Source organism: Ralstonia edaphi, assembly GCF_958350185.1.
Classification (GTDB): domain Bacteria; phylum Pseudomonadota; class Gammaproteobacteria; order Burkholderiales; family Burkholderiaceae; genus Ralstonia; species Ralstonia edaphi.
Map to the genome: position 1 here is coordinate 400,589 of NZ_CATWHI010000002.1, position 113,078 is coordinate 513,666.

The following is a 113,078-nucleotide window of genomic DNA, read 5'->3' on the forward strand; positions in this document are numbered from 1 at the left end:
AAGCCCCTCGCCAAGAACCCGCTCAAGGACCATCGCGTGCGCGAGGCCATCGCGCTGGCCATCAACCGCGATGCCATTGTCAGCCGCGTGCTGGAGGGCCAGGGCGTCGTGGCATCGAGCATCGTGTCGCCGCAGATCTTCGGGCATCCGGGCGGCAAGCCGATCGCATATGACCCGGCGCGCGCCAAGAAACTGCTTGCCGAGGCCGGTTACCCGGACGGTTTCGGGCTCACGCTGCACGCCACCAACAACCGGTATCTGAACGATGCACAGGTCGCGCAGACCACCGCCCAGCTGCTCACGCGTATCGGCATCCAGACGAAGGTGGAAACGTTGCCGGTGGCAGCGTATTTCTCGCGCGCACGTCAGGGCGAGTTCTCGTTCATGATGCTCGGCTGGGGCTCGGTGGCGGCGGATGTGGCGCTGCGCAGCATCCTGGGCACGCCCAACGCGCAAACCGGCTACGGCTCGTGGAACTGGGGCCGCTACAGCAATCCGGAGCTGGACAAACTGGTACAGACGTCGCTCTCGACGGTGTCGAGCGAACAGGCTCACGAGCAGGCCGCCAAGACCGCGGCGCGCTTTGCGCAGACCGACTACGCGATCATCCCGTCGCATCACCAGCTCGCCACGTGGGCCATGCGCAAGGGCATTCGCTACGAGGCCCGGACCGACGAATGGTCGCTTGCCTGGTTGTTCACCAAGCAATGATGATCGCTTGGTAACGAACACCGTGCCGTAACGCGCTGTTACAGCAAATTCGCCCGATGTGCCGCATTGGGGTAACTAGCAGGAACTTTCGTCCTGAGCTTTCCTCTATCATGGCGATTTCCACGCCGACACCCTGTAACACTCGTGATGTTGCGACCCAAACTACTCTGTCTCGGCGTCGTCGCTTTGCTGGCCGCCTGCTCCAACTTGCAGACTGAACCGACCGATGCGTCGGCCCAGGCCACCAACGCCACGCCAAGCACCCCAGCCGTACAAGCCAAGCCGGCCATCCAGCCGGCCCCGACCACGCCGCCCATCGTCTTCGGCTCGACCGACAACAGCGGCACCACCACGGTCAACCTGCCGTCCAAGGACAAGATGAGCCTGTCCGAGTACCGCGCACAAACCCGTGACCGCCTGATTCAATCGGAAGGTGCCCGCCCCGACGTGGCGGACTGCGCTGCGCATGCGAGCTGGATCATTCCGCGCTCGACCAATTTCGATCAGTTCCGCCTGCCAACCGGTGCGCTTTCCAACGACCAGGCCAAGGTCGAGCCATGGGACTCGCGCTTCTCGTCCAGCAAGCAAGGTGCGATCAAGGTGTCGAGCGTGATCACCTTCAATGCCGCCGTGCACAAGCGCGGCACGGGCAATGACCAGTGGGAACCCGTGCGCGTGCGCTGCGGGTATGACGAAGGGATGATGCTGGCGTATGAGCTGCTCGACGCCAACGGTCAGCCATTCGCCGCGCCGGCCGCGCCCTCCTCTTCGACAGCGCGCACGCACTGCCGCCGCGGCCATCGCTGCACGACCAGTGCAGCAGCACATGGCAAGACCACCGCCACGGGCAAGGCCTCGACAAAAGCGACGGCCAAGTCGGCCAAGGGCAGCGGCGCCGCCAAGACCAAGTCGACCACGGCAAGCAAATCCACCGCCAAGTCGACGGCAAAGAAGACGACGAAGAAGTCGTCCTCCAACTAAGCGCAACGCGCCGCCACCCGAGGCGGCGCGGCGTTTATCTTCAGCCGAGATACTCCAGGATCGCCTGCAGCATGGCCGCGCCCAATGCGGCGCTGCGGGCGCCGTCCCAACCCACGCGTGCGTCGGGCAGGTCGGCGTTGTCCTTGAACGGCATTTCCAGCGTCAACGACAGGCAGCCATACGTGTGGCCGATGTACTTGGAGGCGAGCTTGAGCGCGTCTTCGTTGTACTTGCTGGCCTCGTAGCCGTATCGCGTCTGGAAATCCGGTGAAGCACGGAGGAACGCCGCGACAAAGCGGTCCTGATCCGCACGCTGCGCGTCGGTAAAGCCTGGCAGCATTTCACTACCGGCCACGAATACATAAGGCAGCGCCTCGTCGCCGTGGATGTCGAAGAACAGATCGACGCCGGTTTGCTCGATGGCCTGGCGCACCGCCAGCACTTCGGGGCTGCGCTGCGCGTCGGGTTCCATCCACTCGCGGTTCAGGTTTGCGCCCGCGGCATTGGTGCGCAGGTTCCCCAGCGACGAGCCGTCCGGATTCATGTTCGGCACGATATGGAAGACGGCGCGCTCGGCAAGCACACGGCCGACGGGATCGCCGCTCCAGACGCCTTGGCGCGTCAGACGCGCGAGCAGGCCCTCGACGAACCACTCGGCCATCGTCTCGCCCGGATGCTGGCGCGCGATGATCCACACGTTTTTCTTGCCGGGGCCGGGTTCGCCGACGGTAATGCTCGTCATGTCGCGGCCCTGCACCGTTTGCCCCAAGCGCTGCGTACGCACGCCGGGTTTCGTTTGCGCAGCGGCCACGAGCGAAAGGTGGCGCTCGTCCGAATACGGCTCGAAATAGGCAAACCAGATGCTGTCGTGCTCGGGCGTCACCTCGATCGTCAACGTCTTGCCGTCGTAGCGGGTCGGGACACGGAACCAATGCTCGCGGTCGTACGAGGCGACGGCGCGGTAGTCCTTCCAGCCGGAGGCATAGGTGCATTCGCCGGCGTTTTCCAGTGCGAGCTTGCAGGCCTGGCCCCGCACACCTTGCAGGCGGAAGTGGAACCACTGCATGAAATCAGCGTGCGAATCGCGGCGAATGCGCAGGCGGATGGCATCGGCGCGGGCAACATCGACGATTTCGATGGCGCCGCTGTCGAATGCGCTGGAAATGTGCGGTTGATTGGCAGTCATGTCGGATCCTGTCATCAGGTGAGCTTGCGGCGGAAGACCCAGCGCTCGTCGTCGGAATCGGCAGCGGCAAAGGCATAGCCGTCGACATCGAACGCCTTGAGCTTGCGCGGATCGGTGATGCGATGCTCGATCGCGTAGCGCGCCATCAGACCACGCGCACGCTTCGCGTAGAACGAGATGATCTTGTACTGGCCGTTCTTCCAGTCTTCAAACACCGGCGTGACGATGCGCGCCTTGAGCACCTTGGGCCGCACCACCTTGAAATACTCTTCCGACGCGAGATTGACCAGCACGGGATCGTCGTCCTGCTTGAAGAGCTTATTCAGCGCCAGCGTCACCTCGTCGCCCCAGAAGGCGTACAGGTCTTTGCCGCGCGGATTGGCAAGGCGCGTGCCCATTTCCAGCCGATACGGCTGCATCCGGTCGAGCGGGCGCAGCAGGCCGTACAGCCCCGACAGAATCCGCAGATGCTTCTGCGCGAACTGCAGATCGTCCACCGCCAGCGAATTGGCGTCGAGCCCGCCGTAGACGTCGCCGTCGAAGGCCAGCGCGGCTTGCTTGCTGTTCTCGGCGGTGAATTCGGGCGACCAATCGGCGTAGCGCGTGGCATTGAGCGCCGCCAGCGGGTCGGAAATGTGCATGAGCGTGCCGATCTGGGCCGGCGACAGCTTGCGAAGCACTTCGATGAGTTCTGCGGAGCACGCGATGAAATCGGGCAGCGTGTGGGTCTTGGTGCGCGGCGGCGTGTCGTAGTCGAGCGACTTGGCCGGCGAGAGGACGATGATCATGTCAGAATCGCGGTTCACAAGTCTGGAATTGTATCGAATGGCAGACGCTGCCGCCCTCGCCCACTCCACCCAGGCTCCGGCCCCGCGCGTGGTGCTGGACTCCAACATCTGGGTCGACATCCTGATCTTCGACGATGCGGTTGCGCGCCCCATCCGCGCTGCGCTGGAAGCCGGCCGGCTGGACGCCATCATCAGCCCCGCCTGTCGCGAAGAGCTGCGCCGCGTGCTCGACTATCCCCAATTCGCCCGCTACGCCGTTGACGCGCAAGCTGCGCTGGCGTGGGTCGATCGCGTGACCCGGTCCGTCGCCGATCCTGATGATGCTGCCCGCGTGCAAGGCGAAGCGTTCGTCCCGCGCTGCAAGGATCGCGACGACCAGAAATTTCTCGCGCTCGCCGATGCCGCCAACGTTGCCTATCTCGTTTCCAAGGACCGCGCCGTGCTCAAGCTCAAGCGCCGCATGGCGAAGTATTGCGACGTGGCGGTGCTGCCGCCCAAGCAGTTCGTCGCGCTGGTCCAGTTGGAAAACACGCCACTTGCTGCCATCCCGAATCAAGCCTGAAGCCGTCTTCTCATGACCACTGTTGAATCGCTCGCACCGATCGCCCCGCCGCCGTCGCGGCTGCCGAATGTCGGCACCACCATCTTCACCGTGATGTCGGCGCTGGCCGTGGAAAAGCAGGCCGTCAACCTGGGCCAGGGCTTTCCGGATTTCGATTGCGATCCGCGCATCGTCGAAGCCGTGTCCGAGGCCATGCGCGCCGGCCTGAACCAATACCCGCCGATGACGGGCGTGCCCGCCCTGCGCCAGGCCATCGCAGCGAAGATCGCCAATCTGTACTGCCACGCTTACGATGCCGACCGCGAGATCACCATCACCGCCGGCGCCACGCAGGCGCTGCTGACGACCGTGCTGTGCTGCGTGCATCCGGGCGATGAAGTCATCGTCTTCGAGCCGACGTACGACAGCTACATTCCGTCGATTGAACTGGCGGGCGGCAAGGTCGTGCCAATCACGCTGAACGCGCCGGACTTCCGCATCCCGTTCGACACGCTGGCGGCGGCCATCACACCGCGCACGCGCCTGATCATGCTCAACACGCCGCACAACCCGACCGGCACGGTCTGGCATGCGGACGACATGTGCAAGCTCGCCGAGATCCTGGCGCCGACCAACGTGCTGCTGCTCTCCGATGAGGTCTACGAGCACATGGTGTACGACGGCGTACCGCACGCGTCGGTCGCGCGCATTCCCGAGCTGGCACGGCGTGCCTTCGTGGTGTCGAGCTTCGGCAAGACGTATCACGTGACGGGCTGGAAGGTCGGCTACGTGGCCGCCCCCGCCGCGCTGATGGCGGAATTCCGCAAGGTGCACCAGTTCAACGTGTTCACCGTCAACACGCCAATGCAGCACGGCCTGGCGAAGTACATGGCGGATTCGCGTCCGTACTTGCAGTTGCCGGCGTTCTACCAGCACAAGCGCGATCTGTTCCGCGCGGGGCTGGAGAAAACGCGCTTCAAGCTGCTGCCCTGCCAGGGTACGTACTTCCAGTGCGTGGATTACAGCGCCATCTCCGACCTGCCCGAAGCCGAGTTCGCCAAGTGGCTGACGAGCGAGATTGGCGTGGCGGCGATCCCCGTATCGGCGTTCTATTCGCAGCCGCACGAATCTGGCGTGGTGCGCTTTTGCTTCGCCAAGAAAGACGAAACGCTCCAGGTTGCCCTGGAGCGCTTGTCGAAGGTGTAAGACCGTAAAGCTGAGGCCGATCAGCGCTTGCTGGCGTAGTGCGCCAGCATCTGCTCCAGATTGGCCTTGCTGTCTGCCCGAACCTTCTGCACGTTCGGGTTCTCGGCCATCTTGGCCAGGTAAGGCTTGACGCCCTCCACCTGCGCCAGCAGATCTTCACCGTAGATGATCTTGGTGGCCTGGCTGACCAGCGGGAAGTGCACGATGGCCGCGCAGTCCGCAATGGTGAACGTGTCGCCCGCGACGTAAGGCGAGAACTTGAACAGCTTGGCCGCCGCCGGGATGTTCTTCTGCAGCTGCTCGCGCGTCTTCGCTTTCAGGTTGTCGCTGATCTTGCCGCCGAAGAACGCCTCGGGAAACAGCTGGCGCGCCACCAGTTCCAGATGCAGCTCCAGGAAGGTCACCACCTCCCGCACCTTGGCCGCCCGGAACGGATCGGCCGGAATCAGCGGATGTTCCGGATACCGCGCTTCCAGATAGTCGACAATGACCTGCGATTCGCACATCCCACCGTCCTCGCCCACCAGATACGGCACCTTGTGCAGCGGCGAGATTTCGCCGTCGGTCTGGTCCGGCCAGCGCAGTGATTCTTCAAAAGGGATGCCCTTTTCCAGCAGGGCGAGCTTGACCTTGTTGTAGTAGTTGCTCGCAGAAAAGCCGTAAAGCGTCAGCATGAACCCGTCTCCTTGGTAATTTGGCCGCCCGTTATGGTCGGTGCGGATGCCAGAAATCGCACGCTCGTGCTATTTTAGCCAGACTTCTTTCGATCGCAGCGGATTTCATATGCAGACTATCGGGATTGTGGGCACGGGCGCCATGGGGCGCGGCATTGCGCAGATCGCGGCCCAGGCAGGTTTGCGCGTCAAACTGTTCGACGCCAACCCGCAAGCCGTGGAAGCGGCGCGCACTGCACTGGCCGATACGCTCGCCAAGTTGGCCGCCAAGGGCAAGATGACGGCGGAGGAAGCCGACGCCACCGTCGCGCGGCTCGTCCCTGCAGGCGCGCTCACCGATCTGGCGGACTGCGATCTCGTGGTCGAGGCCATCGTCGAGAAGCTCGACGTCAAGCGCGACCTCTTCCGCCAGCTCGAAGACATTGTCCGCGCGGATGCGATCCTGGCGTCGAATACCTCATCGCTATCGATCACCGCGATTGCCGCCACATGCAAGCACCCGGAACGCGTTGCTGGCTTTCACTTCTTCAACCCGGTGCCGCTGATGAAGGTGGTCGAAGTCATCGACGGCCTGCGCAGCGCGCCCGCCACCGGCGACGCCCTGGCTGCACTGGCCAAGCGCATGGGGCACACCGCCGTGCGCTGCATCGACATGCCGGGCTTCATCGTCAACCACGCCGGTCGCGGCATGAACACCGAAGGGCTGCGCGTGGCGCAGGAAAGTGTGGCGGCCTATGCGGACATCGACGCCATCATGCGCGAGCAGGCCGGTTTCCGCATGGGGCCGTTCGAGTTGATGGACCTCACGGGGCTGGACGTTTCGCACCCGGTGATGGAATCGGTCTACCGTCAGTTTTATGACGAGCCGCGCTATCGTCCGTCGCAGATCACGGCGGTGCGCTTTGCCGGCGGCATTCTGGGTCGCAAGACGGGCGAAGGTTTCTACCGCTATCCGGAGGGACAGAAGCAGGTGCCGGCTGAAGCGCCCGCCCCGTCTGCGTGCCCGTCTTCGGTGTGGATCAGCCGCGCACATGACGCCGGCCACGCCGCAGCGCAGCGCCTGTTGCTCGATCTGGGCATCACGCCCGAAGGCGGTTCCAAACCGTCCGCCGATGCATTGATCATCGTCACGCCGCGCGGGCTGGACGCGACAGCCTGCGTGGCCGCCGAGGGACTCGACGCACGCCGCACCGTCGCGCTCGACACGCTCTATCCGTTTGCCGCCACCAAGCGCCGCACGCTGATGACCACGCCCGCCACCGACACGGCCTACCGCGATGCCGCCCACGGCTTGCTGGCCTGCGACGGCGTGCCCGTCACGGTGATCCGCGATTCGGGTGGCTTTGTGGCGCAGCGCATCGTCGCGTGCATCGTCAACATCGCGTGCGACATCGCCCAGCAGCGCATTGCCACGCCTACCGACATCGACCTCGCTGTCACGCTGGGGCTCGGTTATCCCAAAGGGCCGCTGGCACTCGGCGATACGCTCGGCACGCACGCCATCCTTGAAGTCCTGCAGAACCTCTACGTGCTCTACGGCGATCCGCGTTATCGCCCGAGCCCGTGGCTGCTGCGCCGTGCCCGTCTCGGCATGTCGCTGCTCACGCCCGATGCCTGATGCCTGATACGCCTGACGCCTGATTGCCGCTTACCCTGACGAGGCCGCCATGACCGCGCAATTGCTCTCCAAACGCATCGGCTCGACGCTGGTGCTGACGCTGTCCAACCCTGACGCGCGCAACGCGCTGGACCCGGTGATGTACACCGCGTCGATGGAAGCGCTGGACCGCGCCGCCAACGACAACGAGATCCGCGCCATCATCTTCACGGGCGACGGCAATGCCTTCTGTGCGGGCGGCAATCTGAACCGCCTGCTGGAAAACCGAAGCAAGCCGAGGAGCGTGCAGGAAGACGGCATCGACGCGCTGAACCACTGGATCGAGACGATCCGCACGTTTCCCAAACCCGTGATTGCGGCGGTGGAAGGCCCAGCGGCCGGCGCAGGTTTCTCGCTGGTGCTGGCGTGCGACTTTGCGATTGCCGCGTCGGACGCGAAGTTCGTGATGGCGTATGTGAACGTCGCGCTCACCCCGGACGGCGGCGGCTCGTGGCACATCGCGCGCTTCCTGCCGCGCCCGCTGGCGAGCGAAATCATCATGCTCGGCAAGCCTGTCAGCGCGGAGCGGCTCGCGCACTTCGGCCTCATCAATGAGGTGGTCAAACCCGGCGAGGCGCTGGACCAGGCGCTGGCACTGGCGGAAAAACTCGCTGCGCAATCGCCGCACGCGGTGGGCCGCATCAAGGGCCTGATCGCGCACGCCGAAGACGCCTCACTGCACGATCACCTCAAGGCCGAGCAGCACAGCTTTGTCGAAGCGCTGCATCACGCCGATGGCAACGAAGGCATCTCCGCCTTCCTGCAAAAGCGCAAACCCCAATACCGCTAATTTCCGGCTCGCATGGTTCCCTTCCCGACACCCAACCGCCGACGCGTCTACCTGATGCGTCATGGCGCGGTGACGTACTTCGACGAAACCGGCCGGCCCGTTCCGTCGCCCGAAGCCGTGCCGCTCAACGAACTCGGCCGCAGCCAGACCACCGCCGCCGGCAAGGTCTTCGCGGCCGAGAACATCATCTTCGACCGCGTCATCGTCAGCGGCCTGCCGCGCACCGTAGAAACCGCGCAGCGCGTGCTGGCCGAGATGCCGGCGATGCAGGAACGCGGCATCGCGCTTGAGCACTGGCCCGAGCTGCAGGAAATCCGCGGCGGCAAGCTGGCGGAAATTCCCGAGCACGAACTCGCGCAAGCCTTCATCGGCGCGTTTGAAGGCACGGTGTCCGAAGACCGGCGCTTCCTCAACGGAGAAAGCATCGGCGAATTTCTTGACCGCGTGATTCCGGCCATCGCCCGGCTGCGCGCGCAAACGGACTGGGACACCGTGCTGCTCGTGCTGCATGGCGGCACCAACCGCGCGATCCTCTCGCATGCCATCACCGGCGGCGAGCGCGTGTTCTTCGGCAGCCTCGCGCAGACCGCCGGCTGCATCAACGTGCTCGATGTTGGCGAGGCCCCGACCGACTGGGTGCTGCGCATGAGCAATTTTTCGGCGCCCTCGCCCGCGCATGTCGGCTCGCGCCTGACGACGATGGAAGTACTGCTGCAGCAGTACCTTCGCCATCGTCAACCGACCTGAACTTTCCTCGATACACAACAAGATTCGGAGACACACCCATGGCACAAACGGACCAGCAGGATTTCTCGGCCTTTGAGGGCACGCGCCCGGTAGCAGATCAGCAGAAGTTCGACATCGGCGCGCTGGAAGCGTGGATGCGCGAGCAGGTTGAAGGCTTTGCCGGCCCGCTCACGGTTGAACAGTTCAAGGGCGGCCAGTCGAACCCGACGTTCAAGCTGATCACGCCGTCGCGCACGTACGTGATGCGCGCCAAGCCCGGGCCGAAGGCGAAGCTGCTGCCGTCCGCGCACGCGATCGAACGCGAATATCGCGTGATGGATGCTCTCGCCAAGACCGACGTGCCCGTCGCGAAGATGTATGCGCTGTGCGAAGACGAAGCCGTGATCGGCCGCGCCTTCTACATCATGGAGTTCGTGCAGGGCCGCGTGCTGTGGGATCAAGCCCTGCCCGGCATGGCGCCCGCCGAGCGCACCGCAATCTATGACGAGATGAACCGCGTCATCTCTGCGTTGCACACGGTGGACTACGCCGCCATCGGCCTGACCGATTACGGCAAACCCGGCAACTATTTCGCGCGTCAGATCGAGCGCTGGAGCAAGCAGTACAAGCTGTCGGAAACCGAGTCGATTCCGGCCATGGACAACCTGATCGAATGGCTGCCCAAGCACGTGCCGCAGGAAGCCGAGGAAATCACCAGCATCGTTCACGGCGACTACCGGCTCGACAACCTGATCTTCCACCCGACCGAACCGCGCGTGCTCGCCATCCTGGATTGGGAGCTGTCGACGCTCGGCCACCCGCTTGCCGATTTCAGCTACCACTGCATGAGCTGGCACATTGAGCCGGGCCAGTTCCGCGGCGTCGCCGGCCTGGACTTCGCCGCGTTGGGCATCCCAACAGAAGCCGAGTACATCCGCCAATACGAAGAACGCACCGGCCGCCGCATCACGGGCGACTGGAACTTCTACCTCGCCTACAACATGTTCCGCATTGCCGGCATCCTGCAGGGGATCATGAAGCGCGTGGTGGATGGCACGGCGTCGTCGGCGCAGGCGATGGAAGCGGGCAAGCGCGCCCGCCCGATGGCCGAACTGGGCTGGAAGTACGCGCAGCAGGCCGGCGCATGATGTTGCGCCTCACTCCGTAGCCGGCTTCTCATACTCGCGCGCCGCTTCCAGCGGACCGGACAGCGGCGCCTCCAGCTCCAGCACCACCCCGCCCGGCAACTGCACGAAGATCTGTGCGGCAGGCCGCGCGGGGTGTTTTCTGACCTGGTGCGGCACGCCGCTCTGACGCACGGCGGCCAGCACATCGGCGGCATCCTTCCCGGTGCGGAACGCGATATGCGAAAACACCAACTCCGGCGTATCACCTTCCTGCGTCACGAGATGGACCAGCGCATCGTCGTTCTGGTACAGCCATGTGCCGGGAAACGGAAACACCGGGCGCGGCCCCGGTTTCCAGCCCAGCACATCAGCGAAGAATTTCAGGATGGGTGCCTCTCCTGCCACGTGAAAGTTCACGTGGTCGAAGGTCCAATCGCTGTCAGTCGTCATAGCAAACCGCCTCCTTCAATGTCGATGATGGCGCCGGTCATGAAGCCGTTTGTCATGGCCAGCAGATAGCCTTGCGCGAGGTCTTCCGGCGTGCCGACACGGCCGACCGGCAAGCCACTGCCGATGCGCGCGCATGGCCTGCCGATCGGCCGGCGCGCCCCACACTTCCGTATCCACCACGCCGGGGCTGATCACGTTGACGCGGCGCGGTGCGAGTTCCTTCGCCAGGTTCTTGGCGGCGGCTTCCACTGCAGCATTGATCGAGCCACGCAGCAGCCCGGTTGCCGTCGCCTTGCGCGAGAGCAGGCCCGAGGTGAGCGTAATCGATGCGCGTTCTGTCAGATACGGCAACGCAGCTTGCACCGCCATCAGTGCCGCAAACAACTTGGTGCCGAAGGCCTGCTCAAGATCGGCACGCTGCAACGAAGCAAACGGCGGCGGGCTCGTGCGCGAGCCGATGGTGATGACAAGGTGATCGATCTTGCCGCTGGGCGACAACTCGGCTGCCTGCGCCAACGCGCTGCCCAGCGACGCCGTATCGTTCGCGTCGACGGCAATGCCGTGCGTGCCGTCCGTCGCTTTGGCCGAGCGCCCCAGCACCGTCACGCGCGCGCCCTCGGCTGCCGCCGCGCGTGCCACCGCCTGGCCAATACCGGCCGTACCGCCCAACACCACCACGGACTGGTCCTGCAAGGTCTTCGAAGTCATGCCAATGCTCCTTTGAGAAGAAAAAGAAAAAACCGTCAATCGACTGGGGCCATTCTTTCATCAAACAAAAGCAAGATAATCTGGCTATGCTTTGATGATTCTCCAAATCTGCTTTGACAATGATCGCCCTCGACGACCTCCGCCTGCTGGTGCGCATTGCCGACGCCGGCAACCTTTCCGCCGCCGCGCGTCAGCTCGGCTGGCTGCCCGCCACCGCCAGCGCCGCACTCAAGCGCGTGGAAACCGAACTCGGCGCCCGCCTGTTCGAGCGCACCACGCGCAGCATGCGTCCGACCGAAGCCGGCCAGCGTTATCTGGGGTATGCAAGACAGGCGCTGGAAGCGCTGGACGAAGGCGCCGAAAGCCTGGGGCAGGATCGCACCGAGCTGTCCGGCCCCATCCGCATTGCGGCCACATCCGACCTGGGGCGGCACATCCTGCGCCCGTGGCTCGATGCCTTCTGCGACGAGCATCCCGGCGTGCGGATCACGCTGGTGCTCGGCGACCGGCTGGCCGACCTGATGCGAGAAGACCTCGACTTCGCGCTGCGCTATGGGCATCTGCAGGATTCGGCGCTGGTGCGGCGGCCGCTTGCGTCGCATCCGCGTGTGATCGTGGGCGCGCCGTCGTATTTCAAGCAGCACGGCCGGCCTGCCCACCCGAGCGACCTCGCCGACCACCGCTGCCTCATCCTCCTGCGCAACGGCGAGCCCGTCACCCGCTGGCAACTCACGCACGCCAGCGGCCCCGCCCCGATCGACGTGCGCGGCGATTTCCAATGCGACGACGGCGCCGTGGTGCGCGACTGGGCGATCGCCGGCCGCGGCCTGGCCTTCAAGTCGTGGCTGGATGTCGCGCAAGACGTCAGCGCGGGCCGGCTGGAGGTGGCCTTGCCGGCATGGAGCCATGCCCCCACGCCGCTACAGCTCGTGGCCCTGGCGCGCCGCCATCGGCCCGCGCGGCTGACGGCATGTGCAGACTTCCTCGCCGCCCGCTTTGCGGAGTTCAGCGCGCGTTACCCGTTCCCGGCTGCAAAGACGGCAAAGGCGGCAACGGCATCGCCCAAACCCGCCAAAGCCAAGTCGGCCGTCACCGCGAATACGTAGACGTTCTTATTGGTTGTTGCGGCGGCGGACCACCCACCAGGCCACGATGCACGTAAACGCCGCCACCAGCCCCACCATCAGCCAGAAGCCGTGATGGTTGTCGGCCAGCGGCACGCCACCCACATTCATGCCGAAAAGCCCTGCGACGATGTTGATCGGCAGGGCCAGCACGGTCACCAGCGTCAGCGTGAACAGCGTCCTGTTGTTCTGCTCGTCCAGGCGCGCAATCACCTCTTCCTGCAGCAGCTTGATGCGCTCGATCAATCCGCTCATGTCGCGCAAGACGACGGAGAACTCCTCGGTCGATTCGCGTAATTGCTGCACATCTTCCGGATGCAGCCACGCCGGCGGCCGGGCCAGCAGGCGAAAGACCGAACCGGGCTCCGGTGCCAGCATGCGCTGCAGACGCACCAGCACGCGACGGGTGCCCGCAAGCTCCTGCCGCCCGGAGGTGATCTTTGACGCAAGGAAACGGTCTTCGATGCGGTCGATGTCGATGCCGGTGGTGCGGACGATCTGCGTCATCAGGTCGGCCTGATCGCACATCAAATGCCCCAGCAGGTCCGCTGGCGAGCGAAACGTCTCGCCGCTGCGCACGCACTCGCGCAAGCGGTCGACCGAATGCAATGGCTTGCGGCGCAACGTCACCAGCAGGCGCCGGTGTGCGTATACCCACTGCGTCGCCACCTGCGTGGGCGTGCGCTCGAAATCGAAGATCACATCATTGAAGACAGCGACGAGCGCACCGTCCTGCTGCTCGATGCGCGTGGAGTGCGCCTCCTCGCCCAGCAACTCGAGAAACGATTCGGGCAGATCAAGATGGCCCTGCAGCCACCGCATGCAGCCCGCGCGCGACAGGTTGAAATGCAGCCAGATGAACGCGTCGTCGGCATCCTCGTTCTCTGCACGCTGGAGCGCATCCGCAATCTCGGACGAATCCAGCGCCACGCCGGGCTTGCCCGGTTCGAAGCGAAAGCCGCAGATGAAACCGGTGTTGTCAGATTGGAAACTGATCGCGGACGCAGTCGCAGTCATACATCGGAAGAAGAGACGGTTTACCGGGAGCGCAGGCGCTGGACAGTGGCACACCGAATGCCATCAATCTGTCATAAACCGGCGTGGTTACGCCATTTGCGCCGCGCAGCCCCGATGATTGCGTCCGCCCTAGCGTTCGTCAACGCCCGTCTGCGAATGACGCCACGGCGTCGTCCAGGGCCACCTCCGCCATCGCGGCGAATACGTGATCGCGCAGCCAGCGGCTGGCCGCATCCTGGTCGCTGTTGGTGTGCCAGTACAGATACAGCTCCAGCGGCTGCACGTTGAACGGCAGCGGCAGCATCACGTTGCCATACGGCTCGTTGGCGATGCGCGCATAGCGGATCGGCAACGTGGCGAGCAGATCCGTGCAGCTCACCACGCGGCAGGCGGCCGGGTAATGCTGGCAACGCAGCCGCACGCGCCGCTCGTGCCCCAGGCGGCGCAACTCCACGTCTTCCAGCCCGGCGCCACGGCGCCGCGACGACACATGCACGTGCTCGCACGCGAGGTAGCGCTCCAGCGTCAGCGGTTCGTTGGCGATGGGGTGGCCGGGGCGCGCCAGCACCACCATCGGGTCGGTCAATAGCGGCGCATGGCGGATGGCCGGAGATGCCGGCACCAGGATGTCCGCCGCCGCGTCGATGGTGCCGGCCAGCAGTTCGGTTTCGAGCTGGCGGCGGTCTCCGCGCACGGTGGTCACGTCGATGCGCGGCGCCTCCTTGGCGATGGCGGCCATGAGCGGCGGCAGCAACGTCGCTTCCAGCGCATCGCGCATCGACAGCGTGAAGCGGCGCTCACTCGTGGCGGGGTCGAAGCGCGTGCCCTCACGCAGGGTGCGCTCAAAGCCCTGCAGCGCTGTGCGGACTTCGGCGATCAGCGTGCGCGCCAGCGGCGTCGGCACCATGCCCTGCCCGCGCCGTTCGAACAGCGGGTCGTCAAACAACTCGCGCAGCCGCCCCAGGGCGTGGCTCACCGCCGGCTGCGTCAGGTTGAGCGTGCGGGCGGCCGCCGTAATCCCGCCTTCCGTATAGATGGCGTCGAAAACGACAAACAGGTTCAAATCGACGCGCGATATATGCATGACATTGATGGACCGCAATCTACGAAATTCATTTCTCTTATTGTAGGCGAAGGCTTATTCTGCGGACACCACTTGTGAGTTGCGCCGCGCGCCATGACCACAACCCCTCATCTCGCCGTACCGACGGGCTTTGAACTGCTGAACAAGCCGAGCCCCTTCCTGACGATGCTGGGGCCGGTGTATGCCAAGGGGATGGGCGCGTCGATGGTGATGGGTTTCCACGTACAGCATCACCACCTGAATCGGCGCGGCATCCTGCATGGCGGCGTGGTGGCATCGCTGGCCGATGCGGCGCTCGGTTACTGCCTGGCCGAACCCGGCGAAGGCACCGGCGGCGCGCTGGCCATGTCGACCGCCAGCCTGACGGTGGATTTCATCGCCTCTGCCGGAGAAGGCGACTGGATCGAGATCACCCCGGAGGGATTGCGCACGGGCAGCAAGCTGGCCTTTGCGCAGGCCCTCTTCCATCGCGGCGACCGGTTGATTGCGCGCGCGAGTGCCGTATTTGCCGTGCTCGGCGGACGTGTTTGACGCATGGCCGAGCCCGTCTGTCTGAACTGAGTTGATGGTTGCCCGTTCGAGGCGCTTGTTCGATGTACTGAGGAGACACCATGAATTTCGATTACACGCCCAAGGTCAAGGAAATGCAGGCACGCCTGCTTGAATTCTTTGACCAGCACATCTACCCGAACGAGCACCGCTTCCACGAAGAAGTCGAAGCCAACCGCCGTGCCGGCAACGCGTGGATTCCCACCAAGGTCATCGAAGAGCTGAAGCCGCTGGCGCGCAAGGCCGGGCTGTGGAACCTGTTCCTGCCGCGTTCGCCGCGCGCGCCCGAAGGGCTGTCGAACCTCGAATACGCACCGCTGTGCGAAATCATGGGCCGCGTGCCCTGGGCGCCGGAAGTGTTCAACTGCTCCGCGCCCGACACCGGCAACATGGAAACGCTGGAGCGCTACGCGTCCGAAGAACTGAAAGACCGCTGGCTGGAGCCGCTGCTGCGCGGCGAGATCCGCTCCGCCTTCCTGATGACCGAGCCGGCCGTGGCCTCGTCGGACGCCACCAACATCGAATGCCGCATCGAGCGCCAAGGCGACGAGTACGTCATCAACGGCCGCAAGTGGTGGTCGTCGGGCGCCGGCGACCCGCGTTGCGCCGTCTACATCGTCATGGGCAAGACCAACCCCGATGCCGGCCGCCACGAGCAGCAATCGATGATCGTGGTGCCGGCCAACGCGCCGGGCATCACCGTCATGCGCCCGCTGAGCGTGTTCGGTTACGACGATGCGCCGCACGGCCACATGGAAGTCGATCTCAAAGACGTGCGCGTGCCGGTGGGCAACATCCTGCTGGGTGAAGGCCGCGGTTTCGAGATCGCGCAGGGCCGCCTCGGCCCGGGCCGCATCCACCACTGCATGCGCAGCATCGGCGTGGCCGAGCGTGCGCTGGAGCTGATGTGCAAGCGCTTGAGTTCGCGCATCGCGTTCGGCAAGGCCATCGCGCAGCACAGCGTCTGGCACGAGCGCATTGCCGAAGCCCGCTGCATGATCGAACAGGCCCGCCTGCTGACGCTCAAGGCCGCGTACATGATGGACACCGTCGGCAACAAGGTCGCCAAGGCCGAGATCGCGATGATCAAGGTTGTGGCCCCGAACATCGCCTGCCAGATCGTCGACTGGGCGATCCAGGCACACGGCGGCGGCGGCGTGTCGGGCGACTTCCCGCTGGCGTCGGCTTACGCGCACCAACGCACGCTGCGCCTGGCCGACGGCCCGGACGAAGTGCATCGCGCGGCCATCGCCAAACTGGAACTGGCCAAGCATCTGCACCTGAAGGATGTTGTCGACATGCCGGTCACCCGCGGCTCCTGATCTGCGGCGCGGCCGTACCGTTCACTCCTTAACCCCGCCTTGAGCGGGGATTTTTTTGCCTCTGCCCGGCGTCTGCGCGTTTTTCGGTTCTGTGCTGGAATGGAACACTTTGCAGGCTGCTGGTGGCCTGCACTTCTCTTCCCGGCCAGAAGCCAAGGAGCCACTCGATGATCGACGTCTATAGCTGGGCCACGCCCAACGGCCACAAAGTGCACATCATGCTGGAGGAATGCGGGCTGCCTTACCGCGTTCACGGCATCAACATCGGCGCCGGCGACCAGTTCAAACCCGACTTCCTCAAGATCAGCCCCAACAACAAGATCCCGGCGATCGTCGATCAGGATGGCCCGGACGGCAAACCGATCTCGCTGTTCGAATCGGGCGCGATCCTGCTGTACCTCGCGGGCAAGACGGGCAAGTTCCTGCCCGACGATGTGCGGGGCAAATACGAAGTGCTGCAGTGGCTGATGTTCCAGATGGGCGGCGTCGGCCCGATGCTCGGCCAGGCACACCACTTCCGCATCTACGCGCCCGAGAAGATCGAGTACGCGGTCAATCGGTATACGAACGAAGCCAAGCGGCTGTATGGCGTGATCGACAAGCGCTTGTCGGAATCCAAATACTTGGGCGGGCCGGAGTATTCCATCGCCGATATTGCGACGTGGCCGTGGCTGCGGAGCTGGAAGAACCAGGGGATCGAGCTGTCGGATTACCCGAAGCTGCAGCGGTGGTTTGAGGCCATTGAAGAACGCCCGGCCGTGCAGCGCGCGGTGAAGGTGCTGGCCCAGGAACGGCCTGCGGTGCAGGACGACAAGGCGAAGGAGATTTTGTTTGGGGCTACGCAGTATCAGCGGCGTTGATTCGGCGTTTTCCTTTGCTGGAGGGGCTGCCTTGTTTGGCGGCCTTTTTTGTTTTTGTGGTCGGGTTGGGGGTGGGCTTTTGTTTTGTCCTCTGCGAGGCCGGCTCTTGTGGTGCATCTCTATTTCTCCCCCTGCCGGGGGCGACTCACTTTCTTTGTCTTGCCAAAGAAAGTAAGCAAAGAAAGGCGCGCCCGAGATGGCGAAAGACTCCTTGAATTTCTGTAACCGGGCGGGGAAGGAGGCAAACTCGCTTCGCTCAAACAGGCCTCCTTCCTTTATCCGCCCGCTTACAGAAATTCAAGGCGCCATCTAGGGCAGGAACGTCAACGGCCAAACCGACGGTGTGCTGGCCTGGGTGGCACTGTTTTACTGCTGGTGTTGCTCGCTTTGCTTCGCGTTGTGTTGGTGGCTCCTGCTGCACGGGTGATCGATGGTTTGGCCTTTCCCTGCCCTATGCGGCGCCTTGAATTTCTGTTGCAAGGAGGAAAAAGAGGGGAGGCCTGTCTGAGCGCAGCGAGTTTGCCTCCCCTCCCTCCTTGCGACATAAATTCAAGGAGTCTTTCGCCGCATCGGGCGCGCCTTTCTTTGCTTACTTTCTTTGGCAAGACAAAGAAAGTGAGTCGCCCCCGGCAGGGGGTGAAATAGAGATGCACCACAAGAGCCCGCCCCCGCAGGAGAACAACCGCAATAACCAAACCAAAATACCCTAGCCCCCCACCAACATCCCCTGCCTCTCAATAAACCGAATCACCTCATCCAACCCACCCTGCGCCCGCAGATTGCACATCACGAACGGCCGATCGCCGCGCATCTTGCGCGTGTCGCTCTCCATCACCTCCAGCGACGCCCCGACATACGGCGCCAGGTCCGTCTTGTTGATGATGAGCAGGTCCGACTTGGTGATGCCCGGGCCGCCCTTGCGCGGGATTTTCTCGCCGCCCGCCACGTCGATCACATAGATGGTCAAGTCCGACAGCTCGGGGCTGAACGTCGCCGCGAGGTTGTCCCCGCCCGACTCAATGAAGACGACGTCCGCATCCGGAAACTTGGAAAGCATGCGATCCACCGCTTCGAGGTTGATCGACGCATCTTCACGGATGGCCGTGTGCGGGCAGCCGCCGGTCTCGACGCCCATGATGCGTTCAGCGGGCAGCGCGCCGGAGATGGTCAGCAGGCGCTGATCTTCCTTCGTATAGATGTCGTTGGTGATCGCCACGAGGTCGTAGCGCTCGCGCATGGCCTTGCAGAGCATTTCGAGCAGCGTGGTCTTGCCGGAGCCCACCGGGCCGCCCACGCCAACGCGCAGGGCAGGAAGTTTCTTGGTTCGCATGTTGATCAGGTTCAGGATCGAAAGAGTCGTGAGTATTGCGTTTCATGCCGGGCAGACAACACGCCCAGCCCGGGCGAAAACGTAGACAGTTCAGGCGGATGACAAGCCGCACGCCTCGTAGCCTCTTCCACCGCACGCCCCACCGCTGCGTGCAGGCCAAAGAGAATCCGTTGCCCTGCAGCCTGCCCGAGCGGCACGGCCTTCACTGCCGCCGCCATCTGGTTTTCCACCCAGGCAAAGCAGTACGCCGTCACGCCGTCGCGCGGGTCAACATTCAGTGCGGCAGCGGCGGCGGCAAAGGCGGTCGGAAACGTCACTGAAGCGCGCGCGGCCAATGCGCTGCGCAGTGCGTCATCGCCCCATTCCATCTGCTGGATGAGTCGACTGAGCGACCAGCCCATCTGCGACGTTTCGAGCCGCAGCTCGCGTGTCTCGCGGGTGGCAAGGAACCAGGCATCGCGCTCGGCCACGGCATCGAAGCGGTCGGCCTGCCAGTCGGCAAACTGCAGCAGCCACAACGGCGCCTCGCAGGCGGCCAGCACGTCGAGCCCCTCGGCAATCCACGCCGCAGCCGACGCTTCATCGGTCACGTGCCGCACGTCCACCGCCGCCTCCAGGCCCTGCGAATAGCTGAAAGCGCCCACCGGCAGCGCCGGGGACGCGAGATGCAGCAAGGCGGTGAGCTGCGCCGCGTTAGTCATGGTGATGATGGTGATGGCCGCAGCCGGGGCCATGCACATGGCCGTGGCCGTGGTCGTGATCATGACCGTGCGCGTGACCATGCTCGTGGCCGTGGTCATGCGCGTGACTGTGGCCATGATCGCGCCCGTGATGCTCGTGGTACAGCGCCTGCGCGGCCGCGTAGTCCTCCTCGAACGTCGCATCGTGGCCGTGACGATGGCCGCCGCCATAGGCGCCCGCCTCGGGCTCGAACGGCGCTTCCACATGCGCGACGGTCACGCCGAGGCGGACCAGCATGTCTTCAAGCACGGGATCGGCCTCGAGCTGCAGCGCATCGGCGCTGACCTGCACGGGCGTGTGGCGATTGCCGAGGTGGTAGGCAGCGCGCATCAGTGCGAGACGGTTGTCGCTGCTCACGCGCAGGACCTGTTCCGGGGCGGCCTGCACTTCCACCAGCGTGCCGTCTTCAGCGACCAGCACATCGCCGCCGCGCATGACGGTGCCGCGCGGCAGCACGACGGCCACTTCACGGCCATCGTCGAGGGTGGCGCGCAGGCGGCTGCGGCTGCGCTCCAGGAATGGCAGCACCAGCTTGGGCGCGCGCTTGACCAGCACGGAGGCCAGGCCATGTGGCGCGGAGAGGTGTTTGTTGATGGAAAGCATTTTTACGACCTGATTCGTCATCCAACTATGAAGCTCGAAGTTCTGAACTCCACGCGCTGAGTTCTGAACTCCAAGCATCGAGTTCTGAACTGCAAGCACCGGGTTCGGAACCCCGAGCATGGAGTTCTGAACCCCAAATGTCCGGTTCGGAACCTCAAACGTTGAGTTCGGAACCTCAAACGTTGAGTTCGGAACCTCAAGCGTCGAGTTCTGAACTCCAAGCGTTGAGTTCAGAGACCCCACGCGTCGGGTTCGGAACTTCAAGCGTTGAGTTCAGAGACCCCACGCGTCGGGTTCGGAACTTCACGTGTCGAGTTCTGATCTCCAAACGCTGAGTTCTGATCTTCAAGCGTGGAGTTTTGATCTCGGTGCGGCAGCGCATCCCTTGTTTCACCCCCTGCCGGGGGCGACTCACTTTCTTTGTCTTGCCAAAGAAAGTAAGCAAAGAAAGGCGCGCCCGAGATGGCGAACCATCCCTTGAATTTTCGTAACCGGGCGGAGACGGGAAAAACTCGCTTCGCTCAGACAGTTTCCCGTCTTGTTTCCGCCCGCTTACGAAAATTCAAGGCGCCATCTAGGGCAGGGGTAAAGCACACAATCTTCTGCCCGTGCACTACTCCGTCGTGTACGTTCAGAACCGTCGCACGCGCTGGCTCTTGCACTCGCACTCGCACTCGCACTCGCACTCGCACTCGCACTCGCACTCGCACTCGCACTCGCACTCGCACTCGCACTCGCACTCGCACTCATCGAGTCCCGGCGCTCACCCCAGTTCCCCGCCGGTGTGGCCGTTGACGTTCCTGCCCTAGATGGCGCCTTGAATTTCTGTAAGCGGGCGGATAAAGGAAGGAGGCCTGTCTGAGCGCAGCGAGTTTGCCTCCTTCCCCGCCCGGTTACAGAAATTCAAGGAAGGGGTCGCCATCTCGGGCGCGCCTTTCTTTTGCCTACTTTTCTTTGGCAAGACAAAGAAAAGTAGGTCGTGCCCGGCAGGGTACGAAACAGGGATGAACCACAAAAGCCCATCCCAAGCCGAAACCTAAAACAGGAAATACCTCTGCGCCATCGGCAACACCTCCGCCGGCTCACAAGTCAACACCGTCCCATCCGCCACCACCTGATACGTCTCCGGATCAACAGAAATATCCGGCCGCCAGTCGTTATGAATCATGTCCGCCTTGCTCACAGTGCGCGTACCCTTGACCACCGCCGTGGTCTTGGCCAACCCATACTGCTCCGCCACGCCGGCAGCAGCAGCGGACTGCGACAGGAACGTCAATGAAGTGCGCCCCAGCGCCCCACCCGCCGACCCAAACATTGGCCGATAGTGCACCGGTTGCGGCGTCGGGATCGACGCATTCGCATCGCCCATCGCCGCAGAGGCGATCATCCCGCCCTTCAGGATCAGGCTCGGTTTCACGCCAAAGAACGCCGGCTTCCACAGCACGAGGTCTGCCCATTTGCCGGCTTCAACCGAACCGACTTCATGTGCGATGCCGTGCGTGAGCGCGGGGTTGATCGTGTACTTCGCCACATAGCGCTTCACGCGGAAGTTGTCATGCCCGCCGCGCGCATCGTTCGGGTCGCCGGCCAGCTTGCCGCGCTGCACCTTCATCTTGTGTGCGGTCTGCCACGTACGCAACACGACTTCGCCGACGCGGCCCATGGCTTGCGAATCGCTGGAGATCATCGAGAACGCGCCCAGGTCATGCAGGATGTCTTCAGCGGCAATCGTCTCGCGGCGGATGCGGCTTTCGGCAAAAGCGATGTCTTCGGCGATGGACGCATCGAGGTGATGGCACACCATCAGCATGTCGAGGTGCTCGTCCAGCGTGTTGACGGTGAAGGGCCGCGTCGGGTTGGTCGACGACGGCAGCACGTTCGATTCACCGCACACGCGGATGATGTCGGGCGCGTGCCCACCGCCCGCGCCTTCGGTGTGATACGTGTGGATCGTGCGGCCCTTGAATGCGGCGACCGTGGCTTCGACAAAGCCCGATTCGTTCAACGTATCGGTGTGGATGGCGACCTGCGTGTCGGTGTCGTCGGCCACGCCAAGGCAGCAATCAATGGCGGCGGGTGTGGAGCCCCAGTCTTCGTGCAGCTTCAGGCCGATGGCGCCCGCGTCGATCTGCTCGCGCAGCGCGCCCGGCAGGCTGCCGTTGCCCTTGCCCAGGAAGCCGATGTTCATCGGATACGCATCAGCGGCCTGCAGCATGCGCTGCATGTACCACGGTCCCGGCGTGCAAGTGGTGGCGTAGGTGCCGGTGGCGGGGCCGGTGCCGCCGCCGATCATCGTCGTCACGCCGCTGTTCAGCGCTTCGTCGATCTGCTGCGGGCAGATGAAGTGGATGTGCGAGTCGACGCCGCCGGCTGTGACGATCATGCCCTCGCCCGCGATGATCTCCGTGCCGGGGCCGATGACGATCGTCACGCCGGGCTGGATGTCCGGATTGCCCGCCTTGCCGATCGCCGAGATGCGGCCGTGCTTCAGGCCAATGTCAGCCTTGACGATGCCCCAGTGGTCGATGATCAGCGCGTTGGTGATGACCGTGTCGGCACAATCTTTCGACTCGCGCTGGCTCTGGCCCATGCCGTCGCGGATGACCTTGCCGCCGCCGAATTTCACTTCCTCGCCGTAGAGGGTGAAGTCGCGTTCGACTTCGACGATGAGGTCGGTGTCAGCCAGACGGACGCGGTCGCCCGTGGTGGGGCCGAACATTTCCGCATACGCGCGGCGATTGATCTTCAATGTCATGTCCGTGTCTCGCTCAAAGCTTGCCCATCACGCGGCCGGCAAAGCCGTAGACCACGCGGTCACCGGCCAGCGCCACGAGTTCGACCGTGCGCTCCTGCCCCGGCTCGAAGCGCACGGCGGTGCCGGCGGCGATGTTCAGCCGATAGCCGCGCGCGGCTTCGCGGTCAAAGCGCAGCGCGTCATTCACTTCATAGAAGTGGTAGTGCGAGCCGATCTGCACGGGGCGATCACCGGTGTTGGCCACCGTGACCGTCAACGTGGCACGGCCTGCGTTGAGTTCGAGATCGCCGTCTTGCGGCAGGAGTTCTCCGGGGATCATGTCGCGCCCCGTCAGACAGCCGCCGCCAGCAGGCCGGCACCGTACAGCGCCACGCCCACACCCGACAGACGCGCCAGCCATGCCACACGCGGCTTCAGCGCAAAGCCCGCGCCGATGCCGGCGGTGTGCAGCAGCGCCGTCGCCACGGCAAAGCCGCCGACGAAATACGGGAACATGGCCTGCGCCCCTGCGGGGAATTCCGTGCCGTGCGCATAGCCGTGGAACAGCGCGAACGCGCCGCACAGCAGTGCACCGCCCCACGTCGGCAATTGCGCGCGTGCGGCAATCAGCAGGCCGAATACCAGCAGCGATGCGGCAATCATCGGCTCGGCCATCGGCACCGCCACACCGCCTGCGCCGAGCAGCGCGCCCAGGATCATCAACGCGACAAAGGCGACGGGCGCCCACAGCGCATCGCGCACCGAGCGCGAGGCCAGTGCACTCCACACGCCCACGGCCACCATCGCCAGCAGGTGGTCTGCGCCCGTGAGCGGATGCAGGAACCCGGCGAGCAGGCTGCCCTCGGCGGTGTGGTCCGGGTGCCCAGGGTGGGCAAACGCGATGGAGGCGCCGAACGTAAGCGCAATGGCCGCTGCGGGCCGGACGAAGCGAGACAGGGTAGGCGTCATGGCAGGACTCGTAGTGGTGAGTGGCGTGCGGACTTCAAACTTGAAAATTCAAAATTCAAACGATCGGGTGGTGGACGGTGACAAGCTTGGTGCCGTCCGGAAACGTGGCTTCGACCTGGATGTCGGGAATCATCTCGGCCACGCCGTCCATCACGTCATTGCGGGTGAGAAGCGTGGTGCCGTAGTGCATCAGGTCGGCCACCGTCTTGCCGTCGCGTGCGCCTTCCATGATGGCGGCGCTGATGAAGGCGACGGCTTCCGGGTAGTTGAGCTTGAGGCCGCGGCCCTTGCGGCGCTCGGCCAGCAAGGCGGCGGTGAAGATCAGCAGCTTGTCTTTTTCGCGCGGGGTCAGTTCCACGAGGGGCTCTCTTCGGTGAGGGTCAATTCAGTTGAGTTCAGATCGGGCGATGCGAGGTCAGGTCGCCATCATGTGGCCGTCATGTCGCAGTCATGTAGACCAGAGGCGCAGCGGACGGCCTACCACGCCATGCATCGGTTCGCGCAGCGCCAGCCACGTCTGTGACAGCAACGCGCGCACATCTTCGGGCCGGCGTGCGAGCACGCGCAGCAACAAAACGTTTGGCAGGCCGGGCGCATCTTGCGTGAGGCACGTGACGCCCGCGCGCAGGTCGTCGTTGTACGGCAGGCGCTCGGCCATCGATTCGGCAAGGGCTTCGGTGGCGCCCTCGCCCACGGCCCACAGCGTGCCGACGACATGGAAGCCGGCCATGCCCGTCGTCGCATTCAGCACGGGCGATTGCGCGTCGAACGCGGCAGACTCGATCCACAGCGGCTGACCGTTGCAACGCAAGGCGGTGCGCATGGCGATGCGGCCTTCGGCCCAGGATTCGCCGGCGGCGTGGCGGCCGAGCATGGTGGTGTCCCAGCCGATGGCGGTAGCGCCGGGCGCCAGGTCCAGCGTCAGGTCGATGATCGGGCACGCCTGGTTGAAAACGATGTTCTCTTGCGGCAGCCAGTCGAGCCGCGCCCCCGCCTCCGCCCGGATGGCAACGCGCTGCGTGGCCGTGCGGCCGAGCGACTTGTACCACTTGGTGGCGCCGGGCGTGGTCAGCACAGCATGCGCGTCGGCACCGACTTCGATGTCGATATCGAGCACATCGCCGCCGGCAATGCCTGCGGGTGGATGCAGCATGACGGCATGGCAGACGCCCTCGCCTTCCGGATACAGCGCCTTCTGCACCCGCAGCGGCCCCTGATGCCGGCACGTGGCCAGCACAGTGCGCTCACCGCGCCGTGCAAACGCCAGGTGCAGCGAGGCCTCCCAGGATGCAAATGCGGTGGCCTGCGGCGGAACAGGAAAGTCGGGATGGCGCATCGGTCATGCAAACGGGAGGGTTGCCCCATGAAACGCGGCTGCGCGCTTCATGCCGGGCCCCGCCCTAAGCAAACGGAAAGGTTTTCCATCATAGCCAGATGCCGCCCATTTGGCACCCGACTTTTTCACACGACTCCTGTGCGTCAAACCGCCACCAGATCGCGCACGCCATCGGCCTCCATGTTCGCGCCGTCGCCCTGGGCGATGACCTCGCCGCGGCTCATGACGACGTAGCGGTCGGCAATGCTGCGGGCAAAGTCGTAGTACTGCTCGACCAGCAGCACCGACATGCCGAACTCATCGACAAGGCGCCGCAGCGTGCGGCCGATCTCCTGGATGATCGACGGCTGGATGCCTTCGGTCGGCTCGTCCAGGATCAGCAGGCGCGGCTCGCTCATCAGCGCGCGGCCGATGGCAAGTTGCTGCTGCTGGCCGCCGGACAGATCGCCGCCGCGACGGCCCCTCATCTCCTTGAGCACCGGAAACAGCTCGTAGATGGAATCGGGCACCTTGGAAGGCGCGCGCTTGGCGGCCGCACCAATCAGCAGGTTCTCTTCCACCGTCAGCCGCGGAAAGATCTCGCGCCCCTGCGGCACATAAGCGAGGCCCTGCGAGACACGCTCGTATGCAGGCAGCTTCTGGATGGTGCGCCCCTCCCAATCGATCGCGCCGCTGGCGGTGGGCACCACGCCCATCAGGCATTTGAGCAGCGTCGTCTTGCCAACGCCGTTACGGCCAAGCAGCGTGGTCAGCTTGCCCGTCGGGACGTCAAAGCTGACGTTGCGCAGGATGTGGCTGCCGCCGTAGAACTGGTTCAGTTGTTGGACCTGCAACATCGCGTTCTTTCCTTTTGCCTCGAGAAGGCTCTGAAAAACGTAGCGAGCGGTCCGATGTTGGCCCGAGAAGCGCAGCCGTACACGGGTACGGCGAGCATCACAGGGGCAAGATCGGGACGCGCAGTAGTTTTGCGGAGCCTTCTAACGCCCCAGATAGGATTCGATCACTCGCTCATCACGCTTGACGGCGTCGAGGGTGCCTTCGGCCAGGACGCTGCCTTCGGCCAGCACGGTCACGCGCCCTTCCGCCCCTGCCAGCGCGGCGACAAATTCCATGTCGTGCTCGACGACCATGATCGAGCACGTGCCGCGCAGGCCGTTGAGCAACGTTGCGAGCTGCATCGTCTCTTCATCCGTCATGCCGGCAACAGGCTCATCCAGCAGCAGCAGCTGCGGCTGCTGCATCAGCAGCATGCCGATCTCCAGCCGCTGCTTCTGCCCGTGCGAGAGCAGTCCGGCGGGCCGATAGGCCTCCGCTTCCAGGTGGATGCGGCCGAGCGTTTCTTCGATGCGCCGCCGGCCGTCGTTCAGCAGCCGCGCGCGCAGCGAGACCCACCAGCGCTTGTCGGCCTTCATCGCCAGTTCCAGGTTTTCCCACACGGTGTGCTGCTCGAACACGGTCGGCTTCTGGAACTTGCGGCCGATGCCGATCTGCGCGATGCGCGGTTCGGTCAGGCGCAGCAGGTCAATGGTCTGACCGAGGAAGACACGGCCGGTCACATCAGCATTGCGCGGCCCCGTCTTGCCGGTAATCACGTCCATCATCGTGGTCTTGCCCGCGCCGTTGGGGCCGATGATGCAGCGCAGCTCGCCGTGGTCGATCGACAGCGTGAGCGCGTTCAGCGCACGAAAGCCGCCGAAGCGCACGGTCACGTCTTCGAGATACAGGATGGCGCCATGCGAGACGTCGATGGTGTCCGGCTCGACCAGGTGGCCCATGCCGGTGGCGGTGCCCGTCTCTGCGCGGTCGGGAAGTTCGGTGAACGTGCTCATGCGTGGTCTCCGGTGACGGTCGCAGTTTCATGCGCCTTGGCTTGCGCAGGCGCGCGCTTTTTCATGCGCAGCTTGCCCAGCAGCCCCAGCACGCCGTTCGGCAGATACAGCGTGACCAGCACGAAGATCGCGCCGAGCACGAACAGCCAGTACTCCGGCACCCATGCGGTGAGCAACGTCTTGGCGCCGTTGACGAGGAACGCGCCGATGATCGGGCCGATCAACGTGCCGCGCCCGCCCACGGCGACCCACACGGCCATCTCGATGGAGTTGCCCGGCGACATCTCGCCCGGGTTGATGATGCCGACCTGCGGCACGTAGAGCGCGCCCGCGATGCCGCACAGCACGGCCGAAAACGTCCACACGAACAGCTTGTAGCCGAGCGGGTTGTAGCCGGAGAACATCACGCGCGCTTCGGCATCGCGAATGGCGGTGACCACGCGGCCGAACTTGGACGTGACGATGGCGCGGCAGGCGATGAACGCCAGCACGAGCGCCACGAACGTCGCTACAAACAGCACGGTGCGCGTCGCCAGCGCCGAGATCGGGAAGCCCAGGATGCGTTTGAAATCCGTAAAGCCGTTGTTGCCGCCAAAGCCCGTCTCGTTACGGAAGAACAGCAGCATGGCCGCATACGTCATCGCCTGCGTGATGATCGACAGGTAGACGCCTTTGACGCGCGAGCGGAAGGCAAAGAAACCGAACAGCCACGCCAGCACGCCAGGCACCAGAATCACCAGCAGCATGGCCCAGGCGAAATGCTCGGTGCCGTGCCAGAACCACGGCAGCTCCTTCCAGTCGAGGAAGACCATGAAGTCCGGCAGATCGCTCTTGTACACGCCTTCGCGGCCGATGGAGCGCATCAGGTACATGCCCATGCCATAGCCGCCGAGCGCGAAGAACAGCCCGTGCCCGAGGCTCAGGATGCCGCAATAGCCCCACACCAGATCGAGCGCCAGCGCCGCGAGCGCGTAGCACATGATCTTGCCGATGAGCGTGAGCGCATACGCCGACAGATGCAGCGGGCTGCCCTCCGGCACGAGCAGCGCGCACACCGGCGCGCCAATGCACACGATGAGCGACACGAGCACCAGCGCAGACCACCCGCGCCGTGACAGCAGCGGCATGCGCGCCGGAATATCGAGAGAGAACTTGGTCGTCGTCATATCAGGCCTCGGCGCTGCGGCCCTTGAGGGCGAACAGGCCCTGCGGACGCTTCTGGATGAACAGCACGATCAGCACCAGCACGATGATCTTTGCCAGCACCGCGCCGTAGAACGGCTCGATGAATTTGTTGATAAGGCCCAGCCCGAACGCACCGATGATCGTGCCGGCCAGCTGCCCCACCCCGCCCAGCACCACGGCCATGAACGAATCGATGATGTAGCTCTGGCCGAGGTCCGGCCCGACGTTGCCGATCTGCGAGAGTGCGCAGCCGCCCAGGCCGGCAATACCGGCGCCGAATGCAAACGCGTAGCTGTCGACCTTCCACGTGCGCACGCCGACGCAGGCCGCCATCGTGCGGTTCTGCGTGGTGGCCCGCACGAACAGGCCCAGGCGTGTGCGGTTGAGCACCGCCCACGCAATCGCCACCACAGCCAGCGCAAACAGCAGGATGACGAGCCGGTTGTAAGGCAGTACGAGGCCCGGATACAGCGCAATGCCGCCGCTCATCCAGCTCGGGTTCGCCACCTCCACGTTCTGCGCACCAAAGATCGAGCGCACGGCCTGCATCAGCAGCAGGCTGATCCCGAACGTGGCGAGCAGCGTTTCGAGCGGACGGCCATACAGGTGACGCAGCACCAGCCGCTCCAGCGCAAAGCCGACGACGGCCGCCGCCAGGAACGCAGCAGGCAGCGCCGCGGGCAGATACCAGTCGAACGCGTTCGGAAAGTAGTTGCGGAAAATCGTCTGCACCACGTAGGTGGCGTACGCACCGATCATCAGGAATTCACCGTGCGCCATGTTGATGACGCCGATGAGCCCGTAGGTGATGGCCAGCCCAAGCGCCGCCAGCAGCAGCACCGAACCGAGGCTCAGCCCGGCAAACAGGTTGCCCACCAGCTCGGCCTTGCGTTGCTGCGCGGCGAGGCCGTCGAGCGCCTGTTGGGCCGCGGCGCGCAGTTCATCGTCGGCGCCGCTGTCCTTGGCAAGCAACGGGGCGATGCGCTGGCGCGTCTGCGGGTTGGTGTCGCCCGCAAGCAGCTTCAGCGCTTCGAGCTTCTCGGCATGCGTGCCGTCATCGAGCGCCAGATTGGCCCACAGCAGGTGCAGCTTGCTGCGCAGCTCCGGATCGGTCTCATGCTTGCGTGCGGCGTCGACAATGGGGCGCGACGCCGTCTCGGGATGCGCAAGCAGCGTATCGACGGCCTGTGCGCGCACGGCACGATCGGGCGATTGCAGCACGAAGCCGCTCGCCGCGCTGTCCACTTGCGCACGCAGAGCATTGTTCAGTGTGAGGGATTGCAGATCGTCGGCCTTGACGGTGACGGGTTGGCCAGTGATCGCGTCCAGATACTTCTCGCCGTCCTGACGCACCATGCCGGCGGCGGGCGCGAAGAACAGCGCGTCATTCTGCAAGGCTTGCAGGATCGGCCCGGCTTGTTCGGCGGGCGCAGCGGTCAGCGCGTTGAGCGCCTTGACCTTGGCATCGAAGTCGTCTTCGGCCAGCGGCTTGAGATCGGCCTGGGTCAGGGGTTGTCCGGCAGCCCACGCAGAACCTTGGGGCGTCGCAGCCAGACAGAAAGCGCACAGCAGTGCAGCAAGGGAATGAAACAACCAGCGGGACAAGCGCATCATGGCAATCCGATGCGTGGCGGCCGGTGTTGGGCCGTCCGCCACGTCGTGCAGCGTCGTTCAAAGGACCGGCCGCGCTGCATGCGCCGCCGGTCCGCCTGATTACTTCACTTCGTCAGGCTTGCCCTCGTTGCCCGGGATGTACGGGCTCCACGGCTTGGCGCGGATCACCGTCGGCGTCTTCCACACGACGTTGAACTGGCCGTCGCCGCGCACCTCGCCAATCATCACGGGCTTGCTCAGGTGATGGTTGTTGTTCATCACCAGCGTGAAGCCCGACGGTGCCTTGAACTGCTGGCCGTACATCGCCTTGCGGACCTTGTCCACGTCGGTGGAGCCGGCCTTCTCGACGGCCTGCTTCCACATCATGATGCCGACGTAGGTGGCTTCCATCGGGTCGTTGGTGACGCGCTTGTCGCCGCCGGGCAGGTTGTTGGCCTTGACCCATGCAGCCCACTTCTTCTTGAAGTCGTCGTTGACCGGGTTCTTGACCGACATGAAGTAGTTCCATGCCGCCAGGTGGCCCACCAGCGGCTTGGTGTCGATACCGCGCAGTTCTTCTTCACCCACCGAGAAGGCCACCACCGGCACGTCCTTGGCCTTCAGGCCGGCGTTGCCGAGTTCCTTGTAGAACGGCACGTTGGAGTCGCCGTTGATGGTCGACACCACGGCGGTCTTGCCGCCCTGCGAGAACTTCTTGATGTTGGCAACGATGGTCTGATAGTCGGAGTGGCCGAACGGGGTGTAGACCTCTTCGATGTCGCTGTCCTTCACGCCCTTGCTGTGCAGGAAGGCGCGCAGGATCTTGTTGGTCGTGCGCGGATAGACGTAATCGGTACCGAGCAGGAAGAAGCGCTTGGCACCGCCGCCTTCCTTGCTCATCAGGTATTCCACGGCCGGAATGGCCTGCTGGTTGGGCGCCGCGCCGGTGTAGAAGACGTTCTTCGACATCTCTTCGCCTTCGTACTGCACCGGGTAGAACAGCAGGCCGTTCAGCTCTTCATAGACCGGCAGCACCGACTTGCGCGACACCGACGTCCAGCAGCCGAACGTCACAGCCACCTTGTCCTGCGTCAGCAGCCCGCGCGCCTTCTCGGCAAACAGCGGCCAGTTCGATGCCGGATCCACCACCACCGGCTCCAGCTTGCGGCCCAGCACGCCACCACTCTTGTTGATCTCGTCGATCGTCATCAGCGCAACGTCTTTCAGCGACGTCTCGGAGATGGCCATCGTGCCCGACAGCGAATGCAGGACGCCGACCTTGATCGGTTCTTTTGCCTGAGCAAACGCGAGGCTCGACACGGACAACAGCGTTGCGGCGGCGACGGCAGACAGCTTCAACAGCTCACGACGTTTCATTGCGGCTCCTTGGGTTTATTGGTGGCGAGAACGACTCCCCGGGGCCCAAAAGTGCAACTACCGTGCCATCGCATTTGGCTCATTCGAAGGGAAATTCGCGCCAAAACGGTGCCAAAACGGCGCCAAGTCAGCGCATTTGCTCATCGGAATGCGCCTGCTTGGGGCGCAAGAAGACAAGCACAAAACAAGCGGAGCGCAAGGGCAAACCGATGCAAAAAGAAAGGCCGGCATTGCGCCGGCCTCGGAGCCTTGCGAAGAACGGGACTCAGGAATAGCGGCGCGAAATCGATTCGGCCACGCACACGGGGCGCTCCTGCCCCTCTCGCTCGATGGTCACGGCCCAGGTCATCTGTGCGCCGGTCAATGCGGGTGCGTTGGGCAGCGGCGGCAGCGCTTCCATTTCGACCAGCTTCACGCGCGCGCGCACGCGGCTGCCGACCGGCACCGGCGCCGTAAAGCGAACCTTGTTCAGGCCGTAGTTCACGCCCATCTTCACGTCGGACATCTCGATCGCATTGGCCATCAGCATCGGCAGCAGCGACAGCGTCAGAAAACCGTGCGCCACGGGTGCGCCAAACGGCGACTCACGCTTGGCGCGCTCCACATCCACGTGAATCCACTGGTGATCGCCCGTGGCCTCGGCAAAGAGGTTCACCTGCTGCTGCGTGATCTCGGTCCAGTCACTCACGGCAACTTCCTGACCGATCAAACCTTTCAGCTCGTCGAGCGATTCGATGATGCGCATCTGGGTTGTCTCCTTGTTGTGATGCGATGAGGTGTCATCAAGCCTTCGGGCGTCGGCCAAACAAGCCCATGCCCGTGACCGTGCAGACGAGTTCGCCGCGCTGGTTGCGCGCTTCCCAGCGGTTGACCGCCACACCGCGGTCCGGCTTCGACTGCGAGGGACGCACCTCCATGCACGTGCTCGACACCGACAGCGTGTCGCCCGGATACACCGGCTTCATCCAGCGGATTTCATCCACGCCCGGTGAACCCATGCTGGCTGCCTTGCCCAGGAAGCCGGTCACCATCAGCCGCATCATGATCGAACAGGTCATCCAGCCGCTCGAAATAATGCCGCCGTAGATGCTGTGCTTGGCGGCCTCTGCATCGATGTGGAACGGCTGCGGATCGTACTGCCGCGCGAAGCTCAGGATCTCTTCTTCGGTGACGGTGTAGGTACCCATCTGCAGCGTGCGGCCGACCTCGAAATCGTCGAAGTAGAACTCGTACGATCGTGTCGCTGCTGCGTTTTCGTTTTCCGCCATGTCGTCTCCTCCAAATGACAACGCCCCGCACGAATGCGGGGCGTTCAGGTTTGCCGTTACGCCGCCTGCTGGAAGCCGGGCAGCGATGCGAAGCGTGCCAGGTGATGATCCACGTCACCCAGCGTCGTGTTGATCATCGTCAGCCGCTTGAACATGTGTGCGGCTGGCAGTTCGTTCGTCACGCCCATGCCGCCGTGCAACTGCACCGCTTCCTGGCCAACATCACGCGCAGCCTGGCCGACACGTGCCTTGGCCGCCGACACATAGCGGCGGCGCGCCTCGACATCGCCATCTTCAAAGTGCGCAGCCGCCAGATACGTGATCGAACGCGCCTGCTCGCCATGGATAAACATGTCGACCATGCGGTGTTGCAGCGCCTGGAAGCGCGCGATGGGCACGCCAAATTGCTGGCGGGTCTTGGTGTACTCCAGCGTTGCGGCGTTCAGCGCATCGATCAGACCGATCGCTTCAGCGCACAACAGCACGCAGCCAAGATCGGCGACGGCGTCGATGGTCTCCCACGCTTCGCCGGCCTTGCCCAGCACCGTTGCCGAGGCGTTGTCGAAGCGGATGTCCGCAGCGTGCAGGTTGTCGATCGTGCGGTAGTCCTTGACCGTCACGCCAGCGGCATCGCGATCAACCACGAAGAGCGACAGGCCCGATGTATCGCGCGCTTCGCCGCCCGTGCGCGCCGAGACGATCAGCTTGTCCGCCTGCGCGCCATGCACCACCACCGCCTTCTCGCCGGTGAGCGTCCAACCGGCGCCCTGCTGCGTAGCGCGCGTGGTGACGTTGAACAGCTCGTAACGCGATTGGCGCTCGCCGAATGCAATGGCCAGCTTCACGGCGCCGCCAGCGACTTCTTCCAGCAGCGCTTCCTGACCGCCCGCAAGCTTCAGGGCCTGGGCGCCCAGCACGGTGGCCTGATACGGCTCCACCACCAGGCCGCGGCCCAGTTCCTGCATCACCACCAGCAGGTCCATCGCGCGGCCATCAAAACCGCCTTGTGCTTCAGGCACCGGCAGCGCGGTCAGGCCCAGTTCGGCCAGTGCATCCCAATGACCCTGCGACACACCTTCCGGCGAATACACGACCTTGTTGCGCGCCTCAAAGCTGTAGTCCTTCTCGATGAAGCGGCGCACCGCATCGGCCAGTTGCTTCTGTTCGTCGGTGAACGAGAAATCCATGTTTGTCTCCGCTATGTGTTCTGTCGCCGTTCTGCTCAGACGCCAAGGATCATCTGCGAGATGATGTTGCGCTGGATTTCGTTCGACCCGCCGTAGATCGAGGTCTTGCGATAGTTGAAGTAGTACGGCGCAAGCGGCGCGGCATCGTTGTCGCCCGTCGCGGCCTGCGAGGTCTCGCCTTCAAGGTAGCTCGGGTCGAACGGCTGGGCGTATGGCCCTACGGCCTCGACCATCAGCTCGGTCAGCATCTGCTGGATCTGCGTGCCCTTGATCTTGAGCAGCGACGCCTCGGGCCCCGGGCCCTTTCCTGCGTTCTCGCTCGACACCACGCGCAGCACCGTCATCTCCAGCGCCAGCAGTTCGATCTCCAGCGACGCCACCTTGGCACCGAATACCGGGTCCTGCAGCAGCGGCTTGCCGTTCTTCTGGTGTTGCTTGGCAACGCGCTTGAGGAACGCCAGTTCGCGCTTGGAATTGCCCACACGTGCAATGCCGGTGCGCTCGTGGCCGAGCAGGTATTTGGCGTACGTCCACCCGCGGTTCTCATCCCCGATCAGGTTCTGGACGGGCACCTTGACGTTGTCGAAGAAGACCTCGTTCACCTCGTGCTCTTCGTCCAGCATGATGATCGGGCGCACGGTAATGCCCGGCGTCTTCATGTCGATCAGCAGGAACGAGATGCCTTCTTGCTTCTTCGCATCGGGGTCGGTGCGGACGAGGCAGAAGATCATGTCGGCGTGTTGGCCGAGCGTCGTCCACGTCTTCTGGCCGTTGACGATGTAGTGATCGCCTTCGCGCACGGCGCGTGTCTTCACGGAGGCCAGATCGGACCCGGAACCCGGCTCCGAATAGCCCTGGCACCACCAGTCGGTGCAATCAACGATGCGCGGCAGGAAGTAGCGCTTCTGCGCTTCATTGCCGTACTTCATGATCACGGGCGCGACCATGCTGACGCCGAACGGCAGCACGCCAGGCGCGCCGACCTGCGCGCACTCTTCGTCCCAGATGTGTTTTTGGATGGGCGACCAGCCGGTGCCGCCCCACTCGACCGGCCAGTGCGGTACCGACCAGCCCTTCGCTGCGAGCGCCTTGTGCCAGCGGACGAAATCGTCGCGGCTCAGGCGGCGGTGGTTCAACACCTTGTCCTGGATGTCCTTGGGCAGATTGGCTTCCAGCCAGCCGCGGACTTCCTGGCGGAACGCGTCGTCGGCCGCCGAGTAATTCAGATCCATGCCTGTCTCCTGTGGTTGGCTCCCCACCGTGGCAAATCGGCGGAGAACGTTCTGTCGGACCGGCGCGGACCTGAATCGGGGCGGCTAGTGCACGGGCTGCTTGAGCGCGTCGGGCACCAGCAGCGGCATCACGTCGATGCCTTCCTCGGCCAGTTCCTGCGCTTCCTCCCGAGATGTCGTCCCGCGAATGCCCCGCTCCGGCGCCTCGTTGTAGTGCATGCGGCGCGCCTCTTCTGCAAACCGCTCACCGACGTCCTCGGTATTGGCAAGGACATGGCGGACGGCTTTCAGGTAAAGCTGTTGCAGGGTTGCGGGCGCACTGCCCTCGCCTTCGGCCGCCTTGCCGGCGCCGCTCTTGTGGGCGGTCTCCGTACGAGACGACGACAGATTCAGGCGCGGCGCACTCGGCAAGCGCTCAACCTCGTTGTGACCGCAAACTGGGCACGTCAATAGCCCGCGCTCTTGCTGCGATTGCAGATCGGCATCGGAGCCGAACCAGCCTTCGAAGCGATGGTCATTGGCACAGCGGAGGTCCAGCACTTTCATGATCGGTCCAGCGCATGGGGACGAGTGTATCCCCGATTCGAAAATTTGTGAACGGTCGTGCTAATTTTTTTGCACGATCGTTCGCTATGGTAGCGACAATAAGAAACCAGAGTAATCCAGCGATGATTACAAGCGGCTCATGCGCCACCTGGCGTCCACACGCCGGACAGAATCTTCTCGAGCCAGAACGTGCCGATGATGGTCTTCACGTCTGAAATTTTGCCATCGCGCACCCAATCGATGAGCTGGCCAGCCGACGTGACAAAAGTCTCGAGAAATTCGCCTTCATCGAGCATCGCCTCGCCTTGCTTCAAATCCCGGGCAAGATAAATGTCGATGAATTCGGTGGAATACGAAATGACCGGGTGGATGCGTGTGAGGTAGTCCCAGCGCTCGGCCGTGTAGCCAGTTTCCTCGCGCAATTCGCGCTTGCCGCATGCCAGGGCGCCTTCCTCCGGGTCAAGCTTGCCGGCTGGGAATTCAATCATCACTTGCCCGACTGGGTATCGGAACTGGCGCTCCATGAGCACCGTGCCGTCGTCGAACAGGGGAATCATCATCACCGCGCCGGGGTGAACGAGGTATTCGCGGCTGGCGTTGCGGCCGTCCGGCAGACGGACGATATCTTGCTTGAGCGTGAGAAACTTGCCTTGATGCATCAACGCAGATGCCACCTGCGTCTCGCGCAGACCGGCATCCGGGTCCTGGGCCGTATCAGGGGTAGCGTTCGATGGAGTGTGATCGGACATGGCGCTCTCTCATGCCGAGACAGCGGGAACCTGCCCGGCGGGATTTAACGGGAATCGCGAGGATGGCGAACCAGGTATTGCCACGTAAAGCCCGGAAACGCGAACACCAGCATCAGGCAAGCGGTGATCGCGTAAAACTGCCAGCCTTGCGGGAAGGCATTGCCCTGGCTTGATTCGATACCGAAGCCGACCACGCCCACCACAACATACATGGCAATCAGCTCGGTGCCGCGCAGCCAGAACGGCTTGCGCGGCCAGCGTACCGGCACCAGTGCCAACACGCGTTGATTGACGAACGGCAGGTTGGCACAGATCAGTGCCAACACGATGACAAACAGGCCGCCCGTCGACGTGCTCATGACGCTCGCCGTGTTACGAAGCCAGCGTCAGGCGGATCGCCTGATAGCACACGGCCATCAGCCCGGCCGGGAAGATACCGAGCAACAACACCAGCAAGCCATTGATCGACAGCAGCGAGCGCAGGCCGAAGGTGGCTTCCACAGGGCCTTCGTCAGCCGGCACGTCGAAGTACATGACCTTGATGACACGCAGGTAGTAGAACGCGCCCACGAGCGAGAACAGCACCGCCACAACGGCCAGCCACGACATGCCCGCATCGACCACTGCGCCCAGGACCGACAGCTTGGCGTAGAAGCCGACCGTCGGCGGCAGGCCCGCCAGCGACATCATGATGAACAGCATCAGCAGCGCAAACCACGGGCTCTTTTTCGACAAGCCTTTCAGGTCGGCAATGTCCTCTGCCTCGTAGCCCTTACGCGACAGCAGCAGGATGATGCCGAACGCGCCCAGTGCGGTCAGCACGTAGGTAATGGCATAGAACATCGACGCGCTGTAGGCCTGGGCCGTCAAATCCGGCTTGCCAGAGCTGACGCCCGATACCAGACCCAGCAGCAGGAAGCCCATGTGGGAGACCGTCGAATAGCCCAGCAGTCGCTTGAAGTTAGTCTGCACAACGCCCGTGATATTGCCGATGGCCAGCGACACGACGGCCAGCACGATCAACATGTTCTGCCAGTCGAACGCCAGCGGCAGCAGGCCCTCCACCAAGATACGCAGCGTCATCGCGAATGCAGCCACCTTCGGTGCGCCGGCAATCAACAGTGTCACCGCCGTGGGCGAGCCTTGGTACACGTCGGGGACCCACATGTGGAACGGTGCCACACCGAGCTTGAAGCCCAGCCCGGCGACGATGAACACCACGCCGAACACGAGGATCGTCTTGTTGATCTCACCGTTCTTGATGGCGTCAAACACCTTGCCCAGTTCCAGCGAGCCGGTCGCGCCGTACAGCATCGACATGCCGTACAGCAGCAGGCCCGATGCCAGTGCGCCGAGGATGAAGTACTTCATGGCCGATTCGGACGACACGTTCGAACGGCGACGCAGCGCTACCAGCGTGTACGACGCCAGCGACAGCAGTTCCAGGCCCAGATAGAGCACGAGGAAGTTGTTGCCGGTGATCATCACCACCTGACCGCCCAGTGTAAACAGGGCGAACATGTAGAACTCACCCGCATACATGTCGCGGTCGGCGAGATAGCGGCGCGTGTACACCAGCGTGGCAAACAGCGTCAGCGCACAGAACGACGCCAGCACGTTGGCCATCGGATCGATCACGGCCATGTTGCCGAAGACGTAGTGCGTCTCACCGTTCGCGGCGTTCAACGCGAACCACACCGCCAGCACCAGCGTAATCACCAACGAAACCGGATACGCCACGCTGCTTCGTTTCTGGCCACGTGCCAAGTCAATCCAGTTGACGGCACCAATGCCCAGCGCGAGAAAAACGATTGGGGCAAAAGCCGCAATAGAGGAGGACGATTGCATAGTTTCTTCTCGCTGCTTACAGCTTCGACTGAGCCACGTGGGTCAGCAGATTGACCACGGACGCATGCATGACATCGGTGAACGGTTTCGGATACAGGCCCATGTACAGGGTGGCGATCGCGAGCACGCCCAGCATGAAGAACTCACGGCAATTCAGGTCCTTCAACTCAGCCACGTGCTTGTGGGTCACATCACCGAAGATCACGCGCTTGACCATCCACAGCGAATACGCTGCGCCAAAGATCAGCGCCGTGGCAGCAAGCAGACCGATCCAGAAGTTGAACTTGACGGAGCCGAGGATCACCATGAACTCTCCGACGAAACCCGAGGTTGCCGGGAGGCCGCAGTTTGCCATCGCAAAGAAGACCGACAGCGCCGCGAACTTCGGCATCGTGTTCACCACACCGCCGTAATCGGCGATCTGACGCGAGTGCACGCGGTCATACAACACGCCAATGCACAGGAACATTGCGCCCGAGATGAAGCCGTGCGAGATCATCTGGACGATAGCGCCCTCCACACCGATCTCGTTGAAGATGAAGAAGCCCAGCGTGACGAAGCCCATGTGCGCGATCGACGAATACGCCACCAGCTTCTTCATGTCGGCCTGCACGAGCGCCACCAGACCGATGTAGATCACGGCAACCAGCGAGATCGCGATGATGAATGCGGACAGGCTGTGGCTGGCATCCGGCGCGATCGGCAGCGAGAACCGCAGGAAACCGTAGGCACCCAGCTTCAGCATGATGGCAGCCAGCACCACCGAACCACCGGTCGGCGCTTCCACGTGAGCATCCGGCAGCCAGGTGTGCACCGGCCACATCGGCACCTTCACGGCAAAGGCCATGAAGAACGCCAGGAAGATCAGGATCTGCTCGTTCATCGACAGCTTGACCTGATGCCACTGCAGGATTTCAAACGTGCCGCTGTGGAAGTACAGGTACAGCAGCGCAACCAGCGTCAGCAAAGAGCCCAGCAGCGTGTAGAGGAAGAACTTGAATGCTGCGTAGACGCGGTTCGGGCCGCCCCACACGCCGATGATGATGTACATCGGGATCAGCGTGGCTTCGAAGAACACGTAGAACAGCAGACCGTCGAGCGACGCAAACACGCCGATCATCAGACCCGAGAGAATCAGGAACGCAGCCATGTACTGCGCCACGCGCTCGGTAATCACTTCCCAGGCGGCGATGACGACGATGACAGTGATGAACGCGGTCAGCACCACGAACCACATCGAGATGCCGTCGACACCCAAGTAGTAGCTGATGTGGAAGCGCTCGATCCACGACGACTTCTCGACGAACTGCATGGCAGCCGTCGTCTTGTCGAAACGCGTGATCAGCGGCAACGTCATCACAAAGCTGATCAGCGAGCCGATCAGCGACATCCAGCGGACATAACCGGGATTGCGGTCTGAGCCCGAGGCCAGCACCAGCACGCCGAAGAAGATCGGCAGCCAGATCGCAAAAGACAGAACCATTTTTGTAATCCCTTATTTGCCTGCCAGGAACACGAAATACGTCAGCAACCCAACCGTGCCGATGATCATCGCGAACGCATAGTCATAGATGAAGCCGGACTGGAGCAGGCGCACGACCGTCGCGAACCAGCCCACCAGACGCGCGCTGCCGTTCACGACAACACCGTCGATCACACCTTGATCGCCGCCCTTCCACAGGCCGCGGCCGAACTTGACCGCACCGTTGGCAAAGACGATCTCGTTGATCTTGTCCATGTAGTACTTGTTGTCCAGCAGCTTGTAGACGCCGGAGAAGCGCTTGGCGATCGCCGCCGGAATATCCGGACGCTTCAAGTAGAAGAACCACGACAGCACGACACCCGACACCAACAGAATGAACGGTGCCGACGTGAAGCCGTGCAGAGCCATCGCCACCCAGCCGTGGAAGTCTTCGGCCAGCACCTTCATGGCTTCATGGTTTTCGCTGTTGAAGATGACTTCCGAGAACACCACACCGTGCTTAAAGAACTCGCCGAACAGCATCGGCTGGATCGCCATTGCACCGATGATGACCGACGGGATCGCCAACAGCACCAGCGGCACCGTCACCACCCACGGCGACTCGTGCGGTTTTTGACCGGGCGCGAGACCATGGTGATGGTCGTGATCACCCTCTTCCTCTTCATGATGGTCGTGGGCCTTGCCGAAACGCTCTTCGCCATGGAACACCAGGAAGTACATGCGGAACGAGTAGAACGCGGTCACGAACACGCCCGCCAGCACGGCCCAGTAAGCGAAGCCCGCGCCCGGCAGGTGCGATTCACGCACCGCTTCGATGATCGAGTCCTTGGAATAGAAGCCCGAGAAGAACGGCGTGCCAATCAGCGCCAAGGAACCCACCAGCGACGTCAGCCACGTGATTGGCATGTACTTGCGAAGGCCGCCCATATTGCGCATGTCCTGATCGTGGTGCATGCCGATGATGACCGAGCCGGCACCCAGGAACAGCAGTGCCTTAAAGAAGGCGTGTGTCATCAGGTGGAACACGGCCACTTGGTAGGCCGATGCGCCCAGCGCGACGGTCATATAGCCCAGCTGAGACAGCGTGGAGTACGCCACCACACGCTTGATGTCGGTCTGGATGATGCCCAGGAAGCCCATGAACAGCGCGGTGATGGCGCCGATGATCAGCACGAACGACAGCGCGGTGTCCGACAGCTCGAATAGCGGCGACATGCGTGCGACCATGAAGATACCGGCCGTCACCATTGTGGCCGCGTGAATCAGTGCGGAAATCGGGGTCGGGCCTTCCATCGAATCCGGCAGCCACACGTGCAGCGGGAATTGCGCGGATTTACCCATTGCGCCGATGAACAGGCAGATGCAGGCCACCGTCAGCATGTGCCAGTCCGTGCCCGGAAAGCCGATCGTGGCCAGGTTGTCGCGGGCGGCGAACACGTCGGCGTAGCTCAGGCTACCGCTGTACGCCAGCAGCAGGCCGATACCGAGCACGAACCCAAAGTCGCCCACGCGGTTGACCAGGAACGCCTTCATGTTGGCGTAGATGGCCGTCGGACGCTTGAACCAGAAGCCGATCAGCAGGTACGACACCAGACCCACCGCTTCCCAGCCGAAGAACAGCTGCAGGAAGTTGTTGCTCATCACGAGCATCAACATCGAGAACGTGAACAGCGAGATGTACGCGAAGAAACGGTTGTAACCGTCGTCTTCCGCCATGTAGCCGATGGTGTAGATGTGCACCATCAGCGAGACAAAGGTCACCACGCACATCATCATCGCCGTGAGCGAATCGATGAGGAAGCCGACTTCCATCTTCAGCGAGCCGACCGTCATCCACTCATAGACGGTGCCGTTGTAGCCGGCACCATTGATGACGTCGGACAACGTCAGCGCCGACAGGATGAAGGCGATCGCAACACCGAGGATGGTGACGCTGTGGGATGCCGTGCGGCCGATCTTCTCGCCAAAGAACTTGGTGCCGAACAGCCCGGCGATCGCTGCGCCGGCCAGCGGCGCGAGCGGAATCGCCAGCAGCAGGTTGGGATTGAGCGTGGTAGCCATGGAACGCTTCTTATAGGTGGATGCGGAGGTCAGCCCTTGAGGCTGTCCAGATCGTCGACGTTGATGGTGTCCAGATTACGGAACAGCACCACCAGGATGGCGAGACCAATCGCGGATTCCGCCGCGGCCACCGTCAGGATGAAAAACACGAACACCTGTCCCGCCAGATCGCCCAAGTAGTGGGAGAACGCGACGAAGTTCAGGTTGACCGCCAGCAGCATCAGCTCGATGGCCATCAGTAGCACGATGACGTTCTTGCGGTTCAGGAAGATGCCGACGATGCTGATGGCAAACAGCACCGCGCCGAGCACGAGGTAATGGGCAAGGGATAGCGAAGACATATGGGTTCTCCCGGGGCTCAGCTCTTGGATTCAGCCGAAGCTGCGCCAGCCGACTTTTCCGCCGGCATCGAGACCAGACGCACGCGGTCCTTGCGCTTCACGCGGATTTGATCGGACACGTTCTGTGCCTTGGTGTCCTTGCGACGGCGAGCGGTCAGGGCCACGGCGGCGACAATCGCCAGCAGCAGCACCGCGCCGGCCACTTCAAAGGCATAGATGTAATCGGTGTAGATGAGCTTCCCGAGCGCTTGCGTGTTCGGGCCGGTAAAGCCCTTCGGCAGCTCCTGCACGGGCTGCACGCGGCCCATGAAGGTCTTGGTCAAGACGACCGCCATTTCCAGGATGATGACCACGCCGACGAAGGCTGCCATCGGCACATAGGTCCAGAAATCGCGTCGCAGGTGTTCGATGTCGATATCGATCATCATCACCACGAACAGGAACAGCACCATCACTGCCCCAACGTAGACCAGCACCAGCGTGATGGCGAGGAACTCCGCCTTGAGCAGCATCCAGATCGCCGCCGCGGTGAAGAACGAGAGCACGAGGAACAGCGCCGCGTGCACCGGGTTCTTCGCGGTGATGACCTTCAGCGCTGCGAGCACCAGCACGAGCGCGAAACAGTAGAAGATGATCGTCGTGATTTCCATGATCCTGGCACGGGCCGTTTTGCGGCACGCGCTTGTCCGAAGCCGCGATGGCCTGACGCCACCGCAACTGGTTGGCTCTCGAAGAGCCGTTGTCCAACCGGGATGTCAACTGCAACGCCCGCCAACTCCAACTGCACGGCGGACGTCTTGAATCAGCGGTACTTTGCGTCGGCCGCCTTGTTGGCCGCAATTTCCGGCTCGAAGCGATCACCCACGGCCAGCAGCATGTCTTTGGTGAAATACAGGTCGCCGCGCTTTTCACCGTGGTATTCCAGGATGTGCGTTTCGACGATGGCGTCCACCGGGCAAGCCTCTTCACAGAAGCCGCAGAAAATGCACTTGGTCAGGTCGATGTCATAGCGCGTGGTGCGGCGGGTGCCGTCGTCGCGCTGATCCGACTCGATCGTAATGGCCAGGGCCGGGCACACGGCTTCGCACAGTTTGCAAGCGATGCAGCGTTCTTCGCCGTTCGGATAGCGACGCAGTGCATGCAGACCGCGGAAACGCGGCGACAGCGGCGTCTTCTCTTCCGGAAAGAGAACAGTGATCTTGCGCGCAAACAGGTAGCGCCCAGTCAGCGCCAGGCCCTTGAAGAGTTCCTTCAGGAGCAGGCTGTTAAAGAATTCCTTGATGGCAAGCAACATGGTGCCTTCCTATTGTCCCGTTACTTCCAGATGTTCCACGGCGACACCAACCAGATGGCGACGACGACAAGCCAGCCCACAGTGAGCGGAATGAAGATCTTCCAGCCCAGACGCATGATCTGGTCATAGCGATAACGCGGGAACGATGCGCGCAGCCAGATAAAGACCGACAGCAGCAGGAAAACCTTGATCAGCAGCCAGAAGAAGCCCGGAATCCAGTTCAGCACCGGTGCGTCGATCGGCGAAGCCCAGCCGCCCAGGAACAGCGTTGCGGTCAGCGCCGAGATCACAATCATATTGATGTACTCGGCCAGGAAGAACAGCGCGAACGCCATGCCCGAGTACTCGATCATGTGGCCGGCCACGATTTCGGATTCACCTTCCACCACGTCAAACGGATGGCGGTTCGTTTCAGCCACGCCCGAGATGAAGTAGACGCCGAACATCGGCAGCAGCGGCAGCCAGTTCCACGAGAGAATGTTGATGCCGTGACCCGCAAAGAAACCGCGGTTCTGCGAGTTGACGATGTCCGACAGGTTCAGGCTGCCCGTCACCATCAGCACCGTCACAAGCGCGAAGCCCATCGCGATTTCGTACGAAATCATCTGTGCCGAGGCACGCATCGCACCGAGGAACGCGTACTTCGAGTTCGAAGCCCAGCCCGCCAGAATCACGCCGTACACGCCGACAGAGCTGATCGCCATGACATACAGCAGGCCGGCGTTGATGTTCGACACCATCGCCTCGGCCTGGAACGGAATCACCGCCCAGATCGCCACGGCGGGCATGAGCACCATCAGCGGCGCGATGATGTACATGCCACGGCTGACCGCGCTCGGCACCATGACTTCCTTGAGCAGCAGCTTGAGCACGTCGGCAATCGGCTGCAGCAGACCCATCGGGCCCACGCGATTCGGGCCCAGACGCACGTGCATCCAGCCGATGAGCTTGCGCTCCCACAGGATCAGGTAAGCCACACACAGCAGCAGCGGCAGAATGATGCAGACCGCACGGACCAGCGTCCAGATCAGCGGCCACCACCCACCGAAGGTGGCAGTACCGAAAGAAGTAATCGACTCGATCATGTTGACCCTTACACCGTAGCCGCCAGCGCGGACGATTCAACCTTCTCAACGCTTACCGCACCGAACATGGCACCCAGCTGCGCCGACGCCTCGGTCGCGGCGGGCACACGGATCACGCCGGAAGCCAGCGACTTGTCCAGCACAGCCGGCAGCACCACACTGGTCTGCCCTTGCGTCACGCGCACGGCATCACCATTGACCAAGCCCAACTGTGCATAGAGATCTGCCGGCACGCCAGCGCGCACTGCGGCGCGTGCTGCAGCCGTCAGTTGCAGGGAGCCCGCACGACGCACGATCGGGTCGGCGTGGTAGATCGGCACATCGGCCAGACGTTCGATGCCTGCCGCAGCGGCAGCAGGCGCGGCGGTCTGTGCGGTCGTCGCGTTCGACAAACGCTCGCTGACCGGCTTGGCCAGCACTTCGTCGCGCACGACTTCTGAGCTGTCGTATTCAAAGCCCGAGACGTTCAGCAGGTTGCCCAGCACGCGCAGAACCTTCCAGGCGGGACGCGAATCGCCCAGGCCGCGCACAACGCCGTTGAAGCTTTGTGGCAGGCCTTCGCAGTTGATGAACGTGCCCGAGGTTTCCGTGAACGGAGCCGTCGGCAGCAGCACATCTGCGTACTCGAGTGCAGCGCGGGAAGCAAACGGAGCGAGCACGATCACGGTGTCAGCCTGGTCCAGTGCGGCACGTGCCTGCACGGGGTTCGCAGTATCGAATTCCGGCTCAGCGCCCAGCAGCACGTAAGCGCGACGCGGTTGCGCCAGCATGGCGGCGGCGTCCAGACCATTGCCTTGCGGCAACGCACCGGCAATGTAGCCGCCCACGGTGTTGGCCGCTTCCGTCAGGAAACCCAGCGTCGCGCCGGTCTGCTGCGCCACCCACTGGGCCAGCGCATGCAGTTGCGAGAACTGCGGATGCGCCACAGCAGCGTTACCGAGGAACACAGCCTTACGCTCTCCCGACGCAAGGCTCGCAGCGATGCGCTTGGCAACGTCACCGGCTTCGATGCTATCGGTGCCACCTGGGCGGGCAACGTTGTTGGCAGCCGCCACCGCCACGGCAACTTGCGACAGCAGCGACAGCCATTGCGACGGCGCGCCCAGCAACTGCGTAGCAGGCATCAGCAAATCTTCGCCACCTGCGCCAATCACGCTCAGTTGCGCACCCTTCTTGCCTGCCTGACGCAGACGCGCGGCCAGCAGCGGGTGATCCTTGCGCAGGAAAGAGCCTACGATCAGCGTACGCTGCAGCAGCGACACGTCGGCGATCGGCATGCCGAGCCACGGAGCGCCCGTCGGCTTGACCGAGAAATCGGACTGACGCAGACGGAAATCGACGTTGTTGCTGCCAATGCCGCGCACCAGCTTTTGCAACAGGAAGAGTTCTTCCAGCGTGCTGTGCGGGCTTGCCAGTGCACCGATCTGCTCGGCACCGTGATCACGCTTGATCTCATTGAGGCCGTTGGCCACGTATTCCAGCGCGGTGGTCCAGTCGACCGCCTTCCACTGACCGCCTTGCTTGAGCATCGGCTGGGTCAGGCGGTCGTCGCTGTTCACGCCTTCATAGGCGAAACGGTCCTTATCGGACAGCCAGCATTCGTTGATGGCTTCGTTGTCCAGCGGCAGAACGCGCATCACGCGCTGATTCTTCGTCTGGACGATCACGTTGGCGCCCAGGCCGTCGTGCGGCGACACCGACTTGCGGCGTGCCAGTTCCCACGTACGGGCCGAATAGCGGAACGGCTTGCTGGTCAGCGCGCCAACGGGGCACAGATCGATCATGTTGCCCGACAACTCGGAGTCAACAGTCTGACCGACGAACGTCGTGATTTCGGAATGCTCGCCCCGGTTGAGCATGCCCAGCTCCATCACGCCGGCAATTTCCTGACCGAAGCGAACGCAACGCGTGCAGTGAATGCAGCGCGTCATCTCTTCCATGGAGATCAGCGGGCCCACATTCTTGTGGAACACCACACGCTTTTCTTCCTGGTAGCGCGATTCAGACTTGCCGTAGCCCACGGCCAAGTCCTGCAGCTGGCACTCGCCGCCCTGATCACAGATCGGGCAATCCAGCGGGTGGTTGATCAGCAGAAACTCCATCACGGACTTCTGCGCCTTCACCGCCTTCTCGGAATTCGTGAAGACCTTCATGCCCGCGGTGACGGGCGTGGCGCAGGCCGGCAGCGCCTTGGGCGCCTTCTCGACCTCGACCAGGCACATCCGGCAGTTGGCCGCGACAGACAGTTTGCGGTGATAGCAGAAGTGAGGAATGTAGGTGCCCGTCTGGCGAGCCGCCTCCATCACCAGGCTGCCTTCAGCAACCTCGACCTTCTTGCCATCGATTTCGATTTCAACCATGTTCTGCCACGCTTAAATGTAGGTGGGCACCATGCACTGCTTGTGTTCGACGTGATACGCGAACTCGTCCCAGTAGTGCTTGAGCATGCCGCGGACCGGCATCGCGGCGGCATCGCCGAGCGCGCAAATGGTCCGGCCCATGATGTTTTCAGCCACGTTGTTCAGCAGGTCCAGATCTTCCTGGCGGCCCTTGCCGTGCTCGATGCGATCGACGACGCGGTACAGCCAGCCGGTGCCCTCACGGCACGGCGTGCACTGGCCGCACGACTCTTCGTAATAGAAATACGACAGACGCAGCAGCGACTTCACCATGCAGCGCGTTTCGTCCATCACGATGACGGCGCCCGAGCCGAGCATCGAACCCGCCTTGGCGATCGAGTCGTAGTCCATGTCGGAGGCCATCATCAGATCAGCCGGCACCACCGGCGCCGACGATCCACCCGGGATCACAGCCTTGAGCTTCTTGCCACCGCGCATGCCGCCGGCGAGCTCCAGCAGCTTGGAGAACGGCGTACCGAGCGGAATCTCGTAGTTGCCCGGACGCTCCACGTCGCCGGACACAGAGAAGATCTTCGAGCCGCCGTTGTTCGGCTTGCCCATCTTCAAGTAGTTATCCGGACCGATGGCCAGCAGGAACGGCACCGCGGCAAAGGTTTCGGTGTTATTGATGGTGGTCGGCTTGCCGTACAGGCCAAAGCTCGCCGGGAACGGCGGCTTGAAACGCGGCTGGCCCTTCTTGCCTTCCAGCGACTCGAGCAGTGCGGTTTCTTCACCGCAGATGTACGCGCCATAGCCATGGTGCGCATGCAGCTGAAAGTTGAAGCCGGAGCCCAGGATGTTGTCACCGAGGAAGCCCGCAGCGCGCGCCTCTTCCAGTGCCTGTTCGAAGATCTTGTATTCGTTCCAGATCTCGCCGTGGATGTAGTTGTACCCCACGGTGATGCCCATCGCGTAGCCGCCGATGGCCATACCTTCGATCAGCGCGTGCGGGTTGTAACGGATGATGTCGCGATCCTTGAACGTGCCCGGCTCGCCTTCATCCGTGTTGCAGACCAGGTATTTCTGGCCCGGGAACTGGCGCGGCATGAAGCTCCACTTCAGGCCGGTGGGGAAGCCTGCACCGCCACGGCCGCGGAGGCCCGAGGCTTTCACGTCGGCAATGACTTGCTCGGGGGTGATCTTCTCGGTAAGGATGCGCTTGAGCTGTTGATAGCCGCCACGCTTGACGTAATCTTCGAGGTGCCAGTTGTCGCCGTTCAGACCGGCGAGAATCAACGGCTGGATATGTCGATCGTGCAGGGAGGTCATTTACTTGCCTGCTCCGGTGGTCGGCGCCTTCGACTGGAGGTCGGCGATCAGCGCGTCGAGCTTCTCGTTGCTCATGAAGCTGCACATGTGGGTGTTGTTGACGATCATGACCGGTGCATCACCGCACGCGCCCATGCACTCGCCTTCCTTCAGCGTGAAGTTGCCGTCGGCCGTGGTCTCGTTGAAACCGATGCCCAGCTTCTTCTTCAGGTAGTCGGCAGCACGTTCGCCGCCGGACAGCGCGCACGGCAAGTTCGTGCACACCGACAGCTTGAATCGGCCGACCGGCTTGGTGTCGTACATGTTGTAGAACGTCGCCACTTCCTCGACCCACACCGGCGGCATTTCGAGGTACTCGGCCACGAACTGCATGACTTCGGGCGAGACCCAGCCTTTCTCGCTCTGCGCGACCGCCAGCGCCGCCATCACGGCGGACTGCTTCTGGTCGGCGGGATATTTCGCGACCGCGCGGTCGATTTCCTTGAGAGCTTCTGCTGATAGCATGTTCGTTGCGATTGGTGCGGGACGCGGGGCGTATTACCTGACTGCTTACCCCGGCGTGCGTCCTCGTTTCACAGCCGCGCTTGCCTGCGCGTCAAACCGTTGTTTCCTGCGGGTTCAGCGATCGATCTCGCCAAACACGATGTCTTGCGTACCGATGATCGTCACCGCATCGGCAATCATGTGACCCTTCGCCATTTCGTCGAGCGCGGCCAGATGAACGAAGCCCGGAGCGCGGATCTTCAGACGGTACGGCTTGTTGGCGCCGTCGGAGATGGCATAGATGCCGAATTCGCCCTTCGGGTGCTCAACGGCGGCATACGCCTCGCCTTCTGGCACATGCATACCTTCGGTGAAGAGCTTGAAGTGGTGAATCAGCTCTTCCATGTTGGTCTTCATGTCCACGCGCGACGGCGGCGCCACCTTGTGGTTATCGGTGATCACCGGGCCTGGATTTTTGCGCAGCCATTCGATGCACTGACGAATGATGCGATTGCTCTGGCGCATTTCTTCCACGCGCACCAGATAACGGTCGTAGCAATCGCCGTTCACGCCAACCGGGATGTCGAAATCGATGCGGTCGTACACTTCGTAGGGCTGCTTCTTGCGCACATCCCATTCGATGCCCGAACCGCGCAGCATCGCGCCGGAGAAGCCCTTGTTCAGTGCGCGCTCCGGGCTCACCACGCCGATGCCAACCAGGCGCTGCTTCCAAATCCGGTTGTCCGTCAGCAGCGTTTCGTATTCGTCAACGTACGTCGGGAAGCGGTTGGTGAAGTCTTCGATGAAGTCCAGCAGCGAACCCGAACGCGCTTCATTCAGCGCAGCCAGTGCCTTCTCGTTGCGCACCTTGGATGCCTTGTATTGCGGCATCGTGTCGGGCAGGTCGCGATACACGCCGCCCGGACGGTAGTAGGCTGCGTGCATGCGCGCACCCGACACCGCCTCGTACATATCGAACAGATCTTCGCGCTCACGGAAGGCGTACAGGAACACCGCCATGGCACCCACGTCCAACGCGTGCGAACCGATCCACATCAGGTGGTTCATGATCCGCGTGATCTCGTCGAACATGACGCGGATGTACTGAGCACGCAGCGGCACCTCGAGACCCAGCAGCCGCTCGATTGCCATCACGTAGGCGTGCTCGTTGACCATCATCGACACGTAGTCGAGACGGTCCATGTACGGCACGCTTTGAATCCAGGTCTTCTGTTCGGCGAGCTTTTCCGTCGCGCGATGCAGCAGACCGATGTGCGGGTCGGCACGTTGAATGACTTCGCCGTCCAGCTCCAGCACAAGGCGCAGCACGCCGTGTGCGGCCGGGTGTTGCGGACCGAAGTTCAGGGTGTAGTTCTTGATATCTGCCATGATCGGGCGCCCTTCAGTGCTTCAGACCACCGTATTGATCCTCGCGGATCACACGCGGCGTAATCTCGCGCGGCTCGATGGTTACCGGCTGGTAGACCACGCGGCGCTGCACCGGGTCATAGCGCATTTCAACGTAACCCGACACGGGGAAGTCCTTGCGGAACGGATGGCCAATGAAGCCGTAGTCGGTCAGGATGCGGCGCAGATCCGGATGGCCTTCGAAAACGAGTCCGTACAAGTCGAAGGCTTCCCGCTCGTACCAATCGGCGGAATTCCAGATCGTGGTCACTGACGACACCACGGGCAGGTCGTCGTCCGGCGCGAACACGCGCACGCGAACGCGCCAGTTGTGCGTGATCGAGAGCAGATGCGACACAGCGGCAAAACGCGGGCCGTTCCAGGCGCCGTCGCCGTAGTCGGCATAATCGACGCCACACAGGTCGATCAGTTGCTCGAATTTGAGCGAGGCATCGTCGCGCAGCGTGTGCATGACGTCGTAGTAATCGGCAGCCTTCACTACGAGAGTGAGTTCACCGATCGACTCGGTCAGCCTTTGAACGCGATTACCCAGCGCTTTTTCCAGCGCGGCCTTCAAGGTAGCAAGCTTGTCGGTCATGTCAGGCCTTGCGCGCGATGGTGTTGGTGCGACGGATCTTGGCCTGCAACTGGATGATGCCGTAGATCAGCGCTTCCGCCGTCGGCGGGCAGCCCGGGACGTACACGTCGACCGGCACGATGCGATCACAGCCGCGAACGACAGAATACGAGTAGTGGTAGTAGCCGCCGCCGTTCGCGCACGAACCCATCGAGATGACCCAGCGAGGCTCGGCCATCTGGTCGTACACCTTACGCAGCGCCGGCGCCATCTTGTTGCACAGCGTGCCGGCCACGATCATCACGTCGGACTGACGCGGCGACGGACGGAACACCACGCCGAAACGGTCCAGGTCGTAACGGGATGCGCCTGCGTGCATCATTTCCACCGCGCAGCACGCCAGGCCGAACGTCATCGGCCACAGGGACCCAGTACGGGTCCAGTTGATCAGCTTGTCAGCGGTTGTCGTGACAAAGCCTTCGTTGAGTACGCCTTCGATCGCCATTTCACATCACTCCCAATCGAGCGCGCCTTTTTTCCAGATGTAGACGAAGCCCACGAGAAACTCGAGAAGAAACACGCCCATCGCGAAGAACCCCGGCCAGCCGATCTCGCGCAGCGCCACGCCCCAAGGGAAAAGGAACGCGGTCTCCAGATCGAACAGGATGAACAGGATGGCGATGAGGTAATAGCGCACGTCGAACTTCATGCGCGCGTCTTCGAATGCTTCGAAGCCGCACTCGTACGGCGAGAGCTTGTCAGGATCGGGATTGTTCGGACCGAGGACTCGGCCGATGGTCATCAGAGCAAGGCCAAGGCCCACGCCGACAACGATGAACAACAGTACGGGGAAATAGGCTTCGAGGTTCAAGGGACGCCCGCCTTTTTGAATGGTTGCAACAGCACTGCCCGCAGGCGGCGCCTTGTCGCCCCATCGAAGGCGCCGGGTCCGCAGCCTTACGACGCCTCGACAGCGCGTCGTCTTGCGGAGGGGCCTGCGCGGAACATCCCGTTGAACAGACCCCGAGTTTGATTGGTGCCGACGGCGAGACTCGAACTCGCACAGCTTTCGCCACTACCCCCTCAAGATAGCGTGTCTACCAATTTCACCACGTCGGCTGGGGGAAGAAACTCTATCAGGAAGCCGGTTGAGACTTAACGCCCTTGCCGTTTCCCGTATTGTTCCAAGCCTTGCATTCTACCGCAAAGCAACGCTTTTGTTCAATGCACAAACAAAAATCTTATGTATCGCGACACGCCGGAAAACCTCAACGGCGCGCCGCCATCGTTACATCAAATTACTTCGGAACAGCGGGCGCGGAAGCCGCACCCGACGCAGCGGCAGGAGCCGAAGCCGCAGGGGCTGACGCCGTGGACGTAACAGGCGCCACCGAACCCATCACACCTGCCGACACGCTGCCCTTGCTGGTGCCGATCAACGTCAACGCCAGCGTGGCAATGAAGAAGACCGTAGCCAGGACGGCCGTCGTACGCGACAGGAAGTTGGCCGACCCCGTCGCGCCAAACAAGCTGCCTGAGGCGCCGGATCCAAACGCCGCCCCAACATCCGCGCCCTTGCCATGTTGCAGCAGCACCAGGCCGATCACGCCGAGCGCGCTCAGAATTTGCGCAACCAGCAGCAGAGTTTTCAGAATCGCCATTTCGTTTCTCTCAATAATATGTTGCAGTCGCACATGGAAGACATGGCGACCCGATCCGTCGTTTATGCGCGACCGATCGCCAGAAAATCTTCTGCCTTCAGCGATGCGCCGCCGATCAGGCCGCCATCGATGTCCGCCATTGCAAACAACTCGCCAGCATTGTCCGGCTTGACGCTGCCGCCATACAGAATCGCCATGCGCTGCGCCACGCCAGCGTCGCGGGCAGCAACACGTGCGCGCAGGAACGCGTGCACAGCCTGCGCCTGCTCGCTCGTTGCGGTCTTGCCCGTGCCGATGGCCCAAACCGGCTCGTACGCCACGACGATACGGCCGAGCTGTTCGACCGACAGCGCTTCCAGCACCGCGTCCAGCTGGCTGGCGACCACCTGCTCCGTCTCGCCAGCCTCGCGCTGCGCGAGCGTTTCGCCCACACAGACGATCGGAGTGATGCCGTGTTCGAGCGCACGCAGCGCCTTGGTCGCCACTTGCGCGTCGGTTTCGCCGTGGTACGAGCGACGCTCGGAGTGACCGACGATCACGTAGCCGCAGCCAAATTCCGACAGCATCGATGCGGCGACTTCGCCTGTGAAGGCACCCCGCGTTTCAGCCGATACGTCCTGCGCCCCCCAGCCCACTGCGGAACCGGCGAGCAAGGACTGGCACTGAGCCAGGTACGGAAACGGCGCACACACAGCCAGTGTGGCGTTGGTTTTGCCTGCCGCCTTGATTTGGTCAAGCAGCGCAGCGTTCGCGCTCAGGCTGCCATGCAGCTTCCAGTTGCCCACCACCAGCTTCGGTCTTGCGTTCACGTTTTGCCCGGTCGACTGTCAAATAAACCCGGCATTCTACCGTGGCGGTAAAAACAGGGTCAATTTCGGCATCCTGGATGTCAATCCCAAACCAACATGATCTTGCCGATATGGGCACTCGATTCCATCAAGGCATGCGCCTGCGCCGCCTGCGCGGCCGGCATGACCTCGTGCACGACCGGCTTGATGCGCCCTGACGACAGCAACGGCCAGACCGTTTCATACAGATTGGCGGCGATGGCCGCCTTGAATGCCACGGGGCGCGGCCGCAGCGTCGAGCCCGTCAGCGTGATGCGCCGCCGCAGGATGTCGCCAAGCGGCACCTCGGCCTTGGCGCCGCCCAGCAACGCAATCAATACGATGCGACCGTCGTCGGCGGTGCAGGCGATTTCGCGCGCGACATAGCTGCCGCCGACCATGTCGAGCACCACGTCGACGCCGCGCCCAGTCTCGGCCTTGACGATTTCGGCGAAATCTTCGGTCTTGTAATTGATGGCGCGCGTGGCGCCGAGTTCGACGCAGGCGTCACACTTGTCGGCGCTACCGGCGGTGGCAAACACCCGGTGACCCAATGCGGAGGCGATCTGAATCGCCGTCGTGCCGATGCCGCTGGAGCCGCCCTGCACGAGCAGCGTTTCATCGGCGCCGTGCGCACCCCGCCCCAGCAAGCCGCGGTCGAATACGTTTGACCACACGGTGAAGTAGTTCTCGGGCAATGCAGCGGCCTCGACATCGGACAAGCCGGCCGGCACCGGGAGCACTTGGCCCAGCGGCGCCGTGCAGAACTCTGCATAGCCGCCGCCTTGCACCAGCGCGCAGACGCGATCGCCCACCTTCAAGCCGTAGCGATTGTCGGCGTGCGCCAGATCACCACCGACGATCTCTCCTGCAACTTCGAGCCCCGGAATATCCGAAGCACCGGGCGGCACCGGATAGTTGCCCGTGCGCTGGAACACATCCGGCCGGTTCACGCCCGCCGCACGAACGCGGATCAGCACGTCGCCGGCCTTGGCTTCCGGCATCGGGCGCTCACCAAGCTGCAACACTTCGGGACCACCGTATTGCGTGATTTCAATCGCTTTCATGGGAATCGGATCAATGAGGTAGAGACGCTGTGCTTGAGTTACGAGACGCTGCGCTTGGGCTCGACAAAGTGCTGCGGAATGCCACGCGTGGTCTCGCGCATGATTTCTTGTTTGCCGTGGACGATGCCGTCGGCAATCTTGCCGATATGCAATTTGAGCCACATCTCCGTCGGCGAGCCAGCGCGATAGTCGGCCGGGCCGAGCATGTCGACGCGATCATCCGCACGCAAATTGTCGGCCTGTTCGAATGAGCGAGGGCTCTCGGGGTTGTAGACCGCATACGTCCGGCCGCCGCCCTTGCGGGCCACCGAAAACGCCGGAATATCGCTCGGCCCGTCAGCCACGTAAATCATGTTGGCGAAGGGCACGCGGCGCTCGTCCTCGGCGATCGACGAGTTCACGCTCACCGCTTCCGGGTGCTTGTTGACGCCCTTGTTGATCTCGAACAGCGCCCGCGTCTTGGTGGTGTTGTCGATGGCGTAGATGACTTCCGAGATGACCGGCCTGCCATTTGCGTTCGAATCGGGCGCCTCCAGGAATTCGCAGCCCCATACCCCGTCGATGTATGGGGCGATGGGCGAACCCTTGATCATCTCCGTCAGGCCGGTGCTGACAATGTAGTGCTCGAGCTTGATGTCGAACGCCTGGTAGGCCGCGTTGTCGCGCACCCACGCCTTGCTGCGCTCGAAGAACTCGGTCACGCCGGGAAAGAATTCGAGTTCAGCGCCCAGCTCGCGCAGCGTGGCGTTGTCGAGGCCCCCCATGCGTCCGTCGCGCACATGGCGCAGCAGCACGTTGAGGTAGAACGTCTCCTGGTTGACCTTCTGGCCGCGCGATTCGATTTCGCGCGCGCCCGCGGCCACTTCGTCCCAGAAACCCTGCTCGGCGATATTGAAACGGTCGAACAACGGCACTTGCATGTAGCGCGGAATCAGCGTCTTGTCGAAATCCCAGACGATGGCGATGCGGTTTTGCTCGAACAGGCGGCTCATGATGGGGCGCGAAGAGACAACGGGAGGGAACTCGCGACGCAGTGTAAACAAAAAAACGGCTGGACATCGTCCAGCCGTTTTTCTTGGCGAAAACCGCTCGCTTACTGCTGTTGTTGCTGCTGTTGTTGCGAGGCAGCGTCGCCAGCACCCGGGGCTTGCGGTGCAGCGGCAGGCACGTCGCCTTCTTCAGCCTTGGCAGCCTTGATCGACAGACGCATGCGACCCTTCTCGTCAGTGCTCAGCAGTTTCACGCGCACGGCCTGGCCTTCCTTCACATAGTCGGAAACCTGGTTCACGCGCTCGTTGGCGATTTCCGAGATGTGCAGCAGACCGTCCTTGCCCGGCAGGATGTTCACGATCGCGCCGAAGTCCAGCAGCTTCAGAACCGTGCCGTTGTAGATCTTGCCCACTTCGGCTTCGGCCGTGATGCCTTCGATGCGGCGCTTGGCTTCTGCCATGCCTTCCGACGAAGTCGACGCGATGGTGATCGTGCCGTCTTCCTGGATGTCGATCGTGCAGCCGGTTTCCTTCGTCAGCGCCTGGATGGTCGAACCGCCCTTGCCGATCACGTCGCGGATCTTCTCCGGATTGATCTTGACGGTGATCATGCGCGGAGCGTGCTCCGACAGCTCGGTGCGAGCGCCGCCCATGGCAGCCTGCATCTTGCCCAGGATGTGCAGACGGCCTTCCTTGGCTTGCGCCAGCGCCACCTGCATGATTTCCTTGGTGATGCCCTGCACCTTGATGTCCATCTGCAGTGCGGTGATACCAGCGTCGGTACCCGCGACCTTGAAGTCCATGTCGCCCAGGTGATCTTCGTCACCCAGGATGTCGGTCAGCACGGCGAACTTGTTGTCTTCCAGGATCAGGCCCATGGCCACGCCGGCCACGTGCGCCTTGAGGGGCACGCCAGCATCCATCAGTGCCAGCGAACCGCCGCACACCGAAGCCATCGACGACGAGCCGTTCGACTCGGTGATTTCCGACACCAGACGGATCGTGTAAGCGAATTCGTCGTCCTTCGGCAGCACCGGGATCAGCGCGCGCTTGGCCAGACGACCGTGGCCGACTTCGCGGCGCTTCGGGCTGCCCACGCGACCGGTTTCGCCCGTGGCGAACGGCGGCATGTTGTAGTGGAGCATGAAGCGATCACGGTATTCGCCTTGCAGCGCGTCGATGATCTGCTCGTCGCTCTTGGTGCCGAGCGTGGCCACCACCAGCGCTTGCGTTTCACCGCGCGTGAACAGGGCCGAGCCGTGCGCACGCGGCAGCACCGACGAACGGATCTCGATCGGGCGCACCGTGCGGGTGTCGCGGCCGTCGATACGCGGTTCGCCGTTCAGGATCTGACCGCGCACGATCTTCGATTCGAGTTCGAACAGGATGTTGTCGACTTCCACGCCGTCGGCTTCCACACCGGCTTCGGCCAGCTTGGCCGCAACCGACTTGTAGACTTCCTTCAGCTTCTGGCTGCGAGCCGACTTCTGGCGCAGTTGGTAAGCGGCTTGCAGATCGGCCAGGCCCAGTTCGGACACCTTGGCGACCAGCGCTTCGTTCTTCGGAGCGGCTTGCCAATCCCACTCGGGCTTACCGCCGTCGCGCACCAGCTCGTGGATCGCGTTGATGGCGATCTGCATCTGCTCGTGGCCGTACACCACGGCGCCCAGCATGACCTCTTCCGACAGCTGCTGCGCTTCCGATTCGACCATCAGCACGGCACGCTCGGTACCGGCCACAACCAGGTCCAACTCCGAATGCGCGAGTTGGGCACGATTCGGGTTCAGCAGGTATTGGCCATCCTTGTAACCCACGCGGGCAGCGCCCACTGGGCCGTTGAACGGCAGGCCCGACACAGCCAGCGCAGCCGAAGCCGCCACCAGCGCCGGAATGTCAGCCGGCACTTCCGGGTTCATCGACAGCACGTGGATCACGACTTGGACTTCGTTGTAGAAGCCTTCGGGGAACAGCGGACGCAGCGGACGATCGATCAGACGCGAGGTCAGCGTTTCGTTTTCCGACGGACGGCCTTCGCGCTTGAAGAAGCCACCCGGGATCTTGCCGGCGGCGTAGGTCTTCTCGAGGTAATCGACGGTCAGCGGGAAGAAGTCCTGGCCCGGCTTCGGGTTCTTGGCGCCCACCACGGTGGCGAGCACGACGGTGTCGTCCATGTCGAGCAGCACAGCGCCGCTCGCCTGACGGGCGATCTCACCCGTCTCCATGCGGACCTTATGGCCGCCCCATTGGAATTCTTTGACGACCTTATTGAACATGGTCATAGCATCTCCTGTTCGGTATTCGCGGCGCGCTTCATTGCGCCTCACCGCGACAAACACGTTCCGTAGGACGGTGCGGTTGCAGAGGTGTGTTTTATGCCATTCCAGCGCAGCGCTGGCATCAATGCTGCGCTGGAATGACACAAGGCCCTGCTTCCTGCCGCCCCCGGTCCCATGGCAGCCGCTTCATCTTGAACTGGCTGGCCGCCATCACTTACCGGTTGCCCGGTGCGGCCACAAACGCGGCCGCCAAAAACAAAATGCCTGCATCAGCACGCTGACGCAGGCACTTTTCATCACGCGCAGTGCGTGATACCCACCATTACTTACGCAGACCCAGCTTCGCAACCAGGGCGGTGTAACGGTCAGCGTCCTTGCTCTTGAGGTAGTCCAGCAGACGGCGACGACGGCTCACCATGCGGAGCAGGCCGCGACGGCTGTGGTGATCCTTCATGTGCGCCTTGAAGTGCGGCTGCAGTTCGTTGATGCGAGCGGTCAGCAGTGCAACTTGCACTTCCGGGCTGCCCGTGTCGTTGGCGCTGCGGCCGTTATCTTTGACGATGTCTTGCTTGTTGATGTCAGCGACGGACATTTTTGATTCCTTTGACTTGCGGACACTGCAGCGCCTGAATAGCCGCCGTTGGTGCCGTGTTGAAAAATGATCTTGCCGCACAGCCCGAGACAGGTCTGGACAGCAAGACCGCGATTATAGCGTAGAACCCGACTCTGACGACAGATCTGTGTCGTCCGACTCAGTGGCGAACCATTTTGCAGCCGGCCGACAAAGTCGTTTGCGATTCTGGAATCACTTTCAGCGTGCGAAAGCCGAAGCCGGAGCCCTCGATATCGAAGGCCGCACCGGGCGTGCCTGCCCGCTCCATCTGCGTGACGACAAGGGGCTGAATGGCCTGGTGATCCTGGGCCCGCAGCGTGATGCGGTGGAAACCAGTGTCGAGCGATGCGCCTTCCAGCGCACGCGCCACGGCCGCAGCTTCGGTGGTCCCGGCCCGCTCGATGGCAGCGGCGAGCATGTCGACCATCATCTGGTCGCGCAGCAGCGGGTAATCGTCGGCGGGGGCCGGATAACGCGCGCGGAATGCCTTGTAGAACGCATCGGACTTGGCGCCACCCAGATTTGGGTGCCACTCCGCCACCGCCACCACGCGGCCAACGCCCGCCTCCCCCATCGCCCCGGGCGCGCCCAGCGAATTGCCGTAGAACGTAAAGAAGCGCGCCTTGAGCCCCGCATCCCGAGCCGCCTTGACGAGCAGTGTCAGATCGTTACCCCAGTTTCCGGTGATGACCGTATCCGCACCCGACGCGGCAATGCGCGCCACGTACGGTGCAAAATCCTTGACCTTGCCGATGGGGTGCAGCACCTCGCCAACGATCGCGATGTCTGGCCGCTTTTCGCTCAACTGCTGGCGCGCCAATTGCGCCACCTGGCGGCCGAATGTGTAGTCCTGCCCGATCAGGTAGACCCTCTTGATCGCCTTGTCGGCGCGGATCACCTCGGTCAGCGCCTGCATGCGCATGTCTGCGGATGCGTCGAAGCGAAAATGCCAGAAGCTGCATGCCTCGTTGGTCAATGCAGGATCGACGGCGGCGTAGTTCAGGAAGAGCACTCGCGCGTCCGGATGGCGGTCGTTGTAACGCGAAATCGACGCCGACAACGCCGCCGCTGCCGCCGAGCTGTTGCCTTGGAGGACGAAGCGGATGCCCGCATCCGTAGCCGCCTGCAACTGCAGCAACGACTCATCGACGGTGTTCTTGCTATCGAAACGCACGAGTGCAAGCGGATGACGCCCATCGGGCAGCTTCACACCGCCGCGCGCATTCACGCCTTCAATCGCCATGCGCAGATTGCGATCCACCGCCTCGCCCGCGTTGGCAAACGGGCCTGAAAGTCCTTCGATCAGCGCCAGCCGGATCGGCGCGGCTTCGGGCTGGGCACCTGCTGACCCACACAACCCCACGGCCGCCAGCGCGGCCACAAACCAACGAAACATCATGGCAAATCTCCGTGAAGCGCGGATGGTAAAGCGCCGCTGCATGTCGGCACAAGCCAGCGCAACTCACACGCCCGCCTACACTGAAGGCATCCGGAGGACCGACTGTGAACATCCGATCGACATGGCAGTGCGCGGCCCTGCTCGCGGTAGCGCTGGCGTCGGCAAGCGCGTGTACCGCATTGGCCCCCGTACCAACGGGCGAAGCACTGATTGGCCAACCCGCCTCAGCCGTGGAAGCACGCTTTGGCAAACCGCCCGAGCGGTATCCGCGTGCCAACGGCGGCACGCGATGGCTATACCCGACGCAACCGTATGGGCAATTCACTTATGCCGCTGATTTCGATGCGAGCGGCAAGCTCATCTCGTTCCGGCAGATTCTGACCACAATGGATTTTGCACAGGTCCGCGTCGGTACGGCGACGCAAAACGATGTGCTGCAGACGTTCGGCAAGCCGGAAGAAACCGCGTATTTCCGGCTGATGGATCGGCAGGTTTGGTCCTACCGTTTCAAGCATGAAGGCGTATGGCCTTCGCTGATGCACTTCTATTTCGACCGCGACGGCATCGTGCGGCTTACGCAGGTCAGCCCCGACCCGATGTACGACCACGATCACGATTCAAGCCGCTGAGCCAGCGTCAAACGCCAGAACGGCAACATCCACGCGAGGCGCATCGCCTGGCGTGGACGTTCAGGTCGGCCATGTCGTGGATCGCACGGACATCGCTCTCAAAGACGGCCGGCATGGTGCACGCTCCTGACGTGTCCGGTGCCGCCGCACCCGCTTCGCGTTCCGGTGGATAACCGGGTGCGCGCTCAGTGGTGATCGTGTTGGGGTCTGGGCTGACTCCTGCGTGTGTTGATGAACCCGCGATCAGATCTGCGGGTTGAGTTTTTCGCTGCTCTTGTCCTGGAGCTTGTTCAGCGCGGCAAGGTAAGCCTTGGCCGACGCCGCAACGATGTCCGGATCAGTACCCACACCGTTGACGATGCGTCCCGACTTGGACAGCCGCACCGTCACTTCGCCTTGCGCCTGCGTGCCCGTCGTGATCGCGTTGACCGAATAGAGCAGCTGCTCTGCGCCGCTGGCGACCTTGCTCTCGATCGCATTCAGCGTGGCGTCGACCGGGCCGTTGCCCTCCGCTTCGCCCGTCACTTCCTGGCCGTCTGCCACGAAAACGATGCGCGCGTGCGGACGCTCGCCGGTTTCCGAACGCTGGGCAAGCGACACGAAACGGAAGTGCTCGCCCTCGCTGTGCTGCGCTTCGTTGGAAACGATGGCGACGATGTCTTCGTCGAAGATCTCGGCCTTCTGGTCGGCCAGCTCCTTGAAGCGGGTGAAAGCGGCGTTCAGCTCGGCTTCCGAATCCAGCTCGATGCCCAGTTCCTGCAGACGCTGCTTGAACGCGTTGCGGCCCGAGAGTTTGCCCAGGACGATCTTGTTGGCCGTCCAGCCCACGTCTTCGGCCCGCATGATTTCGTACGTGTCGCGCGCCTTCAGCACGCCGTCCTGGTGGATGCCCGAAGCATGCGCGAAAGCATTGGCGCCGACGACGGCCTTGTTCGGCTGCACGACGAAACCGGTGATCTGCGAGACAAGCTTGGAGGCCGGCACGATCTGCGTGGTATCGACACCCACGTCGAGATTGAAATAGTCGCGACGGGTCTTCACGGCCATCACCACCTCTTCGAGGCTGGTGTTCCCGGCGCGCTCGCCCAGGCCGTTGATCGTGCATTCGATCTGGCGCGCGCCGCCCAACTGGACAGCGGTCAGCGAGTTGGCAACAGCCATGCCCAGATCGTCATGGCAATGCACTGACCAGATCGCCTTATCGGAATTAGGAATGCGCTCACGCACCGAGCGGATCAGCGCGGCGTAGCCTTCTGGCACCGCATAGCCCACCGTATCCGGCAGGTTGATGGTCGTCGCGCCCTCAGCAATCACGCCTTCCAGCACGCGGCAGAGGAAATCCATGTCCGAGCGGCTGCCATCTTCCGGCGAGAACTCGATGTCGTCGGTGAACTGGCGCGCGAAGCGCACGGCAAGACGCGCCTGCTCGTACACCTGATCCGGCGACATGCGCAGCTTCTTCTCCATGTGAAGCGCCGAAGTAGCGATGAACGTGTGGATGCGGAACTGCCCTGCCGGCTTGAGTGCTTCGGCAGCGCGCGAGATATCGCGGTCGTTCGCACGGGCCAGCGAGCAAATCCGCGAATCCTTGACCGACTGTGCAATCGCGCGGATCGCTTCAAAGTCACCATTGGAGCTGGCCGCGAAGCCGGCTTCGATCACGTCCACCTTGAGCCGCTCGAGCTGCTTGGCGATGCGGATCTTCTCTTCCTTGGTCATCGATGCCCCAGGGGACTGCTCGCCGTCGCGCAAGGTGGTATCGAAAATGATGAGTTTGTCGCTCATGGCGGCTCCTTGGTGGGGTGACGTTTTTGGCGTCGGTCTTAGTGGTGTCTTAGATGGTTTCTTGCGGCGCAGAATGCAAAACGCCCCGGCGTGCATGGTTGCAGGCCGGGGCGCTGTGAATTCTGGTTCGCGAAAACTTGGCGGTTTCTGCTTGCCTTGTCTTGCGATTTCCTATGCGCGTGTCCCGACCTGACGACCTAGTAGGCCATCAATCGAGACTAGCGTAATCAGAATGGAAATCGGGCGCGAAAGCATGCGGACGAATATAGACGAATTCAAAAATTGACGCAAGCGCACACTGATGAAGCCCATGAATCACTCATGCGTGTCGTCGGAAGCCTGTTTCGGCAACCGGGGGCTGCCTTGTTGCCCATGCAGGGCGCGCCAGCCCCACAGCAGGTAACCCGACACGGCGTAACCAACGAAGAGGCCGAACAGCGCGACCGGCGGATCGCTCGATATCACGACGAACAGCACAAGCACGAGCACCATCACGCCGAACGGTACGCGGTGGCGAACATCCAGCGCCTTACCGCTGTAGAACGGCGCGTTGGACACCATCGACAGCCCTGCGTACAGCGTCAGCCCGAAGGCCACCCACGGCATCCACAGTTCCTTGACGGGCAGCTTGTTGTCGATCGCCAGCCAGACAAATCCCGCGATGAGTGCGGCGGCGGCTGGGCTCGGCATGCCCTGGAAGAAGCGCTTGTCGACCGACCCGATGTTCGTGTTGAAACGCGCCAGACGCAGTGCAGCGCCAGCGCAATACACGAACGCCGCGAGCCAGCCCCACTTGCCCAGGTCGCGCAAGATCCATTCGTACATGACCAATGCGGGCGCCACGCCAAACGACACCATGTCCGACAACGAGTCGTACTGCTCGCCGAACGCGCTTTGCGTATTCGTGATCCGGGCGACGCGGCCGTCCATGCCATCGAGGACCATCGCCGCGAAGATGGCGATGGCAGCCGTCTCGAAGTTCAGGTTCATCGCCTGCACGATGGCGAAGAAGCCGGCGAACAGCGCGGCCGTGGTGAACGCGTTGGGCAGCAGATAGATCCCGCGGCGGCGCGGACGCACGATCTCAAGATCGTCGTCATCCGACCTCGGTTGGTTGTGCCGCAGCGGACGCAGATGCGTCACATTGCCGGCGGTGAAACGCTTCTTGCGTCGGTTGAACGCGGGCATGGCGGCCTCCGGATCAGTCCAGCTCAGCAAGCACCGTCAGCGTGGCGGACACCTTCTCGCCGATGGTCACGCGTGGGCGCGCCGTCAGCGGCAGGTATACGTCAACGCGCGAGCCAAAGCGGATGAAGCCGTAGCGCTGGCCACGCGTGAGTGCTTCCCCTGCCTTGGTATAGCAAAGGATGCGCCGCGCGATCAGTCCAGCCACCTGCACCGAAGTGACGAGCTGGCCATCAGCTCGGCGCAGCACGATGGCGTTGCGTTCGTTTTCGAGCGACGCCTTGTCCAGGTCCGCATTGACGAACTTGCCCGGGAAGTACTGCACGTGCTGCACGGTGCCGTCGACCGGCGCCCGGTTCGAGTGCACGTTGAACACATTCATGAACACGCTGATCTTCAGCGAGTCGCGATCGGCATACGGGTCCCGCACCTGCTCGACTGCGACGATGCGGCCATCGGCCGGCGAAAGAATCGCATTGGCCTGCGTTGGCACGGCGCGCGCCGGATCGCGGAAAAACTGCAGGACAAACAGCGTCAGCACCCAGAACGGCCAGGCCCAGCCGAAGCCGGCGGCAGCCTGCACAATGAGCGTGACGATGAAGATCCCGCCCAGGTACGGCCAACCCTCGCGGGCGATGATGGGATGCGGATACGTGTTGTTCAAATCAGACCTCGACAGCGTCTTGAAGGAAATGCGGCATTCTAGCCGACACGGGGCCGCGCCAGCACTTGAAACAATGTTTGGCGCCCTGGAATCAGCATAAAAAAAAGCCAGCCCGAAGGCTGGCTTTCTCGCACAAGACGCGTCCGATCAGTTCTTCGACTGGTCGACCAGCTTGTTCTTGGCGATCCACGGCATCATCGCACGCAGCTTGGCGCCAACTTGCTCGATCTGGTGCTCTTCGGTCAGGCGGCGGCGCGAGATCAGCGTCGGCTGGCCTGCCTTGTACTCCAGCAGGAAGCTCTTGGCGTATTCGCCGGTCTGGATGTCCTTCAGGCACTGCTTCATGGCCTTCTTGGTCTCCTCCGTCACGACGCGCGGGCCGGTGACGTACTCGCCGTATTCGGCGTTGTTCGAGATCGAGTAGTTCATGTTGGCGATGCCGCCTTCATAGATCAGGTCGACGATCAGCTTCAGCTCGTGCAGGCACTCGAAGTAAGCCATTTCCGGAGCGTAACCGGCTTCCACCAGCGTCTCGAAACCAGCCTTGATCAGTTCAACGGTACCGCCGCACAGGACGGCTTGTTCGCCGAACAGGTCGGTTTCGGTTTCTTCGCGGAAGTTCGTCTCGATGATGCCGGCACGGCCGCCTCCGTTGGCGGTGGCGTACGACAGAGCGATATCACGTGCGGCGCCCGACTTGTCCTGGTGCACGGCGATCAGGTGCGGCACGCCGCCACCTTGCGTGTACGTGCCGCGCACGGTGTGACCCGGCGCCTTCGGGGCGATCATGATGACGTCCAGATCGGCGCGCGGAATCACGGCACCGTAGTGCACGTTGAAACCGTGGGCGAATGCCAGGGCGGCGCCTTGCTTGATGTTGCCGTGCACTTCGTTCTTGTACACATCGGCAATCTGCTCATCCGGCAGCAGGATCATGACGACGTCGGCTTCCTTCACAGCCTCGGCCACTTCCTTGACCTGCAGGCCGGCGTTGACGGCCTTGTTCCACGACGCGCCGTTCTTGCGCAGACCGACCGTCACCTTCACGCCGGAGTCGTTCAGGTTCAGGGCGTGGGCGTGGCCTTGCGAGCCATAGCCAACGATGGTGACGTTCTTGCCCTTGATCAGGGAGAGGTCGGCGTCCTTGTCGTAAAACACTTTCATGTTGATGTCCTAATTTTCAAATACTTCAATATCGATGGGGTCCGGCCACAGTGACACGCTGGTGCACGCGCCGGTTCAAACCTTCAGAATGCGCTCGCCGCGGCCGATGCCCGAGCCGCCTGTGCGAACGGTCTCGAGAATGGCAGTGCGATCGATGGCATCGAGAAACGCGTCGAGCTTGCTGCCGTTGCCGGTCAGCTCGATCGTGTAGGTCTTCTCGGTCACGTCGATGATGCGGCCGCGGAAGATGTCCGCTGTACGCTTCATCTCCTCGCGTTCCTTGCCGACCGCGCGCACCTTGACGAGCATCAGCTCGCGCTCGATGTGCGCACCTTCGGTGAGGTCGACGACCTTGACGACTTCCACCAGGCGGTTCAGGTGCTTGGTGATCTGCTCGATGATATCGTCCGAACCCGTCGTGACGATCGTCATGCGCGACAGCGAGGCGTCTTCAGTCGGGGCGACCGTCAGCGTCTCGATGTTGTAGCCGCGCGCAGAGAACAGGCCCACCACGCGCGACAACGCGCCCGGTTCGTTTTCCAGCAGGACGGAAATGATGTGGCGCATTACAGATCCTCCGCGCCGAGCAGCATTTCAGAAATACCCTTGCCTGCCTGGACCATCGGCCAGACGTTTTCTGTCGGGTCGGTCTGGAAGTCGAGGAACACGGTGCGATCCTTGAGTCGGAAGGCTTCGCGCAGCGCCGGCTCGACGTCGGATGTCTTCTCGACGCGCATGCCGACGTGGCCATACGACTCAGCCAGCTTCACGAAGTCGGGCAGTGCCTGCATGTAGGAATGCGAGTAACGGTTGTCGTACTCGATTTCCTGCCACTGGCGCACCATCCCGAGGTAACCGTTGTTGAGCGAGCAGATCTTCACAGGCGTGTCGTACTGCAGACAGGTCGACAGTTCCTGGATGCACATCTGGATCGAGCCCTCACCGGTGATGGTGACGACTTCCTTGTCCGGGAATGCCTTCTTGATACCCATCGCATACGGCAGGCCCACGCCCATCGTGCCCAGGCCGCCGGAGTTGATCCAGCGGCGCGGCTCGTTGAACTTGTAGAACTGCGCGGCCCACATCTGGTGCTGACCCACATCGGAGCAGATGAAGGCGTCGCCGTTGGTCAGTTCCCAGATCTTCTCAACCACGTACTGCGGCTTGATGATCTCGGAATTGCGGTCGTACTTCAGGCAGTCGACACTGCGCCACTGCTCGATCTGTTCCCACCACTTGGCCAGCGCCGTCTTGTTCGGCTTGGCTTCGCCAGACTGGATCTGGGCGATCATCTCCTGCAGCACGTCCTTGACGTTGCCGACGATGGGGATGTCGACCTTCACCCGCTTCGAAATGGACGACGGATCGATGTCGATGTGGATAATCTTGCGCGGCTGCGAGGTGAAGTGCGCCGGGCTACCGATCACGCGGTCATCGAAACGCGCGCCGATGGCAATCAGAACGTCGCAGTTCTGCATCGCCATGTTGGCTTCGTACGTGCCGTGCATGCCGAGCATGCCGACGAACTGCTTGCTGGTGCCCGGGAATGCACCCAGCCCCATCAGCGTGTTCGTCACGGGGTAGCCCGTCAGCGCAGCCAGCTGGCGCAGCTCTTCGCTGGCCTCGGCAAGCACCACGCCGCCGCCCGAATAGATGTACGGACGCTCGGCCTGCAGCAACAGGCTCACTGCCTTCCGGATCTGCCCCGAATGGCCCTTGTTGACGGGGCTGTACGAGCGCATCTCGATGGTCTTCGGATACTCGTACTTGCAGAGTTCGCGCGAGACATCCTTGGGGATATCCACCACGACCGGACCCGGACGGCCCGTTGCGGCGATGTAGAACGCCTTCTTGATGGTCGAGGCGAGGTTGCGGACGTCCTTGACCAGGAAGTTGTGCTTGACGATCGGGCGGGTAATGCCGACGGTGTCGCACTCCTGGAAGGCATCCTGACCGATGGCGTGCGTCGGCACGTTACCGGTGATGATCACCATCGGGATCGAATCCAGGTAGGCGGTGGCGATGCCAGTCACGGCATTGGTCACGCCCGGGCCGGACGTCACGAGGGCGACACCGACCTTGCCCGTGGCGCGCGCATAACCGTCAGCCGCATGGACTGCCGCCTGTTCATGGCGCACCAGGATGTGTTCGATCTTGTTTTGCTTGTAGAACGCGTCGTAGATATAGAGCACCGCGCCGCCGGGGTAACCCCAGACGAACTCGACGCCCTCTGCCGCGAGCGCATTGACGAGGATGTCGGCCCCCATCATGTCGGCAGATGAACCGCTATTGGCGTGGGAAAATTCCGCGCTTGGCATATTCATGTCAGTCCTTTGCAATTTTCGGCAAAAAATTGTTTGGATGCTCTCTACCGGGCTTGTGGCGCGGATTTGAGCGGTGCGCGTCTGCATGGATGGTCCGCCTGATGGGCGTCCAGATGAGACAAACCACAGATGTTGTGAACCGGGGATGATACTGCAATGCCGCATAGCGGTCCAGCACCGGCGCGATTCGGCAAAGCAAGCGGTCCGCCGGACAGTCGGACTGTCCGTAGAGCCGCATTTTTGCTAGCATCGCAACATTTTTCACGGCCAAGGCCGTTGACGCCACGCGGCGTGATCATCACATCTTGAGAATGTGAATTTTCGCGCGGCTGCCTCACAGGATTCGCACCCGCCGTTGTATGGCCTCTGAACAGGAACTGTCGGCCTTTCTCCTAAGCGTCGAGAAACGCGCCTTCAAGCAGGCGGTCTTCGCGGTGCGCGACGACGATGCCGCGCTCGATATCGTGCAGGACGCCATGATCAAGCTGGCCGAAAAATACGGCGACAAGCCGGGGGCCGAACTCCCCCTGCTCTTTCAGCGCATTCTGCAGAACACCATTCACGACTGGTTCCGCCGCTCCAAGGTGCGCAACACGTGGGTGAGCCTGTTCTCCAGCTTCCGCACGGACGCCGAGGGCGACGACACCGACCCGCTGGAACTGATCGAAAGCGAAGCCGGCACCACAGCGGCGGAAAGCAGCGCCGACAAGGTCGAGCGCTCGCAAATGCTGGAAATCCTGGAACGCGAAATCGAGAAACTCCCCGCGCGTCAACGGGAGGCCTTCCTGATGCGTTACTGGGAGGACATGGATGTTGCCGAGACAGCCCAGGCGATGGGCTGTTCCGAGGGCAGTGTAAAGACGCACTGCTCGCGGGCAACACACGCCCTGGCCCAAGCGCTGCGGGCGCGAGGGATCCGACTATGAACAAGGTAGAACTTCGAGAACGCCGTTTTGTGCATGCCGTCCGAACCGCTCTGAACGAGTCGGCAGGACAGTTGCCGCCCGACGTGCGCGACCGCCTCGCTGCGGCGCGCCGGACGGCGCTTGCGCACAAGAAAGCGGAAGTGCCGAGCACGGTGCGCTCGCCTGCCTTGGCAATGCCAGGCGTCGGCTCGGTGTCCTTCGAGGCGGAAGGCGAAGCACCATCGCCGCTGCAGCGCGCCGCCGCAGTCCTGCGCCGCCTCGGCCTGCTGTGGCCGACCATTGCGCTGGTCGCTGGGCTCGCGGGCATCTATCAGTGGCAACAGCAGCAACGCGTGGACGAACTCGCGGAGGTCGATGCCGCAATGCTGCTCGACGATCTGCCGCTGGCCGCTTACGCCGATCAAGGCTTCCATCAGTACCTGAAGCACGATCAGTGAAAGGCTGATCGATGAGCAACTTCCAGCACACCCACGGCCAACCACCGCGAGGCGGACGGACACTGCGCCTGCGCGCCGGGATCGTTGCCTTGATCGGCGCGGTCGGCCTGACGGCGGGGCTTGCGATCGCACAGGTGCCGGCCGCTTCCGCGCCTGCCGCGGCATCTGGCGTGACGGTTAACGCGCCGGTTGATCTGCCGACACCGCCCGCAACCAACCCGCTGCCCGCCGTCCACCCGAACTGGGCCGAGTTGACCATTGTGCAGCAGCGCATCTTCGCGCCGCTGGCGCCGGAATGGAACGGCTTGCCGGAATTGGCCCGCAAGAAGTGGCTGCAGATTGCACAGGCGTATCCGAAATACACGCCGGCTCAACAGCAGCGCCTGCAAACCCGCATGGCGGACTGGGTCAAGCTCACACCTGAGCAACGCCACCGCGCGCGCGAGAATTTCCAGACCACCAAGTCGCTTCCGGTGCAGAAGAAGAGCGAAGCTTGGCAGAGCTACCAGCAACTGACGGAAGAGCAGAAGAAAGCGCTGGCCGCCGCGGCCAAGGCGCAAAAGCACCCGTCCGCAGTGACGGCGCTGCCGGGCGGCGCGGGCTTGGCCAAGGACGCGGCCAAATCGATCCATCACGGTGCGCGCACCAAACCGGGCACGACCAAATCCGCGCCGACCAGCAAGGCGACCGCCGCGGCATCCGCGCCAGCGGCGACCCCTGCACCGGAACCTGCCGCCGCCGCGCCCGCACCCGCCAGCGCGCCGCTCACCCCGGTGCACCCTGTTGCGCCGCCGACTACCACTGGTGGCGAGTCGGGCAATCCGCCGCCCTCCACGGTGCTGGGCGGCTGAGGCGGCCCAACCCTTTTGGCATAATCCGAACCGCGTGCAGCGCGACCTCCGCGCCGGCACATGACGCATTGCGCGCACAGCGCTCACACTCTGTTCGATGGCCACCTCCGCTTCCTCGTCTTCACCCGTTGCGGCACCTGATCCGCTTGCCGCGCCCACGCTGCGCCGCCGTCTTGCCGCGATGCTGTACGAAGGCCTATTGCTGTTTGGCGTCATGTTTGGCGCCACGGCCATCTTTCTGCTGCTGCGCCTGATCGTGCCGCCGCTCGCGCGCACCGGCGATGTCGGCCTGCAGGTGTGGGGCTTTCTCGCACTCGGTCTGTACTTCGTTTGGTTCTGGCGCAAACGCGGCCAGACGCTCGCGATGCAGACGTGGCGCATGCGTGTGGTCAACGCCGATGGATCGCCTATTTCGCTGGGCCGAGCCGTTGCGCGCTACCTGCTGGCCTGGGTGTGGGTGGCTGCGGCCGTCGGCGTGATCCACCTGAGCGGGGCGTCCCGCTGGGCCGGCGCCGCTGTCGCACTGGGGTGCCTGCTGGCCTGGGGCGCACTGGCGTGGCTCGATCCGCAACGCCAGTTTCTGCATGATCGGCTGGCCGGCACGCGGCTGGTGCGCGACTGATTGCCTTTACAGTCGGCGACGACTTTCACCATGACGCGCGCCGATCTCCCCACCTCCCCCGTCCCCCTCGCCTTCCTGACTGCGGCCACCGCGCGCCGTATTGCCGTGGCGCTGCAAGGTGTGGCGACGCTGGCCGTTGGCTGGGCGGCATATCGCTGGGGCGGATGGAGTTGGCCCGCAGCGACGTTGCTCGCAGGCGCAGCGCTGATACTCGGGTATCTCGTTTCGGTCGGGTGGGCGTTCCTGGTGTCGTTGAGGAGCCTGGGCACCGCGATACCGGACGACCCCATGTGGGACCGCATGCCCGTACCTCACGAACACCGCATCGGCATCGCCGGTTTCATCGCATGTTGGTTGCGTGAATGTGTATGCGTGGCATGGATGTTCAACGTGCTGCAACCGTTCCGCGCGAGCGCCGCGTTCGATGCACCGGCGGGCGGCGGCAAGCGCGTGCCTGTGCTGATGATCCACGGCTATGGCTGCAATCGCGCGGTATGGCTGCCGATGCAGCAACATGTAGCCGCTGCCGGCCACCCGACCGACGCCATCGACCTCATGCCGCTGCTGGGCGATATCGATGACTACGCCCGGGATATTGCCGCCGCTGTCGCGCGCCTGACGCGCCTTCACGGCCGTCCGCCCGTCCTGCTCTGCCACAGCATGGGCGGGCTCGCCGCACGAGCGTTGCTGCGCCAGACGGAGCCCAGCGCTGTTGCCCACGTCATCACACTCGGCACGCCACATCGCGGCACGGCCATGGCCCGAAGCGGTCGCGGCCACAACGTGCGCCAGATGGCTTGGGCCAGCCCCTGGTTGCGCCAGCTTGCAGCGTCCGAAACGCCGGCTGTACGAGCACGCATCACGTCGATTTTTTCGTGGCACGACTCCATCGTCGGGCCGGCCGGAGCCTCCTGGCTGGAAGGCGCGCGGCACGTTCCGTTCGCGGGCGTCGGCCATGTGTCGCTGCTATGCGAGGCGCGCGTGCGGGATGCCGTGCTGGCGGAACTCGCGCGTATCGAAAACAGCGCTGCGGCCCCGTCTGCCTGAAACCCGCGCCTGGCGCAATTCTTCGGCGTTCGCGCCCCCTTCCCAGCGAGCACGTCACGTGACGGTCATGTTTCTGACACGGCTTTTTCATGCAGCGATGGCGAAATCCGTCCAACGCAGCCTCTGTTGCCGACATGGTCCTGCCAAATCTGCCATCGCGCCCCGGATTTCTCCGCCGCCTCGCGCAACGCTTTCGCGCTGCTCCCCTCACCGGTTCCGACTGGAACGCTCCACCGCCGCTGATGCAAATGGCCGCCGGATTCGCCGCTGCGGGTGCGCTGGGCTCGGCTGTACCGGCAGGTCGGGGCGATGTGCGCGAGCACGAGGCACCGGTCGCCACGCCGGCTTCGACGTTGGCGCCCGATCGCTCGGCCGACAGCGACACTGACTCGCCCGCCGAAAAAATCCAGCGCTACCGCACGATCTGGCTGTCGGACATCCATCTCGGCACGCCGGGCTGCCAGGCCGACTACCTGCTCGACTTCCTCAAGCATCACGAATCGGACACGCTGTACCTGGTGGGCGACATCGTCGACGGCTGGCAACTGCGCAAGGGCTGGTACTGGCCGCAGGCCCACAACGACGTGGTGCAGAAGGTGCTGCGCCGCGCGCGCAAAGGCACACGCGTCGTCTTCATCCCGGGCAACCACGACGAGATGGCGCGCCAGTTCCACGGCCTGAACTTTGGCGATATCGAGGTCGCTGAAGACGCTGTGCACGTGACCGCCACGGGCAAGCGCCTGTGGGTCGTGCACGGCGACCTGTTCGACGGCGTGATGCAGCACGCGCGCTGGCTGGCCTACGTCGGCGACTCGCTCTACACGTTCATCCTGGCGATGAACCGGCACTTCAACCGCATCCGCGGGCGGCTGGGTTTTCCGTACTGGTCGCTGTCGCAATACCTGAAGCACCAGGTCAAGAACGCGGTCAACTTCATCAATTCGTTCGAGCGTGTGATGACGGACGAAGCACGCCGCCGCGGCTGCGACGGCGTGGTCTGCGGGCATATCCACAAGGCCGAAATCCGCGAGATCGACGGCCAGCTCTACTGCAACGACGGCGACTGGGTGGAGAGCCTCTCTGCACTGGTCGAAACCATGGAAGGCGAACTGCAGATCGTCTACTGGACGCATCTGCTCGATGCGCCGCGCACCTCCCGCCGCGCACGCCGTGCCGCTGCGGCCGCCGCCTGATGGAAGCCTCTATGACCCACACCAGCATCGACCTCGTGCAGCCCGCTGCCGCCCACCCTACCCCCCAAGGAGAGCCCGTGAAAGTCATGATCGTCACCGATGCCTGGGAACCGCAGGTCAACGGCGTCGTCCGCACCCTCACCCAGACGCGTCGCGAGCTGGAGGCCATGGGGCACATCGTCGACATGATCACGCCGCTGGAATTCAAGACGGTGCCGTGCCCGACGTATCCGGAAATCCGCCTGTCGATCCTGCCGTCCAAGCGCGTGCGGGAGCGCATCGAACAGTTCGCCCCGCAAGCGCTACACATCGCGACCGAAGGCCCGCTGGGTCTGGCCGCACGTGCCTACGCGCTGCGCCACAAGCTGCCCTATACGACGGCCTACCACACGCGCTTTCCGGAGTACGTGCAGGCGCGGTTCGGTATTCCGCTGGCCTGGACGTATCGCTTCTTGCGCTGGTTCCACAGCCCCGCCCAAGCCGTGATGGCGCCCACGCCCGTGGTGCTGAAAGACCTTGCCGACTACGGCATCACCAACGGCGTGCTGTGGACGCGCGGCGTCGATCTGGACATCTTCACCGCCCAGCGCAGCAACGTGCTCAACACGGCGCACCCGATCTTCCTGTACGTCGGCCGTGTGGCCGTGGAAAAGAACGTTGAAGCCTTCCTGGAGCTGGATCTACCGGGCTCGAAATGGGTGGTGGGTGAAGGCCCCGCGCTGGCCGGGTTGAAGGCGAAGTACCCGAATGCCAGCTACCTCGGCGTGCTCAAGCAGCCGGAGCTGGCCAAGGTGTACGCCTCGGCCGATGTGTTCGTCTTCCCCAGCCGCACAGACACGTTCGGCCTGGTACTGCTGGAGGCACTCGCCAGCGGCCTGCCGGTGGCCGCGTATCCGGTGACGGGCCCGATCGACGTACTCGGCGATTCGCCGGCTGGCGCGATGCGCGAAGACTTGCGCGAAGCCTGCCTGGAAGCGCTGCGCATCGACCGCGCCACGGCGCGTGCGCATGCCGAGAAGTTCTCATGGCGCGCCGCCTCGGAGCAATTCCTCGCGCACCTGCGTCCGATGCCCGCAGCCTCCGCTGGCAACACCAAGGCCGCCGAGCCGTCCACCGCTGCGGGTGCCTGAGCCTTGCGTTCCATGAAGCCCACCACCCCGCCGGATCGGCGATTGGACAATCCGCCCGCACCGCCGGCGCCAGGCGCGTACTCGCCGGCCGACAACCCGCATAAAGGCAATCGCGGCATCACGCGCGCGTGGTTTGCGCTCAAGAACTCGATCAGCGGCATCCGCTTCGCCATCGACGAGGAAAGCGCGTTCCGCCAGGAGCTGACGCTGTGCGCGATCCTGCTGCCGTGCGCATTCGTCATTCCCGCCACCGTGGTCGAGCGCATTCTGATGCTCGGCACGCTGGTGCTGGTGCTGATCGTGGAACTGCTCAATTCAAGCGTGGAAGCGGCGGTCGACCGCATCTCGCTGGAGCAGCACGGGCTGTCCAAGCGGGCCAAGGATTTCGGCAGCGCAGCGGTCATGCTCGCCCTGCTGCTGTGTGTGGGGACGTGGGTGGCGATCGCCTGGCCGTGGGCGGTGTCGCTGTTGCATTAGGAACACCAGCGAAAAGCCGGCGACAACGTTTGGCAATGTATTCCCCGCGGCATGTGGGGGTCGTTGCACAAGCACGATCTCTTATAATCCGGGCACCAATACGCCACGGAGACAGGGCCACCGGCCTTGGCAGTTCAATGGAAACCAAGCAGCATTCCACCGGCCCGCGCCGGACGCGCGATCGCATTCTCGAAGTGTCGCTGCGCCTGTTCAACGAACTGGGCGAGCCCAACGTCACGACCACGACGATCGCCGAAGAGCTGGAGATCAGCCCGGGCAACCTGTACTACCACTTCCGCAACAAGGACGACATCATCAACTCGATCTTCGTGCAGTTCGAGCAGGAGATCGCGCGTCGCCTGAAGCTGCCGGACGACCACAAGGCCACACTCGACGAGACGTGGGGCTACCTGCAGTACATGTCGGAGTTTCTCTGGAACTACCGCTTCCTGTACCGCGACATCAACGATCTGCTCGCGCGCAACCGCATGCTTGAACTGAACTTCAAGCGCATCGTCGAGCAGAAACGCCACTTCGCCATGGACATCTGCCACCAGTTCATCGAAGACGGCGAGATGGAAGCCACGGCGGAGCAAGTCGACGTCATCTGCACCAACATCGTCGTGATCGCCACCTACTGGCTGTCGTTCCAGTTCGTCCAGCACCCGCGCCAGTACAACGACCAGAACGCGATCCGTGACCACCTGCACGGCGCGAGCTACCACATCCTGTCGATCCTCGCGCCTTACCTGCGTGGCAAGCCGCGCCGGGCGTTCGATTTGCTGGCGGTGAGCCGCAGCAACGATCCGCCCACCGGCACCCCGGGCACCCCAAGCAACAACACCCCTGCTAAATGAAATCGATCTGCGTTTATTGCGGTTCCAGCCCGGGCGAGCGCCCGGAATACAAAGCCAACGCCATCGCGCTGGGCAACGAGATGGTCAAGCGCGACCTCACGCTCGTCTACGGCGGCGGCAATGTCGGCCTGATGGGCGTGGTGGCCGATGCGGTGCTCCACGGTGGCAAGCCGGTCATCGGCATCATCCCGAAATCGCTGGTGCGCAAGGAGGTCGGGCACAAGGAGCTGACCGAACTGCACATCGTCGACAGCATGCACCAGCGCAAGCAGATGATGGCCGATCGTGCCGATGCCTTCATCGCCATGCCGGGCGGCGTCGGCACCTACGAAGAGCTGTTCGAGACCTTCACGTGGCTGCAACTCGGCTATCACAACAAGCCCATCGGCCTGCTGAACGTGGCCGGTTTCTACGACAAGCTGCTGGCCTTCATCGACCATGCGGTGCAGGAAGGATTCCTCAAGCGTCACCACGCTGACCTGCTGCACGTGAGCGACGACCCTGCAGCGTTGATCGACATGCTGGCGCGTGCGCCACGCGAGACGGTCGACAAATGGTCGGAGCGCCGAGAGCGCACATAAGCCCCGTCAGCGCTAAAACGACGACCCTGGCTGCTTCAGAAACTCCACTTCCTCGGGCGTGGAAACGCGCCCGAGCGCTTCGTTGCGATGCGGAAAGCGCCCGAAGCGCGCCACGATCTCGCGGTGCTTCTCCGCCCAGATGAGCGGGTCCGCATCGCCTTCCTCGTCGCGCAGGCGCGTGTAAAGGCGAATCGACTCATCCTGCGCCGACAGCGCCTCGCTGTGCTCGAACGGCAGGTAGCAGAACACACGGTGATGGCGCGTTGGCAATTGCGCATCCCATCCTGCGGCCACGACGATCTGCGCGGTATGCAACGCAGCGGCGTCGCTGGCAAAGGCGCGCGCGGTGCCGCGAAACATGTTGCGCGAGAACTGGTCGAGCACGACGATGCGCGCGATGGCTTCGAGCGGCGTGTCCATCCAGGTGTCGGGCTCGCCCGTGGAAAGCGCCTCCCACAGCGGCAGGAAGCGCGCGCGGATCTCGGCATCGAACGCATCGGACTTGGTGAACCACTCCGAGCGGGCGTCAATCAGCGGCGCATTGCCGAACCAGAACGCGAGCACGTCGTCTGCGGTGGGCAAACCGATCATCGGGGTCTCCTCGAATGTTTTCTTGTAGGGTGCGCTTTCGCGCGGCACCTTAGCGCTGCACGTTCCGCATCCAGTCGGCGGTCTGCCAGAACGCCTGCATCAGCCGCATCTGCAGGGCTTCGTCCAGGCCGATGTCTTGCATGGCGAGGGCCATGCAGCGCATCCACTGATCACGCTCCTGCGTGCCGATCTCGAACGGCATATGGCGGGCACGTAGCCGCGGGTGGCCGAAGCGCTCGATGAAATGATTCGGGCCGCCCAGCCAGCCGCACAGAAACCAGAACAGCTTGTCGCGCGATCCATCGAGGCTTTGCGGATGCAGCGCGCGCAGCACCGCAAACTCGGGCTCCAGATCCATCAGGTCGTAGAAGCGGTCAACGAGTTCGCGCACGCGCGCCTCGCCGCCAATCAGGTCGAAGGCCAGGGCTTCCTGGCCGGAAGTTGCATCAGTCATACAGCGTCAATCACATCAAGAAAATTCGGGCGTCGTCACGCGTCACGAAGCGTGGCCATGGCCGGGCGACGCAGCACGTCGCGCAAGCCGAGCCAGCCGCCAACAAAGGCGCACGCCATGCCGCTCACGATGCCCACCGGCAGGATCGCCGGGTTGAAACGATACGGAAAATCGAAGACGTACGCCGACAGCACCCAGCCGATGGCGATCGCGCCCACCCCGGCCATCAGCCCGGCGAGGCCACCCACGATCAGCACCTCTGCGTACTGCGTCTGGCGTACTACGCCGGACCCCGCCCCGAGCGCGCGCAGCACGCCGGCGTCGCGCAAGCGCTCGTCGCGCGAGCCGGAGAGCGCTGCGTACAACACCAGCACACCCGCCGCCAGCGTAAAAACGAAGAGGAATTCCACCGCCGCTGTCACCTGGTCCAGCACGCCCTGCACCTGCTGCAGGATCAGCTCGGTATCAACCACCGTCAGGTTCGGAAACTCGCGCACAAGCTTGGCCGGCAGATCGGCCTGCCCGGCGGGAATGCGGAATGCAGTCACGTAGGTCTGCGGCATGTCGCGCAGCGCCACGGGCGGCAGGATGACGAAGAAATTCACGCGCATCGAACTCCAGTCGAGCTTGCGCAATGACGTGATGGGCGCATCCACCGTCTGCCCGGCGACGTCGAAGCGCAGCACATCGCCCAGGTGCAGGTTGAGCGTCTTGGCAATGCCCTCTTCCACCGAGGCCTCGGGCTTTTGTCCACTGAACCATTGGCCGGAAACGATGCGATTTTCAGGCGGCTGCGCGGTGGCGTACGACAGGTTGAATTCGCGTTCGACCAGATTGCGGGCGCGCGATTCGGCATACGTCTGGCGATCGATCACCTGGCCGTTCACCTGCGTGAGGCGCCCGCGCACCATCGGGTAGAGCTTTGGATCCGCCACGCCAGCTTGTGCAAGGGCCTGCGCCACCGCCTGCATCTGGTCAGGCTGGATATTGATGATGAAACGGTTCGGCGCATCGGCCGGGGTGGCGTTGTGCCACGAGCGGATCAGGTCGTTGCGCGTCATGGCGAGCAACAGCAGGGCCATCAGGCCGACCGCAAGCGCTACGGTCTGCAGCACGCTCACGCCGCGACGGCGCTCCAGCACGGCCAACGCAAAGCGCCAGCCCACGCTCAAGGCACGGCCCCGGCCCAGCGACACCGCCAGCGCGCGCAATCCGCCGGCGGCCAGCAGCGCAAATACGACGATGGCGCCGGCAAACCCGGCGGCCGTCAGCGCCCCAAGCTTCACGTCGCGCGCGGACACCACCAGCAGCGCAAAGAACGCCGCCGCGCCCAGCGCATAGCCAATCCATGCGGCAACGGCGCGCTCGGCCACATCGCGTCGCAGCACGCGCAGCGGCGCCACGCGCACGAGGCTCAGCAACGGCGGTACGGCAAAGCCGATTAACAGCACCAGCCCCGCTGTCACGCCCACGACTGCGGGCCAGATGGAGGGCGCAGGCAATGTCACCGTGACCAAGTCGCCGAGGGATGCGAGCAACAACCAATGCGCGCCATAACCCAGCGCCACGCCCACCGCCGAACCGATCACGCCGATCAGCAAAAACTCCAGCGCGAACGTGCCAAGAATCTGCCCTTGCTTGAGCCCCAGGCACTTGATGACGGCCACCGCATCGGTATGCCGCGCGGTGTAGCGGCGCGCGGCCATGGTGATCGCCACCGCGGCAATCATGGCCGCCAGCAAGGCGACGAGAGAAAGGAAGCGCTCCGCACGGTCCAGCGTTTCGCGCATCTGCGGCTGGCCGTTCTGCAACGATTCCACGCGCACGCCACGCAACTGGCGCGTCTTCGCTTCGTTCTCGGCCCAGGTGTGGAACGCACCGGCAGCGGCATCCGGGCCCGCCACCAGCAGGCGATACGTGACCCGGCTCCCGTAGGTGACAAGGCCCGTCGAACCGAGGTCCGACATCTGCAGCATCACCCGAGGCGCGAAATTCATGAAGCCCGCGCCTCGATCGAGTTCCTGGGTGATGACATGCGCGATCTTGAAGATGCGCGTGCCGAGGCGTATCGCATCGCCCACGCGAAGGCCGAGCGCTTCGAGCAGCGGTGCATCCACCCACACTGTGCCGGCGGCGGGAATGCCCCGAATGGGCGCACCGGCGGTATCCCGACCGTCATCGCTGACCTTCAGTGTGCCGCGCAGCGGGTAGCCCACGTCGACGGCCTTGATGGCGGCGAGTTGCGAAGCAGGTTCGCCCGACGCGCCCTTGGTCAACGTGCTCGCCATGCTGGGGAACGTGGCGGTGTGCGTGACCTGCAGGCCGCGCGCGCGCGCATGTGCCTCGATGTCGGGCGGCAGCGGCTGGTCGGACACGACAAGCACATCCGCGCCGATCAGCTGACGCGCGTCGCGCTCCAGGCCGGCATGCATGCGATCGGCGAGGAAACTGACGGACGCCAGCGCGGCCACAGCCAGCACCAGCGCAACGAGCAGCAGGTTCAGTTCACCGGCGCGCCAGTCGCGGCGCAGCATGCGCAGGGCTTGGGTCCAGACGGAGAAACGTGACATGGGCGGAACATGAACGAGGCGCGCAATGGCGCAAACCCCGCCATGTTCGCACGACTTCAGCGGGCCAGCGCGCGGGCCTCGTCAGCGTGCCAGGGCAGCGCCTGCTCGGCGGTGAGCAGCGAAACGTGCTCGGTCGGCCGGTAGCCGGCGAGATGGCCCAGACCTTCGCGGAAGGCCGGCTGCCCGATGCGCTCGATCAGCTCGCGCACCCAAGGCGACAGCGCGTCATTGCGGCGCACCGCCAGGTAGTACGTTTCGCGCGTCAGCGGCACAAAATGCAGGCCGTGGGCTTCGGCGCCGGGGCGCAGGCCGAAGCCGACGTCCGCCCGCCCTTCCTGGACGGCCACGGCGATCTTGTCGCTGGAGAATTCCTGCTCGTCATACCCATTGATCTGGTCGGGATACAGGCCGGCCGCCACCAGCAACTGATCGAACAACAAGCGCGTGCCCGAACTGCGCTGGCGGTTGATGAAGCGCGCCTGCGTGCGCGCAAGGTCCCCGAGCGACAGCACCCGCCCCGCCCATTCCGCCGACATCATCAGCCCCTGCTCGCGATCGGCCAGGGCGATCAGGCGCACGGCGGTCGGGCGCAGCCACTTGCGCAGGGTCTGGTGCGCGATCGAGCCCGCACCTTGCTGCGGCGCCACGTAGAAACCGGCCACCTCGCATTGCTTTTCCTGCAGGCAGATCAACCCCTCGACGGCGCTGCAGAACACCGTATCGATATGGGCGCCGTGGCTTTGCCGCGCAAACGTCTCGGCCAGCAGTTCCACGGCGGGGTCGTGACTGCCCGAAAAACGGATGCGCGCCTGGGACTGGGAAGCGTCTTCCAACTCTGAGAGGAACTGCCCCATGGCCTGATGCAGCACCGGATCGAGTTGCTCGCGCAGACGCATCTCAGCGCGCAGCATGCGCTCACCGAAAAGCGTGAGCGAGGCGCCACGGCCGCGCTCCATGTCGAGCAGCGCGCGGCCGAGCATCTCTTCCCACGACCGCATCACCCCCCAGGCGTGCCGGTATGACAGCCCCACCTGCTTCGCCGCGCGGTGCAGCGACCCCGTCTCTCGAACAGCCCGCAGCAACTGAAACACCTTGCCGTTCGCACGCGGGTTGTCGTCCGGCCCCACCACCGGAAATACTTCGAACTGGAATGTCATTATGTTTATGGTTTCCTATTTACTTCCGCCGTGGCCCGGGAGAACAATCCTGCTCATTCCGGGGCGGGCATCTCGTGGTCGCTGGCTGCCCCCGACGTTGCCGCCATCATGCAGCATCCGACATAAAGCGTCCACGCCTTCGCGCTAACCCCCACAACATGCCCGGATTGTCCAAAGCCCTTCGGCTACCTGCTCTCATTTGCCTGACGCTGGCGGTTGCCACCACCGCATATGCTGGCGATCTCCGCATGGCCACCACCACCAGCACGGAAAACTCCGGTCTGCTGAAGGTCCTGCTGCCCAAGTTCGAGGCGGCCACGGGCATCCATGTGCAGGTGATTGCCGTTGGCACCGGCAAGGCGGTCAAGCTGGGCGAATCGGGGGATGTGGATGTGGTGCTGGTGCACGCCCGCCAACTGGAAGACGCCTTCGTCGCCTCCGGGGGCGGCATCGACCGCCGCGACGTGATGTACAACGACTTCATCCTCGTCGGCCCCGAATCTGACCCAGCCCACGTGCGCGGTCAGAAGAACGTCATTCAGGGGATGGAGACGATCGCTGCGGCGGGCGAAAAAGCCGGCGCCAAGTTCATCTCGCGCGGCGACAACTCCGGCACCGATGTCATGGAAAAAGCCTACTGGAAGACCGCCAACATCGACCCGAAGGGCAAGCCGTGGTACGTGAGCGCAGGGCTCGGCATGGGCGAAGTGCTGAACATGGCCGCGCAGATGAATGCCTACACACTCTCGGACCGCGCGACCTACGGCGCCTACCGCGCCAAGACGGGCCTCGGCATCGTGCTGGCCGGAGACCCGCGCATGTTCAACCCCTACGGCATCATCGCGGTCAACCCGAAGAAATACCCGGGCATCAACTACACCGATGCGACCAAGCTCATCGAATGGATCACGTCACCGGCGGGTCAGCAGGTGATTGCGGACTTCAAGGTCAACGGGGAACAGGTGTTTTTCCCGGATTACGGGAAGGCCGTGGCAAGCGGAAAGTGAAAGCGAGCCGGGCCCAACCCATGGCGGATCGGCTGGCGGCAGGGTTCAGGCCACCGCCGATTCCAGCTGCGAATGCTGTGGCAGCTCGGCCGCCACTTCACCGATCATCCGGCGCAGCCACATCACATCCGGTGCAGCGTGGCTGCGCTCATGCCAGAGCTGGTAGAAGCGCATTTTCGGGAACGTTATGGGCGCCGGCAGGATGCGGATCGGCAAATACTGAGCACAGTGCGCCGCGAACTGGCGACCGGTGGTAAAGACGAGATCAGTACGCATCAGCACATACGGCACGAGCCCGAAATACGGCAGCGATACCTGGATCTGCCGCTTCAGCCCCTGCTCGGCAAGTGCCTGATCGATCATGCTGCGCTGCATGACCGCATACGGCGCGGGCGCGAGATGCGGCATCTCCACATAGTGCTTGAGCGAGATGCCCTTGCGCGCCAACGGGTGCTGCGCACCCAGCATGCAGACGACTTCATCGTCGAACAGCGGTGAAATGTGCAGATGTTCCGGCGGCGACAGCCAGTTGCCGATCACCAAGTCCATGCCGCCCTGCTCCAGCGCGGCCAGGTAATCCACGCCGGCATTGAGCGGATGCACCACCAGCTTGGCTTGCGGCGCCTGCTTGCGCAGACGCTCGACGATGTTGGGCAGGAAAAAGGCATCGAGATAATCCGGCGCCCCCAGATGGAACGTCCGCGTGGTGTTGCCCGGATCGAAATCCTGCGACGGACGTGCAATGCGCTCCATCGCCTCCAGGCTCTGCTGCGCCAGCGACAGCAGGTCATGGCCGCGCTCGGTCGGCACCATGCCGTTCTTGCCACGCACCAGGATGGCGTCGCCGGTGATCTCCCGCAGGCGCTTGAGCGTGTTGCTGATGGCCGGCTGCGACTGGCCGAGCTTGACCGCCGTGCGCGTCACGCTCTGCTCGGTGAGCAGCGTGTAGAGAACGCGCAGGAGGTAGGTATCGAGGTGATCTTTGCCGTGCATCTGGAGGCGGGTATCGGCTGCGCCGACCCTTCAAAAAAACGTGCTTGGGGACACTTTCAGTGTATGTCACTTGCACGCCGCGCCGCCAGACCGCTACCGGCGGGTATACCCCGGATTTTGGCTTTCCGATGCGGGTTATCACATGGGCCAAATATTGCATTCCTAGGCCGGTGCTATGGTTCCGTTACACACACAAACAGGCGTAGAACCCCCATGGAGACTCAGCCCATCCGCTTCTTCCACCGCGGCCAGGTCCGCACCGTTACGGACGCCCCGATCACCCGGACGGTGCTTCAGTACCTGCGTGAAGACGCACACTGCACCGGCACCAAGGAAGGGTGCGCCGAGGGCGATTGCGGTGCGTGTACCGTCGTGCTCGGCGAACTGCAGGAAGACGGCAGCGTCGGCCTGAAGGCCGTCAACGCGTGCATCCAGTTCCTGCCCACGCTGGACGGCAAGGCGCTGTTCACCGTGGAAGACGTGCGCGGCAAGGATGGCACGCTCCACCCCGTGCAAGAGGCCATGGTGGAGTGCCACGGATCCCAGTGCGGCTTTTGCACGCCTGGCTTTGTGATGTCGCTGTACGCCCTGTACGAAAACACCGGCAACCAGGCGCCGATTCCGTCGCGCCAGACCATCTGCGATTCCCTGACCGGCAACCTGTGCCGCTGCACCGGATACCGTCCCATCATCGACGCCGGCGAACGCATGTTCGAGCTGCCCGCGCCGACAGGCATCGACCGCACGCAGTTGGCCGACACGCTGCGCAAGCTGCAGCGCAAGGACACCTTCAGCTATGCGCCCATCGGCACCGAGAATGCGCCTCGCTTCTACGCACCGCGTACCGCGTCCGCTTTCGCCGCCATCAAGGCCGCGCATCCGAACATCCGCATCCTGGCCGGCAGCACCGACGTCGGCCTGTGGGTCACGAAGCAGTTCCGCGACCTGGGCGACATCCTGTACATCGGCCAGGTGGCCGATCTGTACGCACTGGAAAAGCGCGATGGCTGGATCGAAATCGGCGCCGCTGTCTCGCTGGAAAAAGCCTACGAATTCCTGGCTGCGGACTACCCCGAAGTGACCGAATTGTGGAAGCGCTTTGCCTCGCTGCCGATCCGCAATGCCGGCACGCTGGGCGGCAATATCGCCAACGGCTCGCCGATCGGCGACTCGGCACCCGCGCTCATCGCCATCGGCACGCGCGTCGTGCTGCAGCGTGGCGAAGCCCGCCGCGAGTTGCCGCTTGAAGACCTCTACCTCGCCTACCAGAAGAACGCGATGGAAGAAGGCGAATTCGTTGCGGGCCTGCGCATCCACGCACGTGAGGGCCGCGATGCCCTGCGCTTCCGTACGTACAAACTCTCGAAGCGCTTTGACGAGGACATTTCCGCCGTGTGCGCGGCGCTGGCCATCGAGCTGGACAGCCAGGATGGCGAAACGCGCGTGCGCAGCGCACGCATCGCCTACGGCGGCATGGCGGCGACCTCCAAGCGCGCGACAGAGACGGAAAACGCCATCGTCGGCCAGCCGTGGAACGAAGCGACCGTGCGCGCTGCCATGGCAGCCATGTCGCGCGACTACACCCCGCTGACCGACATGCGCGCGACCGACAACTACCGTCGCATATCGGCTGCCAACACGGTGTATCGCTTCTGGCTGGAAACCCGCGTCGATGCGCCGCTCGCGCCCGAACAGATCAATGTGCGCGCGGTCGAATTGAATACCCTCACGGCAGCCTAAGAACATGAACAAGCAAACCGAAGCCTTCCTGCTGGCGGAAGCCGATATTGCTGCCGCCATGCCCGGCCAGCGCGGCGCTGTGGTGGGCATTTCGCGCCCGCACGAATCTGCGCACCTGCATGTTGCGGGCACCGCCACATACACCGACGACATTCCGGAGCTGGCCGGCACGCTGCACGCGGCGCTGGGCATGAGCACGCAAGCGCATGCGCGCATCGTCAACATGGATCTGGATCGCGTGAAGGCCGCGCCCGGCGTGGTGGCGGTATTCACGTCGGCCGACATTCCAGGCACGAACGATTGCGGCCCGATCATTCACGACGACCCGATCCTGGCGACCGACACGGTGCACTTCATCGGCCAGCCGATGTTCATCGTGGTGGCCACGTCGCACGATGCGGCCCGCCGTGCGGCGCGTCTGGGCAATATCGAATACGAAGTCCTGCCCCCGCTGCTGACGCCTGAAGAAGCGCGTGCCGCCGGCAAGTCCGTGCTGCCGCCGATGCACCTCAAGCGCGGCGAACCGGCTGAGCGCATCGCCTCTGCACCCCACGCTGAAGCCGGCAAGATGTCGTTGGGCGGCCAGGAGCAGTTCTACCTCGAAAGCCAGATCTCGTACGCCGTGCCGAAGGAAGACAACGGCATGCACGTGTGGTGCTCGACGCAGCATCCGACCGAGATGCAGCACATGGTGTCGCACATGCTGGGCTGGCACGCCAACCAGGTGCTGGTCGAATGCCGCCGCATGGGCGGTGGCTTCGGCGGAAAGGAATCGCAGTCGGGCCTGTTTGCCTGCTGCGCTTCGCTGGCGGCGTGGAAACTCGCCTGCCCCGTCAAGCTGCGTCCGGACCGCGACGACGACATGATGATCACCGGCAAGCGGCACGACTTCCGCTTCGCCTACGAAGCCGGCTACGATGACGACGGGCGCATTCAGGGTGTCAAGGTCGACATGACCTCGCGTGCCGGTTTCTCGGCGGACCTGTCCGGCCCGGTGATGACGCGCGCCATCTGCCACTTCGACAACGCCTACTGGCTGCCCGAGGTGGAGATCGACGGCTTCTGCGCGCGCACCAACACGCAGTCGAACACCGCCTTCCGCGGCTTCGGCGGCCCGCAAGGCGCGTTCGCCATCGAATACATCATGGACAACATCGCGCGCTCGGTCGGCAAGGATGCGCTCGACGTGCGCCGCGCCAATCTTTACGGCAAGGACAAGAACAACGTCACGCCGTACGGGCAGACGGTGGAGGACAACGTCATCCATGAATTGCTCGACGAACTCGAAGCGACGTCCGACTACCGCGCCCGCCGCGAAGCGATTCGCGCATTCAACGCGACCAGCCCGGTCCTCAAGCGCGGCCTGGCGCTGACGCCGGTGAAGTTCGGCATCTCGTTCAACGTAAAGCACTTCAACCAGGCCGGCGCGCTGGTGCACGTCTACAACGACGGGTCGATTCTCGTGAACCACGGCGGCACCGAAATGGGCCAGGGCCTGAACACGAAGGTCGCGCAAGTGGTGGCGCACGAACTGGGCGTGTCGTTCTCGCGCATCCGCGTGACGGCCACGGACACCAGCAAGGTCGCCAACACGTCCGCCACGGCGGCATCCACAGGCAGCGACCTGAACGGCAAGGCTGCGCAAGACGCCGCACGCCAGATCCGCCAGCGCCTGATCGCGTTTGCGGCCGAGCATTACGAAGCGCCCATCGAGACGGTGTCCATCGCGGGCGACCATCTGGAAATCGGTACGCGCCGCGTGCCGTTCAACGAGCTGATCGGCAAGGCCTATGTTGCCCGCGTGCAGCTGTGGTCAGACGGCTTCTACGCCACGCCCAAGCTGCACTGGGACCAAGCCAAGCTCAAGGGCCGCCCGTTCTACTACTACGCCTATGGCGCAGCCGTGTCGGAAGTGGTCGTCGATACGCTGACCGGCGAATGGCGCCTGATGCGCGCCGACGTGCTGCACGACGCCGGCCGCTCGATCAACCCGGCCATCGACATCGGCCAGGTGGAAGGCGCGTTCATCCAGGGCATGGGCTGGCTGACGACCGAAGAGCTGTGGTGGAACAAGAACGGCAAGCTGATGACGCATGCGCCGTCCACCTACAAGATCCCGACGGTCAACGACTGCCCGCCGGATTTCCGCGTGCGCCTGTTCAACAACGCCAACGTGGAAGACAGCATCCACCGGTCCAAGGCGCTGGGTGAGCCGCCGCTGCTGCTGCCGTTCTCGGTCTTCTTCGCCATTCGCGATGCGGTGGCTGCGGTTGGCGATGGCCGCACGAACCCGCCGCTGAATGCGCCGGCGACCAGCGAGGAAATCCTCAAGGCCGTGGATGCCATCCGCAGCGCCCCGCTGACGGCCTGAGTTGGGAGACACCATGGACCACACGCAACTGCGCCCATTCCGCTTCGCCGAAGTGCTTGCCACCGTGCAGGCCGGGCAGCCGTGCGTGCTGGTCACGGTGACGGACGTGCAGGGCTCCGCGCCGCGCGAGCCGGGCACGCTCATGCTGGTGGGTATCGACGGTTTCTACGGCACCATCGGCGGCGGCCATCTCGAGTGGCGCGCGATGGAAATCGCCCAGACGATGATGGACGCGCCCCAGGCCACCGGCGAAGCGCGCCGCCAGTTCGTGCGCATTCCGCTGGGGCCGGCACTCGGCCAATGCTGCGGCGGCGTGGTCCGCCTGTCGTTGGAGCGTCTCGATGCGCGCGATGTGGAATGGATCAGGCTTGCGGACGACGCCATGCGCCAACGCCGCAGCCTGCGTCGATTTGTGCCGACCGATGTGGAGGCGCCTGTCGAAGCGAGCATCGGAGATGCCGCCGCAGCCGGCGTGACGCTCGACGCCAACGGATTCACCCAAACCGTGCTGCCGCCCGACATGTCGATCGTGCTGTGCGGCGCGGGCCATGTCGGCCACGCCATTGTGCGTGCGCTGGCCCATCTGCCGTGCGGCGTGACGTGGGTGGACGAGCGCGATGCGATGTTCCCGTTTCCCACGGAAGTGCCGCCGAATGTCGTCATCGAATCCACCGACACGCCGGAAGCCGTGATCGACCACGCGCCCGCCGGCAGCTACTTCCTGGTCATGACGCACAACCACGCGTTGGACCTTGCGCTGTGCGAACGCATCATGCGCCGCACGGACTTTGCCTACTTCGGCCTGATCGGCTCCAAGACCAAGCGCGCGCGCTTCGAGCATCGCATGGTCGAACACGGCGTGGACCCTACGCGCCTGCCGGAAATGGTGTGCCCGATTGGCGTGGCGGGCATTGTGGACAAGGCGCCGGATATCATTGCGGTATCCGTCGTCGCGCAACTGCTGCAGGTGCGAGAGCTGCAACAACAAGCGCTCACCAGCGCCAGCAGCGGCGCGGCGGTCCCTTACCGAGTCCCCACGCCTGTCTGATCATGCCGATTTCCTCCGCGCTTGCAGAATGCATTGCCACCAGCCCGAAAGCTGAACTGCACATCCACATCGAAGGCTCGCTCGAACCCGAACTGATGTTCGCGCTGGCCGAGCGCAACGGCGTCAAGCTGCCGTATGCATCGGTTGAAGAAGTACGCGCCGCCTACGCCTTCGACGATCTGCAATCGTTCCTCGACCTGTACTACGCCGGCGCCAGCGTACTGCTCACCGAGCAGGATTTCTACGACATGACCGCCGCGTACGTGGCACGCGCGCTTGCCGACAACGTCCACCACGCCGAAATCTTCTTCGACCCGCAGACGCACACCGCCCGCAACGTGCCCATGCATGTGGTCATTCACGGCATCGTCCGCGCGTTGGATGACGCCGAGCGCGAGCACGGTTTCTCCAGCGCGCTGATCCTCTGCTTCCTGCGCCATCTGAGCGAAGAAGACGCTTTCGACACGCTCGAAGCAGCCCTGCCCTACATCCAGGACCCGGCCAACCGCATCATCGGTGTGGGGCTGGATTCGTCCGAGCGCGGCAACCCGCCGGAAAAATTCGCACGCGTATTCGCCCGCTGCAAGGAACTCGGCCTGCGCCTGGTCGCCCACGCCGGTGAAGAAGGCCCGGCGCAATACGTGATCGACGCGCTGGACATCCTCAAGGTGGAGCGCATCGATCACGGCGTACGCGCCATCGACGATGCCGCGCTCGTCAAGCGCCTCGCCGCCGAACGCATCGCGCTGACGGTCTGCCCGTTGTCGAACGAAAAACTGAAGGTCTACCCCGACTTGCGCGATCACTCGCTCAAGCAACTGCTGGACGCCGGCTGCGCTGTGACGCTGCACTCCGACGATCCGGCCTACTTTGGCGGCTACATGAACACCAACTGGCTCGCCACGTTCAACGCCCTTGACCTGTCTGCGGCCGATGCCCACACGCTCGCACGCAACAGCTTCGAGGCGTCCTTCCTGCCCGAACAGGACAAAGCCCTGTGGCTTGCCAAGGTCGACGACCACTGGAAAGCCGCACACTAAAAATCCACGAGACGACGATGACCACGATGCCTCCGACTTCCAACTCCGTTCACGCTTACCGCGGCCGTGTGCTGCATTTCCTGCACGACCCGCAGTATCGCGAGCGCGATGCCTATGAATATTGGGAAGACGGCCTGCTCGTAGTTTCGGACGGCAAGGTGGTCAAGGCCGGCGACTATGCCGCGCTGCGCGAAGACCTGCCCCTCGGCACGCAACTGCACGACTACAGCGGCAAGCTGATCGTCCCAGGCTTCATCGACACACACATTCACTTCCCGCAGACGGACATCATCGCGTCGCCGTCGCCGGGCCTGCTGCACTGGCTGGAGACGTACACCTTCCCGGAAGAGCGCCGCTTCGAAAACGAGCAGTACGCCGCCGGCGTCGCCTCGTTCTTCCTCGACGAACTGCTGCGCAACGGCACGACCAGCGCGATGGTGTGGAGCACCGTGCACCGCGGCTCCGCCGAGACGCTGTTCACGCAAGCCCAGCAACGCGGCATGCGCATGATCACCGGCAAAGTGATGATGGATCGCAACTGCCCGGAATACCTGCGCGACACGGCCGAATCCGGCGCGCGCGACACCGCCGACCTGATCTCGCGCTGGCACGGCAAGGACCGTCTGGCCTACGCCATCACGCCGCGATTCGCGCCCACCTCGAGCGAAGCGCAGCTGCAGGCCTGCGCCGAACTCGCCAAGCAATACAAGGACGTCTTCATCCAGACGCACGTCGCAGAAAACCCCGACGAAGTGAAATGGGTGGCCGACCTGTTCCCGAACGCACGCAGCTATCTGGACGTCTACGACCGCTACGGGCTGCTGCGCAAAGGCGCCTTCTACGGCCACGCCATCTGGCTGGACGACGGTGACCGCCAACGCATGGCCGAATCCGGCGCAGCCGTGGCGCACTGCCCCACCTCCAACCTGTTCCTGGGCAGCGGCCTCTACAACTTCCACAAGAACGACGCGCACCGCCTGGCGCTTACGTTGGCGACCGACGTGGGCGGCGGCAGCTCGTTCTCGATGCTGCGCACGATGGGCACGGCGCACAAGGTCGCGCGCATGGGCGGCTATCACCTGACGGCGTTGCGGATGTTCTACCTGGCCACGCGCGGCGCCGCTGAAGCGCTGGGTTGGGAAGACCGCATCGGCAGCTTCGTGCCCGGCGCCGAAGCCGACTTCATCGTGCTGGACCCCGCCGCCACGCCGCTGCTGGCCCGCCGCAACGCCCGCTCGGAAACGCTGGAAGAGCTGTTGTTCTCGTTGGCGCTGCTGGGCGAGGACCGTGCGGTATCCGCCACTTACGTGCAGGGTGAACCCGCCAAATTTGCGGTTGGCGCCAACGCTTGATGCACTTATAATCGCGGCTTCCATTGGGGAGTAGCCGCTCGAAGTCGTCACTTCGAGGGCCACGTCAACAGACTTGACCGCCGTCGCAACGACAGGCGGTTATGGCGTGGTCAGCCGCACTCAGGGTGCCATCCGTGCACTCGGTGACGCGCCTGGCGAGACCGATGACAACCCACTGCGGACAGGGCCGGCAGTGGCGCGTCATTGGTTCGCATACGGCCCGGACACCACAACAACATGGAAGCCTTTCTCGTCTCCACCGGCATCGTTGCGCTCGCAGAAATCGGCGACAAGACGCAGCTGCTGTCGATCCTGCTGGCCGCGCGTTTTCGCAAGCCGGTGCCGATCATTCTCGGCATCTTCATCTCCACCCTCGTCAACCACGCACTGGCCGGCGCCGTCGGTGGCTGGATCACGCACGTGCTCGGCGAAAACGTGCTGCGGTGGATCCTGGGCGTGGGCTTTATCGCCATGGCCGGGTGGATGCTGATTCCGGACAAGCTCGACGACGACGAAGCGCCCTCGACGACGCAGCGCGGCCTGGGCATCCTCGGGACCACCATCGTTGCGTTCTTCTTTGCCGAGATGGGCGACAAGACGCAGATCGCGACCGTGGCACTGGCGGCGCGCTTTCACGACGTGTTTTCTGTCGTCGCGGGCACGACCGTCGGCATGCTGCTGGCCAACGTGCCGGCCGTGCTGATGGGCAACAAGTTCGCTGCGCGCATGCCGATCACGCTGGTGCATCGGATTGCGGCGCTGATCTTCCTGGTGTTGGGCGTACTGGCGTTGCTCGGCGTCGGGAAATAAGTCGTCAATCCGAGGGCTCTGGGGCTGCCCTGTCGGCGCCCCTTGCAGCCGGTGACGCAGCGGCGAATTCAGCCCAGCCACGGACACATCACTGCAGACGCTTCAGGCGAAAAAAAACGGGGCCGCAGCCCCGTTCAACCCTCACCGGTCATGCCACCCGCTAGGGAACGAATGGCATGCTCCGATAAACCGTTCTGTTGTTGCTCAGCGTGCGCCTCAGTTCGTCTTGGCGCCGCCTTCGAACCACTTGGCGATGATCGTGCGCTCGTCGTCGGTGATTTGCGTCACGTTGCCCAGCGGCATCAGCTTTTGCTGCACGACCTGCTGGTAGACAAGCTGTGCATGCTTGCCCAGTTCTTCCGGCGAATCGAGCAACACGCCCTTGGCCGGCGAAGGCATCAGGGTAGGATGAGCCGAGTGACATTGATAGCACCGCGCGGTAACGACTGCCTGTACTTTGGCGAAGTCCGAGCCGCCAGCGGCTGCCGCAGGCGCTGCAGCGCCGCCTTCTGCCGCCGCTGCGGGCGCTGTTGTTGCCGGGGCTTCCGCCGCCGGAGCAGCCGGACGCGACACCGGAGCCAGCCACACCGCCACACCCAACAGCACAGCCACACCCGCTGCCGGATAGCCCCAGTTCACGACGCCCTTGTGCTTCAGGATGAAGAACTGACGGATCAGCACGCCGGCCAGCATGATCAGCACCAGCACAACCCAGTTGTACTTGGCGGCGTACGTCATGCTGTAGTGGTTCGACAGCATCGCGAACAGCACCGGCAGCGTGAAATACGTGTTGTGCACGCTGCGCTGCTTGCCGCGCTTGCCGTGGATCGGGTCCGGCTTTTCGCCTGCCTTGAGCGAGGCGACCACCTTGCGTTGGCCCGGAATGATCCAGAAGAACACGTTGGCGCTCATGATCGTTGCGATCATCGCGCCGATCAGCAGGAATGCCGCGCGGCCCGAGAACAGGTGGCACGCCGCAAACGCCGCGATCACCACATAGATCGCCACGAGAATGCCGACCACGCGATCGTTCTTGCCGAACACGCGGCAGATCGTGTCGTACACGAGCCAGCCGACCACGAGGAAGCCCAGCGCCAGCAGCACGGCCGTCGTCGCTGTCATGTCGAACACGCTGCGATCGATCATGTAAACGTTGGCGTTGAACAGGTACACCACCGTCAGCAGGGCGAAGCCCGACATCCAGGTCGAATACGACTCCCAGTAGAACCAGTGCAGATGGTCCGGCAGCTGCTTCGGCGCCAGCAGGTACTTCTGCGGGTTGTAGAACCCCCCGCCGTGCACGGCCCACAGTTCACCGTCGACGCCCTTGTCCTTCAGGTCCGGTGCGGTCGGCTTGGTCAGGCTGTTATCGAGCCAGACGAAGTAGAACGACGAACCGATCCACGCGATCGCGACGATCACGTGCAGCCAACGCAAGAGCAAGTTGGCCCAGTCGAGGATATAGCCTTCCATGATGAGTCCCTGCCCTGTTAGCTACCGCGATAGGTCGAATACGACCACGGCGACACCAGCAGCGGCACGTGGTAGTGCGCACTGGTATCGGCCACGCCGAAGCGCAGCGTCACCACGTCCAGGAACGCGGGATCGGGGAGTTTGACGCCGGCGGCGCGGTAGTACTCGCCCACGCCGAAGTCCAGCTCGTACACGCCGGTTTGCAGCGCTTCGCCTTCAAGCAGCGGCGCATCGCAACGGCCATCGTGATTGGTGCGGACCGACTTGATCGGTTGCCGCTGATTGTCGACAATTTTGAACAGTGCGATCGCCAGGTTTTGGCCCGGCGTGCCTGCAGCGGTGTCGAGCACATGGGTGGTCAAGCGTCCCATTTGTCTTCCTCTGTAGTTCGAATTTTCAGAAGCGCCGCTGCCTCCACTTGCACCTCGCGCCAAACCCTTGTGTGACAAGGATTGGCGTCGGGGCCCGCTCGGTACGTGCTGTGCACGCATCCCGGCGCGCGTCCAGCCGGTTTACGCCTGCCGCCCATGTTGGGAGGGTGCATGCCAAACCGGCAAAGCCGTCGCTCGTTCTGGGTCCGACGCCTTGCTTCCACCGTGTCGCTAGACTCGGTTTGAAACAGGGATTTCCCTAGTTTGTCGGATTCCCGAACGCATTTTGTTGACAATATTGAAGGCCGCCACGAATAATTGTCAACAGATTTTCGCAGTTGCTTATGCTGCGGCGCGTTACTCAAAGGCGGGTCTGCCATGTCCAAGAATCTCAAGCTGGTCTCCACGGAAGCGACGTCGAAGTCGGGCGCCAAGGCATCGGGAGCAACACGCATGTCGGTCGAAGAACGGATGTATCACGAGATCTACGACGCGATCATGGAGCACCGCCTGCCCCCGCGCACCAAGCTGACGGAGCATGCGCTGTGCGAAATCTATGCCACCGCCCGTCATACGGTGCGCAAGGTCTTCTCCCAACTGGCCGCTGACGGCCTGGTCGACCTGGAGCCGAATCGCGGCGCGTTCATCGCGGCGCCCTCCATCGACGAAGCCCACGCCATGTTCGAGCTGCGTCAGATCTTGGAGCGCGCGGTGCTCGACAAGGTGGGCCACAGCAGCAACCCCAAGGCTGCCATTGCGCCGCTCATGGAACTCGTCAAGCAGGAGCGCCAGGCGTTTGTCACGCACGATCGTCCGCGCTGGATTCGCCTGTCTGCGGAATTTCACGTGGCGCTGGCCGAGCAGTCGGGCAATCCGCTGGTGGTCGAGATGATGCGCCGGCTGGTGTCGCGCACCACGCTGATGATCGCCAGCGTCGAGGCCCCAGGCAACAACGCCTGCTCGTTCGACGAACACCTCGACATCCTCAATGCCCTGGAGCGTGGCGACGCCAGCGCTGCCCAGGCCCACATGGCCCAGCACTTGCAATGCTGCGCCGATCGCGTGCGCCCCGAAGCGCCTGCTGATTTCGATCTGCGTTCGGTATTGGGCCCGCGCGGCGGGAAGGACAAAGTCTAGGACCGGTTTAGCTGTATCGGGCGAGCCGGCACGACAGAGGCCGGCCGCCACAAGCCGGACGCCGTCCGGCTTACCACCCAAAGGAGACCTTTATGGCAAGCAGCACCATCGCCGCCCCCACGGCGGATCTGACCAATGAGCGCGTGGCGTACGGACGCCTGCTCGCATTGGGTCTGCAACATGTATTGGTGATGTATGCAGGCACCGTGGCAGTGCCTCTGATTGTGGGCGGTGCACTGCATCTGCCCAAGGAACAGCTCGCTTTCCTGATCAATGCGGATTTGTTTGCCGCTGGCCTTGCCACCCTCATCCAGGCCTTCGGCATTTGGAAGTTCGGCATTCGCATGCCGGTCATGATGGGCGTGACCTTCGCGTCGGTGGGCCCGATGATTGCCATCGGCACCGACCCGAGCATCGGCCTGCTCGGCATCTACGGCGCCGTGATCGCGGCGGGGTTGTTCGGCATCATCGTCGCGCCGCTCATGGGCCGCGTGCTAGGGCTCTTCCCGCCGGTCGTGACGGGCACCGTGATCACGCTGATCGGCATGTCGCTGATGGGCGTTGGCATCAACTGGGCAGCGGGCGGCCAGCCGACCATGAAGACCATGGTCGATGGCGTGCTCAAGACCGTACCCAACCCGGCCTACGGCGACCTGAGCGGCCTTGGCATCGCGCTGGCCGTGCTCGTCATCATCCTGCTGCTGACAAAGTACGGTCGCGGCCTGATCGGCAACATTGCCGTGCTGCTGGGCATCGTGATCGGCACGTTCATCGCCATGGCATTCGGCAAGGTCAGCTTTGCGGGCATTACCGAAGCCGACTGGGTGGCCGTCATCACGCCGCTGCACTTCGGCATGCCGACGTTCCACTTCGGCGCCATCGCTTCGATGTGCATCGTGATGTTGATCACGCTGGTCGAATCGACCGGCATGTTCCTGGCGCTGGCGGAAATTACCGGCAAGAAGCTGTCCACCGATGATCTGACCCGTGGCCTGCGCGCCGACGGCCTGGGTACCGTGATCGGCGGCGTGTTCAACACGTTCCCTTACACGTCGTTCTCGCAGAACGTTGGGCTGGTGACGGTCACGGGTGTGCGTTCGCGCTTCGTGGCTGCCATGGGCGGCGTGATCCTGATCGCGCTGGGCCTGTTCCCGAAGATGGCGCACATCGTGGCGTCGGTTCCTTCGTTCGTGCTGGGCGGTGCGGGCATCGTGATGTTCGGCATGGTGGCCGCCACCGGCGTACGCATTCTCGGCTCGATCGATTTCAACAAGTACCGCCACAACCTGTTCATCGTGGCGATCTCGATCGGCTTCGGCATGATCCCGACGCTGGCACCGACCTTCTTCCAGTACCTGCCGCATTGGCTGGAGCCCGTCACGCACAGCGGCATCGTGCTGGGCACGCTGGTCGCGGTCATCCTGAACCTGTACTACAACGGCATGCAGTCTGCCGAGCACGCAATGCGCGACGCGGCCGCCAACACCCACGGCACGGAGTAATTGCATGAACGCCACTGTCGGGCACAACGACCCGCTTCTGATCGCCCGTCATGCCGACGTGCTGGTCACCATGGATGCGCAACGCCGCGAGATCCCGGACGGCGCCCTGGTTGCGCGCGGTGGCGTGATCGAATGGGTGGGCGCCACGGCCGATCTGCCGTCGCAGTATCGCGATGCCGCTGATAACACAACGCGCCAACCCAACGTACGCGTGATGGAACTGCGCGACCACGTGGTCACGCCGGGTTTCGTCAACACGCACCATCACATGTATCAAAGCCTGACGCGCGCCCTGCCCGCCGCGCAGGATGCGGAACTGTTCGGCTGGCTGACGAACCTGTACCCGGTGTGGGCGGGCCTCACGCCCGAGATGGTGCGCGTGTCTACGCTTACCGCGATGGCGGAACTGCTGCTCTCGGGCTGCACGACGTCCAGCGACCATCTGTATCTGTACCCGAACGGCAGCCGGCTCGATGATTCGATCGAAGCCGCGCAACAGATCGGCATGCGTTTTCACGCGGCGCGCGGCAGCATGAGCGTCGGCCGCAGCCAGGGCGGTTTGCCGCCGGACCGCGTGGTCGAAGGCGAAGAAGCCATCCTGAAGGAAACGCAGCGCCTGATTGAAACGTGGCACAACGCCGACCGCCATTCGATGCTGCGTGTGGTGGTGGCGCCGTGCTCGCCCTTCTCCGTCTCGCGTGACCTGATGCGCGAATCGGCCAAGCTCGCGCGCAGCTACGGCGTGTCGATGCACACCCACCTGGCCGAGAACGACAACGACATCGCTTACTCACGCGAGAAGTTCGGCATGACGCCGGCCGAGTACGCGGAAGACCTCGGCTGGGTCGGCCGCGACGTCTGGCATGCGCACTGCGTAAAGCTCGACGCGCACGGCATCGACGTGTTTGCGCGCACCGGCACCGGCGTTGCGCATTGCCCGTGCTCGAACATGCGGCTTGCATCGGGCATTGCGCCCATCCGCACGATGCGCGATGCCGGCGTGCCGGTCGGGCTGGGCGTGGATGGCAGCGCGTCGAACGATGGCGCGCACATGCTCGGCGAAACGCGCCAAGCCATGCTGCTCGCACGCGTCGGCTTTGGCCCCGCGGCGATGAGCGCGCGCGAGGCGCTGGAGATCGCCACGCTCGGCGGCGCGCGCGTGCTCAACCGCGACGACATCGGCGCGCTCGCACCCGGCATGTCGGCCGACTTTGTCAGCTTCGATCGTCACCAAGTCGGCTTTGCCGGCGCCGACCACGACCCCGTCGCGGCGCTGGTGTTCTGCGCCCCGTCCAACGTGGCGCACAGCGTGATCAACGGGCGCGTGGTCGTCGAAGACGGCCGCCTGACCACGCTTGAACTCGACGCCCATCTCACGGTTCACCGGAAGCTCGCGCTGGAACTGGCGCAGGCTGCCCGGGCAGTCCCGGCTTGACGCGATGGCGCCTTGCCTGGTTCATGACGCCGCTGTGATGTCGTGAATTTGGAAAGCCGCATTCCACTGTCTGACCGGTGTTGTATGAAGTCTCCTCGACATGAAAAACCATGACAAACAATAACTATCCGCGCGATCTCATCGGTTACGGCAAGAACCCGCCCAACGCCAACTGGCCGGGCGGTGCGCGCGTCGCCCTGCAGTTCGTCCTCAACTACGAGGAAGGCGGTGAAAACTGCGTGTTGCACGGCGACGCGGGCTCCGAGCAGTTCCTCTCGGAAATCATTGGCGCCGCGGCCTACCCTGCCCGCCATATGAGCATGGAGGGGATTTACGAATACGGATCGCGCGCGGGCGTGTGGCGCATCCTGCGCGAGTTTGAAAAGCGCGGCCTGCCGCTGACGATCTTCGGTGTGTCAATGGCCCTGCAGCGCCATCCGGACGTGACGCAAGCCTTCGTTGACCTGGGCCACGAAATCGCCTGCCACGGCTGGCGCTGGATCCATTATCAGAACGTCGACGAAGCCACCGAGCGCGAGCACATGCGCATCGGCGTCGAGATCATTCGCGAGCTGACCGGCAACGCACCGCTGGGCTGGTACACCGGCCGCGACAGCCCCAACACGCGCCGTCTGGTGGTCGAGCACGGCGGCTTTGCCTACGACGCCGACTATTACGGCGACGACCTGCCCTTCTGGACCGAAGTCCAAACGTCATCCGGCGAGACCAAGCCGCACCTGGTGGTGCCGTACACGCTCGACACCAACGACATGCGCTTTGCCAGCCCGCAAGGCTTCAACACGGCCGACCACTTCTACCAGTACCTGAAGGACGCCTTCGACGTGCTGTACGAGGAAGGCGATCCGAACGGCCTCGCGCAGCCGAAGATGCTGTCGATCGGCATGCACTGCCGCCTGCTGGGCCGGCCGGCGCGCTTCCGTGCGCTGCAGCGCTTCCTCGACTACGTGCAATCGCACGACAAGGTCTGGATCTGCCGCCGTATCGACATCGCGCAGCACTGGATCCAGAACCATCCGTATGCCAAGCAACCCGTTTTGAGCACCACAGCATGAGCCAGACCACCTACACCCTTTCGCAACTCAACGGCATGGACGCATCGCAGTTCGTGCAAGTCCTCGGCGGCGTCTACGAGCATTCGCCGTGGGTTGCCGAACAGGCCGCCACGCAACGCCCGTTCGCCTCGGCCGAGGCGCTGGCGGCTGCCATGCGCAATGCGGTGGACTCGGCTGGCATCGAGCCGCAACTCAAGCTCGTGCGCGCTCACCCCGAGCTGGCGGGCAAGGCGGCCGTGCGCGGTGAACTGACCGCCGAGTCGACGCGCGAGCAAAGCGGTGCGGGCCTGAACCAGTGCACGCCGGAAGAGTTTGCACGCCTGCAGGCACTCAACGCGCAGTACAACGAGAAGTTCGGCTTCCCGTTCATCCTGGCAGTGCGCGGCTACGACCGCCACGGGATCATCGACAACTTCAGCAAGCGCGTGGAAAACGACCGCGATACCGAGCTGCGTGCCTCGCTCGAACAGATTCATCGCATTGCAGGTTTCCGCCTGGCCGATTTGATTTCAGCAAACTGATTTTTCAGGTTCATCAGCAAAAAACAACGCTGTGGGCGCGGTGTCATGGGGCATGGGACACCGTCCGGCATGGAGCCTGACCAGCCGGCCTGTGACTGCATCAAAGAATGCGGCGCAACCTGCAGTGATCTTCAACAACAAAGGAGGTAGCAATGCAGTCGAAATTCAAGCGTGGCATGGCCGCGCTGGCAGTGGCATCGGCACTGGGGGCAGCAAGTGCCGGTGCGCAGGCGCAATCGTCCGTCACGCTGTACGGCCAGGTGGATGCCTGGGCGGGCGCCACCAAGAGCCTGGGCGCATCCGACCGCGCCTGGGGCGTCAACTCGGGCGGGATGTCCACGTCGTACTGGGGCATGAAGGGCAGCGAAGACCTCGGCAACGGCCTGAAGGCGATCTTCACGCTGGAAGCGTTCTTCCGCCCCGACACCGGCAAGTACGGCCGCTTTGACGGCGACACGTTCTTCGCCCGCAACTCGTTCGTCGGCCTGCAATCGAGCACCTGGGGCTCGATCAAGCTCGGCCGCCTGACGCCGCCGTATTTCGTGTCGACGATCCTGTTCAACCCGTTCATCGATTCGTACACGTTCTCGCCGATGGTGTTCCACACCTACCTCGGCAACGGCCTGAGCGGCCCCGGCGGCATCTCGGGCCTCGTCGGCGATTCGGGCTGGAACAACTCGATCATGTACTCGACGCCGGACTTCAACGGTCTGACCGCCAACTTCATCTACGGCGCGGGCGAGCAAGCTGGTCACAACGGCCAGAACAAGTGGGGCGGCAACTTCCTGTACTTCCGTGGCAACTTCGCGGCCACCGCAGCGTTCCAGCAGGTGCGCTTCGACTCCGCTCCGGGTGACCTGAACGCACTGGTGGCAGGCTTCTCGCGCCAGACCGCTGCGCAGCTGGGTGCCACGTACGACTTTGGCGTGGCGAAGGTCTACGGTCAGTACCAGTACATCAAGAACGCCATCAACTCCGGCGATGCGAAGAGCAACGGCGGCCAGCTGGGTGTATCGGTGCCGGTCGGCCCGGGCAGCATCCTCGCGTCGTACGCGTACACCAAAACTTCGGGCGCGGCCGACGTGAAGCGCAACACGTGGGCCGTCGGTTACGACTATTCGCTGTCCAAGCGCACCGATGTGTACGCCGCGTACATGCGCGACAAGGTGACGAACCTCAGCTCGGCAGACACCTTCGGCGTGGGCATCCGCGCGAAGTTCTAAGCAGTCGGCAGCAAAGAAAAACGGCGCCTGGACTTTCCCCAGGCGCCGTTTTCTTTTGGGCCACCCACCTTCTGCGGCCCAAGGGTCGGATCAACCGATCAACGCGTAGCCGATACGTCTGCCACCGCCAGCGCCGTCATGTTGACGATGCGGCGCGATGTGGCCGACGGGTTCAGGATGTGCACCGGCTTGGCCGCGCCCAGCAGGATCGGGCCTACCGTCACGCCCTGCCCGCCCGTGATCTTGAGCAGGTTGAACGCGATGTTGGCGGCGTCGAGCGACGGCATCACCAGCAAGTTTGCGCTGCCCGAGAACGCGCTCTTCGGCAGGAAGTGGTGGCGGATGTCTTCCGACAGCGCCGCATCACCCTGGATCTCGCCTTCCACCTGCAGGTCCGGCGCTTCCACCTTCAGCAGGTCATACGCAGCGCGCATGCGGCGGGCCGATGCGTTCTTCGACGATCCGAACATCGAGTGCGACAGCATCGCCACCTTCGGCTCCTGGCCGAACCGGCGCACTTCTTCTGCCGCCAGCTTGGTGATGTCGGCCAGCTCTTCTGCGCTCGGCATTTCGTTGACGAACGTGTCGGTGATGAACAGCGTGTGCTTCTCCAGCATCAGGCCGTTCATGGCGGCGAACACCTTGGCGTTCGGGGCCAGGCCGATCACGTCGCGCACGTGTTCCAGGTGGGCGTCGAAGCGGCCGACCGTGCCGCACAGCAGCGCATCGGCATCGCCCAGGCGCACCAGCAGTGCACCGATCAGCGTGTTCGAACGGCGCAGCGCCGACTTAGCCATGTCCGGCGTCACGCCGTTGCGGCCCATCAGCTCGTGGTAAGCGGTGTGGTACTGGTGATAGCGGCGGTCGTCTTCGGGATCGACCAGCTCGAAATGCACGCCCGGCTTCAGGCGCAGGCCGGCCTTCTGGATGCGCATTTCGATCACGTGCGGACGGCCGACCAGGATCGGCTTGGCCAGGCCTTCGTCGACCACCGTCTGCACCGCGCGCAGCACGCGCTCTTCTTCACCTTCGGCGTACACGACGCGCTTCGGGTTGGCCTTGGCGGCCGAGAACACCGGGCGCATGGTCAGGCCCGTGTGGTACACGAAGTCGCTCAGCTGGGCGCGATAGGCGTCCAGATCCTTGATCGGGCGCGTGGCCACGCCAGACTCTTCCGCGGCCTTGGCGACGGCCGGCGCGATCTTCTCGATCAGGCGCGAATCGAACGGCTTCGGGATGATGTAATCCGGGCCGAAGGTCAGGTCCTGGCCGGCGTAAGCCTGCGCCACGGCGTCGTTCGTTTCGGCTTCTGCCAGCTCGGCAATGGCCTTCACGCAGGCCAGCTTCATCTCTTCCGTGATCTTCGTGGCGCCGCAATCGAGCGCACCGCGGAAGATGTACGGGAAGCACAGCACGTTGTTGACCTGGTTCGGGTAGTCCGAACGGCCCGTGGCGATGATGCAGTCCGGGCGCGCGGCCTTGGCGATTTCCGGGCGGATTTCCGGCTCGGGGTTGGCCAGCGCCAGGATGATCGGCTTCGGAGCCATGGTCTTGACCATGTCGGCGGTCAGCACGCCGGCCGCCGAGCAACCCAGGAACACGTCGGCATCGCGCACGATGTCGGCCAGCGTACGGGCCGACGTGTCTTGCGCATAGCGCGCCTTGTTCGGCTCCATCTTGGCGTCGCGGCCGGCGTAGATCACGCCCTTGGAGTCGACCACGTAGACGTTCTCGCGCTTGACGCCCAGGCCCACCATCACGTCCAGACACGCGATGGCTGCGGCGCCCGCGCCTGACACCGCCACCTTCACGTTGCCGATGTCCTTGCCGACGACCTTCAGGCCGTTGAGCAGCGCCGCCGACGAGATGATCGCCGTGCCGTGCTGGTCATCGTGGAAGACGGGAATGTTCAGGCGGTCACGCAGCTTCTGCTCGATGTAGAAGCACTCCGGGGCCTTGATGTCTTCAAGGTTGATCCCGCCCAGCGTCGGCTCCAGCGAGGCGATGATGTCGACCAGCTTGTCCGGGTCGCGCTCGGCCAGTTCGATATCGAATACGTCCACGCCGGCAAATTTCTTGAACAGGCAGCCCTTGCCTTCCATCACGGGCTTGCTGGCCAGCGGGCCGATGTCGCCCAGGCCCAGCACCGCGGTGCCGTTGGTAATCACGCCGACGAGGTTGCCGCGCGAGGTGTACTCCGCCGCCAGCGACGGATCTTGCTCGATCGCGGTACACGGATACGCCACGCCCGGCGAATACGCCAGCGAGAGGTCGCGCTGATTGATCAGCGCCTTGGTCGGGCGGACCTCGATCTTGCCGCGCGTGGGTGCGCGGTGATATTCAAACGCCGCGCGGCGCAGTTCGGCCTCGGCGCCTTGGTCTTGGGAATCCGGCGAGGCGTCGTGAAGCTTGTCATTCATAGCAATGAATCCTGATGGGGAGTTCCGCAGACGAGGCGCACATGCGCTCAGGCAGAAACTCCCTGAGACGAAGTGGCGAAAAACAGTGGGAACAGAGAGAAACCGGGGGCGAGGCCGCACGCGTTGCGCAGCACCGTCAGGAGGGTAGCGACGGGGCGGAGGCAGCGCCGGCCAGGGGTGGCGGTCGGCGCGAGACGGGATGAAGTGACAACGCTCAAGCGGGGTACGGCTGGCGGCCTACAAATTAGGTCACGCATTCTAACGTAGACCGCCGGCCAAAACCCACCCGGGCGCACTACTTAGGTGCCGGCCCGGATGCTGGTTTCGCTGCCGGTTTCACCGATGGATCAATCGGCAGTTCCACGAGGATGGGCTGCGCATTCGGCGCCGGGAAATTGGCAAACGCGCTGCGTACCAGATACGGCATCACAGCGGTCAGGGAGCCATCCCCACCCTGCGTTTGCGCGGTCACCTGATAGACGCGCTTGCCGGTGGCTGCCTCGTCAATTTCCACGTGATAGGCATAGAACGGCACCTGCACGTTGGTCTCTACGTATTGAGGTCCCCACGGGCCCCAGGGCCCCCAGGGACTGCGCCACGGCCCCCAAGGCCCGGGCCCCCAGTACGGATCGGGATACACGGGCTGGCGTACCTGCACGAGCCGCGTGGCGGTCGAATAGTCCAGCCGGACCACATAGCGCGCGCTGGCACGCGGCACGCTCGTGAAGCCGTGAGCGGCCAGCTGGTCTGATGTCCAGGCCTCGTAGGTCTGGCGTTCCAGGTCATTTTGCTGCGTTGCGGTGCGTTCGAAGGCATAGGTGCGCGGCGGGGTGTCGGTCCAGCCGGGCTGCCGGAACGCCGTCACCTGACTGGTGACCGTGCTCGCACAGCCCGCCAGGAGGCTGGCCGCCATCAACGCGCCGGCCATCGGCCAGACGCGCGATGACTTGATCCATTTCCACATAGAAAATCCCCTACTCTCAATCAGACAGATGGTCGCGCGCCCCAGAAAGAGGCCGCCCGCGGTCTGTTACTCAGAGTGACGCCTGCCGCGGAAGATTCCCGCCAAGCGCCTGAGTACAATGGCCTTTTGCGAACGCAGACAACGCAGATAAGGATGTTACCGATGTTGCGCACCGATACCGCCGTCACGATTTACCGCAAGGACTACACCGCGCCCGCTTTCCGCATTGACGAAGTGGCCCTGGAGATCGATCTCGTGCCCGAGCGCACCCGTGTCGTCAACCGCATGCGCATGACGCGCACGGATGCCGGCAAGCCGCTCGTGCTGGCGGGTGAAGGGCTGGAGCTGGCGGGCGCAACGGTCGACGGCAAGGCGCTATCCGGCCTGCAGGCCTCCGGCGACACGCTCACCATCGATGCCGTGCCGGCCGATGTCGGCGCCAGCTTCACGCTGGAACTCACCACGTACTGCAATCCCGCCGCCAACTCGTCGCTGATGGGTCTGTACGTTTCCAACGGCAACTTCTTCACGCAGTGCGAGGCAGAGGGCTTCCGCAAGATCACCTACTTCCTCGACCGCCCGGACGTGATGACCGTCTACACCGTCACGCTGCGCGCATCGAAAGCGGATTATCCGGTGCTGCTGTCCAACGGCAACCTCGTGGCGGAGCGCGACCTGCCGGACGGCCGCCACGAAGCGGTGTGGCACGATCCGTTCAAGAAGCCGTCGTACCTGTTCGCGCTGGTGGCGGGCAAGCTCGAGTGCATTGAAGAACGCATCCAGTCCGCCTCGGGCAAAGAGAAGCTGCTGCAGGTCTGGGTGGAAGCGCAAGACTTGGGCAAGACGCGCCACGCAATGGATTCGCTCATCCACTCCATCCACTGGGACGAGCGCCGCTTCGGCCTGGAGCTGGATCTCGACCGCTTCATGATCGTCGCCGTGGGCGACTTCAACATGGGCGCGATGGAGAACAAGGGCCTGAACATCTTCAACACGAAGTACGTGCTGGCCAATGCAGAGACGGCCACCGACGTTGACTTCGCCAACATCGAATCGGTGGTCGGCCACGAATACTTTCACAACTGGACAGGCAACCGCGTCACCTGCCGCGACTGGTTCCAGTTGAGCCTGAAGGAAGGCCTGACGGTGTTCCGCGATCAGGAGTTTTCCGCCGATATGGCGGCACAAGCGGCCGCGCAAGCCGGCAATGAAGCCGCGGCTGCCAGCGCCCGAGCCGTCAAGCGCATCGAAGACGTGCGCGTGCTGCGCCAGGCGCAGTTTCCAGAAGATGCGGGCCCGATGGCGCACCCGGTGCGGCCCGACAGCTACGAAGAAATCAACAACTTCTACACCGTCACGGTGTACGAAAAAGGCGCGGAAGTCGTGCGCATGTACCAAACCTTGCTCGGCCGAGACGGTTTCCGCAAGGGCATGGACCTGTACTTCCAGCGTCACGACGGCCATGCCGTCACCTGCGACGATTTCCGCGCCGCCATGGCCGATGCCAACGGCCGCGACCTCACGCAATTCGGCCGCTGGTACAGCCAGGCCGGCACGCCGGTCGTGGCAGTCGAAGGCCACCACGATGCCGCCACGCATACCTACACGCTCACGCTGCGCCAGCGTTGCGAGCCGGTCGGCATCGAAGTCAACAGCGGCATCCAGAAGCAACCGTTCCACATTCCGTTTGCGATCGGCCTGATCGACAAGAACGGCCGCGACTTGCCACTGCGTTTGCGTGGCGAGGCCGCATCGCCCTCGCCGGTGACCACCCGCGTGCTGGACTTCACCGAAACCAAGCAGACCTTCGTCTTCGAAGATGTGGCCGAAGCGCCGTTGCCCTCGCTGCTTCGCAATTTCTCGGCGCCGGTGATCGTCGAATACGGTTATACGACGGAGCAGCTCACATTCCAGCTCGCGCACGATTCCGACCCGTTCAACCGCTGGGAAGCCGGCCAGCGCCTGGCCACCGACACCCTGCTGCGCATGGTGACGGACATCCAGCACGGCCACGCACCGGCGGTCGACCCAGCGTTGGTCGAAGCGCTGCGTGCCGTGGTCGCCGACACGTCGCTTGATCCAGCCTTCCGCGAGCAGATGCTGATCCTGCCCGCCGAGAGTTACCTGGCCGAGCGCATGGACGTGGCAGACCCGGCTGCCATTCACACCGCACGCCGCACGCTGCGCCGCACGCTGGCAGAGAAGCTCAACGCAGAGTTGCTGCGCGCCTATCACTACAATCAGACCGAGGGGCCCTACTCGCCCGATGCGGTATCTGCAGGCAAGCGCGCCCTCAAGAACATCGCCCTCGGCTATCTGGTGGAAACCGAAGCCTCCGAGGCGCTGGCCCTGGCCGAACAGCAATATGCCGGCGCCACCAACATGACCGACCGCATGGGCGCCCTCTCGGCGATGGTCAACAGCTACGCCCCCGGCCGCGAAGCCGCACTAGCCGATTTCTACACGCGCTTTGCCGACGACGCCCTCGTCATCGACAAATGGTTCTCGCTGCAGGCCATGCAGCCCGGCGCCGCAGGCAAGCCGACGCTCGCCACCGTGCGCGCGCTGATGGCCCATCCCGCCTTCACGCTGCGCAACCCGAACCGGGCGCGTTCGCTCATCTTCAGCTTCTGCTCCGGCAACCCCGCGCAATTCCATGCCGCCGATGGTTCCGGCTATGCGTTCTGGGCCGAGCAGGTGCTCGCGCTCGACGCCATCAACCCGCAGGTCTCTGCCCGCCTGGCACGCGCGCTGGACCGCTGGCGCAAGTACGTGCCCACGCTGCGCGACGCCATGCAGGACGCGCTCAAGCGCGTGGCGGCACATCCGAGCCTCTCGCGCGACGTGCGCGAGATCGTCGGCAAGGCGCTGGCCTGAATGTCACCGCTTGTATCGTAAAATCGCGCCCGTCTCAGGAGAACCCATGAAGCGCATCAACCTCACCCGCTACCTGATCGAAGAGCAGCGCGAGCACAACACCATCCCGGCCGAGCTGCGCCTGCTGCTCGAAGTCGTGGCGCGCGCCTGCAAGGCGATCTCGCACAGCGTCAACAAGGGGGCCCTTGCCGGCGTGCTCGGCTCGGCCGGCACCGGCAACGTGCAAGGCGAAACCCAGCAGAAGCTGGACGTGATCGCCAACGAAGTCCTGCTCGAAGCGAACGAGTACGGCGGCAACCTGGCCGCCATGGCCTCGGAAGAGATGGAATCGTTCTACGAGATTCCGCACCGCTATCCGAAGGGCGAATACCTGCTGCTGTTCGATCCGCTCGACGGCTCGTCCAACATCGACGTGAACGTGTCGATTGGCACGATCTTCTCGGTACTGCACATGCCCAAGGCCGGCGAGGCCGTGACGGAAGCCGATTTCATGCAGCCCGGCGTCAAGCAGGTCGCTGCCGGCTATGCCGTGTACGGCCCGCAGACCACGCTGGTACTGACCGTCGGCAACGGCGTGCACATGTTCACGCTCGACCGCGAAGTCGGCAGCTTCGTGCTGACCCACCGCGACGTGAAGATTCCGGTCGATACCAAGGAATTCGCCATCAACATGTCGAACATGCGCCACTGGGCCCCGCCCGTGCGCCGCTACATCGACGAATGCCTGGCCGGCACCGAAGGCCCGCGCGGCAAGGATTTCAACATGCGCTGGATCGCCTCGATGGTGGCTGACGTGCATCGCATCCTCACGCGCGGCGGCATCTTCATGTATCCGTGGGACAAGCGCGAGCCGGGCAAGGCCGGCAAGCTTCGCCTGATGTACGAAGCCAACCCGATGGCCTTCCTGGTGGAACAAGCCGGCGGCGCAGCCACCAACGGCGAGCAACGCATTCTGGATATCCAGCCCGAAAAGCTGCACCAGCGCGTGGCGGTCGTCCTGGGGTCGAAAAACGAGGTGGATCGCGTCACGCAATATCACCTCGAAGCCAAAAAAACGGCCTGACGACGCCATGTAAGACTGTTGTTGCCGCGGTTCTTGCAGAGCGACAAAAAGTTCTGTTAGAATCGCTGTTTCCGACGCCGCTGTAGCTCAGTCGGTAGAGCAGCGCATTCGTAATGCGAAGGTCACCAGTTCGATTCCGGTCAGCGGCACCAGGACATCACGCAAAACCCAAGCCTGTGCTTGGGTTTTGTCTTTTTGGGCGTAAAGCTGGCGTACTGCCAGTTCGCCACTGCCCATATCGGCCGCGAGACGTCTCTCGCCGTCATACCCCTCGCCCCCCCATGATGTATCGGCTGGGCCGTTGCGCCCGGCCTCGTCTGCGCAATAGCGGCTCCCATTGGCCGAGCCGCGCATAGCCGAATTGCGTCTGGCGTGCCAAACAGCGCACGCCAGACGCCTTCCACCGAAAGGAACCACTGCCCCGCCCTCAGGAGGGGCAGCGTTCCGGCAAAGCCGGGACATTTCCACACCGGGGTCAGCCCGCGAAATCAGTGGCTTCAGACGAGCCCTTCCACGCGTGCAGGTCCTTTGCGACCGCACTGGCCTTGGCAGCCGCGAGTTCGTTGGCGATCTTGCCGGCGAACAGGTGCAGCGGAGCCGATTCGACGTTTGCAGCCTGGATGATCAGAAGCGCGAGCTTGTCCGGGTCGCCGGCCTGGCGGCCGTGCAGGGTGCCGAGATGCAAGTCCAGCGAAGCCTTCGCCTCGGAGTAATCGTCGATCTGCCGCTTGGCAACGGCGAGCGCATCGCTCGACAGGAAGTCGGTGCGTACCGGGCCGGGATACACGACCGTCGCGCGGATACCGAGTTCGGCGACTTCGGCCGCGAGGGATTCCGTCACGCCCGATAGCGCGCACTTGCTCGCGACGTAGCTGCCCCATCCCGCATATCCGCCGTGATAGCCGACGATGGACGAGATGTTGATGATGTGCCCGCTGCGCTGCCGGCGAAGATGCGGCAATGCATGGCGCATGACCGTCATCGGCGCGAAGAAGTTGACTTCGAAGTTCCGGCGAAGCTCCTCGTCCGACAGTGCCTCGACGGTGCCTTGCTGCGCATATCCGGCGTTGTTCACGACGACGTCGACACCGCCGAACCGTTGCACGGTCTTTTCGATTGCATCCTGGACGCTTCGATCGTTCGTCAGATCGACCTCCAGCGGCAAAAAGCGGTCTGACGCGCGACCGAAAACATCGGTCAGCGATGCCGCGGCGCGCGAGGTAGCCGCGACCCTGTGGCCTTGCTCGAGCAAATGGGTGACGAGTTTCCGGCCAACGCCTTTCGACGCGCCGGTGACAAACCATGTGCGGGATACGGATTTCATGATGAACCTCCTCAGTTGCAGGTCAGGTGTTGGATGGATTGCTGTGTTCAGGGCAACGCGACGCTCATGCCGCCGTCGGCCATCACGACGGCGCCCACAATGAAGCTGGCCTTCTCCGACGCGAGGAATGCGATCACCTCCGCAATTTCCTTCGGCTGCGCGGCGCGGCGGATGGGCGCGTTCTTTCCGTGCTCGGCGAGGAACGCCTGTCCGTCCGCATGAATGTGATTCGTAATGTTGGTGATGACGTCGCCGGAGCCCACGGCATTGACGCGGATGCCGTGTTCGATCGCCTCGAGCGACAGCGCACGCGTCAACTGGGCGAGCGCGCCCTTCGAGGCCGCATACGCCGAGATCAGCGGAAAGGCCTGGTAACACGCGTAGGAACCCACGTTCACGATGGCCCCGCCCTTGGCCGGCACCATCGCGCGCATGGCTTCGCGCGAGAACAGGAATGCGCCCGTCGCATTGACGGCCTGAATGCCGTTCCAGTCGTCGAGCGACATATCGATCAGCGGCTTGTTGATGATGACCGCCGCGTTGTTGACCAGAATGTCGAGCCTGCCGAACCGCTCGATGGCCGTCGCCACGGCGCGCACGGCGCTTTCCTCGCGCGACACGTCGGCGACGAGCGGAACGATGCCCGGGCGGGCCAGCGCTTCCACGTTGCTGCCGCGCCCCACGGCGATCACGTTTGCGCCTTCGGCATGCAGCAGTTCGGTCGTGGCGAGGCCGATGCCGCTGGCTGCGCCGGTAACGATGGCGACCTTGCCTGCGAAGGCGCCGCTTGCGGTGCTGGGTGATGTCATGGTGTGCTCCTGGATCGGGATGGGTTGGCTGCTGCCATCGATGACTCAGAACGGGCTCGCCGTCGGCCGCACGACGATCTCGCTGACGTCGACATCGGCCGGCTGCTCCACCGCGTAAGCAATCGCACGCGCGATGGCGTCGGGTGTGATCGCGATGCGTCGGAACGTCTGCATGGCGGTCCGCGCGGTGTCGTCCGAGATCGAGTCAGCCAGCTCGGACTCCACGACGCCGGGGCAGATCACGGTCACGCGGATCTTGTCGGTTTCCTGGCGCAGGCCGTCCGAGATGGCACGCACGGCAAACTTGGTCGCGCAGTAGACGGCGGCCGTGGGCGACACGGAAAGGCCGCCGATCGACGAAATATTGATGATCTGTCCGCGTCCTTGCGCTTCCATCGTTGGCAGCACCGCCGCGATGCCATGCAGCACGCCGCGGATGTTCACGTCGATCATCCGATTCCACTCCTCCACCTTCAGCGCGTTGAGCGGCGAAAGCGGCATCACGCCCGCATTGTTGACCAGCACGTCGATGCGGCCGAACGCATCGAGCGCGAAGCGAGCAAATGCGGCCACGTCGTCGGCGGAGGTCACGTCGAGCTCGCGATAGCGAATGGCGCCGCCTGACGCCTCGATCGATTCTGCGAGCCGCGCGAGCCTGTCGGTACGGCGAGCGCCGATCACGACGCGATGTCCCTGTGCGGCAAGCAAGCGGGCCGCGCCCTCGCCGATCCCGCTGCTTGCGCCGGTGATCAGAATGACTTTGGACTGGTTTGAGACAGTTTCCATATTGCATACTCCTATCGTTGGCGATGAACTGGCCCCTGCTGTTCGAGCCCACCCACCCCATGTCCGATGCACGTTACACCGTGATACGAAGCGGTATTTCTCGTCGGCCGGTGATGGAATGATAGGAACGCGGTGAGGTTGCGCGAATACACGGACCGATGCCGTTATTGCCTATTCCTATCAATTGGTCGGCGGCGCATTCACCGTGAAGCTAGAATGGCGCGTGTAGCAAGCAACAGGAGGTTTGTCGTGTCGAAGAACCGCTCTCTTGCGTCCGTCAAGATGGTCCGCCTCATCGAGAAGCTGGCACCGAGCGAGGGATATACGCAGTCGGCGCTGGACAGCGTGCGGCTGATGCGTTCGGACCGGCCCCTTGGGCGCACGCCGGTGCTGTACGAACCCAGCATCGTGATCGTGTGCCAGGGCCGCAAGCTCGGGTTCCTTGGCAACGACGTCTACATTTACGATGCGCAGCACTACCTCGTGCTGTCCGTGCCGCTGCCGTTCTCGACCGAAACCCAGGCATCGCGCGAGGAACCGATGCTTGCCGTGTCGATTCGCCTCGACCTGCTCGAGCTCAGCGACCTGATCACGCAGATCGGCGCGTTCGGACGTCTACCGGACGCGGCGCCAAACGGCATCGTGTCGACACCGCTTGACGACCCGCTCGCAGATGCAACCGTGCGGTTGCTCGAAGCCTTGACGGTGCCGATGGATGCACACATTCTCGGGCCGGGCCTGGTGCGGGAGATCTGCTATCGGGTGCTGGCGGGCGCCCAAGGCGGTGCGTTATGCGCCGCGCTCGGGCACCACGGGCGATTCGGCCGCGTGGCAAAGGCGCTCAAGCGCATCCACGCCGACTATGCTTCTCCGCTGAACGTGCCCCGTCTTGCCGAAGAAGCCGGCATGAGCGTGCCGGCATTCCACGCCAACTTCCGCGCGGTGACACAGACGTCGCCGATTCAGTACATCAAGTCCACGCGGCTCCATCATGCGCGCCTCATGATGATTCGCGACGGCCTCACCGCCGCTGCGGCGGCTGGACGCGTCGGCTATGAAAGTACGTCGCAGTTCAGCCGGGAGTTCAAGCGCCTTTTTGGAAGAACGCCGGTGGAGGAGGCACGCGACATGCGCGAGTCCTTCTCCCTATCTCCGGCAGTTCACTTTGGTACCTAAGCCGTCTTTGATGCGGTCGCGTCGAGGACGACTTTGCCCCGCACGTGGCCGGCCCTGCTTAGATCCAATGCGCGGCCCGCTTCGAACAGCGGAAAGACCGACTCGACGTGGACGCGCATCTCGCCCGACGCATGGAGCGCGGCCACGTTCTCGAGCAGCGGCCCGTCGCTTCTGGTCGCAAAGTGGCGGCCCGTTGCCTGCGCTTCGTGGGCACGCGCCAGGTCCGGTTTGGCAACCGTCGATACCAGCGTGCCGCCCGGCTTGAGCACCGACCATGATTTCGCCTGGGTTTCGCCGCCGATGAGGTCGAGCACCAGGTCCACGCCTGCAACCCGTTTTGCGAAATCGTCAGCACGGTAGTCGATGAACTCCGTCGCACCGAGGCCTTTCACGTAGTCGCCATTTGCACCCGACGCCGTGCCGATGACATAGGCGCCGGCCAATCTGGCGAGCTGCACTGCCGCGCTTCCGATGCCGCCCGCGGCGCCATGGATCAGCACAGACTGCCCGGCACGCAAGGCGCCGTGCTCATGCAGCGCCTGCCACGCCGTCAACGACGCTGCGGGGATGGCGGCCGCGCTTGTGAAATCCAGAGACGCTGGTTTGCGCGCGAGCCGGCTCGCTTCGACGACGACGCGCGTGGCGTATGCGCCGACGATCCCGATAAAGCCCATCACTTCGTCACCGCGCTTCAGCGCCGTGACGTTGCGGCCCACTGCGATGACGGTGCCTGCAGCGTCCACGCCGGGCGTGAACGGTAGTGGCAGCGGAATGAATGCCTTCATGGCACCACTGACGATTTTCCAGTCGATGGGATTCACCGACGCCGCGGCGACATCGATCAGTACTTCGTTGTCGCCCGGCACGGGGTCGTCGAGCTCGGCAAGTGTCAGCTTGTCGGGGCTGCCATAGGCAGCAACTTGGATCGCTTTCATCAGATGCTCCTGGAGGGGACGCCCACCACTGGGGCATCGAGGGCAAGGGCGGCCTGGACGGGATCGAAATACTCGCGCAGATGCACGATGCGGCCGTCTTCGGCAGTCAGGAAAATGACGTACTCCTGGCGGTACGCGCGGCCGGTCGCAGCGATGCGTCCTTCGCCGCGAACACGTGCAATCGCATGCTCAGGGTCATCCGTGGCAGTCAGGATGGCATCGAAGAAGCGGAAGTCCTCGACCGCCCCCGCGAACCAGCCCGCGTGGCGCAGGACGGATTCCCGCCCGTCAAGCTTCAATGGATGGCCGAGGCTCGGCGCATAAGGCAGGTCCCACACGATGTTGTCGGCAATCAACTGCTGCCATTGCTGAGGGTCGTCCACCAGCCAGTCAAGGTGTTGCTGCAGAAGGGCTGTCGCAATGCTCATGATGTCGTCTCCAGCAATGCGAGGCTCAGGCGGCCGCACGCGTGACTGCTGCGCGGCGGTTGTCGATGCTGAAAGCGCCGGCCCCGAATGCGGCCACCTGCAGGAGCCCCCCGGCCATGGCGAGATTCTTCAGGAAGTGAAACATCTGGTTCTGGTCGCCGAGCGCGTGGTGGAAGATCAGCGCCGTCACGACGGCGTATACCGCAAGCAGGAGCGCAACCAGCCGCGTCTTGTAACCGACGACCAGCAGCGTGGCGCCCGCCAGCTCCAGCACGAGCGCGCCAATGAGTCCCAGGGCTGGGGCGGGAAGGCCAAGCGAGGCGATATAGGCCATCGTTGCAGCGGGCGCGGCCAACTTGCCAATACCGCTGATGAAGAAGATTGCAGCGATCAGCGTGCGGCCTACGGCCGGGACGGCCGAGTTGGCGTTCAGTTGGGCATTCAGGTTCGGGTTCATGTCAATCGTCCTTTTCAAAGAGTGGATGACCGAAGAGTAGAGACTTGACACGTATCCAGGAAGCCTATATTTCTAGATGAAATCAATCTACAAAATAGATACATGCTCGACGCCGTCTCGCTGGATCAGCTCCGCACCTTCATTGCGGCCTCCGAAGAGGGCAGCTTTTCCGCCGCAGGTCGCAAACTACGACGCGCACAGTCGGTGGTGAGCCATACCTTGGCCAATCTGGAAAACCAGATCGGCGTCAAGCTCTTCGACCGCAGTGCGCGCTATCCACGGCTGACGGATGAGGGAACGGCCTTGCTCGCGCAGGCGCGACTCGTGGTGAGCGGCATGGACGGGTTCAAAGCGAAGGCGCGCGCGATGTCGGATGGCCTTGAGCCGGAGTTGTCCGTGGTCGTCGACGTCATGTATCCGATGGCATCGCTGACGGACGCCGTTGGCGCATTCCGCGACGCGTTTCCACACACGCCTCTGCGGCTGTACGTCGAGGCGCTGGGCGCGGTCATGCAGCCGGTGCTGACCAACGCATGCCGGCTCGGCATCAGCGGATCGATGCCCTCAGTGCCACAGCTTCTGGATGCGGAGAAACTGCTGGATGTCCCGATGATCACCGTGGCGGCGCCGTCCCATCCGTTGGCGTCAAAGCCGGGGGTCATTCGTCCCGCTGAGCTCGACGAGCATGTGCAACTGGTGCTCACCGATCGCACGACGCTCACGGAAGGCAAGACCTTCGGCGTTTTCTCGCCGCATATATGGCGACTGGCCGATCTCGGCGCCAAGCATGCCTTCCTGCGCGCTGGATTCGGCTGGGGGCACATGCCGGTGGCGATGGTT

109 protein-coding genes, 2 tRNA genes and 1 riboswitch (2 of these 112 running past the window's edge) are annotated in these 113,078 nt (G+C 63.6%); of the genes, 41 read left to right on the forward strand and 70 right to left on the reverse strand.

The annotated features are described in order from the left end of the window. Both R2669_RS07020 and R2669_RS07025 read left to right on the forward strand, forming a co-directional pair. A protein-coding gene (locus R2669_RS07020) for an ABC transporter substrate-binding protein (protein ID WP_316899380.1) crosses the window boundary here: on the forward strand, positions 1-711 show its end. The gene continues 888 nt to the left of window position 1, outside the view; 711 of the gene's 1,599 nt are visible here — the last part of the coding sequence; the start codon falls outside the window, past its left edge; the stop codon is at positions 709-711. 147 nt (positions 712-858) lie between these two features. Further along, a complete protein-coding gene (locus R2669_RS07025) occupies positions 859-1,692 on the forward strand; it encodes a BspC domain-containing protein (protein WP_316899382.1) in 834 nt (277 codons plus the stop codon). Between the two features lie 40 nt (positions 1,693-1,732). Here R2669_RS07025 and R2669_RS07030 read toward each other — a convergent pair whose 3' ends face one another. Together R2669_RS07030 and yaaA are read right to left on the reverse strand one after the other, a co-directional pair. After that, positions 1,733-2,878, reverse strand: coding sequence for a M14 family metallopeptidase (locus tag R2669_RS07030; RefSeq protein WP_316899385.1), 1,146 nt, complete (start codon positions 2,876-2,878; stop codon positions 1,733-1,735). A 14-nt stretch (positions 2,879-2,892) separates the two neighbouring features. Beyond that, the gene (gene yaaA / locus R2669_RS07035) at positions 2,893-3,666 is read right to left on the reverse strand and encodes a peroxide stress protein YaaA (protein WP_316899387.1); all 774 of its coding nucleotides are present in this window, start codon (positions 3,664-3,666) and stop codon (positions 2,893-2,895) included. Between the two features lie 37 nt (positions 3,667-3,703). On the opposite strand from yaaA, the gene R2669_RS07040 reads away from it, so the two are divergent. Both R2669_RS07040 and R2669_RS07045 read left to right on the forward strand, forming a co-directional pair. Further along, positions 3,704-4,228 carry a putative toxin-antitoxin system toxin component, PIN family gene (locus tag R2669_RS07040; RefSeq protein ID WP_316899389.1) on the forward strand — a complete coding sequence of 175 codons (525 nt, stop codon included), beginning with the start codon at positions 3,704-3,706 and terminating at the stop codon, positions 4,226-4,228. A 12-nt stretch (positions 4,229-4,240) separates the two neighbouring features. Then, on the forward strand, positions 4,241-5,413 hold the full coding sequence (locus R2669_RS07045) for a pyridoxal phosphate-dependent aminotransferase (RefSeq protein WP_316889502.1): 1,173 nt from the start codon (positions 4,241-4,243) through the stop codon (positions 5,411-5,413). 20 nt (positions 5,414-5,433) lie between these two features. Here the strand turns inward: R2669_RS07045 and R2669_RS07050 are convergent, their stop codons facing one another. Next, positions 5,434-6,087: a glutathione S-transferase gene (locus R2669_RS07050; RefSeq protein WP_316889504.1), complete on the reverse strand. Its 654-nt coding sequence runs from the start codon at positions 6,085-6,087 to the stop codon at positions 5,434-5,436. A 46-nt stretch (positions 6,088-6,133) separates the two neighbouring features. On the opposite strand from R2669_RS07050, the gene R2669_RS07055 reads away from it, so the two are divergent. The 4 genes from R2669_RS07055 to R2669_RS07070 are packed head-to-tail and all read left to right on the forward strand — an operon-like array spanning position 6,134 to position 10,408. Then, complete coding sequence (locus tag R2669_RS07055) at positions 6,134-7,705, forward strand: 3-hydroxyacyl-CoA dehydrogenase (RefSeq protein ID WP_316899391.1); 1,572 nt, start codon at positions 6,134-6,136, stop codon at positions 7,703-7,705. Between the two features lie 49 nt (positions 7,706-7,754). Next, the gene (locus tag R2669_RS07060; protein ID WP_004636494.1) at positions 7,755-8,534 is read left to right on the forward strand and encodes an oxepin-CoA hydrolase, alternative type; all 780 of its coding nucleotides are present in this window, start codon (positions 7,755-7,757) and stop codon (positions 8,532-8,534) included. Between the two features lie 12 nt (positions 8,535-8,546). Next, positions 8,547-9,281 (forward strand): histidine phosphatase family protein, encoded by a 735-nt coding sequence (locus R2669_RS07065; protein WP_147218857.1) that lies wholly within the window; start codon positions 8,547-8,549, stop codon positions 9,279-9,281. A 38-nt stretch (positions 9,282-9,319) separates the two neighbouring features. Further along, positions 9,320-10,408 (forward strand): phosphotransferase, encoded by a 1,089-nt coding sequence (locus tag R2669_RS07070; RefSeq protein ID WP_316899393.1) that lies wholly within the window; start codon positions 9,320-9,322, stop codon positions 10,406-10,408. A 9-nt stretch (positions 10,409-10,417) separates the two neighbouring features. Here the strand turns inward: R2669_RS07070 and R2669_RS07075 are convergent, their stop codons facing one another. Both R2669_RS07075 and R2669_RS07080 read right to left on the reverse strand, forming a co-directional pair. Continuing rightward, complete coding sequence (locus R2669_RS07075; RefSeq protein ID WP_316899395.1) at positions 10,418-10,837, reverse strand: VOC family protein; 420 nt, start codon at positions 10,835-10,837, stop codon at positions 10,418-10,420. A gap of 15 nt (positions 10,838-10,852) precedes the next feature. Further along, entirely contained in the window at positions 10,853-11,545 is a 693-nt protein-coding gene (locus R2669_RS07080; RefSeq protein ID WP_316899397.1) for an SDR family oxidoreductase, read from the reverse strand. A gap of 119 nt (positions 11,546-11,664) precedes the next feature. On the opposite strand from R2669_RS07080, the gene R2669_RS07085 reads away from it, so the two are divergent. Beyond that, positions 11,665-12,651, forward strand: a complete 987-nt coding sequence (locus R2669_RS07085; protein WP_147218861.1) for a LysR family transcriptional regulator — start codon at positions 11,665-11,667, stop codon at positions 12,649-12,651. 6 nt (positions 12,652-12,657) lie between these two features. On the opposite strand, the gene R2669_RS07090 is transcribed toward R2669_RS07085, so the two are convergent. Beyond that, positions 12,658-13,686: a transporter gene (locus R2669_RS07090; protein WP_147218863.1), complete on the reverse strand. Its 1,029-nt coding sequence runs from the start codon at positions 13,684-13,686 to the stop codon at positions 12,658-12,660. Positions 13,687-13,825: 139 nt separating this feature from the next. Further along, the gene (locus R2669_RS07095; RefSeq protein ID WP_316873319.1) at positions 13,826-14,770 is read right to left on the reverse strand and encodes a LysR family transcriptional regulator; all 945 of its coding nucleotides are present in this window, start codon (positions 14,768-14,770) and stop codon (positions 13,826-13,828) included. Positions 14,771-14,863: 93 nt separating this feature from the next. Here R2669_RS07095 and R2669_RS07100 point away from each other — a divergent pair, with 93 nt between their 5' ends. The 3 genes from R2669_RS07100 to R2669_RS07110 all read left to right on the forward strand — a co-directional run bounded on the left by R2669_RS07100 (position 14,864) and on the right by R2669_RS07110 (position 17,501). Continuing rightward, entirely contained in the window at positions 14,864-15,301 is a 438-nt protein-coding gene (locus tag R2669_RS07100; RefSeq protein ID WP_147218867.1) for a PaaI family thioesterase, read from the forward strand. A gap of 80 nt (positions 15,302-15,381) precedes the next feature. Continuing rightward, positions 15,382-16,641 (forward strand): acyl-CoA dehydrogenase family protein, encoded by a 1,260-nt coding sequence (locus R2669_RS07105; protein ID WP_253537615.1) that lies wholly within the window; start codon positions 15,382-15,384, stop codon positions 16,639-16,641. A gap of 167 nt (positions 16,642-16,808) precedes the next feature. Then, positions 16,809-17,501: a glutathione binding-like protein gene (locus R2669_RS07110; protein ID WP_316899400.1), complete on the forward strand. Its 693-nt coding sequence runs from the start codon at positions 16,809-16,811 to the stop codon at positions 17,499-17,501. Between the two features lie 706 nt (positions 17,502-18,207). Here the strand turns inward: R2669_RS07110 and ureG are convergent. The 42 genes from ureG to R2669_RS07320 form a co-directional block, all read right to left on the reverse strand. Beyond that, positions 18,208-18,831, reverse strand: coding sequence for an urease accessory protein UreG (gene ureG / locus R2669_RS07115; RefSeq protein ID WP_063391395.1), 624 nt, complete (start codon positions 18,829-18,831; stop codon positions 18,208-18,210). Positions 18,832-18,842: 11 nt separating this feature from the next. Continuing rightward, a complete protein-coding gene (locus R2669_RS07120; RefSeq protein ID WP_316899970.1) occupies positions 18,843-19,532 on the reverse strand; it encodes an urease accessory protein UreF in 690 nt (229 codons plus the stop codon). Next, positions 19,525-20,175: an urease accessory protein UreE gene (gene ureE, locus R2669_RS07125; RefSeq protein ID WP_316899402.1), complete on the reverse strand. Its 651-nt coding sequence runs from the start codon at positions 20,173-20,175 to the stop codon at positions 19,525-19,527. Before ureE ends, R2669_RS07120 begins: the two co-directional genes overlap by 8 nt. A 1,036-nt stretch (positions 20,176-21,211) precedes the next feature. Continuing rightward, entirely contained in the window at positions 21,212-22,930 is a 1,719-nt protein-coding gene (ureC, locus tag R2669_RS07130) for an urease subunit alpha (protein ID WP_316899404.1), read from the reverse strand. Positions 22,931-22,943: 13 nt separating this feature from the next. Then, entirely contained in the window at positions 22,944-23,249 is a 306-nt protein-coding gene (locus R2669_RS07135) for an urease subunit beta (protein WP_063391398.1), read from the reverse strand. An 11-nt stretch (positions 23,250-23,260) separates the two neighbouring features. Further along, positions 23,261-23,878 carry a HupE/UreJ family protein gene (locus tag R2669_RS07140; RefSeq protein WP_316899405.1) on the reverse strand — a complete coding sequence of 206 codons (618 nt, stop codon included), beginning with the start codon at positions 23,876-23,878 and terminating at the stop codon, positions 23,261-23,263. Positions 23,879-23,933: 55 nt separating this feature from the next. Then, positions 23,934-24,236 carry an urease subunit gamma gene (locus R2669_RS07145; RefSeq protein ID WP_004630759.1) on the reverse strand — a complete coding sequence of 101 codons (303 nt, stop codon included), beginning with the start codon at positions 24,234-24,236 and terminating at the stop codon, positions 23,934-23,936. Between the two features lie 90 nt (positions 24,237-24,326). Then, positions 24,327-25,214, reverse strand: a complete 888-nt coding sequence (locus tag R2669_RS07150; RefSeq protein WP_316899407.1) for an urease accessory protein UreD — start codon at positions 25,212-25,214, stop codon at positions 24,327-24,329. Between the two features lie 143 nt (positions 25,215-25,357). Continuing rightward, positions 25,358-26,050, reverse strand: coding sequence for an urea ABC transporter ATP-binding subunit UrtE (gene urtE / locus R2669_RS07155; RefSeq protein ID WP_316899408.1), 693 nt, complete (start codon positions 26,048-26,050; stop codon positions 25,358-25,360). 141 nt (positions 26,051-26,191) lie between these two features. Further along, positions 26,192-27,043, reverse strand: a complete 852-nt coding sequence (gene urtD / locus R2669_RS07160; RefSeq protein WP_316899410.1) for an urea ABC transporter ATP-binding protein UrtD — start codon at positions 27,041-27,043, stop codon at positions 26,192-26,194. Continuing rightward, entirely contained in the window at positions 27,040-28,209 is a 1,170-nt protein-coding gene (gene urtC, locus R2669_RS07165) for an urea ABC transporter permease subunit UrtC (protein WP_316899412.1), read from the reverse strand. The genes urtD and urtC overlap by 4 nt, the downstream gene beginning before the upstream one ends. Before the next feature lies 1 nt (position 28,210). Next, a complete protein-coding gene (gene urtB / locus R2669_RS07170; RefSeq protein WP_316899414.1) occupies positions 28,211-29,842 on the reverse strand; it encodes an urea ABC transporter permease subunit UrtB in 1,632 nt (543 codons plus the stop codon). A gap of 99 nt (positions 29,843-29,941) precedes the next feature. Then, positions 29,942-31,198, reverse strand: a complete 1,257-nt coding sequence (urtA, locus tag R2669_RS07175) for an urea ABC transporter substrate-binding protein (protein ID WP_027681046.1) — start codon at positions 31,196-31,198, stop codon at positions 29,942-29,944. Between the two features lie 265 nt (positions 31,199-31,463). After that, entirely contained in the window at positions 31,464-31,943 is a 480-nt protein-coding gene (locus R2669_RS07180; RefSeq protein ID WP_092969588.1) for a MaoC family dehydratase, read from the reverse strand. Between the two features lie 37 nt (positions 31,944-31,980). Then, positions 31,981-32,466, reverse strand: a complete 486-nt coding sequence (locus tag R2669_RS07185) for a MaoC family dehydratase (protein WP_316899416.1) — start codon at positions 32,464-32,466, stop codon at positions 31,981-31,983. A 56-nt stretch (positions 32,467-32,522) separates the two neighbouring features. Continuing rightward, the gene (locus R2669_RS07190) at positions 32,523-33,653 is read right to left on the reverse strand and encodes an acyl-CoA dehydrogenase family protein (protein ID WP_147217703.1); all 1,131 of its coding nucleotides are present in this window, start codon (positions 33,651-33,653) and stop codon (positions 32,523-32,525) included. A gap of 35 nt (positions 33,654-33,688) precedes the next feature. Then, positions 33,689-34,885 carry an acyl-CoA dehydrogenase family protein gene (locus R2669_RS07195; RefSeq protein WP_102066401.1) on the reverse strand — a complete coding sequence of 399 codons (1,197 nt, stop codon included), beginning with the start codon at positions 34,883-34,885 and terminating at the stop codon, positions 33,689-33,691. Between the two features lie 84 nt (positions 34,886-34,969). Further along, positions 34,970-35,431: a DUF1178 family protein gene (locus R2669_RS07200; protein ID WP_316889522.1), complete on the reverse strand. Its 462-nt coding sequence runs from the start codon at positions 35,429-35,431 to the stop codon at positions 34,970-34,972. Between the two features lie 137 nt (positions 35,432-35,568). After that, positions 35,569-36,180: an NUDIX domain-containing protein gene (locus R2669_RS07205; RefSeq protein ID WP_147217699.1), complete on the reverse strand. Its 612-nt coding sequence runs from the start codon at positions 36,178-36,180 to the stop codon at positions 35,569-35,571. Between the two features lie 44 nt (positions 36,181-36,224). Beyond that, entirely contained in the window at positions 36,225-36,539 is a 315-nt protein-coding gene (locus R2669_RS07210) for a DUF2818 family protein (RefSeq protein WP_316873301.1), read from the reverse strand. Positions 36,540-36,552: 13 nt separating this feature from the next. Then, on the reverse strand, positions 36,553-38,028 hold the full coding sequence (gene nuoN, locus R2669_RS07215) for an NADH-quinone oxidoreductase subunit NuoN (protein WP_147217695.1): 1,476 nt from the start codon (positions 38,026-38,028) through the stop codon (positions 36,553-36,555). A gap of 16 nt (positions 38,029-38,044) precedes the next feature. Further along, entirely contained in the window at positions 38,045-39,511 is a 1,467-nt protein-coding gene (locus R2669_RS07220) for an NADH-quinone oxidoreductase subunit M (RefSeq protein ID WP_316873299.1), read from the reverse strand. 12 nt (positions 39,512-39,523) lie between these two features. Further along, positions 39,524-41,572, reverse strand: coding sequence for an NADH-quinone oxidoreductase subunit L (nuoL, locus tag R2669_RS07225; RefSeq protein WP_316899420.1), 2,049 nt, complete (start codon positions 41,570-41,572; stop codon positions 39,524-39,526). Positions 41,573-41,601: 29 nt separating this feature from the next. Further along, positions 41,602-41,913: an NADH-quinone oxidoreductase subunit NuoK gene (gene nuoK, locus R2669_RS07230; RefSeq protein WP_004630788.1), complete on the reverse strand. Its 312-nt coding sequence runs from the start codon at positions 41,911-41,913 to the stop codon at positions 41,602-41,604. A gap of 17 nt (positions 41,914-41,930) precedes the next feature. Then, positions 41,931-42,563 (reverse strand): NADH-quinone oxidoreductase subunit J, encoded by a 633-nt coding sequence (locus tag R2669_RS07235; protein ID WP_027681035.1) that lies wholly within the window; start codon positions 42,561-42,563, stop codon positions 41,931-41,933. Positions 42,564-42,715: 152 nt separating this feature from the next. Then, positions 42,716-43,207, reverse strand: coding sequence for an NADH-quinone oxidoreductase subunit NuoI (gene nuoI, locus R2669_RS07240; protein WP_003261939.1), 492 nt, complete (start codon positions 43,205-43,207; stop codon positions 42,716-42,718). Between the two features lie 20 nt (positions 43,208-43,227). Then, positions 43,228-44,292 (reverse strand): NADH-quinone oxidoreductase subunit NuoH, encoded by a 1,065-nt coding sequence (nuoH, locus tag R2669_RS07245; RefSeq protein WP_009241059.1) that lies wholly within the window; start codon positions 44,290-44,292, stop codon positions 43,228-43,230. Positions 44,293-44,300: 8 nt separating this feature from the next. Then, positions 44,301-46,652, reverse strand: coding sequence for an NADH-quinone oxidoreductase subunit NuoG (gene nuoG / locus R2669_RS07250; protein ID WP_316899422.1), 2,352 nt, complete (start codon positions 46,650-46,652; stop codon positions 44,301-44,303). A 12-nt stretch (positions 46,653-46,664) separates the two neighbouring features. Continuing rightward, entirely contained in the window at positions 46,665-47,960 is a 1,296-nt protein-coding gene (gene nuoF, locus R2669_RS07255) for an NADH-quinone oxidoreductase subunit NuoF (protein ID WP_065858872.1), read from the reverse strand. Continuing rightward, positions 47,961-48,464, reverse strand: coding sequence for an NADH-quinone oxidoreductase subunit NuoE (gene nuoE / locus R2669_RS07260; RefSeq protein WP_045206189.1), 504 nt, complete (start codon positions 48,462-48,464; stop codon positions 47,961-47,963). 114 nt (positions 48,465-48,578) lie between these two features. Further along, positions 48,579-49,832: an NADH-quinone oxidoreductase subunit D gene (locus R2669_RS07265; protein ID WP_316899424.1), complete on the reverse strand. Its 1,254-nt coding sequence runs from the start codon at positions 49,830-49,832 to the stop codon at positions 48,579-48,581. A gap of 13 nt (positions 49,833-49,845) precedes the next feature. Next, positions 49,846-50,448: an NADH-quinone oxidoreductase subunit C gene (locus R2669_RS07270; protein WP_316899426.1), complete on the reverse strand. Its 603-nt coding sequence runs from the start codon at positions 50,446-50,448 to the stop codon at positions 49,846-49,848. A 1-nt stretch (position 50,449) separates the two neighbouring features. Beyond that, on the reverse strand, positions 50,450-50,932 hold the full coding sequence (locus R2669_RS07275) for a NuoB/complex I 20 kDa subunit family protein (protein ID WP_004630808.1): 483 nt from the start codon (positions 50,930-50,932) through the stop codon (positions 50,450-50,452). 6 nt (positions 50,933-50,938) lie between these two features. Beyond that, positions 50,939-51,298 (reverse strand): NADH-quinone oxidoreductase subunit A, encoded by a 360-nt coding sequence (locus tag R2669_RS07280; protein ID WP_004630810.1) that lies wholly within the window; start codon positions 51,296-51,298, stop codon positions 50,939-50,941. Positions 51,299-51,461: 163 nt separating this feature from the next. Continuing rightward, a tRNA-Leu gene (locus tag R2669_RS07285) sits at positions 51,462-51,546 on the reverse strand. A gap of 179 nt (positions 51,547-51,725) precedes the next feature. Next, complete coding sequence (gene secG, locus R2669_RS07290; RefSeq protein ID WP_147217688.1) at positions 51,726-52,088, reverse strand: preprotein translocase subunit SecG; 363 nt, start codon at positions 52,086-52,088, stop codon at positions 51,726-51,728. Positions 52,089-52,150: 62 nt separating this feature from the next. Beyond that, the gene (gene tpiA / locus R2669_RS07295) at positions 52,151-52,897 is read right to left on the reverse strand and encodes a triose-phosphate isomerase (RefSeq protein WP_316873294.1); all 747 of its coding nucleotides are present in this window, start codon (positions 52,895-52,897) and stop codon (positions 52,151-52,153) included. 80 nt (positions 52,898-52,977) lie between these two features. Beyond that, complete coding sequence (locus R2669_RS07300) at positions 52,978-53,982, reverse strand: NAD(P)H-quinone oxidoreductase (protein WP_316899428.1); 1,005 nt, start codon at positions 53,980-53,982, stop codon at positions 52,978-52,980. 38 nt (positions 53,983-54,020) lie between these two features. Continuing rightward, entirely contained in the window at positions 54,021-54,974 is a 954-nt protein-coding gene (locus tag R2669_RS07305; RefSeq protein ID WP_316899429.1) for an HAD family hydrolase, read from the reverse strand. 101 nt (positions 54,975-55,075) lie between these two features. Continuing rightward, positions 55,076-57,250, reverse strand: coding sequence for a polyribonucleotide nucleotidyltransferase (gene pnp, locus R2669_RS07310; RefSeq protein ID WP_147217680.1), 2,175 nt, complete (start codon positions 57,248-57,250; stop codon positions 55,076-55,078). A gap of 319 nt (positions 57,251-57,569) precedes the next feature. Further along, positions 57,570-57,839, reverse strand: a complete 270-nt coding sequence (rpsO, locus tag R2669_RS07315) for a 30S ribosomal protein S15 (RefSeq protein WP_004630822.1) — start codon at positions 57,837-57,839, stop codon at positions 57,570-57,572. Positions 57,840-57,999: 160 nt separating this feature from the next. After that, positions 58,000-59,256, reverse strand: coding sequence for a branched-chain amino acid ABC transporter substrate-binding protein (locus R2669_RS07320; protein WP_316890102.1), 1,257 nt, complete (start codon positions 59,254-59,256; stop codon positions 58,000-58,002). Positions 59,257-59,396: 140 nt separating this feature from the next. Between R2669_RS07320 and R2669_RS07325 the strand changes: the two genes are divergently transcribed. Further along, positions 59,397-59,888: a hypothetical protein gene (locus R2669_RS07325; RefSeq protein WP_316890104.1), complete on the forward strand. Its 492-nt coding sequence runs from the start codon at positions 59,397-59,399 to the stop codon at positions 59,886-59,888. 243 nt (positions 59,889-60,131) lie between these two features. Here R2669_RS07325 and R2669_RS07330 read toward each other — a convergent pair whose 3' ends face one another. From R2669_RS07330 to R2669_RS07355, 6 genes are all read right to left on the reverse strand, one after another. Beyond that, the gene (locus R2669_RS07330; RefSeq protein ID WP_147217678.1) at positions 60,132-61,673 is read right to left on the reverse strand and encodes a 2-isopropylmalate synthase; all 1,542 of its coding nucleotides are present in this window, start codon (positions 61,671-61,673) and stop codon (positions 60,132-60,134) included. Positions 61,674-61,988: 315 nt separating this feature from the next. Beyond that, positions 61,989-62,861, reverse strand: a complete 873-nt coding sequence (gene pssA, locus R2669_RS07335; protein ID WP_316899432.1) for a CDP-diacylglycerol--serine O-phosphatidyltransferase — start codon at positions 62,859-62,861, stop codon at positions 61,989-61,991. Positions 62,862-62,874: 13 nt separating this feature from the next. Continuing rightward, entirely contained in the window at positions 62,875-63,522 is a 648-nt protein-coding gene (locus tag R2669_RS07340; RefSeq protein ID WP_147217674.1) for a phosphatidylserine decarboxylase, read from the reverse strand. Between the two features lie 147 nt (positions 63,523-63,669). Continuing rightward, complete coding sequence (gene ilvC / locus R2669_RS07345) at positions 63,670-64,686, reverse strand: ketol-acid reductoisomerase (protein WP_147217672.1); 1,017 nt, start codon at positions 64,684-64,686, stop codon at positions 63,670-63,672. A 75-nt stretch (positions 64,687-64,761) separates the two neighbouring features. Further along, positions 64,762-65,253, reverse strand: a complete 492-nt coding sequence (gene ilvN, locus R2669_RS07350; protein WP_004630835.1) for an acetolactate synthase small subunit — start codon at positions 65,251-65,253, stop codon at positions 64,762-64,764. Continuing rightward, positions 65,253-67,010, reverse strand: coding sequence for an acetolactate synthase 3 catalytic subunit (locus R2669_RS07355; RefSeq protein WP_316873288.1), 1,758 nt, complete (start codon positions 67,008-67,010; stop codon positions 65,253-65,255). Before R2669_RS07355 ends, ilvN begins: the two co-directional genes overlap by 1 nt. A 359-nt stretch (positions 67,011-67,369) precedes the next feature. Here R2669_RS07355 and R2669_RS07360 point away from each other — a divergent pair, with 359 nt between their 5' ends. The 10 genes from R2669_RS07360 (at position 67,370) to R2669_RS07405 (ending at position 75,131) form a co-directional block, all read left to right on the forward strand. After that, a complete protein-coding gene (locus R2669_RS07360; protein WP_147217668.1) occupies positions 67,370-67,936 on the forward strand; it encodes an RNA polymerase sigma factor in 567 nt (188 codons plus the stop codon). Beyond that, the gene (locus R2669_RS07365; RefSeq protein WP_147217666.1) at positions 67,933-68,373 is read left to right on the forward strand and encodes a DUF3619 family protein; all 441 of its coding nucleotides are present in this window, start codon (positions 67,933-67,935) and stop codon (positions 68,371-68,373) included. Before R2669_RS07360 ends, R2669_RS07365 begins: the two co-directional genes overlap by 4 nt. 11 nt (positions 68,374-68,384) lie before the next feature. Next, positions 68,385-69,224 carry a DUF3106 domain-containing protein gene (locus tag R2669_RS07370; protein ID WP_316889537.1) on the forward strand — a complete coding sequence of 280 codons (840 nt, stop codon included), beginning with the start codon at positions 68,385-68,387 and terminating at the stop codon, positions 69,222-69,224. 97 nt (positions 69,225-69,321) lie between these two features. Next, on the forward strand, positions 69,322-69,846 hold the full coding sequence (locus tag R2669_RS07375) for an RDD family protein (protein ID WP_316889539.1): 525 nt from the start codon (positions 69,322-69,324) through the stop codon (positions 69,844-69,846). A 30-nt stretch (positions 69,847-69,876) separates the two neighbouring features. Then, positions 69,877-70,893 carry an esterase/lipase family protein gene (locus tag R2669_RS07380; RefSeq protein ID WP_316889542.1) on the forward strand — a complete coding sequence of 339 codons (1,017 nt, stop codon included), beginning with the start codon at positions 69,877-69,879 and terminating at the stop codon, positions 70,891-70,893. A 242-nt stretch (positions 70,894-71,135) separates the two neighbouring features. Then, positions 71,136-72,086: a UDP-2,3-diacylglucosamine diphosphatase gene (locus R2669_RS07385; RefSeq protein WP_316889544.1), complete on the forward strand. Its 951-nt coding sequence runs from the start codon at positions 71,136-71,138 to the stop codon at positions 72,084-72,086. 86 nt (positions 72,087-72,172) lie between these two features. Continuing rightward, entirely contained in the window at positions 72,173-73,216 is a 1,044-nt protein-coding gene (locus tag R2669_RS07390) for a glycosyltransferase family 4 protein (protein WP_186829263.1), read from the forward strand. Positions 73,217-73,228: 12 nt separating this feature from the next. Then, positions 73,229-73,693, forward strand: coding sequence for a diacylglycerol kinase (locus R2669_RS07395; RefSeq protein WP_147214701.1), 465 nt, complete (start codon positions 73,229-73,231; stop codon positions 73,691-73,693). 137 nt (positions 73,694-73,830) lie between these two features. Further along, positions 73,831-74,550, forward strand: coding sequence for a TetR/AcrR family transcriptional regulator (locus R2669_RS07400; RefSeq protein WP_147214700.1), 720 nt, complete (start codon positions 73,831-73,833; stop codon positions 74,548-74,550). Further along, a complete protein-coding gene (locus tag R2669_RS07405; RefSeq protein ID WP_147214699.1) occupies positions 74,547-75,131 on the forward strand; it encodes an LOG family protein in 585 nt (194 codons plus the stop codon). Before R2669_RS07400 ends, R2669_RS07405 begins: the two co-directional genes overlap by 4 nt. 12 nt (positions 75,132-75,143) lie before the next feature. Here the strand turns inward: R2669_RS07405 and R2669_RS07410 are convergent, their stop codons facing one another. The 4 genes from R2669_RS07410 to R2669_RS07425 are packed head-to-tail and all read right to left on the reverse strand — an operon-like array spanning position 75,144 to position 79,903. Continuing rightward, on the reverse strand, positions 75,144-75,722 hold the full coding sequence (locus R2669_RS07410; RefSeq protein WP_316899434.1) for a DUF924 family protein: 579 nt from the start codon (positions 75,720-75,722) through the stop codon (positions 75,144-75,146). 49 nt (positions 75,723-75,771) lie between these two features. After that, positions 75,772-76,176: a group II truncated hemoglobin gene (locus tag R2669_RS07415; protein WP_147214697.1), complete on the reverse strand. Its 405-nt coding sequence runs from the start codon at positions 76,174-76,176 to the stop codon at positions 75,772-75,774. Between the two features lie 35 nt (positions 76,177-76,211). Next, a complete protein-coding gene (locus R2669_RS07420) occupies positions 76,212-78,746 on the reverse strand; it encodes an ABC transporter permease (RefSeq protein ID WP_316899435.1) in 2,535 nt (844 codons plus the stop codon). A 56-nt stretch (positions 78,747-78,802) separates the two neighbouring features. Continuing rightward, on the reverse strand, positions 78,803-79,903 hold the full coding sequence (locus R2669_RS07425) for a substrate-binding domain-containing protein (RefSeq protein WP_316899437.1): 1,101 nt from the start codon (positions 79,901-79,903) through the stop codon (positions 78,803-78,805). Positions 79,904-80,061: 158 nt separating this feature from the next. Between R2669_RS07425 and R2669_RS07430 the strand changes: the two genes are divergently transcribed. Continuing rightward, positions 80,062-80,910: an ABC transporter substrate-binding protein gene (locus tag R2669_RS07430; RefSeq protein ID WP_316899438.1), complete on the forward strand. Its 849-nt coding sequence runs from the start codon at positions 80,062-80,064 to the stop codon at positions 80,908-80,910. Between the two features lie 45 nt (positions 80,911-80,955). Here the strand turns inward: R2669_RS07430 and R2669_RS07435 are convergent, their stop codons facing one another. Continuing rightward, positions 80,956-81,903, reverse strand: a complete 948-nt coding sequence (locus R2669_RS07435; protein ID WP_316873275.1) for a LysR substrate-binding domain-containing protein — start codon at positions 81,901-81,903, stop codon at positions 80,956-80,958. 213 nt (positions 81,904-82,116) lie between these two features. On the opposite strand from R2669_RS07435, the gene xdhA reads away from it, so the two are divergent. The 6 genes from xdhA to R2669_RS07465 all read left to right on the forward strand — a co-directional run bounded on the left by xdhA (position 82,117) and on the right by R2669_RS07465 (position 90,264). Next, a complete protein-coding gene (gene xdhA / locus R2669_RS07440; protein WP_316899440.1) occupies positions 82,117-83,643 on the forward strand; it encodes a xanthine dehydrogenase small subunit in 1,527 nt (508 codons plus the stop codon). Positions 83,644-83,647: 4 nt separating this feature from the next. Beyond that, positions 83,648-86,014, forward strand: a complete 2,367-nt coding sequence (xdhB, locus tag R2669_RS07445) for a xanthine dehydrogenase molybdopterin binding subunit (protein WP_316899442.1) — start codon at positions 83,648-83,650, stop codon at positions 86,012-86,014. Between the two features lie 13 nt (positions 86,015-86,027). Next, complete coding sequence (gene xdhC / locus R2669_RS07450) at positions 86,028-87,062, forward strand: xanthine dehydrogenase accessory protein XdhC (protein WP_316899444.1); 1,035 nt, start codon at positions 86,028-86,030, stop codon at positions 87,060-87,062. Positions 87,063-87,064: 2 nt separating this feature from the next. Further along, the gene (locus tag R2669_RS07455) at positions 87,065-88,102 is read left to right on the forward strand and encodes an adenosine deaminase (RefSeq protein ID WP_316899446.1); all 1,038 of its coding nucleotides are present in this window, start codon (positions 87,065-87,067) and stop codon (positions 88,100-88,102) included. 17 nt (positions 88,103-88,119) lie between these two features. Then, complete coding sequence (gene guaD / locus R2669_RS07460; RefSeq protein ID WP_316899448.1) at positions 88,120-89,454, forward strand: guanine deaminase; 1,335 nt, start codon at positions 88,120-88,122, stop codon at positions 89,452-89,454. Between the two features lie 13 nt (positions 89,455-89,467). Beyond that, positions 89,468-89,637: riboswitch (yybP-ykoY riboswitch) on the forward strand. 54 nt (positions 89,638-89,691) lie between these two features. Further along, complete coding sequence (locus tag R2669_RS07465) at positions 89,692-90,264, forward strand: TMEM165/GDT1 family protein (protein WP_027681002.1); 573 nt, start codon at positions 89,692-89,694, stop codon at positions 90,262-90,264. Between the two features lie 216 nt (positions 90,265-90,480). On the opposite strand, the gene R2669_RS07470 is transcribed toward R2669_RS07465, so the two are convergent. Together R2669_RS07470 and uraH are read right to left on the reverse strand one after the other, a co-directional pair. Further along, positions 90,481-91,737, reverse strand: coding sequence for a urate hydroxylase PuuD (locus R2669_RS07470; RefSeq protein ID WP_316899450.1), 1,257 nt, complete (start codon positions 91,735-91,737; stop codon positions 90,481-90,483). 17 nt (positions 91,738-91,754) lie between these two features. Beyond that, entirely contained in the window at positions 91,755-92,108 is a 354-nt protein-coding gene (gene uraH / locus R2669_RS07475) for a hydroxyisourate hydrolase (protein WP_316899452.1), read from the reverse strand. Between the two features lie 378 nt (positions 92,109-92,486). Here uraH and R2669_RS07480 point away from each other — a divergent pair, with 378 nt between their 5' ends. The 6 genes from R2669_RS07480 (at position 92,487) to R2669_RS07505 (ending at position 98,999) form a co-directional block, all read left to right on the forward strand. Continuing rightward, positions 92,487-93,245, forward strand: coding sequence for a GntR family transcriptional regulator (locus R2669_RS07480; protein WP_316899454.1), 759 nt, complete (start codon positions 92,487-92,489; stop codon positions 93,243-93,245). 92 nt (positions 93,246-93,337) lie between these two features. Beyond that, positions 93,338-94,747, forward strand: a complete 1,410-nt coding sequence (locus tag R2669_RS07485; RefSeq protein WP_024972464.1) for a nucleobase:cation symporter-2 family protein — start codon at positions 93,338-93,340, stop codon at positions 94,745-94,747. A 4-nt stretch (positions 94,748-94,751) separates the two neighbouring features. Beyond that, positions 94,752-96,182 carry an 8-oxoguanine deaminase gene (locus R2669_RS07490; protein WP_316899456.1) on the forward strand — a complete coding sequence of 477 codons (1,431 nt, stop codon included), beginning with the start codon at positions 94,752-94,754 and terminating at the stop codon, positions 96,180-96,182. A 110-nt stretch (positions 96,183-96,292) separates the two neighbouring features. Beyond that, positions 96,293-97,255: an allantoinase PuuE gene (puuE, locus tag R2669_RS07495; protein WP_147214684.1), complete on the forward strand. Its 963-nt coding sequence runs from the start codon at positions 96,293-96,295 to the stop codon at positions 97,253-97,255. After that, positions 97,252-97,776, forward strand: coding sequence for a 2-oxo-4-hydroxy-4-carboxy-5-ureidoimidazoline decarboxylase (uraD, locus tag R2669_RS07500; protein ID WP_147214683.1), 525 nt, complete (start codon positions 97,252-97,254; stop codon positions 97,774-97,776). The genes puuE and uraD overlap by 4 nt, the downstream gene beginning before the upstream one ends. 152 nt (positions 97,777-97,928) lie before the next feature. Further along, positions 97,929-98,999 (forward strand): porin, encoded by a 1,071-nt coding sequence (locus R2669_RS07505; protein WP_102066436.1) that lies wholly within the window; start codon positions 97,929-97,931, stop codon positions 98,997-98,999. 98 nt (positions 99,000-99,097) lie between these two features. Here the strand turns inward: R2669_RS07505 and R2669_RS07510 are convergent, their stop codons facing one another. Then, positions 99,098-101,419 (reverse strand): NADP-dependent malic enzyme, encoded by a 2,322-nt coding sequence (locus R2669_RS07510; RefSeq protein WP_316899458.1) that lies wholly within the window; start codon positions 101,417-101,419, stop codon positions 99,098-99,100. Between the two features lie 295 nt (positions 101,420-101,714). Beyond that, positions 101,715-102,383, reverse strand: coding sequence for a DUF4136 domain-containing protein (locus R2669_RS07515; protein WP_316899459.1), 669 nt, complete (start codon positions 102,381-102,383; stop codon positions 101,715-101,717). Between the two features lie 162 nt (positions 102,384-102,545). Between R2669_RS07515 and pepN the strand changes: the two genes are divergently transcribed. From pepN to R2669_RS07530, 3 genes are all read left to right on the forward strand, one after another. Continuing rightward, positions 102,546-105,260, forward strand: coding sequence for an aminopeptidase N (gene pepN / locus R2669_RS07520; protein ID WP_316899461.1), 2,715 nt, complete (start codon positions 102,546-102,548; stop codon positions 105,258-105,260). A 46-nt stretch (positions 105,261-105,306) separates the two neighbouring features. Beyond that, positions 105,307-106,323, forward strand: coding sequence for a class 1 fructose-bisphosphatase (locus tag R2669_RS07525; RefSeq protein WP_147214679.1), 1,017 nt, complete (start codon positions 105,307-105,309; stop codon positions 106,321-106,323). A gap of 76 nt (positions 106,324-106,399) precedes the next feature. Further along, positions 106,400-106,475, forward strand: a tRNA-Thr gene (locus R2669_RS07530). 323 nt (positions 106,476-106,798) lie between these two features. Here R2669_RS07530 and R2669_RS07535 read toward each other — a convergent pair. From R2669_RS07535 to R2669_RS07545, 3 genes are read right to left on the reverse strand one after another with little or no spacing between them, the layout of a single operon-like run. After that, positions 106,799-107,647: an SDR family oxidoreductase gene (locus R2669_RS07535; RefSeq protein ID WP_316899464.1), complete on the reverse strand. Its 849-nt coding sequence runs from the start codon at positions 107,645-107,647 to the stop codon at positions 106,799-106,801. Positions 107,648-107,694: 47 nt separating this feature from the next. Beyond that, positions 107,695-108,456 carry an SDR family NAD(P)-dependent oxidoreductase gene (locus tag R2669_RS07540; RefSeq protein WP_104565727.1) on the reverse strand — a complete coding sequence of 254 codons (762 nt, stop codon included), beginning with the start codon at positions 108,454-108,456 and terminating at the stop codon, positions 107,695-107,697. A 45-nt stretch (positions 108,457-108,501) separates the two neighbouring features. Then, positions 108,502-109,242 carry an SDR family oxidoreductase gene (locus tag R2669_RS07545; protein WP_316873252.1) on the reverse strand — a complete coding sequence of 247 codons (741 nt, stop codon included), beginning with the start codon at positions 109,240-109,242 and terminating at the stop codon, positions 108,502-108,504. Positions 109,243-109,524: 282 nt separating this feature from the next. On the opposite strand from R2669_RS07545, the gene R2669_RS07550 reads away from it, so the two are divergent. After that, complete coding sequence (locus R2669_RS07550) at positions 109,525-110,418, forward strand: AraC family transcriptional regulator (RefSeq protein ID WP_063391467.1); 894 nt, start codon at positions 109,525-109,527, stop codon at positions 110,416-110,418. Here the strand turns inward: R2669_RS07550 and R2669_RS07555 are convergent. From R2669_RS07555 to R2669_RS07565, 3 genes are read right to left on the reverse strand one after another with little or no spacing between them, the layout of a single operon-like run. After that, entirely contained in the window at positions 110,415-111,353 is a 939-nt protein-coding gene (locus R2669_RS07555; protein ID WP_316899465.1) for an NADP-dependent oxidoreductase, read from the reverse strand. The two genes, R2669_RS07550 and R2669_RS07555, sit on opposite strands and share 4 nt — an antisense overlap. Next, entirely contained in the window at positions 111,353-111,781 is a 429-nt protein-coding gene (locus tag R2669_RS07560; protein ID WP_063391469.1) for a nuclear transport factor 2 family protein, read from the reverse strand. The genes R2669_RS07555 and R2669_RS07560 overlap by 1 nt, the downstream gene beginning before the upstream one ends. Before the next feature lie 25 nt (positions 111,782-111,806). Continuing rightward, entirely contained in the window at positions 111,807-112,238 is a 432-nt protein-coding gene (locus R2669_RS07565; protein ID WP_104565723.1) for a DoxX family protein, read from the reverse strand. Positions 112,239-112,340: 102 nt separating this feature from the next. Here R2669_RS07565 and R2669_RS07570 point away from each other — a divergent pair, with 102 nt between their 5' ends. Continuing rightward, positions 112,341-113,078, forward strand: the 5' portion of a protein-coding gene (locus tag R2669_RS07570) for a LysR family transcriptional regulator (RefSeq protein WP_147214675.1). 171 nt of this gene lie beyond the right edge of the window; only the first 738 of its 909 coding nucleotides appear in the window; its start codon is at positions 112,341-112,343; its stop codon lies beyond the right edge, outside the window.

Bases quoted from the DNA above. Each gene is read 5' to 3' on its own strand.
- R2669_RS07025 (WP_316899382.1), top strand. From the start codon at position 859: ATGTTGCGACCCAAACTACTCTGTCTCGGCGTCGTCGCTTTGCTGGCC.
- R2669_RS07030 (WP_316899385.1), bottom strand. From the start codon at position 2,878: ATGACTGCCAATCAACCGCACATTTCCAGCGCATTCGACAGCGGCGCC.
- yaaA (WP_316899387.1), bottom strand. From the start codon at position 3,666: ATGATCATCGTCCTCTCGCCGGCCAAGTCGCTCGACTACGACACGCCG.
- R2669_RS07040 (WP_316899389.1), top strand. From the start codon at position 3,704: ATGGCAGACGCTGCCGCCCTCGCCCACTCCACCCAGGCTCCGGCCCCG.
- R2669_RS07045 (WP_316889502.1), top strand. From the start codon at position 4,241: ATGACCACTGTTGAATCGCTCGCACCGATCGCCCCGCCGCCGTCGCGG.
- R2669_RS07050 (WP_316889504.1), bottom strand. From the start codon at position 6,087: ATGCTGACGCTTTACGGCTTTTCTGCGAGCAACTACTACAACAAGGTC.
- R2669_RS07055 (WP_316899391.1), top strand. From the start codon at position 6,134: ATGCCAGAAATCGCACGCTCGTGCTATTTTAGCCAGACTTCTTTCGAT.
- R2669_RS07060 (WP_004636494.1), top strand. From the start codon at position 7,755: ATGACCGCGCAATTGCTCTCCAAACGCATCGGCTCGACGCTGGTGCTG.
- R2669_RS07065 (WP_147218857.1), top strand. From the start codon at position 8,547: ATGGTTCCCTTCCCGACACCCAACCGCCGACGCGTCTACCTGATGCGT.
- R2669_RS07070 (WP_316899393.1), top strand. From the start codon at position 9,320: ATGGCACAAACGGACCAGCAGGATTTCTCGGCCTTTGAGGGCACGCGC.
- R2669_RS07075 (WP_316899395.1), bottom strand. From the start codon at position 10,837: ATGACGACTGACAGCGATTGGACCTTCGACCACGTGAACTTTCACGTG.
- R2669_RS07080 (WP_316899397.1), bottom strand. From the start codon at position 11,545: ATGACTTCGAAGACCTTGCAGGACCAGTCCGTGGTGGTGTTGGGCGGT.
- R2669_RS07085 (WP_147218861.1), top strand. From the start codon at position 11,665: ATGATCGCCCTCGACGACCTCCGCCTGCTGGTGCGCATTGCCGACGCC.
- R2669_RS07090 (WP_147218863.1), bottom strand. From the start codon at position 13,686: ATGACTGCGACTGCGTCCGCGATCAGTTTCCAATCTGACAACACCGGT.
- R2669_RS07095 (WP_316873319.1), bottom strand. From the start codon at position 14,770: ATGCATATATCGCGCGTCGATTTGAACCTGTTTGTCGTTTTCGACGCC.
- R2669_RS07100 (WP_147218867.1), top strand. From the start codon at position 14,864: ATGACCACAACCCCTCATCTCGCCGTACCGACGGGCTTTGAACTGCTG.
- R2669_RS07105 (WP_253537615.1), top strand. From the start codon at position 15,382: ATGAATTTCGATTACACGCCCAAGGTCAAGGAAATGCAGGCACGCCTG.
- R2669_RS07110 (WP_316899400.1), top strand. From the start codon at position 16,809: ATGATCGACGTCTATAGCTGGGCCACGCCCAACGGCCACAAAGTGCAC.
- ureG (WP_063391395.1), bottom strand. From the start codon at position 18,831: ATGCGAACCAAGAAACTTCCTGCCCTGCGCGTTGGCGTGGGCGGCCCG.
- R2669_RS07120 (WP_316899970.1), bottom strand. From the start codon at position 19,532: ATGACTAACGCGGCGCAGCTCACCGCCTTGCTGCATCTCGCGTCCCCG.
- ureE (WP_316899402.1), bottom strand. From the start codon at position 20,175: ATGCTTTCCATCAACAAACACCTCTCCGCGCCACATGGCCTGGCCTCC.
- ureC (WP_316899404.1), bottom strand. From the start codon at position 22,930: ATGACATTGAAGATCAATCGCCGCGCGTATGCGGAAATGTTCGGCCCC.
- R2669_RS07135 (WP_063391398.1), bottom strand. From the start codon at position 23,249: ATGATCCCCGGAGAACTCCTGCCGCAAGACGGCGATCTCGAACTCAAC.
- R2669_RS07140 (WP_316899405.1), bottom strand. From the start codon at position 23,878: ATGACGCCTACCCTGTCTCGCTTCGTCCGGCCCGCAGCGGCCATTGCG.
- R2669_RS07150 (WP_316899407.1), bottom strand. From the start codon at position 25,214: ATGCGCCATCCCGACTTTCCTGTTCCGCCGCAGGCCACCGCATTTGCA.
- urtE (WP_316899408.1), bottom strand. From the start codon at position 26,050: ATGTTGCAGGTCCAACAACTGAACCAGTTCTACGGCGGCAGCCACATC.
- urtD (WP_316899410.1), bottom strand. From the start codon at position 27,043: ATGAGCACGTTCACCGAACTTCCCGACCGCGCAGAGACGGGCACCGCC.
- urtC (WP_316899412.1), bottom strand. From the start codon at position 28,209: ATGACGACGACCAAGTTCTCTCTCGATATTCCGGCGCGCATGCCGCTG.
- urtB (WP_316899414.1), bottom strand. From the start codon at position 29,842: ATGATGCGCTTGTCCCGCTGGTTGTTTCATTCCCTTGCTGCACTGCTG.
- urtA (WP_027681046.1), bottom strand. From the start codon at position 31,198: ATGAAACGTCGTGAGCTGTTGAAGCTGTCTGCCGTCGCCGCCGCAACG.
- R2669_RS07180 (WP_092969588.1), bottom strand. From the start codon at position 31,943: ATGCGCATCATCGAATCGCTCGACGAGCTGAAAGGTTTGATCGGTCAG.
- R2669_RS07185 (WP_316899416.1), bottom strand. From the start codon at position 32,466: ATGGCGGAAAACGAAAACGCAGCAGCGACACGATCGTACGAGTTCTAC.
- R2669_RS07190 (WP_147217703.1), bottom strand. From the start codon at position 33,653: ATGGATTTCTCGTTCACCGACGAACAGAAGCAACTGGCCGATGCGGTG.
- R2669_RS07195 (WP_102066401.1), bottom strand. From the start codon at position 34,885: ATGGATCTGAATTACTCGGCGGCCGACGACGCGTTCCGCCAGGAAGTC.
- R2669_RS07200 (WP_316889522.1), bottom strand. From the start codon at position 35,431: ATGAAAGTGCTGGACCTCCGCTGTGCCAATGACCATCGCTTCGAAGGC.
- R2669_RS07205 (WP_147217699.1), bottom strand. From the start codon at position 36,180: ATGTCCGATCACACTCCATCGAACGCTACCCCTGATACGGCCCAGGAC.
- R2669_RS07210 (WP_316873301.1), bottom strand. From the start codon at position 36,539: ATGAGCACGTCGACGGGCGGCCTGTTTGTCATCGTGTTGGCACTGATC.
- nuoN (WP_147217695.1), bottom strand. From the start codon at position 38,028: ATGCAATCGTCCTCCTCTATTGCGGCTTTTGCCCCAATCGTTTTTCTC.
- R2669_RS07220 (WP_316873299.1), bottom strand. From the start codon at position 39,511: ATGGTTCTGTCTTTTGCGATCTGGCTGCCGATCTTCTTCGGCGTGCTG.
- nuoL (WP_316899420.1), bottom strand. From the start codon at position 41,572: ATGGCTACCACGCTCAATCCCAACCTGCTGCTGGCGATTCCGCTCGCG.
- nuoK (WP_004630788.1), bottom strand. From the start codon at position 41,913: ATGTCTTCGCTATCCCTTGCCCATTACCTCGTGCTCGGCGCGGTGCTG.
- R2669_RS07235 (WP_027681035.1), bottom strand. From the start codon at position 42,563: ATGGAAATCACGACGATCATCTTCTACTGTTTCGCGCTCGTGCTGGTG.
- nuoI (WP_003261939.1), bottom strand. From the start codon at position 43,207: ATGTTGCTTGCCATCAAGGAATTCTTTAACAGCCTGCTCCTGAAGGAA.
- nuoH (WP_009241059.1), bottom strand. From the start codon at position 44,292: ATGATCGAGTCGATTACTTCTTTCGGTACTGCCACCTTCGGTGGGTGG.
- nuoG (WP_316899422.1), bottom strand. From the start codon at position 46,652: ATGGTTGAAATCGAAATCGATGGCAAGAAGGTCGAGGTTGCTGAAGGC.
- nuoF (WP_065858872.1), bottom strand. From the start codon at position 47,960: ATGACCTCCCTGCACGATCGACATATCCAGCCGTTGATTCTCGCCGGT.
- nuoE (WP_045206189.1), bottom strand. From the start codon at position 48,464: ATGCTATCAGCAGAAGCTCTCAAGGAAATCGACCGCGCGGTCGCGAAA.
- R2669_RS07265 (WP_316899424.1), bottom strand. From the start codon at position 49,832: ATGGCAGATATCAAGAACTACACCCTGAACTTCGGTCCGCAACACCCG.
- R2669_RS07270 (WP_316899426.1), bottom strand. From the start codon at position 50,448: ATGACCGACAAGCTTGCTACCTTGAAGGCCGCGCTGGAAAAAGCGCTG.
- R2669_RS07275 (WP_004630808.1), bottom strand. From the start codon at position 50,932: ATGGCGATCGAAGGCGTACTCAACGAAGGCTTTGTCACGACAACCGCT.
- secG (WP_147217688.1), bottom strand. From the start codon at position 52,088: ATGGCGATTCTGAAAACTCTGCTGCTGGTTGCGCAAATTCTGAGCGCG.
- R2669_RS07300 (WP_316899428.1), bottom strand. From the start codon at position 53,982: ATGAAAGCGATTGAAATCACGCAATACGGTGGTCCCGAAGTGTTGCAG.
- R2669_RS07305 (WP_316899429.1), bottom strand. From the start codon at position 54,974: ATGAGCCGCCTGTTCGAGCAAAACCGCATCGCCATCGTCTGGGATTTC.
- pnp (WP_147217680.1), bottom strand. From the start codon at position 57,250: ATGACCATGTTCAATAAGGTCGTCAAAGAATTCCAATGGGGCGGCCAT.
- rpsO (WP_004630822.1), bottom strand. From the start codon at position 57,839: ATGTCCGTCGCTGACATCAACAAGCAAGACATCGTCAAAGATAACGGC.
- R2669_RS07320 (WP_316890102.1), bottom strand. From the start codon at position 59,256: ATGTTTCGTTGGTTTGTGGCCGCGCTGGCGGCCGTGGGGTTGTGTGGG.
- R2669_RS07330 (WP_147217678.1), bottom strand. From the start codon at position 61,673: ATGAGCGACAAACTCATCATTTTCGATACCACCTTGCGCGACGGCGAG.
- pssA (WP_316899432.1), bottom strand. From the start codon at position 62,861: ATGCCCGCGTTCAACCGACGCAAGAAGCGTTTCACCGCCGGCAATGTG.
- ilvC (WP_147217672.1), bottom strand. From the start codon at position 64,686: ATGAAAGTGTTTTACGACAAGGACGCCGACCTCTCCCTGATCAAGGGC.
- ilvN (WP_004630835.1), bottom strand. From the start codon at position 65,253: ATGCGCCACATCATTTCCGTCCTGCTGGAAAACGAACCGGGCGCGTTG.
- R2669_RS07355 (WP_316873288.1), bottom strand. From the start codon at position 67,010: ATGAATATGCCAAGCGCGGAATTTTCCCACGCCAATAGCGGTTCATCT.
- R2669_RS07360 (WP_147217668.1), top strand. From the start codon at position 67,370: ATGGCCTCTGAACAGGAACTGTCGGCCTTTCTCCTAAGCGTCGAGAAA.
- R2669_RS07365 (WP_147217666.1), top strand. From the start codon at position 67,933: ATGAACAAGGTAGAACTTCGAGAACGCCGTTTTGTGCATGCCGTCCGA.
- R2669_RS07370 (WP_316889537.1), top strand. From the start codon at position 68,385: ATGAGCAACTTCCAGCACACCCACGGCCAACCACCGCGAGGCGGACGG.
- R2669_RS07375 (WP_316889539.1), top strand. From the start codon at position 69,322: ATGGCCACCTCCGCTTCCTCGTCTTCACCCGTTGCGGCACCTGATCCG.
- R2669_RS07380 (WP_316889542.1), top strand. From the start codon at position 69,877: ATGACGCGCGCCGATCTCCCCACCTCCCCCGTCCCCCTCGCCTTCCTG.
- R2669_RS07385 (WP_316889544.1), top strand. From the start codon at position 71,136: ATGCAAATGGCCGCCGGATTCGCCGCTGCGGGTGCGCTGGGCTCGGCT.
- R2669_RS07390 (WP_186829263.1), top strand. From the start codon at position 72,173: ATGATCGTCACCGATGCCTGGGAACCGCAGGTCAACGGCGTCGTCCGC.
- R2669_RS07395 (WP_147214701.1), top strand. From the start codon at position 73,229: ATGAAGCCCACCACCCCGCCGGATCGGCGATTGGACAATCCGCCCGCA.
- R2669_RS07400 (WP_147214700.1), top strand. From the start codon at position 73,831: ATGGAAACCAAGCAGCATTCCACCGGCCCGCGCCGGACGCGCGATCGC.
- R2669_RS07405 (WP_147214699.1), top strand. From the start codon at position 74,547: ATGAAATCGATCTGCGTTTATTGCGGTTCCAGCCCGGGCGAGCGCCCG.
- R2669_RS07410 (WP_316899434.1), bottom strand. From the start codon at position 75,722: ATGATCGGTTTGCCCACCGCAGACGACGTGCTCGCGTTCTGGTTCGGC.
- R2669_RS07415 (WP_147214697.1), bottom strand. From the start codon at position 76,176: ATGACTGATGCAACTTCCGGCCAGGAAGCCCTGGCCTTCGACCTGATT.
- R2669_RS07420 (WP_316899435.1), bottom strand. From the start codon at position 78,746: ATGTCACGTTTCTCCGTCTGGACCCAAGCCCTGCGCATGCTGCGCCGC.
- R2669_RS07425 (WP_316899437.1), bottom strand. From the start codon at position 79,903: ATGACATTCCAGTTCGAAGTATTTCCGGTGGTGGGGCCGGACGACAAC.
- R2669_RS07430 (WP_316899438.1), top strand. From the start codon at position 80,062: ATGCCCGGATTGTCCAAAGCCCTTCGGCTACCTGCTCTCATTTGCCTG.
- R2669_RS07435 (WP_316873275.1), bottom strand. From the start codon at position 81,903: ATGCACGGCAAAGATCACCTCGATACCTACCTCCTGCGCGTTCTCTAC.
- xdhA (WP_316899440.1), top strand. From the start codon at position 82,117: ATGGAGACTCAGCCCATCCGCTTCTTCCACCGCGGCCAGGTCCGCACC.
- xdhB (WP_316899442.1), top strand. From the start codon at position 83,648: ATGAACAAGCAAACCGAAGCCTTCCTGCTGGCGGAAGCCGATATTGCT.
- xdhC (WP_316899444.1), top strand. From the start codon at position 86,028: ATGGACCACACGCAACTGCGCCCATTCCGCTTCGCCGAAGTGCTTGCC.
- R2669_RS07455 (WP_316899446.1), top strand. From the start codon at position 87,065: ATGCCGATTTCCTCCGCGCTTGCAGAATGCATTGCCACCAGCCCGAAA.
- guaD (WP_316899448.1), top strand. From the start codon at position 88,120: ATGACCACGATGCCTCCGACTTCCAACTCCGTTCACGCTTACCGCGGC.
- R2669_RS07465 (WP_027681002.1), top strand. From the start codon at position 89,692: ATGGAAGCCTTTCTCGTCTCCACCGGCATCGTTGCGCTCGCAGAAATC.
- R2669_RS07470 (WP_316899450.1), bottom strand. From the start codon at position 91,737: ATGGAAGGCTATATCCTCGACTGGGCCAACTTGCTCTTGCGTTGGCTG.
- uraH (WP_316899452.1), bottom strand. From the start codon at position 92,108: ATGGGACGCTTGACCACCCATGTGCTCGACACCGCTGCAGGCACGCCG.
- R2669_RS07480 (WP_316899454.1), top strand. From the start codon at position 92,487: ATGTCCAAGAATCTCAAGCTGGTCTCCACGGAAGCGACGTCGAAGTCG.
- R2669_RS07485 (WP_024972464.1), top strand. From the start codon at position 93,338: ATGGCAAGCAGCACCATCGCCGCCCCCACGGCGGATCTGACCAATGAG.
- R2669_RS07490 (WP_316899456.1), top strand. From the start codon at position 94,752: ATGAACGCCACTGTCGGGCACAACGACCCGCTTCTGATCGCCCGTCAT.
- puuE (WP_147214684.1), top strand. From the start codon at position 96,293: ATGACAAACAATAACTATCCGCGCGATCTCATCGGTTACGGCAAGAAC.
- uraD (WP_147214683.1), top strand. From the start codon at position 97,252: ATGAGCCAGACCACCTACACCCTTTCGCAACTCAACGGCATGGACGCA.
- R2669_RS07505 (WP_102066436.1), top strand. From the start codon at position 97,929: ATGCAGTCGAAATTCAAGCGTGGCATGGCCGCGCTGGCAGTGGCATCG.
- R2669_RS07510 (WP_316899458.1), bottom strand. From the start codon at position 101,419: ATGAATGACAAGCTTCACGACGCCTCGCCGGATTCCCAAGACCAAGGC.
- R2669_RS07515 (WP_316899459.1), bottom strand. From the start codon at position 102,383: ATGTGGAAATGGATCAAGTCATCGCGCGTCTGGCCGATGGCCGGCGCG.
- pepN (WP_316899461.1), top strand. From the start codon at position 102,546: ATGTTGCGCACCGATACCGCCGTCACGATTTACCGCAAGGACTACACC.
- R2669_RS07525 (WP_147214679.1), top strand. From the start codon at position 105,307: ATGAAGCGCATCAACCTCACCCGCTACCTGATCGAAGAGCAGCGCGAG.
- R2669_RS07535 (WP_316899464.1), bottom strand. From the start codon at position 107,647: ATGAAATCCGTATCCCGCACATGGTTTGTCACCGGCGCGTCGAAAGGC.
- R2669_RS07540 (WP_104565727.1), bottom strand. From the start codon at position 108,456: ATGACATCACCCAGCACCGCAAGCGGCGCCTTCGCAGGCAAGGTCGCC.
- R2669_RS07545 (WP_316873252.1), bottom strand. From the start codon at position 109,242: ATGGAAACTGTCTCAAACCAGTCCAAAGTCATTCTGATCACCGGCGCA.
- R2669_RS07550 (WP_063391467.1), top strand. From the start codon at position 109,525: ATGGTCCGCCTCATCGAGAAGCTGGCACCGAGCGAGGGATATACGCAG.
- R2669_RS07555 (WP_316899465.1), bottom strand. From the start codon at position 111,353: ATGAAAGCGATCCAAGTTGCTGCCTATGGCAGCCCCGACAAGCTGACA.
- R2669_RS07560 (WP_063391469.1), bottom strand. From the start codon at position 111,781: ATGAGCATTGCGACAGCCCTTCTGCAGCAACACCTTGACTGGCTGGTG.
- R2669_RS07565 (WP_104565723.1), bottom strand. From the start codon at position 112,238: ATGAACCCGAACCTGAATGCCCAACTGAACGCCAACTCGGCCGTCCCG.